Origin of the sequence: Lentzea sp. NPDC005914 (assembly GCF_040629405.1) — a bacterium.
GTDB lineage: Bacteria > Actinomycetota > Actinomycetes > Mycobacteriales > Pseudonocardiaceae > Lentzea.
Genome location: NZ_JBEXVQ010000043.1, coordinates 1 through 83,505, shown reverse-complemented (window position 1 = coordinate 83,505; position 83,505 = coordinate 1). Strand labels below are relative to the sequence as shown.

86 protein-coding genes and 2 pseudogenes are annotated in these 83,505 nt (G+C 69.3%); 44 read left to right on the top strand and 44 right to left on the bottom strand.

Going from position 1 to position 83,505, the window contains the following annotated elements; translation table 11 throughout:
• Window positions 1-96 precede the first annotated feature (96 nt).
• Genes ABZ345_RS40500 through ABZ345_RS40490 form a run of 3 tightly spaced genes read right to left on the bottom strand, consistent with a single transcriptional unit; the run spans window position 97 to window position 1,901 of the window.
• Window positions 97-603: a hypothetical protein gene (locus tag ABZ345_RS40500; protein WP_359860268.1), complete on the bottom strand. Its 507-nt coding sequence runs from the start codon at window positions 601-603 to the stop codon at window positions 97-99.
• Window positions 604-648: 45 nt separating this feature from the next.
• A complete protein-coding gene (locus ABZ345_RS40495; RefSeq protein WP_359860267.1) occupies window positions 649-1,338 on the bottom strand; it encodes an aspartate/glutamate racemase family protein in 690 nt (229 codons plus the stop codon).
• A gap of 8 nt (window positions 1,339-1,346) precedes the next feature.
• Window positions 1,347-1,901 (bottom strand): TIGR03086 family metal-binding protein, encoded by a 555-nt coding sequence (locus tag ABZ345_RS40490; protein ID WP_359860266.1) that lies wholly within the window; start codon window positions 1,899-1,901, stop codon window positions 1,347-1,349.
• Window positions 1,902-1,967: 66 nt separating this feature from the next.
• On the opposite strand from ABZ345_RS40490, the gene ABZ345_RS40485 reads away from it, so the two are divergent.
• Complete coding sequence (locus ABZ345_RS40485; RefSeq protein WP_359860265.1) at window positions 1,968-2,741, top strand: helix-turn-helix domain-containing protein; 774 nt, start codon at window positions 1,968-1,970, stop codon at window positions 2,739-2,741.
• Here ABZ345_RS40485 and ABZ345_RS40480 read toward each other — a convergent pair.
• Window positions 2,734-3,171, bottom strand: coding sequence for a VOC family protein (locus tag ABZ345_RS40480; RefSeq protein WP_359860264.1), 438 nt, complete (start codon window positions 3,169-3,171; stop codon window positions 2,734-2,736). The genes ABZ345_RS40485 and ABZ345_RS40480 overlap by 8 nt on opposite strands.
• A 108-nt stretch (window positions 3,172-3,279) precedes the next feature.
• Between ABZ345_RS40480 and ABZ345_RS40475 the strand changes: the two genes are divergently transcribed.
• The 3 genes from ABZ345_RS40475 to infA all read left to right on the top strand — a co-directional run bounded on the left by ABZ345_RS40475 (window position 3,280) and on the right by infA (window position 5,047).
• The gene (locus ABZ345_RS40475) at window positions 3,280-3,882 is read left to right on the top strand and encodes a LysE family translocator (RefSeq protein ID WP_359860263.1); all 603 of its coding nucleotides are present in this window, start codon (window positions 3,280-3,282) and stop codon (window positions 3,880-3,882) included.
• Between the two features lie 180 nt (window positions 3,883-4,062).
• A complete protein-coding gene (locus ABZ345_RS40470) occupies window positions 4,063-4,836 on the top strand; it encodes a GNAT family N-acetyltransferase (RefSeq protein WP_359860262.1) in 774 nt (257 codons plus the stop codon).
• Window positions 4,826-5,047, top strand: coding sequence for a translation initiation factor IF-1 (gene infA, locus ABZ345_RS40465; RefSeq protein WP_359860261.1), 222 nt, complete (start codon window positions 4,826-4,828; stop codon window positions 5,045-5,047). Before ABZ345_RS40470 ends, infA begins: the two co-directional genes overlap by 11 nt.
• A 3-nt stretch (window positions 5,048-5,050) precedes the next feature.
• Here the strand turns inward: infA and ABZ345_RS40460 are convergent, their stop codons facing one another.
• The 5 genes from ABZ345_RS40460 to ABZ345_RS40440 all read right to left on the bottom strand — a co-directional run bounded on the left by ABZ345_RS40460 (window position 5,051) and on the right by ABZ345_RS40440 (window position 8,609).
• Complete coding sequence (locus ABZ345_RS40460; protein WP_359860260.1) at window positions 5,051-6,301, bottom strand: RNA polymerase sigma factor; 1,251 nt, start codon at window positions 6,299-6,301, stop codon at window positions 5,051-5,053.
• Window positions 6,302-6,308: 7 nt separating this feature from the next.
• Window positions 6,309-6,539: a hypothetical protein gene (locus tag ABZ345_RS40455; protein ID WP_359860259.1), complete on the bottom strand. Its 231-nt coding sequence runs from the start codon at window positions 6,537-6,539 to the stop codon at window positions 6,309-6,311.
• A 110-nt stretch (window positions 6,540-6,649) separates the two neighbouring features.
• Window positions 6,650-7,486, bottom strand: a complete 837-nt coding sequence (locus ABZ345_RS40450) for an NAD(P)H-binding protein (protein WP_359860258.1) — start codon at window positions 7,484-7,486, stop codon at window positions 6,650-6,652.
• Entirely contained in the window at window positions 7,483-8,238 is a 756-nt protein-coding gene (locus tag ABZ345_RS40445; RefSeq protein ID WP_359860257.1) for a TetR/AcrR family transcriptional regulator C-terminal domain-containing protein, read from the bottom strand. The genes ABZ345_RS40450 and ABZ345_RS40445 overlap by 4 nt, the downstream gene beginning before the upstream one ends.
• 65 nt (window positions 8,239-8,303) lie before the next feature.
• The gene (locus ABZ345_RS40440) at window positions 8,304-8,609 is read right to left on the bottom strand and encodes a MerR family transcriptional regulator (protein ID WP_359860256.1); all 306 of its coding nucleotides are present in this window, start codon (window positions 8,607-8,609) and stop codon (window positions 8,304-8,306) included.
• Window positions 8,610-8,702: 93 nt separating this feature from the next.
• Here ABZ345_RS40440 and ABZ345_RS40435 point away from each other — a divergent pair, with 93 nt between their 5' ends.
• Window positions 8,703-8,927, top strand: coding sequence for a hypothetical protein (locus ABZ345_RS40435; RefSeq protein WP_359860255.1), 225 nt, complete (start codon window positions 8,703-8,705; stop codon window positions 8,925-8,927).
• 85 nt (window positions 8,928-9,012) lie between these two features.
• On the opposite strand, the gene ABZ345_RS40430 is transcribed toward ABZ345_RS40435, so the two are convergent.
• From ABZ345_RS40430 to ABZ345_RS40400, 7 genes are all read right to left on the bottom strand, one after another.
• Complete coding sequence (locus ABZ345_RS40430) at window positions 9,013-9,660, bottom strand: SGNH/GDSL hydrolase family protein (protein WP_359860254.1); 648 nt, start codon at window positions 9,658-9,660, stop codon at window positions 9,013-9,015.
• Between the two features lie 180 nt (window positions 9,661-9,840).
• Window positions 9,841-10,065, bottom strand: a complete 225-nt coding sequence (locus ABZ345_RS40425; RefSeq protein ID WP_359860253.1) for a hypothetical protein — start codon at window positions 10,063-10,065, stop codon at window positions 9,841-9,843.
• Window positions 10,062-10,574 carry a general stress protein gene (locus ABZ345_RS40420; RefSeq protein ID WP_359860252.1) on the bottom strand — a complete coding sequence of 171 codons (513 nt, stop codon included), beginning with the start codon at window positions 10,572-10,574 and terminating at the stop codon, window positions 10,062-10,064. Before ABZ345_RS40420 ends, ABZ345_RS40425 begins: the two co-directional genes overlap by 4 nt.
• A 40-nt stretch (window positions 10,575-10,614) precedes the next feature.
• Entirely contained in the window at window positions 10,615-11,868 is a 1,254-nt protein-coding gene (locus tag ABZ345_RS40415) for a GNAT family N-acetyltransferase (RefSeq protein ID WP_359860251.1), read from the bottom strand.
• Complete coding sequence (locus ABZ345_RS40410) at window positions 11,850-13,481, bottom strand: MFS transporter (RefSeq protein ID WP_359860271.1); 1,632 nt, start codon at window positions 13,479-13,481, stop codon at window positions 11,850-11,852. Before ABZ345_RS40410 ends, ABZ345_RS40415 begins: the two co-directional genes overlap by 19 nt.
• Window positions 13,482-13,569: 88 nt before the next feature.
• Window positions 13,570-14,829 carry a hypothetical protein gene (locus ABZ345_RS40405; protein WP_359860250.1) on the bottom strand — a complete coding sequence of 420 codons (1,260 nt, stop codon included), beginning with the start codon at window positions 14,827-14,829 and terminating at the stop codon, window positions 13,570-13,572.
• On the bottom strand, window positions 14,826-15,407 hold the full coding sequence (locus ABZ345_RS40400) for a sigma-70 family RNA polymerase sigma factor (RefSeq protein WP_359860249.1): 582 nt from the start codon (window positions 15,405-15,407) through the stop codon (window positions 14,826-14,828). Before ABZ345_RS40400 ends, ABZ345_RS40405 begins: the two co-directional genes overlap by 4 nt.
• 114 nt (window positions 15,408-15,521) lie before the next feature.
• Here ABZ345_RS40400 and ABZ345_RS40395 point away from each other — a divergent pair, with 114 nt between their 5' ends.
• Both ABZ345_RS40395 and ABZ345_RS40390 read left to right on the top strand, forming a co-directional pair.
• A complete protein-coding gene (locus ABZ345_RS40395) occupies window positions 15,522-15,746 on the top strand; it encodes a hypothetical protein (protein ID WP_359860248.1) in 225 nt (74 codons plus the stop codon).
• 500 nt (window positions 15,747-16,246) lie between these two features.
• Window positions 16,247-16,978: an SDR family oxidoreductase gene (locus tag ABZ345_RS40390; protein WP_359860247.1), complete on the top strand. Its 732-nt coding sequence runs from the start codon at window positions 16,247-16,249 to the stop codon at window positions 16,976-16,978.
• On the opposite strand, the gene ABZ345_RS40385 is transcribed toward ABZ345_RS40390, so the two are convergent.
• Together ABZ345_RS40385 and ABZ345_RS40380 are read right to left on the bottom strand one after the other, a co-directional pair.
• A complete protein-coding gene (locus tag ABZ345_RS40385) occupies window positions 16,960-17,463 on the bottom strand; it encodes a DUF2087 domain-containing protein (RefSeq protein WP_359860246.1) in 504 nt (167 codons plus the stop codon). The two genes, ABZ345_RS40390 and ABZ345_RS40385, sit on opposite strands and share 19 nt — an antisense overlap.
• Window positions 17,464-17,540: 77 nt before the next feature.
• Window positions 17,541-18,017, bottom strand: a complete 477-nt coding sequence (locus tag ABZ345_RS40380; RefSeq protein WP_359860245.1) for a hypothetical protein — start codon at window positions 18,015-18,017, stop codon at window positions 17,541-17,543.
• Between the two features lie 48 nt (window positions 18,018-18,065).
• Between ABZ345_RS40380 and ABZ345_RS40375 the strand changes: the two genes are divergently transcribed.
• Window positions 18,066-19,031, top strand: coding sequence for a YafY family protein (locus tag ABZ345_RS40375; RefSeq protein ID WP_359860244.1), 966 nt, complete (start codon window positions 18,066-18,068; stop codon window positions 19,029-19,031).
• Here ABZ345_RS40375 and ABZ345_RS40370 read toward each other — a convergent pair.
• The 4 genes from ABZ345_RS40370 to ABZ345_RS40355 are packed head-to-tail and all read right to left on the bottom strand — an operon-like array spanning window position 19,022 to window position 23,430.
• Complete coding sequence (locus tag ABZ345_RS40370) at window positions 19,022-19,732, bottom strand: DUF3626 domain-containing protein (RefSeq protein ID WP_359860270.1); 711 nt, start codon at window positions 19,730-19,732, stop codon at window positions 19,022-19,024. The genes ABZ345_RS40375 and ABZ345_RS40370 overlap by 10 nt on opposite strands.
• A 43-nt stretch (window positions 19,733-19,775) precedes the next feature.
• Window positions 19,776-20,381: a DUF2238 domain-containing protein gene (locus ABZ345_RS40365; RefSeq protein WP_359860243.1), complete on the bottom strand. Its 606-nt coding sequence runs from the start codon at window positions 20,379-20,381 to the stop codon at window positions 19,776-19,778.
• Window positions 20,378-21,136: an SWIM zinc finger family protein gene (locus ABZ345_RS40360; RefSeq protein WP_359860242.1), complete on the bottom strand. Its 759-nt coding sequence runs from the start codon at window positions 21,134-21,136 to the stop codon at window positions 20,378-20,380. Before ABZ345_RS40360 ends, ABZ345_RS40365 begins: the two co-directional genes overlap by 4 nt.
• Window positions 21,136-23,430, bottom strand: a complete 2,295-nt coding sequence (locus ABZ345_RS40355; RefSeq protein WP_359860241.1) for a DEAD/DEAH box helicase — start codon at window positions 23,428-23,430, stop codon at window positions 21,136-21,138. The genes ABZ345_RS40360 and ABZ345_RS40355 overlap by 1 nt, the downstream gene beginning before the upstream one ends.
• A gap of 41 nt (window positions 23,431-23,471) precedes the next feature.
• Here ABZ345_RS40355 and ABZ345_RS40350 point away from each other — a divergent pair, with 41 nt between their 5' ends.
• The 8 genes and pseudogenes from ABZ345_RS40350 to ABZ345_RS40315 all read left to right on the top strand — a co-directional run.
• Entirely contained in the window at window positions 23,472-24,236 is a 765-nt protein-coding gene (locus ABZ345_RS40350; RefSeq protein ID WP_359860240.1) for a TetR/AcrR family transcriptional regulator C-terminal domain-containing protein, read from the top strand.
• Entirely contained in the window at window positions 24,233-24,535 is a 303-nt protein-coding gene (locus tag ABZ345_RS40345) for a hypothetical protein (RefSeq protein WP_359860239.1), read from the top strand. Before ABZ345_RS40350 ends, ABZ345_RS40345 begins: the two co-directional genes overlap by 4 nt.
• 144 nt (window positions 24,536-24,679) lie before the next feature.
• The gene (locus tag ABZ345_RS40340) at window positions 24,680-25,921 is read left to right on the top strand and encodes a hypothetical protein (protein ID WP_359860238.1); all 1,242 of its coding nucleotides are present in this window, start codon (window positions 24,680-24,682) and stop codon (window positions 25,919-25,921) included.
• Window positions 25,918-26,874 carry a transporter substrate-binding domain-containing protein gene (locus tag ABZ345_RS40335; protein ID WP_359860237.1) on the top strand — a complete coding sequence of 319 codons (957 nt, stop codon included), beginning with the start codon at window positions 25,918-25,920 and terminating at the stop codon, window positions 26,872-26,874. The genes ABZ345_RS40340 and ABZ345_RS40335 overlap by 4 nt, the downstream gene beginning before the upstream one ends.
• An 11-nt stretch (window positions 26,875-26,885) precedes the next feature.
• Window positions 26,886-29,015: a tetratricopeptide repeat protein gene (locus ABZ345_RS40330; protein ID WP_359860236.1), complete on the top strand. Its 2,130-nt coding sequence runs from the start codon at window positions 26,886-26,888 to the stop codon at window positions 29,013-29,015.
• Window positions 29,015-29,983 carry a protein phosphatase 2C domain-containing protein gene (locus ABZ345_RS40325; protein ID WP_359860235.1) on the top strand — a complete coding sequence of 323 codons (969 nt, stop codon included), beginning with the start codon at window positions 29,015-29,017 and terminating at the stop codon, window positions 29,981-29,983. The genes ABZ345_RS40330 and ABZ345_RS40325 overlap by 1 nt, the downstream gene beginning before the upstream one ends.
• Window positions 29,984-30,005: 22 nt before the next feature.
• Window positions 30,006-30,758, top strand: coding sequence for a dienelactone hydrolase family protein (locus ABZ345_RS40320; RefSeq protein ID WP_359860234.1), 753 nt, complete (start codon window positions 30,006-30,008; stop codon window positions 30,756-30,758).
• A gap of 45 nt (window positions 30,759-30,803) precedes the next feature.
• A pseudogene (locus ABZ345_RS40315) lies at window positions 30,804-32,342 on the top strand (glycoside hydrolase family 9 protein); the annotation flags it as partial.
• Between the two features lie 88 nt (window positions 32,343-32,430).
• Here the strand turns inward: ABZ345_RS40315 and ABZ345_RS40310 are convergent.
• Window positions 32,431-33,393, bottom strand: a complete 963-nt coding sequence (locus ABZ345_RS40310) for a helix-turn-helix transcriptional regulator (protein ID WP_359860233.1) — start codon at window positions 33,391-33,393, stop codon at window positions 32,431-32,433.
• Between the two features lie 115 nt (window positions 33,394-33,508).
• Here ABZ345_RS40310 and ABZ345_RS40305 point away from each other — a divergent pair, with 115 nt between their 5' ends.
• The 3 genes from ABZ345_RS40305 to ABZ345_RS40295 are packed head-to-tail and all read left to right on the top strand — an operon-like array spanning window position 33,509 to window position 36,072.
• Window positions 33,509-34,861: an MFS transporter gene (locus tag ABZ345_RS40305; RefSeq protein WP_359860232.1), complete on the top strand. Its 1,353-nt coding sequence runs from the start codon at window positions 33,509-33,511 to the stop codon at window positions 34,859-34,861.
• 23 nt (window positions 34,862-34,884) lie between these two features.
• Complete coding sequence (locus tag ABZ345_RS40300; protein WP_359860231.1) at window positions 34,885-35,295, top strand: hypothetical protein; 411 nt, start codon at window positions 34,885-34,887, stop codon at window positions 35,293-35,295.
• 9 nt (window positions 35,296-35,304) lie between these two features.
• Window positions 35,305-36,072, top strand: coding sequence for an alpha/beta fold hydrolase (locus ABZ345_RS40295; RefSeq protein ID WP_359860230.1), 768 nt, complete (start codon window positions 35,305-35,307; stop codon window positions 36,070-36,072).
• A gap of 1 nt (window position 36,073) precedes the next feature.
• On the opposite strand, the gene ABZ345_RS40290 is transcribed toward ABZ345_RS40295, so the two are convergent.
• Window positions 36,074-37,111 (bottom strand): LacI family DNA-binding transcriptional regulator, encoded by a 1,038-nt coding sequence (locus ABZ345_RS40290; RefSeq protein WP_359860229.1) that lies wholly within the window; start codon window positions 37,109-37,111, stop codon window positions 36,074-36,076.
• A 157-nt stretch (window positions 37,112-37,268) separates the two neighbouring features.
• Between ABZ345_RS40290 and ABZ345_RS40285 the strand changes: the two genes are divergently transcribed.
• The 3 genes from ABZ345_RS40285 to ABZ345_RS40275 are packed head-to-tail and all read left to right on the top strand — an operon-like array spanning window position 37,269 to window position 40,058.
• Window positions 37,269-38,288, top strand: a complete 1,020-nt coding sequence (locus ABZ345_RS40285; protein ID WP_359860228.1) for a sugar ABC transporter substrate-binding protein — start codon at window positions 37,269-37,271, stop codon at window positions 38,286-38,288.
• Window positions 38,289-38,292: 4 nt separating this feature from the next.
• Window positions 38,293-39,294 carry an ABC transporter permease gene (locus ABZ345_RS40280; protein ID WP_359860227.1) on the top strand — a complete coding sequence of 334 codons (1,002 nt, stop codon included), beginning with the start codon at window positions 38,293-38,295 and terminating at the stop codon, window positions 39,292-39,294.
• On the top strand, window positions 39,291-40,058 hold the full coding sequence (locus ABZ345_RS40275; protein WP_359860226.1) for an ATP-binding cassette domain-containing protein: 768 nt from the start codon (window positions 39,291-39,293) through the stop codon (window positions 40,056-40,058). The genes ABZ345_RS40280 and ABZ345_RS40275 overlap by 4 nt, the downstream gene beginning before the upstream one ends.
• On the opposite strand, the gene ABZ345_RS40270 is transcribed toward ABZ345_RS40275, so the two are convergent.
• Complete coding sequence (locus ABZ345_RS40270; protein ID WP_359860225.1) at window positions 40,055-40,396, bottom strand: nuclear transport factor 2 family protein; 342 nt, start codon at window positions 40,394-40,396, stop codon at window positions 40,055-40,057. The two genes, ABZ345_RS40275 and ABZ345_RS40270, sit on opposite strands and share 4 nt — an antisense overlap.
• On the opposite strand from ABZ345_RS40270, the gene ABZ345_RS40265 reads away from it, so the two are divergent.
• Window positions 40,391-40,768, top strand: coding sequence for a helix-turn-helix domain-containing protein (locus ABZ345_RS40265; RefSeq protein ID WP_359860224.1), 378 nt, complete (start codon window positions 40,391-40,393; stop codon window positions 40,766-40,768). The genes ABZ345_RS40270 and ABZ345_RS40265 overlap by 6 nt on opposite strands.
• On the opposite strand, the gene ABZ345_RS40260 is transcribed toward ABZ345_RS40265, so the two are convergent.
• The 3 genes from ABZ345_RS40260 to hrpA are packed head-to-tail and all read right to left on the bottom strand — an operon-like array spanning window position 40,742 to window position 45,747.
• Window positions 40,742-41,296 (bottom strand): hypothetical protein, encoded by a 555-nt coding sequence (locus ABZ345_RS40260; protein WP_359860223.1) that lies wholly within the window; start codon window positions 41,294-41,296, stop codon window positions 40,742-40,744. The two genes, ABZ345_RS40265 and ABZ345_RS40260, sit on opposite strands and share 27 nt — an antisense overlap.
• A gap of 29 nt (window positions 41,297-41,325) precedes the next feature.
• Window positions 41,326-41,862, bottom strand: a complete 537-nt coding sequence (locus ABZ345_RS40255) for a hypothetical protein (protein WP_359860222.1) — start codon at window positions 41,860-41,862, stop codon at window positions 41,326-41,328.
• Between the two features lie 18 nt (window positions 41,863-41,880).
• Window positions 41,881-45,747 (bottom strand): ATP-dependent RNA helicase HrpA, encoded by a 3,867-nt coding sequence (gene hrpA, locus ABZ345_RS40250; protein ID WP_359860221.1) that lies wholly within the window; start codon window positions 45,745-45,747, stop codon window positions 41,881-41,883.
• A 224-nt stretch (window positions 45,748-45,971) separates the two neighbouring features.
• Here hrpA and ABZ345_RS40245 point away from each other — a divergent pair, with 224 nt between their 5' ends.
• The 3 genes from ABZ345_RS40245 (at window position 45,972) to ABZ345_RS40235 (ending at window position 47,544) form a co-directional block, all read left to right on the top strand.
• Window positions 45,972-46,553, top strand: a complete 582-nt coding sequence (locus tag ABZ345_RS40245) for a DUF4240 domain-containing protein (RefSeq protein WP_359860220.1) — start codon at window positions 45,972-45,974, stop codon at window positions 46,551-46,553.
• A 119-nt stretch (window positions 46,554-46,672) separates the two neighbouring features.
• Window positions 46,673-47,218 (top strand): DUF4240 domain-containing protein, encoded by a 546-nt coding sequence (locus ABZ345_RS40240; protein ID WP_359860219.1) that lies wholly within the window; start codon window positions 46,673-46,675, stop codon window positions 47,216-47,218.
• Window positions 47,218-47,544 carry a hypothetical protein gene (locus tag ABZ345_RS40235; RefSeq protein ID WP_359860218.1) on the top strand — a complete coding sequence of 109 codons (327 nt, stop codon included), beginning with the start codon at window positions 47,218-47,220 and terminating at the stop codon, window positions 47,542-47,544. Before ABZ345_RS40240 ends, ABZ345_RS40235 begins: the two co-directional genes overlap by 1 nt.
• On the opposite strand, the gene add is transcribed toward ABZ345_RS40235, so the two are convergent.
• A complete protein-coding gene (gene add, locus ABZ345_RS40230) occupies window positions 47,511-48,485 on the bottom strand; it encodes an adenosine deaminase (protein ID WP_359860217.1) in 975 nt (324 codons plus the stop codon). The two genes, ABZ345_RS40235 and add, sit on opposite strands and share 34 nt — an antisense overlap.
• A 488-nt stretch (window positions 48,486-48,973) precedes the next feature.
• Between add and ABZ345_RS40225 the strand changes: the two genes are divergently transcribed.
• The 4 genes from ABZ345_RS40225 to ABZ345_RS40210 all read left to right on the top strand — a co-directional run bounded on the left by ABZ345_RS40225 (window position 48,974) and on the right by ABZ345_RS40210 (window position 53,150).
• Window positions 48,974-49,345: a DUF4180 domain-containing protein gene (locus ABZ345_RS40225; RefSeq protein WP_359860216.1), complete on the top strand. Its 372-nt coding sequence runs from the start codon at window positions 48,974-48,976 to the stop codon at window positions 49,343-49,345.
• A 309-nt stretch (window positions 49,346-49,654) separates the two neighbouring features.
• Complete coding sequence (locus tag ABZ345_RS40220) at window positions 49,655-50,701, top strand: beta-eliminating lyase-related protein (protein ID WP_359860215.1); 1,047 nt, start codon at window positions 49,655-49,657, stop codon at window positions 50,699-50,701.
• A 525-nt stretch (window positions 50,702-51,226) separates the two neighbouring features.
• Window positions 51,227-52,735: a M4 family metallopeptidase gene (locus ABZ345_RS40215; RefSeq protein ID WP_359860214.1), complete on the top strand. Its 1,509-nt coding sequence runs from the start codon at window positions 51,227-51,229 to the stop codon at window positions 52,733-52,735.
• Between the two features lie 91 nt (window positions 52,736-52,826).
• Window positions 52,827-53,150, top strand: a complete 324-nt coding sequence (locus ABZ345_RS40210; protein WP_359860213.1) for a hypothetical protein — start codon at window positions 52,827-52,829, stop codon at window positions 53,148-53,150.
• On the opposite strand, the gene ABZ345_RS40205 is transcribed toward ABZ345_RS40210, so the two are convergent.
• Window positions 53,105-53,554 carry a nuclear transport factor 2 family protein gene (locus ABZ345_RS40205; RefSeq protein WP_359860212.1) on the bottom strand — a complete coding sequence of 150 codons (450 nt, stop codon included), beginning with the start codon at window positions 53,552-53,554 and terminating at the stop codon, window positions 53,105-53,107. The genes ABZ345_RS40210 and ABZ345_RS40205 overlap by 46 nt on opposite strands.
• Before the next feature lie 111 nt (window positions 53,555-53,665).
• Here ABZ345_RS40205 and ABZ345_RS40200 point away from each other — a divergent pair, with 111 nt between their 5' ends.
• Together ABZ345_RS40200 and ABZ345_RS40195 are read left to right on the top strand one after the other, a co-directional pair.
• Entirely contained in the window at window positions 53,666-54,037 is a 372-nt protein-coding gene (locus tag ABZ345_RS40200) for a YciI family protein (RefSeq protein ID WP_359860211.1), read from the top strand.
• On the top strand, window positions 54,034-55,212 hold the full coding sequence (locus ABZ345_RS40195) for a sigma-70 family RNA polymerase sigma factor (protein ID WP_359860210.1): 1,179 nt from the start codon (window positions 54,034-54,036) through the stop codon (window positions 55,210-55,212). The genes ABZ345_RS40200 and ABZ345_RS40195 overlap by 4 nt, the downstream gene beginning before the upstream one ends.
• On the opposite strand, the gene ABZ345_RS40190 is transcribed toward ABZ345_RS40195, so the two are convergent.
• Genes ABZ345_RS40190 through ABZ345_RS40180 form a run of 3 tightly spaced genes read right to left on the bottom strand, consistent with a single transcriptional unit; the run spans window position 55,184 to window position 57,760 of the window.
• On the bottom strand, window positions 55,184-55,876 hold the full coding sequence (locus ABZ345_RS40190) for a histidine phosphatase family protein (protein ID WP_045317081.1): 693 nt from the start codon (window positions 55,874-55,876) through the stop codon (window positions 55,184-55,186). The genes ABZ345_RS40195 and ABZ345_RS40190 overlap by 29 nt on opposite strands.
• Window positions 55,877-55,886: 10 nt before the next feature.
• Window positions 55,887-56,714 carry an undecaprenyl-diphosphate phosphatase gene (locus ABZ345_RS40185; RefSeq protein ID WP_359860209.1) on the bottom strand — a complete coding sequence of 276 codons (828 nt, stop codon included), beginning with the start codon at window positions 56,712-56,714 and terminating at the stop codon, window positions 55,887-55,889.
• The gene (locus tag ABZ345_RS40180) at window positions 56,711-57,760 is read right to left on the bottom strand and encodes an LLM class F420-dependent oxidoreductase (protein WP_359860208.1); all 1,050 of its coding nucleotides are present in this window, start codon (window positions 57,758-57,760) and stop codon (window positions 56,711-56,713) included. The genes ABZ345_RS40185 and ABZ345_RS40180 overlap by 4 nt, the downstream gene beginning before the upstream one ends.
• Window positions 57,761-57,831: 71 nt before the next feature.
• On the opposite strand from ABZ345_RS40180, the gene ABZ345_RS40175 reads away from it, so the two are divergent.
• From ABZ345_RS40175 to ABZ345_RS40155, 5 genes and pseudogenes are all read left to right on the top strand, one after another.
• Complete coding sequence (locus ABZ345_RS40175) at window positions 57,832-58,797, top strand: aldo/keto reductase (protein WP_359860207.1); 966 nt, start codon at window positions 57,832-57,834, stop codon at window positions 58,795-58,797.
• Between the two features lie 367 nt (window positions 58,798-59,164).
• Window positions 59,165-59,602, top strand: a pseudogene (locus tag ABZ345_RS40170) (hypothetical protein); the annotation flags it as partial.
• Window positions 59,599-59,811: a DUF5703 family protein gene (locus ABZ345_RS40165; RefSeq protein ID WP_030465938.1), complete on the top strand. Its 213-nt coding sequence runs from the start codon at window positions 59,599-59,601 to the stop codon at window positions 59,809-59,811. The pseudogene ABZ345_RS40170 and the gene ABZ345_RS40165, both read left to right, overlap by 4 nt.
• A gap of 369 nt (window positions 59,812-60,180) precedes the next feature.
• Window positions 60,181-63,822 carry a helix-turn-helix domain-containing protein gene (locus tag ABZ345_RS40160; protein ID WP_359860206.1) on the top strand — a complete coding sequence of 1,214 codons (3,642 nt, stop codon included), beginning with the start codon at window positions 60,181-60,183 and terminating at the stop codon, window positions 63,820-63,822.
• 187 nt (window positions 63,823-64,009) lie between these two features.
• Complete coding sequence (locus ABZ345_RS40155; protein ID WP_359860205.1) at window positions 64,010-64,447, top strand: hypothetical protein; 438 nt, start codon at window positions 64,010-64,012, stop codon at window positions 64,445-64,447.
• On the opposite strand, the gene ABZ345_RS40150 is transcribed toward ABZ345_RS40155, so the two are convergent.
• The 8 genes from ABZ345_RS40150 to ABZ345_RS40115 form a co-directional block, all read right to left on the bottom strand.
• On the bottom strand, window positions 64,444-65,553 hold the full coding sequence (locus ABZ345_RS40150) for a hypothetical protein (RefSeq protein WP_359860204.1): 1,110 nt from the start codon (window positions 65,551-65,553) through the stop codon (window positions 64,444-64,446). The two genes, ABZ345_RS40155 and ABZ345_RS40150, sit on opposite strands and share 4 nt — an antisense overlap.
• Before the next feature lie 10 nt (window positions 65,554-65,563).
• On the bottom strand, window positions 65,564-66,397 hold the full coding sequence (locus tag ABZ345_RS40145) for an alpha/beta hydrolase (RefSeq protein WP_359860203.1): 834 nt from the start codon (window positions 66,395-66,397) through the stop codon (window positions 65,564-65,566).
• 62 nt (window positions 66,398-66,459) lie between these two features.
• Window positions 66,460-67,245, bottom strand: a complete 786-nt coding sequence (locus ABZ345_RS40140) for an SDR family NAD(P)-dependent oxidoreductase (RefSeq protein WP_359860202.1) — start codon at window positions 67,243-67,245, stop codon at window positions 66,460-66,462.
• A 10-nt stretch (window positions 67,246-67,255) separates the two neighbouring features.
• On the bottom strand, window positions 67,256-68,575 hold the full coding sequence (locus tag ABZ345_RS40135; protein WP_359860201.1) for a M20/M25/M40 family metallo-hydrolase: 1,320 nt from the start codon (window positions 68,573-68,575) through the stop codon (window positions 67,256-67,258).
• Window positions 68,576-68,594: 19 nt separating this feature from the next.
• On the bottom strand, window positions 68,595-69,485 hold the full coding sequence (locus ABZ345_RS40130) for a glutaminase (RefSeq protein ID WP_359860200.1): 891 nt from the start codon (window positions 69,483-69,485) through the stop codon (window positions 68,595-68,597).
• Window positions 69,486-69,510: 25 nt separating this feature from the next.
• Window positions 69,511-70,098 (bottom strand): DUF6801 domain-containing protein, encoded by a 588-nt coding sequence (locus tag ABZ345_RS40125; RefSeq protein ID WP_359860199.1) that lies wholly within the window; start codon window positions 70,096-70,098, stop codon window positions 69,511-69,513.
• 144 nt (window positions 70,099-70,242) lie between these two features.
• The gene (locus tag ABZ345_RS40120) at window positions 70,243-71,400 is read right to left on the bottom strand and encodes a helix-turn-helix domain-containing protein (RefSeq protein WP_359860198.1); all 1,158 of its coding nucleotides are present in this window, start codon (window positions 71,398-71,400) and stop codon (window positions 70,243-70,245) included.
• Between the two features lie 58 nt (window positions 71,401-71,458).
• Entirely contained in the window at window positions 71,459-72,124 is a 666-nt protein-coding gene (locus ABZ345_RS40115; RefSeq protein ID WP_359860197.1) for a GAP family protein, read from the bottom strand.
• Between the two features lie 77 nt (window positions 72,125-72,201).
• Between ABZ345_RS40115 and ABZ345_RS40110 the strand changes: the two genes are divergently transcribed.
• Genes ABZ345_RS40110 through ABZ345_RS40100 form a run of 3 tightly spaced genes read left to right on the top strand, consistent with a single transcriptional unit; the run spans window position 72,202 to window position 74,546 of the window.
• The gene (locus ABZ345_RS40110; RefSeq protein ID WP_359860196.1) at window positions 72,202-72,612 is read left to right on the top strand and encodes a hypothetical protein; all 411 of its coding nucleotides are present in this window, start codon (window positions 72,202-72,204) and stop codon (window positions 72,610-72,612) included.
• A gap of 47 nt (window positions 72,613-72,659) precedes the next feature.
• On the top strand, window positions 72,660-73,643 hold the full coding sequence (locus ABZ345_RS40105) for a serine hydrolase domain-containing protein (RefSeq protein ID WP_359860195.1): 984 nt from the start codon (window positions 72,660-72,662) through the stop codon (window positions 73,641-73,643).
• Window positions 73,644-73,667: 24 nt separating this feature from the next.
• Window positions 73,668-74,546: a LysR family transcriptional regulator gene (locus ABZ345_RS40100; RefSeq protein WP_359860194.1), complete on the top strand. Its 879-nt coding sequence runs from the start codon at window positions 73,668-73,670 to the stop codon at window positions 74,544-74,546.
• On the opposite strand, the gene ABZ345_RS40095 is transcribed toward ABZ345_RS40100, so the two are convergent.
• Together ABZ345_RS40095 and ABZ345_RS40090 are read right to left on the bottom strand one after the other, a co-directional pair.
• Entirely contained in the window at window positions 74,527-77,109 is a 2,583-nt protein-coding gene (locus ABZ345_RS40095; protein WP_359860193.1) for a LuxR C-terminal-related transcriptional regulator, read from the bottom strand. The genes ABZ345_RS40100 and ABZ345_RS40095 overlap by 20 nt on opposite strands.
• Window positions 77,106-79,445, bottom strand: coding sequence for a LuxR C-terminal-related transcriptional regulator (locus ABZ345_RS40090; RefSeq protein WP_359860192.1), 2,340 nt, complete (start codon window positions 79,443-79,445; stop codon window positions 77,106-77,108). Before ABZ345_RS40090 ends, ABZ345_RS40095 begins: the two co-directional genes overlap by 4 nt.
• 190 nt (window positions 79,446-79,635) lie before the next feature.
• Here ABZ345_RS40090 and ABZ345_RS40085 point away from each other — a divergent pair, with 190 nt between their 5' ends.
• The 4 genes from ABZ345_RS40085 to ABZ345_RS40070 are packed head-to-tail and all read left to right on the top strand — an operon-like array spanning window position 79,636 to window position 83,019.
• Complete coding sequence (locus ABZ345_RS40085) at window positions 79,636-80,580, top strand: ABC transporter ATP-binding protein (RefSeq protein WP_359860269.1); 945 nt, start codon at window positions 79,636-79,638, stop codon at window positions 80,578-80,580.
• Window positions 80,577-81,284: an ABC transporter permease gene (locus ABZ345_RS40080; protein WP_359860191.1), complete on the top strand. Its 708-nt coding sequence runs from the start codon at window positions 80,577-80,579 to the stop codon at window positions 81,282-81,284. The genes ABZ345_RS40085 and ABZ345_RS40080 overlap by 4 nt, the downstream gene beginning before the upstream one ends.
• A complete protein-coding gene (locus ABZ345_RS40075) occupies window positions 81,281-82,417 on the top strand; it encodes a histidine kinase (RefSeq protein WP_359860190.1) in 1,137 nt (378 codons plus the stop codon). Before ABZ345_RS40080 ends, ABZ345_RS40075 begins: the two co-directional genes overlap by 4 nt.
• Complete coding sequence (locus tag ABZ345_RS40070; protein ID WP_359860189.1) at window positions 82,414-83,019, top strand: response regulator transcription factor; 606 nt, start codon at window positions 82,414-82,416, stop codon at window positions 83,017-83,019. The genes ABZ345_RS40075 and ABZ345_RS40070 overlap by 4 nt, the downstream gene beginning before the upstream one ends.
• On the opposite strand, the gene ABZ345_RS40065 is transcribed toward ABZ345_RS40070, so the two are convergent.
• Complete coding sequence (locus ABZ345_RS40065) at window positions 83,016-83,357, bottom strand: hypothetical protein (RefSeq protein ID WP_359860188.1); 342 nt, start codon at window positions 83,355-83,357, stop codon at window positions 83,016-83,018. The two genes, ABZ345_RS40070 and ABZ345_RS40065, sit on opposite strands and share 4 nt — an antisense overlap.
• Between the last annotated feature and the right edge of the window lie 148 nt (window positions 83,358-83,505).

Sequence of the window (83,505 nt, the reverse complement as noted above, 5' to 3'; positions counted from 1 at the left end):
GTGCAGACCTAGACACCTTCACCACACACGGAGGTCTTCCTCATGATCAAGGCGACATGCCGGACACGCCGTCAACAACGTCCGTGATCACTACACCTAGCTGATCGCGGTGTTCGCCAGCGACACGACGGTCCCGACCACCAGAACCAGCGCGACGGCCGGCAGGAACCAGTGCGGGCGCACCCGAGCGCGCCACAGCGACCAGATGGCGACGAACAGGAGCAGGATTCCGAACACGATGCTGCCGATGTGGCCGATGTCGGTCAGCGGCCGTGCTTCCGGGCACACGGGCGGGCAGTAGACGATCGGGTAGCCGTTGGTCAGCGCCGCCCAGCCGGCGCCGAGGATCCCGGCGCTGGCGACGCCGCTGCCGTTGCCAGCGGCGCCCGCCATGAAGGACACCGCCCACCAGATCTGGATGAGCGCGACGCCGAGAAGGGTGGTCGCCTCGGTCAGGCTCAGCGTCCCGTGCAGGTCGAACAGGCCGACGCCGAAGTCGATGACGATGTGCAGCACGCTGACGAACATCGTCACCAGGCCGAGCCAGAGCCAGACCGGCATCCGCCAGTCACGACCGGACCACGCGAGCCGCTCGCTTCGCACCCGACCACTATCGGCTATGCGAAAGCGATCCGCGGCTCGCGTCACTCAGATGCCGCGAACGGCCCGCTCGACGGCGGCCTCCACGTGCAGGCGCGTGGTCGGGAACACGGGAAGCGGCACGTCGGCCTGCGTGATCAACAGCTCGATCTCGGTGCAGCCGAGGATGATCCCCTCCGCCCCGTCGAACCGCGCGATCACGTCCTGGTAGGCGCGGCGGGACTCGTCGCGCACGATGCCGAGGCACAGCTCGTCGTAGATGATCCGGTGCACGGTGGCGCGGTCCTGCGTGGACGGCAGCAGGACGCGCAGCCCGTGCGACTCCAGGCGTTCGCGGTAGAACGGCTGGTCCATCGTGAACCCGGTGCCGAGCAGCCCGACCGTGGTCAGCCCGGCGTCCTTGATGGCCGACGCGGTGGTGTCGCCGAGGTGGATCATCGGGATGTCGACGGCGGCCTGCACCTGGTCGAACACCTTGTGCATGGTGTTGGTGCACAGGAGCAGGAAGTCCGCGCCGCCGGCCTGGACGTCCGCCGCCGCCTGCGCGAGCGCCTTGCCGGCGTCGTCCCAGCGGCCCTCGACCTGCATGCGTTCGATCTCGGCGAAGTCCACGGAGTGCAGCACGATCTTCGCCGAGTGCAGGCCGCCGAGGCGTTCGCGCACGAGTACGTTCGCCAGCCGGTAGTACTCCGCGCTGCTCTCCCAGCTCATCCCGCCCAGGATCCCGATCGTCAGCATGGGGCCAGTCAAGCACTCCAGCGCGGGTCGCGGCCGGTGCGCGCCAGCAGTTGCTGCATCGGCGAGGCGCCGGCCGGTGCTTCGACGGGTGGCTTGAAGACGTTCCACTCGATGGCCGTCGGGCCCATCTGCGCGACGAGGTTCGAGACCTCGTCGAACACCTCGGTGTCCGGTTCGAAGCTCTGGCCGGTCGCCTGGGCGAGGTCCCAGGCGTGGATGGTGAGGTCGAGCAACGCCAGGCCGCCGACGGTCTGCGCGGGCAGCTGCATGTTCCCGGCGATGCCCTCGTCGGCGCCGGGCTGTCCCCACGCCTCGACGAGCTTCTGCGTCTCCGCGGGGAACTGTTCGCGCCACTGCGGGTAGTTCGGCGTGTGGCTGAAGTCGGCGTCCTGCTTGACGGCGAGCTTCTGGAACTCGACGACGACGTGCAGCAGGTGGTCGAGCAGTGCGCTGACGTCGTAGTCGGCGCACGGGGTGGGCTTGGTCAGGTCGTCGTCGCTGATGTTGGCGATGACGGGCAACGCGTGGTCGCGGGCGCGGTCGAGCAGAACGCTGAGCTTCATGCCGTCGACGCTATTTGCGCGCGGTTCGGCGTTCTTGAAGAAACGCGCCAACCTAGGATCTGTGCCGTGCAGGGGCCGCGCCGGGACACTCGGGGGATCGTGGACGCGCGCGAGCTGTTCGCCCGCGTGCGGTTCCGTCGTCGTATGCCGTGTGCGGAGTTGCAGCCGTACCTGGAGCACTACTGGCTGATCGACGGCACGCTCGACGAGCCCTACACCTCCTACGTCGTGCCGCATCCGTCCGTGAACGTCGTCTTCGAACACGGGTACGCGCATCCGGAGATCGCCGGGGTCGGGCTCGGGCTCTTCAGCAGGACTCTGCACGACCGGATTCGCGTGGCGGGCGTGCAGTTCCGGCCTGGCGGCTTCCGGCCGTTCCGTGCCGAGCCCGTGTCGGAGTGGACCGGGAGGCACGTGCGGCTCACCGACGTTCCCGCCTCGCAGGTGCTCGACGTGGAGGACGAGGACTCACGGGTCGCCGCGCTCGATCGGTTCCTGCTGACGATGGGACCCGCGGCTGATCCGCAGGCCACGCTGGCGATGGACCTGGTGCAGCGGATCCGCGAGGACCGGGAGATCCAGAAGGTCGCCGACTTCGCGCGAGCCGAGGGCGTGTCGGTGCGGACCATGCAACGGCTGTTCGCGGACTACGTCGGGGTGAGCCCGAAGTGGGTCATCCTGCGGTACCGCATCCACGAGGCGTTGGAACGCGCTGAGTCCGAGGTGGAGTGGTCACGGCTGGCCGCCGACCTCGGTTACAGCGACCAGGCCCACCTCGTGCGGGACTTCACGCAGACCGTGGGCGTCTCCCCCACGGCGTACGCACGGGCGCTCAGCTGAAGTACTCGCACAGCTCGACGAGGATCCCCTCGGGGCCGCGGACGTAGCAGGTCTTGAGCATGTCCTGGTAGGTCTCGACGTTGCGGACCACCTCGCCGCCGAGCGGCTTGATGCGGGAGAGCGTGTCGTCGAGGTCGTCCACGACGAACGCGACGTGCCGCAGGCCCAGGGCGTTGATCGGCGCGTGGGAGCTGCCGTCGACGGCGTCCGGGGTCTGGAACTCGCTGAACTCGATCCGGTAGCGGTCGTCCGGGGTGCGCAGCATCGCGATCTCGCTCTTCGAGCCGTCGAGGCCGATGACGCCGTCGACGAAGTCGCCCTCCATGTGCGCCTTGCCCTCCAGCTCCATGCCGAGAGCCTCGAAGAACGCGACGGCGGCCGCGAGGTCGGTGACGGTGATGCCGAGGTGGTGCATGCTCTTGATGGTCATATCCCTGGGACGGTACTCACGACCGCATCTCGACATCAGAAGTGGTCCAACTTCGAAGTCGAGTTTTGGCTCTGCTTTCTGGACCGCTTTGGCGGCAGAGTCGTCGGCATGAGCCTCGCGTTCCTGATCACGACGTTGATCGCGGTCGCCACACCCGGCACCGGAGTGCTGTACACGTTGTCGGCCGGTCTCGCGCACGGACGCAGGGCGAGCGTGATCGCCGCGTTCGGCTGCACCGTGGGAATCGTGCCGCACGTCCTGGCCACGGTCACGGGGCTGGCGGCGTTGTTGCACGCGAGCGCGCTGGCGTTCGAGGTCGTGAAGTACCTGGGTGTCGCGTATCTGGTGTACCTGGCGTGGAGGACGTTGCGGGACAAGAGCGAGTTGGTCGCGGACCTCGGCACCGCCACGGCTGCCGCGCCGGCGTCCGCGCGCAAGATCGTGGTGTCGGCGGTGCTGATCAACCTGCTCAACCCGAAGCTGACGATCTTCTTCGTGGCGTTCCTGCCGCAGTTCGCGACGGGGTTCGGCCAGATGGTCACGTTGAGCGCGGTGTTCATGGCGCTGACGTTCGCGGTGTTCGCCGTGTACGGGGTGTTCGCGGCGTCGATGCGCGACCGCGTGCTGGCCCGGCCACGCGTGATGGTGTGGCTGCGCCGGTTCTTCGCGGCCTCGTTCGCGGCGCTGGGTGTGAAGCTCGCGCTGACCTAAATCGGTGGACGCCGATCACCGCGGGCTTCTACGGTTCCGGTGACCGTGACTCGACGCCTGGAGGTGAGACCCATGAACGCTGTTTCGATGTGGGTGCTCCCCTCGTCGTCACGGTCGGGCGACTGACGTAGGGGTTGCCGGGAGCGCCTTGACGAGGCACTCCTGAAAGGCGACCCCACCATGAACATTCTGCGTTTCACCGCGGGCGACCCGGCGGTGAAGATCACCCGCGTGGCGCCGGGCCACTGGCACGCGCTCGACGACGACCGGGTGACCGGCCGCGGCGAGGCCACCACCCGGCCGGACGGGCGGATCTTCCTCGGCGTCGACGCCTGGCACCGCTCCGTCTTCGACCGGCTCGCCCGCGCGATGCTGGCGGACCTGCCGGAACCGCTCCACACCGTCGTCGACGAAACCGACCACGAACTGGTGGACTGCTGGCTGCGGGCCGGTATGACCATCCGGCGGCGCGAGTGGGAGTACGTCGTGCCCACCGATCCGCGCGTCACCGGGCAGGCCGTCCCGCCGCCGGGCGTCACGATCGTGCCCGCCGAGGACGGTCCGCTGCGTGAGCTGGACCGAGTCGTCCGCGCCGAGGTCGAAGAATCCGTCGGCTGGTCGGAGATGCCGGCCGAGGTGCTGGTGCGGCCGGTCGGGGACAAGTGGTCGAACTACACCGTGGCCGCTGAGGACGGCGAGTACGCGGGTCTGGTGCGGGTGGCGCAGCTGACGCGCCTGCCCCGCATCGGCCTGGTCGCCGTCCGCGCCGCCCGGCAGCGCCGCGGTATCGGCCGCGCGTTGCTGACCCACGCGCTCGCTGTCCTGCACGAGGCGGGGATCGCGGCGGCGTCGGCCGAGGTGAGCGAGACCAACGTCGCGGCGACGGCGTTGTTCGAGAGCATCGGCGCCCGGCGGACGACCAGCACCGTGGAGATGGTGCGCCATGGCCGGTAAGGGCGGGATCGAAGTCGAGGGGACCGTGATCGAGTGTCTGCGTGACGCGCGGTTCACGGTCGAGCTGCCGAACGGGCACCACGTTCTGGCCCACATCAGCGGCAAGATCAGGAAGAACTACATCAGGATCCTGCCGTACGACCGGGTCCTGGTGGAGCTGAGCCCGTACGACCTGAACCGGGCCCGCATCCTGTTCCGGTACCGCAACTAGCCGCTAGTCGCAGGCCGCGGCGCGTGCCAGCAGCAGCGTCTTCTCGCGTTCGTTGCGGGTGAGCGCCGCGGCCTTCTCGAACTCGGCCTTGGCCTCCTCGGTCCTGCCGAGCTTGGCCAGGAAGTCTCCGCGGACGCTGGGGAGCAGGTGGTAGCCGCGCAACGCCTTCTCCCCGGCGATCTCGTCGACCAGCGCCAGCCCGGCGGCGGGCCCGAACGCCATCGACAACGCCACCGCGCGGTTGAGCTCGACGATCGGCGACGGTGAGATCTGCCCCAGGACCTCGTAGAGCGTGGCGATGCGTTGCCAGTCGGTGTCCTCGGCTCTGCGCGCGCGGCCGTGACACGCGGCGAGAGCGGCCTGCACGTAGTAGGGGCCGGGCGGCTGGTTCAACGCCTCGGCCCGTTCCAGCGCCTTGAGGCCACGGCCGATGAGCAGCCAGTCCCACTTGCCGCGGTCCTGCTCGAGCAGCAGCACGGGTTCGCCGCCGGGCCCGGTGCGGGCCTTGGCGCGGGAGGCCTGGATCTCCATCAGCGCGACCAGGCTGTGGACCTCGGCCTCCTTCGGCGCGAGCTCGGCGAGCACACGGCCGAGCCTCAGCGCCTCCGCGCACAGTTCGGGGCGCATCCAGTCGTCGCCCTGCGTGGCGGAGTAGCCCTCGTTGAAGATCAGGTAGAGGACCTCGAGCACGGACGCCAGCCGGGTGGCCAGTTCGGGCCCTTCGGGGACCTCGAACGGCACCCCGGCATCGGCCAGGGCCTTCTTGGCGCGCACGATCCGCTGAGCCACGGTCGAGTCGCTGACCAGGAACGCGCGGGCGATCTCCTCGGTCTTGAGGCCGCCCAGCATCTTCAGCGTGAGCGCGACCCGTGCCTCGGTGCCCAGCACCGGGTGGCAGGCCGTGAACATGAGGCTCAGCAGGTCGTCGCCGATCTCGTCCTCGATGCCCTCGCTGGCGTCCGGCGTGACCTCCTGGACGTCGCGCCCGATCTCCTCGACCTTGCGGTTGAAGTTCTCACGCCTGCGAATCTGGTCGATCGCCCGCCGCTTGGCCGTAGTCATCAGCCACGCGCCGGGGTTCTTCGGTACCCCTTCGCCCGGCCACTGCTCGAGTGCCGCGACCAGCGCGTCCTGCGCCATCTCCTCGGCCAGTCCGACGTCGCGCGTGAACCGCGCGAGAGCGGCGATGACCTTCGCCGACTCCATCCGCCAGACCGCGTCGATGGTGCTCCGCACCGAGCTGTTGGCCCCCATGGGGGCATCAGACCACAGCCACCTGCCGTATTTCCACGACGCACGCCGGAAGGGGGATGCGCTTGACGCGTTCCACCGCTTCCTCCCTGGTGCGGACGTCGATCAGCCAGTACCCCGACACCCCGCAGGCGTGCGGGACCAGGTCTCCCGCGTCGAGCAGAACCCCCGCGCGCTCCAGGGCGTCGGTGTGCCGTGCTGCCAACGGTTTCGGGCTTCTCAGGAACACCATGAACCGCACCGGGCCTCCTCGTTCGCGCTCTCACCTGGACGTCGAACGAGGAGGTGCCGAAATCGACGGATGATCAGCGGCCGACCAAGTTCCCGGGGCGGGCGACGAGCCTCACCTGGTCATCCCGCGATGAAGTCGGCCCGGTGGTCGCGCGCCCACTGCGCGAACGTCCGATACGGCCTGCCCGTGAGGTTCTCGAAATCCGGCGACACCACGAACTCGTAGTCGCTGAAGTCGTCCGGCTCCCCGCCCTCGTACCCGCCGATGCCGAGGATGTACCGGGCGATCTCCTCCGGCCACCCGACACTCACGTAGTAAGCGAGCGCCTCCTCGGTCGTGACGGACAGGAACGTCAGCTCGCGCCCGATCGCCTCGCCCAGCGCCGCGGCCATCTCCCGCTGCGTGATCCGCGGCGGCCCGGACAGGTTGTAGGCCTTGCCCGCGTGCCCGTCCTCGGTGAGCGCCTTGATCGCCACCTCCGCGATGTCGGCCTCGTGGATCGGCTGGCCGAACGAGTCGGGCGCGGGGTGCACGATCGTGCCGTCCGCGCGGATCGACGGTCCCCACAGGTCGATCTTGTTGGCCGCGAACTCGCCGGGCCGCAGGTGGGTCCACTCGGCGCCGGACGCCTCGACCGCCTGCTCGACCGGCAGGTGGTGGCTCGTGTCGTAGCCGTGGGTCACCGCGCCCGACGACAGCGTCACGATCCTGCGCACGCCGGCCTTCACCGCTCGGGAGACGACTTCCGCGGCGGTCGGCGGGTGTGCGAACAGGTAGAGCTTCTCCACGCCGTCGAACGGGATGCTGTCCGGGTCGTCGAGGTCCGCCCGCACGACCTCGACGCCGGGGAAGTTCGCCCGGTCCGGGTTGCGGGTGATCGCCCGCACGGGGCCGGGCAGTCCCCGCACCACCAGCCGGCCGACGGTGCCCGTCGCGCCGGTCACCAGGATCGTCATCGCATGCCCCCTTCGATTCCGTCCAGCAGCTTCTCGAGGCCGTAGTCGTACGAGCCACGCATGGTCTGGGCGAGCGTGCCCCCGGTGTCGTAGGCGCCCGCGTTCCACAGGCTCGTCATGGTCGGGTAGCGCTCGACGTCGGAGTAGTCGTCCCAGAACACCTGCCGGGCGCTCCACCACGAGTCACCGCTCTCGCCGGTCTTCTCCGCGAGCTGTTGATCGTCCACTTCGGACGCCGCCGCGCCGTGCACGAACCCCTCGACCGCCACGTGCGCCACGGTGACCTGCTTCGGTTCGAGCCCGGAGTCGGCGAGCGCGGCCAGCACGAACTCCTGCCCGTCCATCAGGCCCGGTCCTAGCGGTGGGCGGACCATCGACACGTCACGCATCCACGGGTGTGCCTGGTAGACGGCGCGTGTGCGGTCGGCGTAGTGCTTGATGCGCTCACGCCACGTGCCGTCGGAGGTGAGGTCGCGTTCCTGCAGGACGGTGTCGGCCATCAGGTCGATGAGTTCGCCCTTGCCGGGCACGTGTGTGTAGAGCGACATCGTGCCGACGGTCAGCTCCTGCGCGACGCGGGCCATCGACATCGCGTCGAGCCCTTCGCGGTCGGCCACCGCGATCGCCGCGGTGACGATCTGGTCGACGCTCACCTTGGGCTTCCTGCCGACCGGTTTCGGCTCCGGCGGCGTGCGCCAGAGCAGTGCGAGCGTCCTGGCCGGGTCTCCCCCGCCGCTGCGTTCGGCGGCCATCCGCCCACCCCGTTTCCGTAGGACATACGGAAACAATACCGTATGACGTACGGAAACACGGCGCTTCAGTCGCGCAGGCGGGTTCGCAGCGCCTCGACCTCGGCGTTCGCCGAAGCGAGGTCGTCTTCGAGGCGCACGATCAGCACCGCGGAGGCTAGCGGGTGGCCGTCGTCGAACAGCGCCCGGTAGCGCTGCGCGACACCGAGCTGCCTGCGGGAGTAACGCCGGTGGCCGCCCTCCGAGCGATGCGGCACGAGCGCCTCGGCGGCGTCGAGGCTGCGCAGGAACGCCTGCTGCACGCCGAGCAGTTCGGCCGCCCGGCCCATGCCGTAGGCCGGGTAGTCGTCGTCATCCAGGTCGCTCAGCGGCACCCTGACTCCTCAAGTAGGTACTTGACACAATCTATAGTGCGCGCTACAAAAAAGCTGTACCTGGTAACTCTCTTCTTTGAGGAGTGACACGAGGTGCTGACGACCAGCGAGAGGGCTTTCGCGGACCTGGTCTACGCCGATCCGGAGTGGGTGAGCGCGGAGTTCGAGGCGATCATCGACGCCAGTTTCGGCACCAGGCCGAGGCCGCGTCCTCACTCTCGCGCGGGCGACGCGGGCTATCCCGAACCCGCGGTCCTGCGCGGGGTGTGGCGCGCCGGGTTCGCGAGGTCGCGGCAGCGATCTCCTCCGGACGGCTGAGGAGTGCACGTCCTCGGTCAGCCGACGCGAAAGGAGCCCACACCGGACAAAGGGGCGGCATGCGTGCCGCCCCTTTCGCATGCGGTCACACGACCAGGTTCAGCCAGGCCTCGGCGAGCGCGCTGTGCCCTGCGGCGGTGAGGTGCACGCCGTCCTCGGACCAGCGCTCGGGCTCGCCCAGCCGCGCGAACATCCGGTCGGCCAGGAGCAGTTCGGCGCCGTACCGGTGAGCGAGCTCGTGGACGACCTCGATCTTGGTGTCGAGGTCGGCGCGCCACTCCGCGCGCTCCCGCTCACCGATCCGCACGCGGTGGGGCCCGGCCTCGACGACGGCCGCGACGTGCAGCAGGAACGGTTCGACGAGGATCACCCGCGCGTCCGCGAGAGGCTTCAGAAGCTGGTCATAGGTCGTCGCGTACTCGTCGGTGGAGATCACCGGCGCTTCCGGCAGGATCGTGCGCCTGCCGACGTCGTTGATGCCGACGAGGATCGACACCACGTCGGGCCGCGCGTCGAGCACGTCGGTCTGCCAGCGGGCTTCGAGGTCGGCCGACGTGTCGCCGGGGTGTGCGGTGTTGAGCCAGGTCATCGGCCGGTCGGGGTGCTCGAAGCACCACCGTCCCGCGGCCTGCAGCGGGTAGGCGGCCCGGTCGTAGCCGGGCAGTCGCACGAAGCTGGTGATCGAGTCGCCGGTGAACATCACGGTGCTGCCCGGCTTCAAGGTGATCGTCATGCCCCGACCCTGACGCGCGCCGCTGGCAGTGATCGCACACGCCGCTGATCTGTCCTGTCAGTGAGATGCACTGTCAGTGCGGGCGCCGGAATCGTTCGTCAAGGCGCCACGACAAGGCCATGACACGCGGGAACGCCGCCCCGAGCGGGACGGCGTTCCGTTTGTGGTGGGAGCTGGTCGTCAGGCCGCTCGAAGGTCGGCACCCGCCGGTTCGAGCAGCAGCTGGGTGACCCGCAGCTGACCGGCGGCGGCTCGCAGGTCCTTCACGATCTCGGCGACGTCGTGCCCGAGATCGTGGTCGGCGCGCGAGGCGAGCTGGGCGGCGGACTGGCTCAGCCGGGCGCTGGTCTGCCGGATCTCCTCCAGAGACGCCCGCAGCTCGTCGACGGTCAGCGGGGTGCTCATGACCGCCAGGCCAACGTGGTCAGCATTTCCTTGCCGCGCTCGGCGTTGCGCGACTGGCTGAGCACGTCGTAGCGGCCGGCCACGAGCTGGGTGACGGACGCGAAGTCGCGGCGGCCGCGCGTGGCTCCGTAGCGGGCGGCGGCGCCGGCGAGGCCGAACGCGGTACCGGCGACGAGGCCCACGACGATCGGCGCGAGGGCGCCGCCGGTGGAGAACAGGCCCAGCAGCAGACCGACGAACAAACCGAACCAGGCACCCGACGCGGCACCCGCGCCGAGGACGCGGCCCCAGGTCAGGCGGCCCGTGACGCGTTCGACGATCATCGGTTCGATGCCGACGATGGTGACGTCGGCGACCGGGAAGTCGTTGTCCGCCAGGTGGTCGACGGCCCGCTGCGCCTCTTCGTAGGTCGCGTAGGAACCGATCGGCCAGCCCGAGGGCGGGGTGGGCAGTGCGTTGACGCCTGCGGCGTTGCCAGCTCCTGCGGTGAACGGAGTCGCGGTGGTCATTGTGCAACACCTCCGATATGCGATTCCCTTACACCTGGTATTACGAATTCGCTCCCACGATTGTTCCCGCAGTTGAGCCGATGTGACTCAGCTCCCTCTCGGTAAGCGTGATGTCCAGCGATTCCAGTGTTTCCGAGAGGTTTTCAACCTGAGAATTCTCAGGTTTGTTCCCCGCCCGCTCAATTGTCAGCGTCGTGCCGACCAAACGGCGGCTCAGCCCCGGTTCGAGACGCATCACGACGAGCTGGCGGCTGAACGGCGACCGCTCGTGCGTGGCGACGTAGTAGTTGGCCATCATGTAGTCGACGGGCCGCTGCTCGACGTCGGGCTCGAACGCGTGCATGTGCTGCCACCCGTCCGCCGTCTCCTTCTCCAGCACCCAGCGGTCCTCCCAGCGCAGCCGGTGCGGCCACCCGGCCTGGTCCACGACCACGCCGTCCACCAGCGGCATCGGGTGCAGCATCCCGGCACCGAAGCCGACATCGACCAGGTGGTCGTCGACGAGCGACACGAAGTGCGTGCGCGGCCCGGTCATCACGCGGCTCATCCGCCGCCGCACCTCGTACCCGAGCCGTTCCAGCACGGCCGTGAACAGCAGCTGGTGCTCGTAGCAGTAGCCACCGCGACGGCCGAGCATCTTGGCCTGGATGTCACCCAGGTCCAACGACGGCACACGGCCGAGCATCACGTCGATGTTCTCGAACGGGATGGCGCGCACATGCGCCTCGTGCAACTCCGTCAACGAACTCGACGCCGACGCCCCGGTGCGCGCGAAGTACGCGTCGAGGTCCACCAAATCCGTCTGCCACATGCCCGCAGACTGCCATTCCTCCTTTGTGAGCGCGTACTCGACTTCGCCGTGCTCACTGCCCGGCAGCGGTTCGGCCCAGTCGACGTGGAACGTGCGGACGTGCCGCAGCCCACTCTTCTCCATCACGCGCCGCGACCCGGAGTTGACGAACATCGTGGTGGCGACGACCCGCCGCACGTCACCCGTCGTGAAACCGCGCGAGATCAGCGCCCTCGAACCCTCGGTCGCGTACCCGCGGCCCCAGAACTCGGGGTGCAGCCGGTAGCCGAGCTCGGCCACGCCGTCGCCGACGGGCTTGAACTCGAACCAGCCGACGAACCTGCCGGTGTCCTTCTCGAAGGCCGCCAGGAAGCTCTCACCGAGGAAGTGCTCGACCGGTTCGGGATCGAGGAACCGCATGACCTCAGGATCCGCGTGCAACTCGTGCAGCAGGTCCACATCGGACGCTCCGAGCGGGCGCAGCGTCAGGCGTTCTGTTTCCACTTCGACATCGTGACCCGGTTGTCCACCGGTTTCCCGCACATCAGCGACGCCACGGCCGCCACCAGGCACAGCACGATCGCGAAACCGAACGCGATGGCGAGCCCCTGGGCGAACGGCGCGGAGATCAGGCTCGGGAAGAACCCGCGCCCGGTCAGGAACGCGGCCTGGTCCGGCGGCAGCGTCGCGAGCTGGTCGCCGAGCAGCTGCTGGATCGGGTTGTAGCCGAGGAACGCCGCGAACAACACGGCCACTGCGGGCAGCGAGGCCACCTGGGAGGCGGCCGCCGGGGACACCCCGTGCTCGACCAGCCCTGTCCGCATCGCGCCGGGCAGCGACTGCGAGAAGCCGACGATGATCAGGCTGAAGAAGAACCCGATCGACAGCACCATCGCGGTGTTCTGGAACGTGGTCATCATCCCGCTGCCCGAGCCGCGGGCGGTGGCGGGCAGCGAGTTCATCACCTCGGCGCGGTTGGGCGAGGAGAACATGCCCATCCCGATGCCGGTGAACATCAGGATCAGCGCGAACGCCCAATACGGGAAGTCCACGGGCAGGGCGATCAGCAGCGCGAACGTCGCCGCCGCGATCAGGTTGCCGGTGAACGCGAGCATCCGGCTGCCGAGCCGGTCGGACAGGATCCCGGCGGTGGGAGCGGCGAGCAGGAACCCGACGGTCATCGGCAGCATGTAGATGCCCGCCCACAGCGGCGTTTCCTCGTAGGAGTAGCCGTGCAGCGGCAGCCAGATGCCCTGCAGCCAGATGATCAGGATGAACTGCAGCCCGCCGCGGCCGAGCGCCGAGGTGAAGTTCGCGATGTTGCCCCAGGTGAACGACCGCAGCCCGAACAGGTGCAGGTCGAACAGCGGGTTGGGCACGCGGTGCTCAATCACGACGAACGCGGCCAGCACCAGCAGGCCGCCGACCAGGCAGGTCAGCACGAGCGGGCTGGTCCAGCCGGTCTGGGAGGTGCCGTGCGGCTGGATGCCGCAGGTGATGCCGACCAGCACCGCGACCAGGCCGACGGCGAACGTGATGTTGCCCCACCAGTCCATCTCGGCGTGCCGGCGCTCGCCGGTGTCGTGCAGCTTCAGGTACGCCCAGACCGTGCCGAACAGCCCGAACGGCACCGAGACGACGAACACCAGGTTCCAGCTGACCGGTGCGAGCAGGCCGCCGACCACGAGCCCGAGGAACGAGCCGGCGATGGCGGCCACGCCGTTGATGCCCAGCGCCATACCGCGCTGGGTGACCGGGAACGCGTCGGCCAGGATCGCCGAGGAGTTCGCCATCAGGAACGCACCGCCGACGCCCTGCACGATCCGCCAGCCGATCAGCCACAGCGCCGCGGCATCGCCGTCGAACCAGGTGATCGCGAGCATGATCGACGAGAACGTGAAGATCGCGAACCCGAGGTTGTACATGCGGGCCCGGCCGTACATGTCGCCCAGGCGGCCGAAGCTCACCACCAGCACCGCGGTGACGACCAGGAACCCCATGATCATCCACAGCAGGTAGCCGGTGTTGGCCGGGTCGAGCGGGTTGATCGCGATGCCCTTGAAGATGTCGGGCAACGCGATCAGCACGATCGACGAGTTGATCGTCGCGATCAGCATGCCCAGTGTCGTGTTGGACAGCGCGATCCACTTGTACCCGGCCGGAGCCACCGCCTCTAGTGTCACTTCGCCATGCTAATCAATCTGTCTACGGGACGTCATGGGGCTTGAGCGTCTCCAGGACCGTCCCGGCGGCGTCGCGCACGACGACACGGGCGTCGGGGTGCCGGTCGATGAACGGTGCCGACAGCACGAAGGTGCCGTTGCCGAGGAAGGCGGGCACGTCGGCGGAGCCCGGCCGGCTGTAGGTGATCGAGGAGGCGCGCGGATCGAGGACCAGGCCGGCGATCGCGTAGCTGGTGCTGCCGCTGTACTCCGGCTGCCCCTCGTCCAGCGGCTTCCGCGGCTTGAAGTCGTAGAACGCGGTCATCGACGCGATGGTCTGGCCGCTGACCGCTTTCAGGTCGCCGACCTCGAACAGCGAACCGGGGTCGGGGTCGGAGGTCGAGTTCCGGCAGTAGAACAGCAGGTCACCGAACCGGCCGGTGATGATCGTGTCGGTGGCGCTGACCCTGACCACGACGCCGAGCCGGAACTGGTCGGCGTCCGGGACCGCCCGGCCCTTCAAGCACGCGGTGAGCCGTGCGGCGTCGGGCGTGTCGCGGGCGGCGGGCGGCAGCGGGCGGTCGACGACGGACGGGGTGGGCTTCGGCACGCCCCGCACGGCGAAGTCGTCACCGTTGACCATTGCCTTCGTGCCGGTCTCGGCCAAGGTGTAGCCGCTGGGTGCGAGGAACAGTCCGTCCACCAGGGCGGGCATGGTGGTGTTCTGGTCGGGCTCGGCGATCCGGGACAGGCTGAGGAACTTGACGTCGGGCGAGACCAGGCCCGCCATCGTGCCGCTCGGCGTGGTGAACAGGATCTTCACCTTGCGCCGGCCCTCGTCGATCTGGACGGGGTTCGGGTCCGAGATCGTCGTCGTGGTGGCGGTGTTCGCGCAGAAGAACAGGCCGGTCGGGCCGCGGAAGGCGGTGAGGATCGTGCCGTTCCTGGTGCTGGTCGCGATCGTCTGCCACTGGTCGGCCGGCGGGTGGGCCTTCGCGGCGGCGACGCAGCGGGCCAGCGCGTCAGGAGCGACCTTGCCCCGTTCGACGCGGTTGACGACCGCGCGGTCCGGGCCGGCGAACTCGCCGTTGTACTGCATCGGCGGGGTGGCCACGTCGGCGTTGCCGCCGTTGAGGGCCTGTCCCGCGAACACGGCGCCCGCGGCGAGCAGGCTGACGCCGGCGGCGATCAGGGCGGGCCTGCGGTTGCTCGCGCGGGGGTTCATGCCCTCGCTGAGACGGCGGCGGGCCCGCAGGCGGACGTCGTCGGGCAGGGCGCGGTGCTCGGGCAGCTGGTCGATCACTGGGTGTCCTCGGGAGTGAGATCGCGCAGGTGAGCGCGGGTGCGGGAGACGCGGGCGCGGACGCTCGACTCGGTGATCCCGAGGAGCGTGGCGGCGTCGGCGGTGGACACGTCGCCGAGCAGGCAGAGCTGGGCGATCTCGCGTTCGGAGTGCGGCAGCTTCGCGATGGCGGCCACCACGGCGGCCAGGCGGCGCTGGGCGTCGGCGCGGGCGGCGACCTCGTCGGCGTGGTCGCCCACGGTCTGCGGGACCAGCTTGCCGGCCAGGCGCAGGGCTCTGCGGGACGCACGCCACTCGGTGCGGGCGCGGTTGGCCGTCACCGTGTAGAGCCAGGGCAGGGCGGAGTCGCGCACCAGCTGGGCCTCACCGCGTTTGCGCCACGCCGTCAGGAAGGTCGCCGAGAGCAGGTCCTCGGCCTGCGACCAGGAGGCCGTCAACCGGTAGGCGTAGTTCCACACCGCCTCGGCGTGGCGTTCGAACAGCTCGGCGAACGCGGCGTGGTCGCCTTTCGCGATCTGGTCCCAGAGGTGCGCGTCCGGCGGCGGACTCACGTCCGCCCGCTCGGTCGTCTCAGTCATCACACTCCGCCTGGGGCCGTCACCGCCCAGTGTGCTGCGTGACGCCCGTCACGGCCGTACCGGCGGGTAGGACCTAGCCGCAGGCGTGGATGACAGCGATGGCAAGATCTTGGCGTGTCGATCGAGCAGCAGCAGTCCGGCAGTGCAGAGCCGGCGACCCAGGTGTTCGCGAAGATCCAGATCGAGGGACCGACCTTGCCGGCGACAGCTCCCGCCACGCCGGCCACGCCCGCACCGGCACCGGCGGCAACGAAGCCGACGGCCGCGCACGACTCGAAGTCGCTGGCCAAGAGGATCGCCCGGCGCATCCTCGGCCCGACTCTCATGACCAAGAGATAGCCACGGCTACCGGTCGGGGACCTGGCCGATCCCGCCACAGACCCGGCAGGCGGTCCGGTCCTCGTTGAGCCCAGAACCATGGCAACGGCTGCACTCCTTCACAGAGGATCAGTGTCCGCCTCTACTCCGAGTGGACGCAGCCGCCAAGCAGGGACCCTCGCGGCAATAATGGGTGACCCCCATCGTTCACGCTCGGTGATCAGGCCGGGGTGGACGGTCTGGCCGGAATCTCGTTGGCACGGGCCGCATTGCCTGCGACAACACCTGGGACGATGCCTCCGCGGTCGCCGTGAGGGAGCTTCCACCAGCCGGAGCAGCCGCGGGGGCACGGGTGCGACATCTCGTGCAGCACAAGGCCTTCCGGGCCGGGAACGGGTTGCTGCCACGACATGGTGCCTGAGCCCGCGCACAGCAGGCAGGTGTCCTCTTCGCACTCCACGCAAGGTAATTACTCCACACGGGACACTTCGGGCAATCGCTGGATCGAGGGGAGATCACCGATGGCAGTCGCGGTCGTGACAGGAGCGGGTTCCGGCGTGGGTCGTGCGGCGGCGCGAACCCTGCTGGGAGCGGGTTTCCAGGTGGCGCTGGCCGGGCGGCGCGAGGACGCGTTGCACGAGACGGCCGAGGGTTTCGCCGCCACCGCCATGGTCGTACCGACCGATGTGTCGCAGGAGGACTCGGTCGTCGCCCTGTTCGACGCCGTGGTCGCGCGGTGGGGCCGGGTGGACGTGTTGTTCAACAACGCCGGCACGAACGTCCGCGCGACGCCGATCGAGGAGTTCAGCCTCAGCGCGTGGGAGAAGGTCGTCGGGGTGAACCTGACTGGTGCGTTCCTGTGTGCGCGTGAGGCGTTCAAGGTGATGAAAACCCGTGGTGGCGGGCGGATCATCAACAACGGCTCGATCTCGGCGTCGGTGCCGCGCCCGCACGCGGTGGCCTACAACGCGACCAAGCACGCGATGACCGGGCTGACCAAGACGTTGTCGCTGGAGGGCCGTGCGTTCGGCATCGCGTGCGGGCAGATCGACATCGGCAACGCGGCGACGGAGATGACCGCGCGCATGGGCCAGGGCGTGCTGCAGGCCAACTTCGAGACCAAGCCCGAGCCGACGTTCGACGTGCAGCACGTCGCCGACGCGGTGCTGTACCAGGCTCAGCTGCCGTTGAGCGCCAACGTGCAGTTCATGACCGTGATGGCCACGACCATGCCTTACATCGGCAGGGGTTGAGCCTGGTACAGGCCTCCCCCGCGCTCCAGCAGCCCGAGATCGACGAGGTAGCGGCGGATCGTGACGTGGTCGAGTTCTCCCCCGTCGCACCACGCCCGCAGCCGTTCGTTGATCTCCTTCTCCTCGTAGTACGTCTGCGGCACGAACGCCTGTGACGCGACGTGCTCGAGGATCTTGCGGCGGCGTTCGTACGCGACCGGCAAGGAGATCAGCTTGTCGCCGCGCACGAACGGCGCGAGCCCGTCAGCGGGCATCGACTCCGTGAGCGTGGCGGCGAGCGGCTTCAGGTCGGCGGGCCGGGCCGGGTCACCCTCGACCAGCCCGGCCTCGCGGAGCTTGAGCAGCGCGATGCCCGCGTCCTTGGCCTTGAGCCCGGACGCGGCGGAGATGTCGGCCAGCGTTCCCGCGCCGAGGACGACGGCGGCGAACGCCCGCAGCCTCGACGGTTCGGCCAGCACGCGCACAACGGACTCCGGGGTGGTCATGTCTGCGACCGTAACCACTCCGTCCACCTGATTTCAGCCCACCTGATTTCAGCGTGACGCGGCGCCCTGCCAGTCCCTCATCGCCCGACCAGCCCTTCGGCCATCGTGTCCTGCAGGTAGGCCTCGAAGTCGGGCTCCTCGGGCTCCAGCACGTGCCGCACCCACGCGTCGCGCTCGTACGACAGCGGCGGCAGCTCCCACACGCAGCCGATGAGGTCCTTCGGGATGACGCTGAAGTGCGTGAGATCCGGGTCGGTCGAGCCGAGGAACGGCTGGTCACCGGACACGGCGGTGCGGCAGTGCAGGACGTTGTCCCAGACCCAGTTGTAGGCGTTGAGGTACATGCCCGCGGAGCTGCGGTGCAGCACGGTGACGGTGGCGGGCGGGGTCGGGTCGTCGAAGCCGGGGTAGATCTTGGGCAGGAACGCGTAGGCGGCCGCGCGGATGTCGTCGGTGATGGTGAGGCCGGGTGTGACGACCTCGTAGCGCTTGACGTGTCTGCCCGCGACGACCAGCGGTTCCTTGACCGCCAGCTGCTTCTCGTAGAAAGCCATGCGTCGAACGTATGAGCTATCACTGACACCCTGTGGCAGTGTCTTCGCATGCGCGCGAGCCGGTTGGTGTCTTTGCTGCTCCTCTTGCAGACGAAGGGGCGGATGACCGCGCAGGCGCTGGCCGACGAGCTGGAGGTGTCGGTCCGCACGATCTACCGCGACGTGGAGTCGCTGCACACCGCAGGCGTGCCCCTGTACGGCGACGCGGGACCGGCCGGCGGGTATCAGCTCCTGGACGGCTACCGCACGCGGCTGACGGGCCTGACCGAGCAGGAGGCGGAGTCGTTGTTCCTGGCCGGGCTGCCGGGGCCCGCGGCCGATCTGGGGCTCGGGGACGCGGTGACGGCGGCGCAGCTCAAACTGATGGCGGCGTTGCCGTCGTCGATGCGGGACCGGGCCTCGCGGATGGCCTCGCGGTTCCACCTCGACGCGCCTGCCTGGTACTACGACCCCGAGCGCTCGCCGTTCCTGGAGGTGGTGGCGGACGCGGTGTGGCACTCACGTCAGCTGGAGGTCTCCTATCGGCGGTGGCAGGCGCCGGAGGAGGTCAGCCGCGTTCTGCGGCCGCTGGGGCTCGTGCTGAAGGCCGGGCGCTGGTACTTGGTCGCTCAGGGAACGTCGCGGATCTCCACTTACCGGGTGTCGCAGATGCAGGCGGTGTCGGTGCTGGACTCGACGTTCGAGCGGCCTGCCGGCTTCGACCTGGCGGCGCACTGGACGGCGTCGCTGGAGGAGTTCCAGTCGCGGCAGTACACCGGTGAGGCGGTCATCCGGTTGTCCGCGCGTGGCTTCGAGTCGTTCGCGTCGCACGTCCTGCCCGCGGTGGCACGAGCCGCCGCGGAGTCCGCTGTGGACGATGGCGAGCGGGTGCGGGTGACGATCCCCATCGAGTCGATCGGGCACGCCGCCGGGATGCTGCTGCGGATGGGCGGCGAGGTCGAGGTGCTGGCGCCTCAGGAGCTGCGCGATCACGTGACGGCGTCGGTGCGGGAGTTGGCCGCGCTCTACCTGTAGCCGTATCTGGCGAGGTGGTGCCACAGGTGCTTCACGACCTGGGGCGGCGCTTCGGCGTGGTCGAGCAGGTGCGGGTCGATGAACCCGTCCTGGGCGATCTCCAGTCCCAGCGCGACGGACTCCGGTGTGCGGTAGTCCGCGTGGCGCAGGAGTTCCTCGGTGGACAGCCGGAACCCCTTGTGCCATTCGACCGGGCACGGCAGTTCGATGTGCTCGAAGCTCGGGTCGAGCACGACCGCTTCGACGTCGTCGAGCGTGACCGGGCCGTGCACGTGGGCCTCGATGTAGTTGTCGAGCGGGTCGCGGTCGTCGGCGTCGGCGAGCTCGATGAGGGACATGCGGTGCGCGGTGCCGAAGTCGACGGGGTCGAAGACGCTGTCCGGGTAGCAGAACGTCGTGCGGTCGAGGACGTGTTCCTTGAGGCGCAGGTGCGCCGAGCCGAACCGTGGTGCGCCGCCCTGCGGCAGCTTCCGGTGGTTGAGCGCGCCGTATTTGGGCCGGTCGGCGGGGTTCGCGGTGTCGTACGCGCCGCCGAAAAGACGGCTCTCCCACTCCCAGCGGGCGCCGCCGGGGTGCGCGGTGAGGCCGCCGTTGCTGGTGCCGGTCTCGAACTGCGACCGGTAGACGCCTTCCCTGGCGAGCGTGGCGAGCACTCCGCGGCCGGGGTGGAAGTTGAGCGTGACCCGCAGATCACGCGGCATCGGGCCGCCCGTGGAACGCGCGGAGACGTGCGCGATCGCCTTCTCAAACGGCACGGGCGAGCTGCCGATCGTGCACGCGAACCAATGTCAGCTGCGCCGTGAGTGCGCCCAGCAGCGCCATGAACATGTCCCATTGGGTGTCCCAGACGTCGCCCTGGGTGCCGAGGAAGTCGTCCGCGGCAGACCCTCCGATGACCGCCGACGCCCACTCGAGCAGCTCGTACGACGCGCTGAACGCCATGCACACGCACACGACGAGGAAGAACAGCCAGCTGCCCGGCCGCAGCGAGGTCTTGCGCAGCAGCACCTCGCGGGCGAGCAGGGCGGGCACGAAGCCCTGGACGAAGTGGGCGAACCGGTCGTAGTGGTTGCGCGCGAGGTCGAACAGGTCCTGCGCCCAGAACCCGAGCGGCACGCGAGCGTAGGTGTAGTGGCCGCCGAGGATCAGGACCAGCGCGTGCAGGAAGAGCAGCCGGTAGAGCAACGGTGTCAGCGGGAAGCGGCGGTAGGTGGCGATCAGGATGGCCGCGCCGATCACGACCGGCGCGACTTCGAGGTACCAGGTCGCGCGGCTGTACGGCGCGATGCCCGAGACGACCAGGGCGACGGCCGTCAGGGCGAGCAGCACCACGGGCTCGGAGCGCTTCACGCGTCGAGAGTGCCCGACCGCAGCAGCGAACGCGCCCTCTTCGCGGCGATTTCCATCAACGCGGTCAGCTCGGCAGCGTCGAATCCGGGCGGCGGTTCGACCGCGAGCACCACAGGTGTGGTGGTCGAGAGTCCGGGACGGGCGGGCAGTTGACCTGCTGGTTCAGCAGAAACCACCACAGGTGTTCTGGTTCCGACGGGTCCGGCGACGCGCTGCCGCAGTGCGTCGAGGAGTTCGGACTCCGGCTTGCCTTTGAGCAGCAGGAGCACGAACGGGTCGGCGTCGAGCAGCCAGCCGACCTGGAACGCGAGCGCGGCCGCGTGCCGGCACGGCAGCTCCCAGCCGTCGCAGTCGCACTCCGGTTCGAGGTCGCCGATGCCGGGCAGCAGGTCCACACCGGACTCTTCGGCGGCGGCGACGAGATCGCGTGGCACGTCGTTGTCCAGCAAGGCGGCGATGTGGCCCGGGTGCTCGGCCACGCGGTCGAGGAAACGTCCCCATTGGACGGACGACAGCACCGGCAGGCGGACCGTGGTGCTGTGGACGGTGGAGTCGTCGTGCACCTGGGCGTGGAGTCGTCCGGGGCTGACGGTGATCGGGCCGACGACGCCGGCGTGGGCGTAGCGGCGGCCGAGGCGGACCATCGCGTTGTCGAGGGCGGTGTCCTCCAACGCCTGCACCCACGCCTTGCCCCACCACGTCGTGGCGACGCGGCGTTTCATCTTCGGGAACGCGGCGAATCCGCGTGCGGTCATCAGCTGCTCCTGAGCTCGACCAGTGAGGCCAGTTCGGCGTCGGTCAGTTCGGTGAACGCGGCCTCTCCCGCGTGCAGGACGGCGTCGGCGAGGTCGCGCTTGTCCTGCAGGAGCGCGGCGATGCGTTCCTCGACGGTGCCTTCGGTGACGAGCTTGTGGACCTGCACCGGGCGGGTCTGGCCGATGCGATGGGCGCGGTCGGTGGCCTGGTCCTCGACGGCGGGGTTCCACCAGCGGTCGAAGTGGATCACGTGGTCGGCCCTGGTGAGGTTGAGCCCGGTGCCGGCGGCCTTCAGCGACAACAGGAACACGGGCGCGCGGCCCTGCTGGAAGTCGTCGACCATCCGCTCGCGCTGAGCCACCGGAGTCCCGCCGTGCAGGAACAGCGTGGGCTGTTTGATGTGCTGTTCCAGCAACCGCGCCATGCCGACGTACTGGGTGAAGATCAGCGCTGAGCCGTCCTCGGCGACGATCGTTGCGAGCAGTTCGTCGAGCAGGTCGAGTTTGCCCGACGTGCCCTGCAGTGCGGAGTGGCCAAGATAGTGCGACGGGTGGTTGCAGATCTGCTTCAGTCCGGTCAGCAGTTTCAGCACCAGACCTCGTCGCGCCATGCCGTCACTGCCGGCGATCTGGGCGAGAGTCTCCCTGGTCAGCGCCTCGTACAACGCCGCCTGCTCGGTGGTGAGCGAGACGGGCAGATCGGTCTCGGTCTTCGCCGGCAGTTCGGGTGCGACGCCGGGATCGGACTTGCGGCGGCGCAGCAGGAACGGCCGCACCACCTTGGCGAGCGTGTCGTCGGGTTCGGGCCAGCAGGTGCGGAACGCGCGGTGCGTGCCGAGCAGACCGGGTGTCGTCCAGTCCAGAATGGACCACAGCTCCGACAGCGAGTTCTCCACCGGAGTGCCGGACAGGGCGACGCGGGCGGCGGCCGGGATCGAACGCAGTGCTTTGGCCGTTCCGGAGTGCGGGTTCTTGATGTGCTGGGCTTCGTCCGCGACGACCATGCCCCACGCGTGCCCCCTCAAGGCCTCCGCGTCGAGGCGCATGGTGCCGTACGTGGTGAGCACGATCCCGGAGTCCGGGAGCGTCCGTTGTGGACCGTGGTAGCGGCTGACCGGCGTGCCTGGTGCGAACCGGTGGATCTCGCGTTCCCAGTTGCCGAGCAGTGACGCCGGGCAGACGACCAGCGTCGGTTCGCACCGGCGGTGCAGGTGCAGGGCGATGAGCGTGATGGTCTTGCCGAGACCCATGTCGTCGGCGAGGCACGCACCGAGGCCGAGGGACGTCATGTGCGCGAGCCAGCGCAGGCCGTGCAGCTGGTAGTCGCGCAGCGTGGCCCGCAGCCCGGCGGGCGCCGGGATCTCGGGGATCGAGCTGATCGCCGTCGTGAGGCTGTGCGGAGCGACCTCGACCTGTTCGCCGTTGACGACGGCCACCCCGGTGAGCGCCGCGGTCACGGCTTGGACGGCGGTGATCGGGGCGAGCTGCTGGCGGGCCTTCTTCTTCAGCGCCGGGTCGACGAGCACCCACTGGTCGCGCAGCCGCACCACGGGCCGGCTGGCTTCGGCGATGACGTCCATCTCGGCGTCGGTCAGCGCCGACGCACCGAGCGCCAGCTGCCAGTTGAACGTCAGCAGGTCGCCGGCGTTGAACTGCCCGCTGGACTCGCCGATCACGGCCTTCGCCGTGAGACCGGTGGTCAGGTTCTTCGGCCAGTGAACCTCGATGTCGGTCTCGAGCAGCTCGGCGACCTCCTGGTCGGTGAGCTCGGCCTGGTCGAGCAACCGCTGCAACGGCGGCCAGGTGGAGCGGCCGATCGCCCGGATCGCGTCGAGCTCGCGCCCGGACCCGCGCACGTCGCGCGGGTAGGGGTCGGTGATGCCGCGGACCTGGACGATCGCCCGGAACCGCAGGTCATCGGTCGTTTCGATGCGCAGGGAGAGCGTGATCTGCTCGTCCGCCCACGCCTTCAGCTCCGGAACGTGGCGAGGTTCGGTGGCCGCGAAGGGGCCTTTCGTCCCGCCACGGGGCAGCACGTCCGCCACCGCGTCCAGGAACTCCCGCAGCTCGTCGTAGTCGCCGTGGGCCGCGAGCTGCCGCAGATGCAGTTCGTCGGCGTGGTCGAGCGGTCCGATCCGCCAGGTGTCGTGGCCGTCCTCCGTCACGCTCGGCACGATCCGGCCGCGCGCGACGAGGTTCAGTGCCGTCGCAGTGGCCACTCCCCAGTAACCGGTGTCGTTCAGCGCGTCGGGTAAGGCTTCGAACAGGGCTTTTCCGCGGAGCTGGCCGAACATACTCTGTACCGTACACTATACGGTACGGTAGGGTCGCGCTCGTGATCGAACACACGGGCAGCGGTGACCCGGCGCGGACGCTGGCGTTGCTGTGGCGCACCCAGGAGCGCGTGTCCAGGAAGGGCAAGCCCGACCTGAGCGTGGACCGCATCGCGCAGGCGGGTGTCGCGCTGGCCGACGCCGACGGGCTGAAGGCGCTGTCGATGCGGCGCGTGGCCGAGTCGCTGGGCGTGGGCACGATGTCGCTCTACACCTACGTGCCGGGCAAGGGGGAGCTGATCGACGTCATGGTCGACACGGTCCAGGCCGTGACGGGACGCGAGACCAGCGAGGGCTGGCGCGAGCACCTGACCTACGTGGCGCGGGAGAACCTGGCCCTGTACCGGCGGCATCCGTGGTTGCTGCAGGTGGCGCCGTCGCGCACGGTGCTGGGACCGCAGGTGGCGGCGAAGTACGACTTCGAGCTGGGCGGCCTGGAGGGCATCGGCCTGTCCGACGTGGAGATGGACTCGGTGCTCAACCTGGTGCTCGGTCACGTGCAGAACTCGGCGAGGGGTCTGACCGCGGCGGCGGTGACGGAGAAGGAGAGCGGGCTGACAGACCAGCAGTGGTGGGACGCGGCGGCGCCGTTCCTGATGACGGTGTTCGATCCGGCCCGCTACCCCGTCGCCGCGCGGGTGGGCGGCGCTGTCGGGCAGGCGCATCAGAGCGCGTTCAGCCCGGAGCACTCGTTCGAGTTCGGGCTGGAGACGCTGCTGGACGGGGTGGAGCGGCTGGTCGACGCGCGGCAGAGGGAGACGCGGTGACGAAGGACGTGCGGCGCGCGGTGCGGGAAGCGCTGATGGACCTCCACGACGCCACGTCGGTGGAAGGACCCGCGAGCGCGGCGGAGGTCGAGATCCTCGGCGGGCTGATGACGATGCTCGCGTTCTCCGGCATCGACGTCGCCCGGCGCGTGCGTGCCGGCGCGGACCTCGATCCTCGTGCGGCGCGCGTGCTCGACGAGTTCAAGGAGCACATCGCGCGGGCGGGCTCGCTCTCCCAGGAGTTCCTGGGCCTCGTCCAGCAGGCGGACCGAGCCACCCCTGACGGGCGCCGAAGCTGATCTCCACAGTTACGGGCTGATGACACCTCGCGGGATGAGCCGCTAATTCCCACGCGGTGCCGCACGGGTGCCTACAGTTACGCCACGCGGCGTGGTGGCGATCACCGGGTCGCGTGACAGGTACCGCCACAGGGAGGCCCGCTCGTGGTGATCGACTCGCAGCCGCGGCAGGCGCTGGTGCGCCGGGTCACCGGCCTGGCGCGGTCGACACCGGGGCGACTGAGCCTGATCATCGTCGTGCTCGTGGTCGCGAGCCTGGCCAGCGGGTGGCTCTCGACGTGGAGCGTGAGCCGGCAGGAGCGGGCTCTCGAGGACCTCGCCACCCGGTCGGAGCCGCTCGCGCACGCGGCGCAGGAGGTCTACCGGGCGTTGCAGGACGCCGACGCGACGGCGGCGAGCGCGTTCCTGTCCGGCGGGCTGGAGCCCCCTCAGCTGCGGGACCGCTACGAGGCGGACATCGCCCAGGCGCAGGCCGCCCTCTCCGTCGCCACGGCCTCCTCCCCCGACCTCACCGCGACGCTGGCCGCGCAGCTGCCGGTCTACACGGGGTTGATCGAGACCGCGCGGACGAACAACCGGCAGGGTTTCCCCGTCGGTGCCGCGTACCTGCGGGAAGCGTCCGGGCTGATGCGCGCCCAGCTGCTGCCCTCGGCGCAGGAGCTGTACCGGGCGGAGACGGACCGGGTCGCGCAGGCTCAGAACGAGGCGAACTTCCCGTGGGGCTCGGTCGGCGTCGCGCTGGCGTTCGTGATCGCCCTGGTGCTCACGCAGCGTTATTTGACCCGCAAGACGAATCGGCTGCTCAACATCGGCCTGGTCGTGGCGACGGGGGCGGCCGCGCTGTCGCTGCTGTGGGTCACCACGGTGTCAGTGCTGGTGATGAACGACGTGGCGGACTCGCGCACCGCGTCGCAGAAGGTCGACGTGCTCGCCCAGGCGCGGATCGCGACGCTGACCGCCCGCGGCGAGGAGACGCTGACGCTGGTCGCGCGGGGTGCGGGCCAGAGCTACGAGAAGAACTTCGTCGAGGTGTCCGAGAAGCTCGAGAAGCAGCTGGACCAGGCGAAACAGCTGGACAACACCGAGGCCGTCGACCAGGCGATGCGGCATTTCCGGCAGTGGCAGCAGGTGCATCAACGCATCCGCGAGGCCGACGACGCCGGGCAGTACAACGACGCGGTGGCGCTGATCGACAACCCGTACTTCGACTCGCTGGACCAGGACCTGGTGCGGGCGATCGGGCAGGCGCGGCAGGACTTCAGCGACGAGGTGGCGGTGGCACGGGCGGCGCTGGCGGGCACGGCGGTCGGGGTGCTGGTGCTCGCGGTGCTCAGCGCGGCGGGATCGACGATGGGGTTGTGGCAGCGGCTCAAGGAGTACCGATGAGGCGCCTGACTCTGGCAGTGGTGATGCTGCTCAGCGCTTGTTCGGCGGGTCCGGCGCCGAGCGAGGTCATCCCCAGGAGCGCTCCGGCGCCGCAGCCGGCCGACGCGAGCACGGTCACGGCCGCTCCGAGCAGCACCGCGGGTCCGGCGCCGTCGTGCGACGCGACGGCGAGCCTGCGTCCGGGCGCACTGCCGGCGGCGGGTCAGATGCCGGCGGGATCGACCATGGAACGCATCCTCAAGCGCGGCCGGTTGATCGCGGGCGTGGACCAGAACTCGTACCTGATGGGGTTCCGCAACTCCTTCACCGGCGAACTGGAGGGCTTCGACGTCGACGTGGCCCGCCAGATCGCCAAGGCCGTGTTCGGCGACGAGAAGAAGGTCCAGTTCAAGGTCGTGACGGCGGCGGAGCGGATCGGCGTGCTCAAGCGCGGTGACGTCGACGTGGTGGTGCGCACGATGACGATCACCTGCGACCGGCTCAAGGACGTGGACTTCTCGCAGGTGTACTACCAGGCCGGGCAGCGGGTGCTGGTGCGCCGCAACTCCGGCGTCACGGGCGTGGACAGCCTCAAGGACAAGAAGGTGTGCGTGACGTCGGGGTCGACGTCGCTCAGCAACGTCGTGAGCCGGGTGAAGACGACGGTCAGCGTGCCGAACTGGACGGACTGCCTGGTGATGCTGCAGCAGGGGCAGGCCGACGCGATCTCCACCGACGACACGATCCTGGCGGGGCTGGCGGCGCAGGACCCGTACACCGAGGTCGTCGGGGCGCGGTTCACCGAGGAGCCGTACGGGGTGGGCGTCCCCAAGGGGCAGGACGACCTGGTCCGGTTCGTCAACGGCGTGCTGGAACAGATGCGCGCCAACGGCACGTGGAGCGGGATCTACTTGCGTTGGCTCAACACGCTCGGTCCGGCACCAGCGCCGCCCGTCGCTCGTTATCGGGATTAGGGGGTGGCGAGATGAGCGAGGATCTGGATCTTCCTGTCACGGGGCCCGCGACCTCACCGGGGACCGCGCCCTGGTCGGTGTCGCAGGAGGCCTCCCGCTCGAACTCGGGCCGCACGCGCCGGGGCAGCGCGCGGTCGATGAGCCGCGGCCGGCTGGGCGCGGGCCTGGTCGAGGTGCCGCGGGTGCCCTACCGGGATCCGAAGACGGCGGTGCTGGAGAACCCGGAGGTCCCGGAGGCCAAGCGGTTCTGCTCGAAGTGCGGCAAGAAGGTCGGGCGGCGCAAGGACGGCAAGCCGGGCCGGGTGGAGGGGTTCTGCCCGCAGTGCGGGCACGCGTACTCGTTCACGCCGAAGCTCGCGCCCGGTGAGGTGCTGCACGACCAGTACGAGGTGCTGGGGTGTCTCGCGCACGGCGGCCTGGGCTGGCTCTACCTGGCGCTCGACCACGCGGTGAGCGACCGGTGGGTGGTGCTCAAGGGCCTGCTCGACTCCGGTGACGCCGACGCGATGGCGGCGGCGCTGGCCGAGCGCCGGTTCCTCGCGGAGGTCGAGCACCCGAACATCGTGAAGATCCACAACTTCATCCGGCACGAGGACCGCGAGACCGGCAAGCTCGTCGAGTACATCGTCATGGAGTACGTCGGCGGCGAGTCGATCAAGGACATGATCACGCGCCGGCGCAAGGAGGGCCGCGGCGACGAGGCGCTGCCGCTCGCGCAGGCCATCGCGTACGTGCTGGAGATCCTGCCCGCGGTCGGCTACCTGCACGGTGTGGGGTTGTTGTACTGCGACTTCAAGCCGGACAACATGATCCACACCGAGGAGCAGCTCAAGCTGATCGACCTGGGCGCGGTGCGGCGCATCGACGACCACCACTCCCCCATCTACGGCACGATCGGCTACCAGGCGCCGGAGATCGGCACGATCGGGCCGTCGGTGTTCTCCGACATCTACACCGTGGGCCGGGCGCTGGCGGTGATGAGCTTTCCGTTCGACTTCCGCGGCCGGTGCAAGGACCGGTTGCCGACGGTGGACGAGGAAGCGCTGCTGGGCCGGTTCGAGTCGTTCCACCGGCTGCTGCTGCGCGCCACGAACCCGAACCCCGAGCTGCGGTTCTCCTCTGCCGAGGACATGGCCGACCAGCTCACGGGCGTGCTGCGCGAGGTGCTGGCGATCGAGGACGGAGTGCAGCGGCCGGGCCCGTCGCGGCAGTTCACGCCGGAACGCCGCCGGTTCGGCGTCGAGGGCTCGCTGGACCTGGCGGAGGTGGCGCTGGCGTTGCCCGCGCCGAGTGTGAGCACCTCCGACGCGGCCGCGTCCTGGCTGGCGACGGCGGCGACGTCGGATCCGGAGGGCCTGCGCAAGGCGCCGGAGCTGACCGTGGAGGTGCGGTTCCGGATCGTTCGGGTGCTGATCGAGTCCGGTGACACGAAGGCCGCTCTGCGGGAGCTGGAGGCGTTGACGGCGCCGTCGATGTTCGACGAGTCCGAACTGGACCCCGAGGACTGGCGGCCCGACTGGTACCGGGGCCTGGCCGCGCTGGCCGACCAGCGGGCCGGGGACGCGCTGGGGTTCTTCGACGCGGTGTGCTCGGCGGTGCCGGGTGAGGCGGCGCCGAAGCTGGCGCTGGGCGCGTGCTTCGAGGCGACCGGTGACCTGGAGCAGGCGGCGGGCTGGTACGAGCTCGTGTGGCGCACGGACCACGCGTACGTGTCGGCGGCGTTCGGACTGGCGCGCGTCCTGCTGGCCTGCGGGGACCGGCAGCGAGCGGTCGACGTGCTGCTGTCCGTTCCGGACACTTCTTCACAACATCTGCCGGCGCAGATCGCGGCGGTGCGCGCGCAGCTCGGCGACTGCGCCGCGGAGGACCTCGTCGCGGCCGGGGAACGGTTGCACGCCTTGGACATCGACGTCCATTCGCACACCCAGCTGTCGGCGGAGGTGCTGGAGGCGGCGTACGACTACGTGACCCGCAATCAGGCCGCCGAGGGCAGGGTGCTGGACTGTGCACTCTCCGAACACGAGCTTCGGCTGGGTCTAGAGGCGCGCTACCGCACGCTTGCCCGGTTCGCGGCCACGCCGGAGGAACGGATCGCATTGGTGGACCGCGCGAACGCGGTAAGGCCTAGGACGTTGGTTTGATGGACACCCTGAAGTGCCCGGAGTGCTTCGCGCCCGTCGCGCCGGAGGACCGGTTCTGCGAGGCGTGCGGGCGCAACCTGCTGGTCCGCCGCACGCCGCTGGGCGGGCCGACCGGTCCCGCGCAGGCTTCGTGCATCCTGTGCGGCTCGCCCGACATCGATGACGAGGACTACTGCACCCAGTGCGGCCGTCACCAGCCGTCGGCGCGTGACCGGGTCGAGTACACGCTCGGTGCGGTCTCGGGTGTGTCGGACCGGGGCAAGCGGCGGGCGCGCAACGAGGACTCGATGGCGTTCGGGCACGTCGCGGGCAAGGGTGTCGCCGCGGTCGTCTGCGACGGTGTGGCCTCGTCCGAACGCGCTGAGCAGGCCTCTCAGGCCGCCGCCGACGCCGCTGTCGACGTGCTGCTCAACGCGCTGATCGACACCGCGGACCCGGAGCAGGCGATGATCGACGCCGTCGCCGCGTCCTGTTTCGCGGTCGAGCAGCTCGTGGAGGCCGAACCGCTCGAGGCGGGTGGCCGCGGTGTCGCGCCGTCGTGCACGTTCGTGTCCGCGCTGGTCACGGAGACGTCGGTGACGATCGGGTGGGTCGGTGACTCGCGCGCGTACTGGCTGTCCGACGAGGGCTCCAAGCAGCTCACGACCGACGACACGTGGGCCGCTCAGCTCGTGCTGGAGGGCGTGCTGACCGAGGAGCAGGCGCGCACGGACCGTCGCGCGCACGTGCTGTCGCGGTGGATCGGCGCGGACGCCGGCCGGGTGGAGCCGCAGGTCGTGACGCTGCAGCCGACCGGGCCCGGGGTGTTCCTGCTGTGCTCGGACGGGCTGCACAACTACCGGCCCGAGCCCGAGGACCTGCAGCCGCTGCTGCCGTGCGGGCCGGAAGAGTTCGTGAAGGTCGCTCTCGACGCGGGCGGCCACGACAACATCACCGTCGTGCTGGTGCCGTTCGCGCCGGCGAAGTAACCGGATTCTCGAGAGGAACCACATGCCTGGCACGACCGTGGACGTGACCACCGAGGACGGCACCGCGGACGCCTACCTCGCACATCCCGACGGCGACGGCCCGTTCCCCGCTGTGCTGTTCTACATGGACGCGTTCGGTCTGCGCCCGCATCTGCGCTCGATGGCCGACCGCCTCGCCGCGGCCGGGTACGTCGTGCTGGTGCCCAACGTCTTCTACCGGATCGGCCCGGCTCCGGTGATCGAGCTGCCCGACTTCATCGACCCGAGGGCGCGGCCGGAGCTGTTCGAGAAGATCATGCCGATGCTGCGGTCGTTGACGCCGGACGCGCTGATGCGCGACGCCAAGTCCTACCTGCAGTTTCTGGCCGACTCGCCGCTGACCGCGGACGGACCGGTGGGCGTCACCGGCTACTGCATGGGCGCCGGACTGGCGCTGCGCACCGCGGGCACCTACCCGGACCGGGTCGCCGCGGCGGCGGGTTTCCACGGTGCCCAACTGGCCTCCGAGGCCGACGACAGCCCGCACCTGCTGGCTGACCGCATCACGGCCGAGCTGTACTTCGCGCACGCCGACCAGGACTCCTCGATGCCCGCCGAGCAGATCGAGCGCCTGGAGAAGGCGCTCACTGCTGCTGGCGTCACGCATCAGTGCGAGGTGTACGAGGGTGCGCACCACGGCTACACGCAGGCCGACACCGCGATGTACAGCGCCGACGCCACCCAACGCCACTGGACCGCGCTGTTGGACCTGTTCTCACGGACGCTCACGCCGTAGGGTGATCACGCCGCCGCCCTCCGTAATGCTTTGGAGGCGTACGGGATGGGCACAGCAAGGCGTTCGTTCCTGCTGGGAACGGCGGGCGCGCTAGCCGCGGCGGGCACGGCTTCGGCTGCTCCGGGCGGTCTGACGTGGGTGCTGACGAACAACGTCGGGTACGAGGCGACCGGGCCGAAACGGGCGGTGATCGGCTGCACGACGCCGGGCCCGCACCGGTTCGAGTTGGTCGAGCAGGGCACGGGCAAGGTGGTGCATCGCGGTACGGCTCGTGTGGTGGGGCCGGTGGCGGACTGGAAGGCGAACCAGTTCCCGGCGGTGCCGTCGTTCTACTCCGTCGTCGACTTCTCGAATTTCACACGTTCTGGTGAATTCGTGCTGTCGACCGAGGGTGGGGTGTCGCGGCCGTTCGTGATCGAGCCGCTGGTGCTGGAGCGGCGGACGCTGCCGCACGTGGTGCGGTTCTTCAAGGACTCGCGGTCGTTCGGCGAGTACGACCGGGTCGACCGCTCGCTGCCCTACGAGCCCGATCCATCTGTCCGGGTGGACGCGCACGGCGGGTGGTACGACGCGGCGGCGGACTGGTCGAAGCACTTCACGCAGCTGTCGAAGTACTCGTTCTGCAACACGCTGCAGCTGCCGTTGACCGCGTACGTGCTGTGGGCGTCCTACGACGAGCTGACGCGGCGCAACAACCCGGACTTCCGGCATCTGCGGGAGTTGCTGCACGACGAGGCGGTGTACGGGGCGGACTACCTGGTGCGGGTGCAGATGCCGGGCGGGTCGTTCTACGGCTCGGTGCGCCAGCCGCAGGAGGACGACATCGGCATCGACCCGTCGAAGCGGTTCCTGCGCAAGGGTCCGTTGAACTACCGCGAGGGGTGTGGTGTCGCGATCGCGGCGCTGGCACGGGCGGCGCGGGGCACGGTCGACGGTGACTTCCCGCGATCGAAGTATCTCGCGGCGGCCGAGGCGGCGTTCGCGTTCTTGCAGGTCAACAACGTGCGGTTGACCAACGACGGTAAAGAGAACATCCAGGACGACTACAACGTCCTGCTCGCGGCCGTCGAGTTGGTCAAGGCAACGCAGAAGCCCGAGTACCGGGCGGAGGCGGACAAGCGCGCGGCCGCGTTGGTCGCCCGGATCTTGCCGAGGGGCCATTTCCGGGCTGATGACAAGGATCGGCCGTACTTCCACCCGTCGGACGCGGGCATGCCGGTCGTCGCGCTGCTGGCGTACTCGTCGATCGCGGGTGATGGCGTGCTGGCGGCGGTGCGCAAGTCGCTGGAGTTCGAGCTGTCGATCACGGGCGCGGTGCCGAACCCGTTCGGCTACGCGCGGCAGGTGGTGCAGACGGCGGCGGGTGAGCGGTTCGACGGGTTCTTCTTCCCGCACGACGCGGCAGGCACGTGGTGGCAGGGCGAGAACGCGCGCCTGGCCTCACTGGCGGCGGCGGCACGGCTGGCGGCGCCGAGGTTCGACGCGGCGTTCGGCGCGAAGCTGCGGGCGTACGCGGCGGACCAGCTGAACTGGATCGTGGGCTGCAACCCGTTCGACGTGAGCATGCTGGAGGGCAGCGGGCGCACGTCGCCGATCTACCTGGAGTACCCGGACGGCTCGGCCGTCGGGTCGTGGCGGTGGATCCGGGCGGCGGGCGGGATCGTCAACGGGATCACCGGGCGTGCGGCGGACGGCCGGGGGATCGAGTGGGATCCGGGGGTGGCGTCGTCGGGTCCGAACACGGACTGGCGGTGGCTTGAGCAGTGGATCCCGCACTCGACGTGGTTCCTGTACGCGGTGGCCGCGGGCTAGCCAGCAGATCCAGCAGTGTCATCGCGTCGTGGTCGGGTGTGCCGGGCGTGGTGAGGTAGACGACGAGGCGCTGGCCCTGGGATCGGTTCAGGGTCATCGCCTCGTGCGACAGCGTCATGGTGCCGACCTCGGGGTGGCACACGGTCTTCTCGCCGTTGCCGATGGTGCGGACCTCGTAGCGTTCCCAGTGCTGGTTGAAGTCGGGGCTCTTGACGATGAGCTCGCCGACGAGCGCGGCCAGGTCGGGGGCGTCGGGGTCGGTGCCGGCGACCGCGCGCAGCTGGGCGACGCAGTCCTGCGCCTTGCGGTCCCAGTCCTTCCACAGCGCGCGGGCGGCGGGGTGCAGAAAGGTGTACCTGATCGTGTTGCGCTGTCTCTCCGGCCAGTCTTCGATGCCGTGCAGCAGCCGCAGTCCGCCGGGGTTGGCGGCGAGCAGGTCGTTGGTGCGGCTGACGACGTAGGCGGGGTTGGGCCGCAACGTCTCCAGCACCAGCTGCGTGGTGGGGCGGACGCGGCGTGAGGGCAGCGCGCGGGGTTCGGGTGCCTGCCGGGCTGCGGTGGCGGCCAGTTCGCGCAGGAAGTTCCGTTCCTCGCAGTTGAGTCGCAGCGCTTCGGCCAGTGCGTCGACGACCGACGGGCTGGGACGGGTTTCCTTGCCACGTTCGAGGCGCACGTAGTAGTCGATGCTCACTCCGGCCAGTGCCGCGACCTCTTCGCGGCGCAGGCCTGGGGTGCGGCGCGGGCCGGTTCTGGCGGGCAGCCCGACGTCGGCGGGGCTGATGCCGCCGCGGCGTGCTCGCAGGAACCTGCCGAACTCGGTCATGGCTTTCAGTCTGCCAGCGGGAGGCCGCAGTTCCCTGGCCGTGTCACACCCCCTCTGCAACACCCCGGAAGACGCGGTCTGCCCGGCGCCCGCGTTTCTCACCAGCCTTGGTCGCGTGACAACTCTCGTGATGGACAGGACGGCGCCGGCGAGGCCGAAGCTGGTTCTGGCCACGGCGTTCCTGGGGATCTTCCTGCTCAATCTCGACTCGATGGCGATGAACGTGGCGCTGCCGGGGGTGGGCCGCGAGCTCGGCGGCAGTACGGCGGCGCTGCAGTGGATCGTGGACGCCTACGTGCTGATGCTGGCCGCTCTGCTGCTGTCTGCGGGCGCTCTGTCGGACCGGTTCGGTGCGAGCCGCGCGTTCGGCGCCGGTGCCGCTGTGTTCACCTTCGCCTCGGCTGCCTGCGGGCTCGCGCCGGGGCTGGGTGAGCTGATCGCGGCCCGGTTGCTGCAGGGTGGCGCGGCGGCGATCATGCTGCCCTCGTCGCTGGCGCTGGTGCGGCAGGCGTTCCCGGACGCTGCGCGGCGGGCGCGGGCGATCGCGTTGTGGACGGTCGGCGGGGCTCTGGCGATCGCCGCGGGGCCGGTGGTGGGCGGGGTGCTGGCGGGCACAGTGGGCTGGCGGGCGATCTTCTTCGTGAACGTGCCGATCGGCATCGCGACACTGGTGGTGCTGTCCCGCATGCCGCAGTCGCCGCGTCTGATGCGGCCGCTCGATCCACTGGGTCAGGTCACGGCGCTGGTGGCGCTGGTGGCGTTGACGTTCGGGGTGATCGAGGGCGGGCAGCCGCTGGCGTTCGGTGTGGCCGTGCTGGCGGCGGTGGCGTTCGTGCTGGTCGAGTCGCGGGTGGCGGCGCCGATGGTGCCGCTGAGCCTGTTCCGTTCCCGGACGGTGACGGTGTCGGTGGCGATCGGGTTCGCGCTGAACGCGGCGTTCTACGGGCTGGTGTTCGTGCTGAGCCTGTTCTTCCACGACGTGCTGGGCCTGTCGCCGATGGCGGCGGGGTTGATGTTCCTGCCGATGACGGCGGTGGTCGCGGTGGCCAACCTGGTGTCGGCGCGGGTGGCGGCCAGGTTCGGGCCGCGGCTGCCGATCGCCGCGGGCCAGCTGATCTGCGCGACGGCGATGCTCGCGCTGCTGTGGGGGGTGGACGAGGGCACGCCGCGGCCGCTGATCGCGGTGCTGCTCGTGCCGGTCGGGTTCGGGCTGGGGTGCGCGGTGCCGTCGCTGACCGCTGTCCTGATGGGACACATCGCCGCGGATCGGGCGGGGATGGCGGCCGGGGTGCTGAACTCGTTCCGGCAGACCGGTAGCGCGCTCGCGGTGGCGGTGTTCGGGGCGGTGGCCGCGGGGGCGGGCGAGTTCGTGGACGGGGTGCGGCTCGCGCTGGGGGTCGCGGTGGTGATGCTGGTCAGTGCCGCGGCGATCTCGGTGTTGCTCCCCCGCCGATTTACCGCCGGCTAACTGCAGCGGGGCACGGTAGCGGCGTGAGATTCGTTTCTGTCGCGGCGGTGGCCGCATTGGCTCTGACCGGGCTGTCGTCCGGGATCGCGCACGCCGAGTCTGCGCCCGGCTGTGGTCCGGTGACGCAGATCGGCCGTACCGCCTACATCGACGAGGGCGGTGGCCCGGTGGCGTCGGTGAAGCAGTTCAAGGGGTGCGGCAAGAACTGGGCGTATGTGTACGTGTGGGACTCGTACCACAACAAGGGCAACAACTACTACGTCACGGCGACGATCCTGGCTCCTGGTTCGACAGGGCACGTGAAGGGCTCGAACCGTGACCGCGAGGTGTGGTCGAAGGGCACCGACACGGTGTCGGTGTGCACGCAGGCGCAGGGGCACCTGGTGGACAACCCCGAGTACGCGTTCTTCGCGAACACGGACAAGCGCTGCTGAAATGAGCTGATGCGCAGGGCGGTGTTGATCGCGGCGGCGGTGGTTGTCACCATCGTCGCCGTGGTCTTCGCCTTTCAGCGCAAGCTGGTCTACTTCCCCTCCCCCGGTCCGCTGCCGTCCGCGGAGGAGGTGCTGCCCGGTGGCCGCGACGTGCGGCTGGTGACGGCGGACGGCCTGATGCTGGACGGCTGGCACTTCGAGGTGCCCGAGGCGCCGGCGACGGTGATCGTGTTCCCGGGCAACGGCGGTAACCGGCTGGGGCGGGTGCCGCTGGCCCGTGAGCTGACCGATCGCGGGTTGTCGGTGTTGTTGTTCGACTACCGCGGTTACGGCGGCAACCCCGGTGAGCCTTCCGAGGAGGGCCTGACCTACGACGCGCGGGCGGCGCTGGACCTGGTCGACGGCCCGGTGATCTACTTCGGCGAGTCGCTGGGCGCCGCGGTGGCCGTCGAACTGGCGACCTTCCGCCCACCGCGGGGACTCGTGCTGCGCTCGCCGTTCGCGTCGCTGGCCGCCGCCGGGTCGTACCACTACCCGTGGCTGCCGGTGAAGATGTTGTTGCGGGACAAGTATCCCGTGGTGGAGCGGGTGTCCGCTGTGGACGTTCCGACGGTGGTGGTGCTGGGGACCGCGGACTCCGTGGTGCCGCCCGCGCAGAGCCGTGAGGTGGCGACGGCGGCACGGGCCCGGCTGGTCGAGGTCGCGGGTGCCGACCACAACGACGAGGTGCTGCTGTCCGGTCCGCAGGTGCTCGACGCGGTGCTCTCCGTGCGCTGACCTACCTGGGCGCTGACGGGGCGATCTCGCCGGAGCCGCGGCGCACGAGGGCGGCGGGGACGACGGCGTGCACGGGTGGTGAGGTGTCGCCGTCGATGCGGGCGAAGATGAGCTCGGCGGCTTTGCGGCCCAGGCCCGGGACGTCCTGGCGCACGACGGTGATGCCGGGTTCGAGCATGTCGGCGAGCGGGAAGTCGTCGAAGCCGATGAGCGCGATGAGGTGCTGCTGGTCGCGGGCGCGCAGCACGCGCATGGCGCCGACGGTGACGAGGTTCTGCGCGGTGAACAGCGCGGACGGCGGCCGGTCGAGGTCGAGCAGCTCGGTCGCGGCGGTTTCGGCGAGGTCGGCGCCGTGCAGGTCGGTGCGCACGAGCTCCTCGCGCAGGGTGAGCCCGGCCTGGGCGAGGCCTTCGAGGTAGCCGGTGTAGCGCTCCTGGCTGGTCCACAGCGTGCGGCGGTCGCCGAGGAACGCGATGTCGCGGTGGCCCAGGGAGGCCAGTTGCAGGACGGCTTCGCGGGAGCTCTCGCGGTTGGTGGTGGTGACGCAGTCGGTGCCGCCGAAGGTGGGTGGGCGGTCGACGAGCACCATCGGGGTGCCGCGTTCGCGTTCCTGCTGCAGCGCGTCCTGGTGGCCACCGGCGGCCATGACGACGACGCCGTCGACTCGGCGCGCTGACAGCGACACGAGCAGTTCGCCCTGCAGGGTGCGGTCGTCCTCACTGCTGCCGGCGAGCACGAGGACGCCGTTGTGGCGGGCACGGTCCTCGACGGCGCGCAGCAGGGCGGAGTCGAACGGGTTGGACAGGTCTTCGAACAGCACGCCGATGGTGGCGCTGCGGCGGTCGGAGCGGCGCAGGCTGCTGGCGGTGAGGTTGGGCCGGTAGCCGAGGCTGCGGGCGGCGGCGCGGACGCGTTCGACCACTTCGGGGCCGGCGCCGGGCAGGTCGTTGATGACGCGGGAGACGGTCTTGGTGCTGACCTTCGCCAGTGCCGCGACGTCGCGCATCGTGGGTTCGCGTCTTTCGCCAGCTTGATCCATGTCCACCCACCTCGAGTAACGCTTGCGTAACGGCCGGTTGTGGCGTCTTCTCTCGGAAAGCTAGCGTCAACGATGACGTAATGGAATCCCCACTTCGCACGTAACCGCGCCCACTCTTTGTCCGCTCGGTTACGTCAACGTTGACGTAGGAGGAGTCATGTCGCGCAGAGCGTTCGGGCTGACGGCGGTGGCGGTGCTGACGCTGGCCGCGGCGGCGTGCGGGAACGGTGGCGGCACGTCGGGCGGTGGCACGCTCGTCGGCCTGGTCACGAAGACGGACACGAACCCGTTCTTCGTGAAGATGAAGGAGGGCGCGCAGCAGGCGGCCTCGTCCTCGGGTGCGACGGTGCAGTCGTTCGCGGGCAAGCAGGACGGCGACAACCAGACGCAGGTCGACGCGATCGAGAACCTGATCGCCTCGGGTGCGAAGGGCATTCTGATCACGCCGTCGGACTCGAAGGCGATCGTGCCGTCGGTGGACAAGGCGCGGGCGGCGGGTCTGCTGGTGATCGCGCTGGACACGCAGCTGGAACCGGCGTCCGCGGCCGATGCGACGTTCGCGACGGACAACTACAAGGCGGGGCTGCTGATCGGGCAGTGGGCGAAGGCGACGTTCGCGAAGTCCGGCAAGCAGGCCAAGATCGCGCTGCTGGACCTCAACCCGAACCAGGTGTCGGTGGACGTGCAGCGCGACCAGGGTTTCCTGGAGGGTTTCGGCGTCGAGGTGAAGGACAAGGCCCGCATCGGTGACGAGTCCGACCCGCGGATCGTGGGCCACGACGTGACCAACGGTGACCCGTCCGGTGGCCGCACGGCGATGGAGAACCTGCTGCAGAAGGACCCCGGGGTCAACCTGGTCTACACGATCAACGAGCCCGCGGCGGCCGGCGCGTACGAGGCGTTGAAGGCGGCGGGCAAGGAGAAGGACGTCGTGATCGTGTCGGTCGACGGCGGCTGTCCCGGCGTGCAGAACGTGAAGGCCGGGGTGATCGGGGCGACCTCGCAGCAGTACCCGTTGAAGATGGCGCAGCTGGGCGTGGAAGCGGTCACGAAGTTCGCCAAGGACGGCACGAAGCCCTCCAACACCGACACGGGCGTCACGTTGATCACCGACCAGCCGGCGCAGGGCGTGGAGTCGAAGGACTCGGCGTTCGGCCTGCAGAACTGCTGGGGCTGAGACCATGACGGCTGTCGTGGAGGAGCGGGACCGCTCCCTGCTGACACGGGTCCAGCACCTGCTGCACGCGCAGGCCACGATCGGGCCCGCGGTGGTGCTGCTGGTGTCGGTGGTCGTGTTCGCGCTGCTGTCGGAGCGGTTCCTCACGCCCGGCAACATCTCGCTGATCCTGCAGCAGGTCGCGGTCGTCGGGACGCTGGCCGTGGGGCAGACGATCGTGATCCTGACGGCGGGCATCGACCTGTCGTGCGGGGCGATCATGGTGCTGACGTCGATCGTGATGGCGAAGGTGGCGTCGGAGACCGGGCTGCCCGGCGTGCTCTCGTTGTTGCTGGGGTTCTTGGTGGGCACGGTGTGCGGGCTGCTCAACGGGTTGCTGGTGACCCGGTTGAAGCTGCCGCCGTTCATCGTGACGCTGGGGACGCTGAACGTGTTCTTCGCGTTGAACCTCTGGTACTCGCACAGCGCGACGATCCGTGGCACGGACATGCCGTCGTTGCTGCTGTTCACCGGGCAGACGTTCACCGTGGGCGGCACTCGGATCACCTACGGCTCGATCATGCTGGTGCTGCTGGTGGCCGCGATGGCGTTCATTTTGAAGAACACCGCGTGGGGCCGGCACGTCTACTCCACCGGTGACGACCTCGAGGCGTCGCGCCTGTCGGGTATCCGGACGGCGCGGGTCCTGCTGTCGGTGTACGCGACGGCGGGGCTGATCTACGCGGTGGCGGCGTGGACGTTGATCGGCCGGATCGCGTCGGCGTCGCCGCAGGCCGGGCAGACCGACAACCTGGACTCGATCACGGCGGTGGTGATCGGCGGGACGTCGTTGTTCGGTGGCCGTGGCGCGGTGGTGGGCTCGTTGCTGGGTGCCTTGATCGTCGGGGTGTTCCGCAACGGCCTGGCGTTGGCCGGGGTCGACGTGCTGTGGCAGACGATGGCGGTGGGTGTGCTGATCATCGTCGCGGTGTCGCTGGACCAGTGGATCAGGAAGGTGAAGGCATGACCACGCCGGTGCTGCAGGCCCGTGGCCTGGTCAAGCGGTACGGGAGGGTGACAGCGCTGGCGGGCTCGGACATCGAGCTGCTGCCCGGCGAGATCCTCGCGGTGATCGGCGACAACGGCGCCGGCAAGTCGTCGCTGATCAAGGCCTTGTCCGGGGCGGTGCTGCCGGACGAGGGCTCGATCTTCGTCGACGGCGAGGAGGTGTCGTTCTCGACGCCGCTGGACGCGCGGCGGGCGGGCATCGAGACGGTGCACCAGTCGCTGGCCGTGTCGCCGTCGCTCGACATCGCGGCGAACCTGTTCCTGGGCCGCGAACGCCGCCGGCCCGGTGTGCTGGGGTCGGTGTTCCGGATGCTCGACCGGGCCGGCATGCGGGAGGAGGCGCGCCGTCAGCTCGACGCGCTGGGGATCATGACGATCCAGAACCCCGGCCAGGCCGTGGAGACCCTGTCCGGTGGCCAGCGTCAGGCCGTGGCGGTGGCGCGCGCGGCGGCGTTCGGCAGCCGGGTGGTGATCATGGACGAGCCGACCGCGGCGCTGGGTGTGCGGGAGTCGCGTGCGGTGCTGGACCTGATCCTGCAGGTGCGGGAGCGGGGCCTGCCGGTGATCCTGATCAGCCACAACATGCCGCACGTGTTCGAGGTGGCCGACCGCATCCACATCCAGCGCCTGGGTCGCCGCAAGGCCGTGGTCGACCCGAAGTCGGTGTCGATGTCGGACGCGGTGGCGATCATGACCGGGGCGATGGAGCCGCCCGCGGCCTAGCCCGCGCTCGTGCCGAAGGGGTTGTCGATCACGTACCGCCACCGGCCGTCGCTGCCTTTGCGCGCGACGTCGGTGGCGGTGCCTGTCACGTCTCCGATGGTCCAGTCGACGATGAGCAGGGCGATGCCGTCGTGTTCGTAGACGTGCCTGGGCGTCAGGTCGATCGGCAGTCCGAGGTCGAGGAACCGCTGGTTGGCTTGGCGGCGTGCGGCTGCGGTGACGGTCTGGCCGGGGTGCGGGACGAACAGGCCGCCGGGTTCGTAGACGGCGTCGACGGCGTCCGCGTTCTGGGAGTTGAAGGCGGCGGCGAACTCGTGGGCCACACTGACGGGATGCATGACGACAGCGTCGCCTTCGCGGAAGTGGGTCACCAAACGGTGACCTGGGACCGGCCGGCCGCGGACTGCCCGGTGGAGGTGGCCCTGTCCGCGATCAGCGGCCGGTGGGCGACGCTGGTGCTGCGCAACCTGATGCACGGGCCGCAGTCGTTCTCGTCGTTGCGCGCCGGGCTGCCGACGTTGAGCGCGAAGGTGCTGACGGAGCGGCTGGACTCGTTGGTGGCGCACGGTTTGGTGTCGTGTTCGCGCTCCCCCGGCTTCCCAGTGCGCACGACGTACGCGGTGACCGCGAAGGGGTTGTTGCTGCGGCGGTTGCTGGTGGAGCTGTATCGCACGGGTGAGGCGCTATTGGGCGAGGTCTCGGAGCACTGACTCCAGTGGCGCGAGGACGTTGCGGGAGCTCTTGAGCTGCTCGGAGACGAGCACCTTGTTCGTGCCGAGACGGCGCCAGAATTGGCCGTCGACGGGGATCTCGATGACGTCGAGGTCGAACACGGGTGGGTGGCCGAGTTCCTCGGTGAGCTGGCCGACGATCTCGTGGAGCACTTCGGAGAAGGCGGCTCTGGCGTCGTCGCGTTGCAAGGTGAGCTCGGCTGAGCGCCGGTCGGGTTCCCAGTGTTCGTGGGCGTCGACCAGCTCTTCCGGCAGGCCGGCGGGCCAGCGGCCGGGCACGTGCTGGGCGCCGCCGGTGACGAGGGACTGCGCCCACCACCGGTCCCACTCGGGCCCGAAGGTCTCCGGCAGCGTGACGTCGTGCAGGCGCGGCACTGGCGGCGTCAGGGGTGGGATGGCGTCGGCGGTGGGGGTGCTGACGCCGAGCGCGTCGCGGACGTAGAGGGCGAAGGTGTCGCCGGGTCCGCTCGACACCATCCATCTGTGCTTGCCGTGGCTGAGATGCATGTGGATTCCCCCAGGGAAGGTAGCGGCTTCTAGTAGGGCGCGGCGAGGTCGCGGAGCACCGTCTCGAGTGGGGCGATGACGTTGCGGGAGGCCATCAGTTCCTCGGAGACGAGCACCTTGTCGCGGGCCAGTCGGCGCCAGAACTGTCCTTCGACGGGGATCTGGATCACGTCGAGCTTGAACAGCGGTCTGCGGCCCAACTCCTGTTCGAGCTCGGTGACCAGTTCGTGCAACGACACCGAGAAGGCCCTGGACGCGTCCCGCCCGTGGTAGCTCCCGGGTTTCAGGGAGCCGTCCCACCGCGTGTAGGCCTCGCGCAGCTCGACCGGAAGGCCGACCGGCTCACGGCCGAATCCCGTCAAGGTGCAGTCACGCCACCACCGGTCCCAGTCGTCGATGAGCTCGGGCGGTATCAGCGCATCGGTCAGCCGCGGCACCGGTGGGGTCAGGCGCGGAATCGAGTCCGCTGTCGGCGTGCTGATGCCGAGCGCGTCCCGCACGAACAGGGCGAAGTTGCCGGCGTCGTTGCACGAGATCAGCCACGTGGAATCCCCCGGGAAGTTCATGCTCCACGGTAGCCCCGGTTACAAGGGCACGGCGTCCAGTGCTTTGTAAATGCGTTTGTCGCTGACGGTGTAGCGGGTTCCGATGGTCTGGGCGAAGTAGGACAGGCGCAGTTCCTCGATCATCCAGCGGATCTCGTCGAGCTCGGGCGCGGGTTCGTCGGCCGGGGTCTGCGCGCGCAGTTCCCGGTATTCGGCGTGGACCTCGTGCACCTTGGCTGTCCAGTCGAGGTCGCGGCGCGGGTTCTCGGGCAGCTTCTCGATGCGCCGGGCGATGCCCTTGAGGTACCGCACGAGGTCGGGCAGCCGGTCGTAGCCGGTGTTGGTGACGAATCCCTTGTACACCAGCGAGTTGAGGTGCGCGCGGATGTCGGCGGCCGAGTCAGGGGCGCCCTTGAGCCCGGACAGTTTCAGCTCGGCGTCGTGGGCTGCTTCGAGGACCTTGCGGACTTCCTGGACGACGACCCAGGTGGTGTCGTTCAGGGCGGCCTGGACCTTCTTCAGCTGCGCGGCGTAGGCCTTGGCGTCCCACGCCGGCTCGCCCATGAGCCGGTCGACGGCGGCGGTGATGCAGTCGGCCAGCAGTGCCGCGACGCCGCCGTGCGGGTTGCGGGTCAGGGCGAGCTTGGCGGCGTTGTCGAGGTGGCGTTGCAGGTGTTTGACGGGCGAGTTGATGCCCATCAGCAGGAGCCTGCGCACGCCGCGCCGGTGGGCGTGGGCCTGGCGTCCGGGGGTGTCGAGGACCTTGATCGCGACGGCGGAGCTCTGGTCGACCAGCGACGGGTAGGCGGTGACGGTGATGCCGGACTGCCGTTGTTCGATGGTCTTGGGGAGGCTGTCGAAGTCCCAGGTCGTGAGGCCGGTGCGTTCGAGGTGGCCGGCGGCCTGGCTGAGCGACTCGCGGACCTCGTCGCGCAGTTTCTCCTTCAGTGCCGCGATGTCCTTGCCTTCGGCGAGGGTGCGGTTCTGGTCGTCGACGACCTGGAAGGTGAGCTTGAGGTGGTCGGGGACGGCGTCGAACTGCCAGTCCTCGCGGTGCACGGTGACGCCGGTGAGTGCTTTGAGCTCGCGTTCGATGCCGTTGAGCAGGCCGGTTTCCTCGGGTGTGACGCGGGCCAGCACGGCGGTGGCGACGTCGGGCACGGGGACGAAGTTGCGGCGGATCTGCTTGGGCAGTGACCGGATGAGCGCGACGACGAGCTCGTGGCGCAGGCCGGGGATCTGCCAGGAGAACGCGTCGTCGTCCAGCGTGGTGAGGGCGGGCAGCGGGAGCTGGACGGTGATGCCGTCGTTCTTGGTGCCAGGTTCGAAGTGGTAGCTCAGCGGAAGGGTGAGCTCGCCTTGGCGCCACTGGTCGGGGTAGGCGTCGGGGCTGACGTCGGCGCGGTCGTTGACCAGCATGTCCTTGGTGAAGGTGAGCTGGTTCTTGTCCTTCTGCTTCTTCCACCACGAGTCGAAGTGGCGGGCGGAGACGACCTCGGGGGCGACGCGCTGGTCGTAGAACTCGAACAGCGTCTCCTCGTCGACGACGATGTCGCGGCGGCGGGCGCGGTTCTCGAGCTCCTCGACTTCTTCGAGCAGGGCGCGGTTGGTGTGGAAGAAGCGGTGGTGCGTGGTCCACTCCCCCTGCACGAGCGCGTGGCGGATGAACAGCTCACGGCTGAGTTCGGGGTCGATGCGGCCGTAGTTGACCTTGCGGCCGGCGACGATCGGCACGCCGTAGAGCGTCACCTTCTCCAGCGCCACGACCGATCCGCGTTTGGTTTCCCAGTGCGGTTCGGAGTACTGGCGTTTGATCACGTGCTCGCCGAGGCGTTCGGCCCATTCGGGTTCGATCTTGGCGACGATGCGGCCCCACAGGCGGCTGGTCTCCACCAGTTCGGCGGCCATCACCCACTGCGGTGGTTTCTTCGCGAGCGCGGAGCCGGGGAAGATCGCGAACTTGGCGTTGCGGGCGCCGAGGAACTCGGTCATCGGCCGCCGTTTTTCGCCGGGCGCCTGCTTTTTGAGGATGTCCTGGACGCCGATGTGGCTGAGCAGACCGGACAGCAGGGCGATGTGGATGTTGCGCGGCTCGCCGGGCTGGTCGTTGAGGTGCATGCCGATCTGCTTGGCGACCTGGCGCAGCTGCAGGTAGATGTCCTGCCACTCGCGCACGCGCAGGTAGTTGAGGAACTCGGCCTTGCAGCGTTTGCGGAACTGGTTGCCGCTCAGCTCGCGCTGCTGCTCTTTGAGGTACTCCCAGAGGTTGAGGAACGTGATGAAGTCGGATTCCTTGTCGACGAACCTCGCGTGCTGCTGGGTGGCGGCTTCCTGCTGGTCGGCGGGGCGTTCGCGGGGGTCCTGGATGGACAGCGCCGCGGCGATGATCATGACTTCTTTGAGGCAGCCGGTGGTGTCGGCTTCGAGCACCATGCGGCCCAGGCGCGGGTCGACGGGCAGCGCGGCGAGTTTGCGGCCGGTCGGGGTGAGCTTCTTCTCGGCGGCGTTGATGGCGCCGAGTTCCTGCAGCAGGCCGATGCCGTCGTTGATGTTGCGGCTGTCGGGCGGGTCGATGAACGGGAACCGGGCGATGTCGCCGAGGCCGATGTTGGTCATCTGCAGGATGACGCTGGCGAGGTTGGTGCGCAGGATCTCCGCGTCGGTGAACTCGGGCCGGGCCTCGAAGTCCTCTTCGGAGTACAGGCGGATGCAGATGCCTTCGCTGACGCGGCCGCAGCGGCCCTTGCGCTGGTTGGCGCTGGCCTGGCTGATCGGTTCGATCGGGAGGCGCTGAACCTTGAGGCGGTGGCTGTAGCGGGAGATGCGGGCGTTGCCGGGGTCGATGACGTACTTGATGCCCGGCACGGTGAGGCTGGTCTCGGCGACGTTGGTCGCGAGCACGATCCTTCTGCCTGTGTGCCGTTGGAACACGCGGTGCTGCTCGCCGACGGACAGGCGTGCGTAGAGCGGGAGGATCTCGGTGTTGGTGAGGTCTTCGGCTTTGAGGGCGTCGGCGGTGTCGCGGATCTCGCGTTCGCCGCTGAGGAACACCAGGACGTCGCCGGGGCCTTCGGCCTGCAGTTCGTGGACGGCGTTGATGATGCCCTGGGTCTGGTCGTCCTCCTCGTCGAGCGGCCGGTAGCGGGTCTCGACGGGGTAGGTGCGGCCGGAGACCTCGATGACCGGTGCGTCGCCGAAGTGGGCGCTGAAGCGTTGCGGGTCGATCGTGGCACTCGTGATCACGATCTTGAGGTCTGGTCGTTGCGGCAGGAGCTGTTTGAGGTAGCCGAGCAGGAAGTCGACGTTGAGGCTGCGTTCGTGGGCCTCGTCGATGATGATCGTGTCGTAGCGGCTCAGGGTCCGGTCGGTCTGGATCTCGGCGAGCAGGATGCCGTCGGTCATGAGCTTGACCAGCGTGTCGTCGCCGGACTGGTCGGTGAAGCGGACCTTGTAGCCGATGGTGTCGCCGAGCTTGGTGCCGAGCTCTTCGGCGACGCGTTCGGCGACGGTGCGGGCGGCGATCCTGCGGGGCTGGGTGTGGCCGATCTGGCCGATGACGCCGCGGCCCAGTTCGAGGCAGATCTTGGGCAGCTGGGTGGTTTTGCCGGACCCGGTCTCGCCGGCGACGATCACGACCTGGTTGTTCGCGATCAGCTCTTTGATGTCGTCCTTGCGCTGGCTGACCGGCAGCTCTTGCGGGTAGGTGATCTTGGGGACGGACTCCCGGCGCAGCGCGACCTTGAGCGCCGCCTCGTCGATCAGGGCGGCGATCTCCTCGGTGATCTTCTTGCGGGCGAGCGGGTCCTTGACCCTGCGTACGCCGTCGAGGCGCCTGGCGAGCCGGCGTTGATCACGCGGCATGAGCTCGGGGAGGCGTTGGTGCAGTTCAGCGAGCTGGGTGTCCATTTGCGCTCAAGGATAGTCAGCCGCCGCGAATCGTTCGCGCCAATAACCGCCCGGGCCGTGGCAGCGAGCCTGGCCGGGGTCGTGGCGGCGCCTGGCCGCACCGGTGTTCTCCAGGCTGTTCGCGCATTTCGCGGGCGTTGTCGGGAATGCGCCGTGCCCGGTCCGGTGATGCTCCGATCGGCGGTCTCCGAAAATTGTCAGACCCCTCCGATAGCGTTGCGGGTATGGACCTCGATGTCTTCTGGGGACTTCTCGAACGCTCCTCTGCCGTGACCTCTGAACAGCACGAACGTCGCCTGTGGCTCACCTCGCAGCTGGCGTTGCTGCCGCCTTCCGACATTCTGGGCTTCGAGACGTTGTTAAGTGCGTCACGTGGTCGTGTAAACACGTTCTCGCACTGGCACGCGGCTTATGTGTTGTGCGACGGGATGTGTTCTGCCGGGCAATTCTTCTCGTTCCAGTCGTGGCTGGTGGGGCTGGGCCGGTCGGTGCTGCGCGAGGTCGCGGCGTGCCCGGACGCGCTGGCGGACGTGCCGGCGGTGCGGACGCTGCTGGCGGTGGGCGCGGACTCGTGGCCGGACAGCGCGTGGCCGTTGTGGGACGGCTTGGGCCGGGTGGCGCACGACGCGTTCTTCACCTCGACGGGGCGTTCGCTGGAGAACGCGCTGAGGGTGCTGGGGTGTGTGCGAGTGGTGGAGGCGGGCCCGTTCACGGGTCCGGTGTGGGATCTGGACTCGCCGCTGGAGGCCGCGGTGCGTCTGCCGCGGCTGTGGGAGCTGTCGGCCGGGCTGGAGGAGGCGGCATGACGCGGGTGGACGCTGGTGGTCGTCGCACCGGCGTTGCGCACCTCGTTACGGCAGCGGTCTGACCAGGCACGATGGCAGGCCTCCGAAAATTGTCAGACCCCCTCGCTAGCGTGCTCGACATGGACCTGAACGAGTTCTGGGTCCTGGTCGAGAGGTCCGCTGCCGAGACCTCCGGTCAGGACCGGCGGCTGGAGTGGCTCGTCGCCGCTCTGTCTTCCGCGGAAGAGGCAGTGGAGTTCGCGCTGCGCCTGGACGAGGTGCGGCGCCGGGTGGACACGTGGGCGCACTGGCAGGCGGCCGACGTGATCTGCGGCGGGCTGTGCTCGGACGACGGGTTCTTCTACTTCCAGGCGTGGCTGGTCGGTCAGGGCCGTGCGGTGTTCGAGGCGGTCGCCTCCTCGCCGGACTCGTTGGCTGATCTTCCGCACGTCCGGTATCTGGCGTCGCGTGGTGGCGTGCACGCGTGGGCTGATGACGACTGGCCGGCGTGGGAGGGCCTCGACTACGTGGCAGCCGAGGCGTTCGACGGTGATCTGGAGTCCGTTGTGGACTCGCGTGTGCTGGTGTCGCCGGAGCCGGCGGGGCAGCGGTGGGACTTCGCGGATCCGGCGGAGATCTCGGCGCGGGTTCCGCGGCTGGGTGCGTTGTTCGGGAAGGTGGCGTGATGGACGTGCCGGTTGATGTGGTCGTGTGGCGGGCTCCGGGCCCGGCGTCCTCGGCGGAGGCGGCGGCCCGCTACGCCGAGCTGCGGTCCTCGCCGCTGGGCGCGTTCGACCGCGCGGTGGCGGCGTTCGTGCGCGAGTTACGCCAGACCTCGCCCGACCCGGCCTCGCCCGTGTCGTGGTCCGAGGCGCTGACGGTGGGCACGGACGCGGTGATCGTGCACGTGGTGTGGCCGGGCCAGCGGCAGGTGCTGGACCTGGTGGCGTTACTGGCGTCGCGGCACGGCCTGGTGTGTTACGAGCCGGCGCGCCAGGTGGCGATGTCCTGACGCAGCAAGTCCTTCGTGCCCTGTGGCGCGAAGGAGGCGTCGACGGCGTTGGTCGCGATCCACGCGATCGTGTCGTCGTCGAACCCGAGCTCGTCGCGCAGCAACTGGTACTCGCCGGTCAGCGAGGTGCCGGTCGCCGAGGGGATGTCGGTGCTGAGCGTGACGACCAGCCCGGCCTCGATCAACCGTGTAACCGGATGAGAGGAGACGGACTCGACCAGTCCCAGCACGACGTTGGACGACGGACACACCTCCAACGGAACGGCGCGGTCTTCGAGCAGCCTGACGACCTCCGGGTCCTCGAGCGCCCGGAACCCGTGCCCGATCCGGTCAGCGAGCCCGACGGTCACAGCTTCGGCGACGCTCGACGCCCCACAACACTCCCCGGCGTGGTGCACGAGCCCGACCCCTGCCTCACGCGCGGCACGAAACACAGCGGCGAACGGCGCCAGCGGATAACCCTCCGCCCCGGCCATCCCGATCGCCACGACCTGTGGGTGCGCCACCGCGAGCCGAAGCGACTCCTCGAACCTCGCCACCGACCGCTTGCGAGGGTGGTCCACGATCACACGGCATTCGATGCCGTGGGCGGCCTGTCCTGCGGCGAGCCCGGCCAACACCGCCTCGAGCGGCATGTCCGGATCCCGAAGCCGTTCCCCGTGCGCAGCCGCGGTGAACGTGACCTCGGCGTACCGAGTCCCCTGCGCTGCTTCCTCGGCGCAGAACTCGTACGCGATCCGGCTGAAGTCCTCGGCCCGCCGCAGGCAGTCCCGCACCGCACCGTTGTGCGCCGCGAACTGCCCAAAATCCCCGAACGCCCCGACCTGGCCCGCCACCTCAACGCCGTAACGGTCCGCGAGCTCCTCCAGGGTGTCCGCGCGCACCGTGCTCTCCAGGTGCACGTGCAGGTGGGCCTTGGGCAACGCGGCAAGATCACGCATGCCGGGCGACGTTACCCAGCCCGTCCGCCCACCGCCCGGCATTTTCGCCCCGCCACCGAGCCCCTGCCGGCCGCCGAGGCCCGGCCATTGCGGCCCCGGCGATCGTTCGCCGACCTGCCGCGAGGTCCCGCTGACGCCACTCGGAAGAGTGAACCTCGTCCGGACGTACGCGTGGTGCCCTCTAGTAGATGTCCTGAATTTATGATCAACCGCCTCCCGCAAATAAGGAGGAGCGCGGGGGCGGATGGGGCGTTGGAAGGGAACAGCCGCGTCGACCCGGCCAGGAGTGACGACTTGGCCAAGCCGCGTCGACTCGGCCAAGGAATGGCGACCGGGGTTGCGTCGAGTAGGCCAAGCAGTATCGACCCGGCCAGCCGGGACCGATCTGCCGGCCGCGGGTGACCCGGCCAAGCCGCGGCGAGCCGTGACCGATCTGCCGACGGAATTGGGCGCGACACCGTGCCGCGCCCCCGGCTAGGTTCCGGGCCATGCCTGATGTTGTGCAGACGCGCCACGGCGCGAGGGTCCTGATGTGCGCGCCGGACGGCCCGCCGATCGGCGACGAGCAGTCCGCTGTGGACCTCATGGCCACGCTGTGGGGCCAGGACGTGCAATGGCTGGTGCTGCCGGTGGTGCGACTGACGGAGGACTTCTTCGTGTTGCGCACGCGGGTGGCGGGCGCGGTGGTGCAGAAGCTGCAGCAGTACGGCTTCCGGGTCGTGGTGGTCGGGGACATCGCCGGGTACGTGGAGGCGAGCACGGCGCTGCGGGACTTCGTGTACGAGTCGAACCGCGGCCGGCAGCTGTGGTTCGTGGCCGATGAGGCGGAGCTCGACGCGCGCCTGAACGCAGCCGCCTGACCCGCCACGGGCTCCGGTGGACACGACGACGCCCCGCCAGACCCTGCCGCTTGGCCGTTGCCTGGTCCCTCCGCCTGCCCCCGTTGTCTGACCCCGGTGCCTGGGGCTCGTCGCCTGAGGACAGCCGTCCGACCTCGTTACCCGCCGCCCGAGGGCCAGCCGGCTAACTCCGCCTGAGGGCGCCGGCTAACCCCGCCGCCCGACGGCAGCGCCTGACCCCCGCCTGACCCCGCCGGACGCTCGATTGCACGCTCACTGACCCACCCGAAGCCCTATTGCAAGTCAATGGCAACAAGTAGGCTCGTTGGCATGGACGTCCGCCGCTCCCTCTCGAACCACGCCGGCTCGCGCCGATCCCCGCACGAGATCCTGCGACGGCTCGCCGACCGGGTCACGCCGGACACCACGACCGACGAACCGGTGCGGGAGTTGGAGGAACGGGTCGCGACCCTGCTCGGAAAGCCACGAGCGCTGTTCTTCCCGTCGGGAACGATGGCGCAGCAGACGGCGCTGCGGGTGCACGCCGAGCGGACCGGCCGGCACGCGTTCGCGGGGCATCCGCAGTCGCATCTGCACGTGTGGGAGAACCAGGGTTACAGCGCGGTGCACGGTCTGCGGTTCCATCCCGTGGGCGACCGCAACGCGCTGCTCACGCGAGACGATCTCGCCGCGGTCGGGGAGCCCCTCGCCGCGGTCGTGATCGAGTTGCCGCAGCGCGACATCGGCGGTCTGCTGCCGACGTTCGAGGACTTGGCGGCTCAGACGAAGTGGGCCAGGGAGAACGGTGCGGCCGCGCACTGTGATGGCGCGCGGCTCTGGGAGGCGCAGACCGGTTACGACGCAACGCTTCCGGAGATCGCGAGTCTTTTCGACACGGTGTATGTGTCGCTCTACAAAGGACTCGAAGGTGTCCGGGGCGCGGTGCTCGCGGGTGACGCGGAGACGATCGCGCACGCGGAGGTGTGGCGGCGGAGGCTGGGCGGGGCGATCGTGGACGCGTGGCCGTTGGCGGTGATCGCGTTGATGGGCATGGACGAGAACCTGCCGCGCATGCGGGAGTTCAAGGCTCACGCGCAGGCCATCGCCCGGGCGATCAACGAGGACGGCTTCGCGCACACCACGCCGGAAGTGCCGAGCACTCCCCTGTTCCACGTCCATCTGCCGATGTCGCGAGAAGAGGCGCAGCAGGCCGCGCGCAACCTGGCGGAGGACACCGGGAACAAGCTGTTCCTGTACGCGCGGTCGAACCCGGATCCGCGCCGGTGCAGCTTCGAGGTGAGCGTGGGGATCAGCGCGCTGGAGTTCACGCCGCGCGAGGTGGCGGAGCTGGTCCGAGGGCTTCCCAAGCGGATCTGAGGATTCCCCAACCAGGCCCGGAGGATTCCCCAACCAGGTTTAAGGGCTCCCCAAGCGGGCTGAGCACTCCCAGCCAGGCCCGAGGCTCCCCCAAGCGGGCCCCGAGAGGCCTCTCAAGCGGGGACAGACGGGCTCCCCAAAGCGAGTCTGAGCCCACAGATTTGTGACCCAGGTCTCAACGGCGGCGGTTAACTCTAAACAAGATCCCCGCCGGTAGGGCTGCACCAAACGAACCAGCGCACTGCACCGAAAGCACGCCGCAACACAGAAGTTTCCGTCGTGTTTCCACACTGGTTGAGCTGCTCTTTTGTTCCACCATTCGGACAAAAGCCGATCTCCTGACCAGCGGAGCAGCTCAATTCGTGAAGCAATCTCGCACTTTGGGAGTGGCTGGTCGCATGCACTCAGAGCAATACGATCACCACGCCCGGTCATCGACGATGGCCGAGATGTTCCACGGTGGTCGGCCCGGTACCCCTGTAACGCCGGAGCGATCACTCCCTGCACCGGAACAAGGAGCGTTCCATGAACCGCAAAACCCTGGGCGTCACCACCGCCCTGATGTCCGCGGCGGCCCTGGCCGCCACGGGCACGCTGGGAGCCAGCGCGGCGCCACAACAGGCCGTGAACCCGTTGCTCGCGGCGGCCGAGCAGGCGGGGACGATCTCCACCGCTCTCGGCCTGTCCGGCGGCGAGCAGCTCGTCCCGCGTGACGTCGTGCGCGACGCCGACGGCACCAGCCACCTCCGGTTCGACCGGACCCTCAACGGCCTCAAGGTTTTCGGCGGCGACGTCGTCGTCACGCAGAAGGCCGGCCGGCTCACCAACGTCGCCAAGGCGTCCGAGGCCTCCCTCGCCGGCCTCGACACCTCCGCGCCCGTCGCCGCTCAGGCCGACTCGAAGCTCGTGGTGTTCGCGTTCGACCGCGCGCCCGTGCTGGCGTGGGAGTCGGTCAAGCACAGCGTCAACGAAGACCAGACGCCGAGCGAGCTGCACACGTTCACCGACGTCAAGACCGGTGAGACGCTGCTGTCCTACGACGACATCCACGTCGCCGAGGGCACCGGGCAGTCCACCTTCAGCGGCACGGTGGCGCTGAACACGACCCAGTCGGGCAGCACGTTCCAGCTCAAGGACCCGGCGCGCGGCAACCAGGCCGTCAACAACCTCAACAACAGCTCCGGCAACGGCACGCTGTTCACCGACGCCGACAACAAGTGGGGCAACGGCACCTACACCGACAAGGCGACCGCGGGTGTCGACGCGGCGTTCGGCGCCGCGAAGACGTGGGACTACTACAAGAACGTCCACGGTCGTAACGGCATCAAGAACAACGGTGTGGGCGCGCTGAGCAAGGTCCACTACGGCAACAACTACAGCAACGCGTTCTGGAACGACTCCTGCTTCTGCATGACCTACGGCGACGGCACGAGCAACCAGCACCCGCTGACCTCGCTCGACGTCGCGGCGCACGAGATGTCGCACGGCGTCACCTCGGCCACCGCGGGCCTGGTCTACTCCGGTGAGTCCGGCGGCCTCAACGAGGCCACCAGCGACATCTTCGGCTCCACCACGGAGTTCTACGCCGCCAACTCGGCCGACGTCGGCGACTACCTGATCGGCGAGAAGATCAACATCCGTGGCGACGGCAAGCCGTTGCGCTACATGGACAAGCCCTCCAAGGACGGTCGCAGCCTCGACTACTGGTCCTCCACCGCGGGCAACGTCGACGTGCACTACTCGTCCGGCATCGCCAACCACTTCTTCTACCTGCTGTCCGAGGGCAGCGGCCAGAAGACCATCAACGGCGTCGCCTACGACTCCCCCACCGCCGACGGCCAGCCCGTCACCGGCATCACCCGCGCCAAGGCCGAGAAGATCTGGTACCGCGCGCTGACCACCAAGTTCACCTCCAGCACCAAGTACGCCGCCGCCCGCACCGGCACCCTCGCCGCCGCGGCCGACCTCTACGGCGCCTCGTCGCCGGAGTACGCGGCGGTCAACCGGGCCTGGGCCGCGGTGAACGTCAAGTAAGGACCCGCCACAAGACCGGGGCCCGGACCGCCACCCCCTGCACGGTCCGGGCCCCGGCGTTCTGCTGTGCGCGGCACCGCACAATCTCCCCATGGGGATCCGCACCACCGTCATGGTCCGCGACCTGACCTGCCCGCGCTGCGGCCACACCGCCGACCACGACGTGCAGATCAGCTGGGGCGGCGACGGGATCGCCCACGCCGAGATCGGTGACTGGCTCGACGTCGGCACCTGGGTGACCGGGTCGAAAGGCGAGCCCCACGTCGTCCTCCGCGGCACCGGCCTGCCGTGCGCGGGATGCGGCGCGGCCGGCCGGTTCGAGGTGGAGCTCGTCTGCGACGTCGTCGACTCCGTCACCTGGGTTCCCGATCAGGGCTCCAGGTCGGTGGCCGCGAGGAACGACCCGTCCATGTAGAACGGCACGGACTGGTGCTCGTGCGTGATCAGCCACTGGCCGTCCCGCCGCGCCAGCCCCACGGTGATGCGCGTCCACATCGAGAACCCCTCCGGGTAGCCGACCGGCACCGCGGCGAGCCGTCGCAGGCCGTGCACGAACGCCAGGTCACCCGACACGGCCACCGACAGGTCGCGGTGCTCGATCGTGATGGGCCCGTCGAACCCCGCCATCCACCCCGCCACCGCCTCCGGGTCACGGGCGTCCAGACCCGCGTTCAGCAGCGGCGGAGCCAGCGTGAACGTCACCGCGTCATCGGCGTACCGGGCGACGACACGAGCAGGCGACCGCTCCCGCATGCCCTCCACGAGCGACGTGAACAACGCGCGGATCGCGGCCTCGTCCTGCACCAGCGTGTGAGTCATCTCGAAAACCTCCGTGAAGTTGGCTGACACACCGGTGTCGAAGCACGGCCCGCGGTCTCGACATGGCAGTGAGAAGATTTTTCTCGAGCCAGCCGAGAGCGGAGGCCGAACGTGAAGTACCTGATCCTCATCTACAGCAACCCGAAGTCGCGGGCCGCGTGGGAGAAGCTGACCGACGAGCAGCAGATGCAGTTCGGGCAGGACCACTACGACCTGTCCGCCAAGCTGCGCGCGTCCGGGGAGCTGGTCGTCAGCGAAGGCCTCGCCGGGCCCGAGACCGGAAAGGGCGTGAGCATCCGCGACGGCGAGGTCGTGGTCACCGACGGACCCTACGCCGAGGCCAAGGAGTACCTGGCCGGCTTCTACCTGGTCGAGGCCGACACGATCGAGGAGGTCATCGCCCACGCGGCGACGTTGCCCGACGCGCACAACGACGGCATCGAGATCCGGCCCATCTTCGACATGAGCATGCTGGACCTGTGAGGACGACGCCGCGGATCGAGGGCCTGCTGCGCGAACTGGCGCCGCAGGTCCTTGGCGTGCTGGTCAGACGCCACGGGCAGTTCGACGTGTGCGAGGACGCCGTGCAGGAAGCCCTGCTCGGGGCCGCGCAGCAGTGGCCGGAGGAGGGGATCCCGGACAACCCCAAGGGCTGGCTCATCACGGCCGCGAGCCGCAGGTGGATCGAGCAGTACCGGTCCGAGACGGCACGGCGTCAGCGCGAGGAGAAGGTCGTCGCCCTGACACCTCCGCCGGCCGATCCCGCGCCCGCCCAGGACGACACGCTCACGATCCTCGCCCTGTGCTGCCACGAAAGCCTCACCACGGCCTCGCAGATCGCGCTCACGCTGCGAGCGGTCGGCGGCCTGACGACAGCGGAGATCGCACGCGCGTTCCTCGTGCCCGAATCGACCGTGGCACAACGGATCAGCCGCGCCAAACAGAAGATCAAGGGCACCAAGTTCCGCGCACCCAAAGACCTGACAGCAGTGCTGCACGTGCTCTACCTGATCTTCACCGAAGGTTCGACCGCGAGTTCGGGCGACGACCTCGTCAGGGTCGACCTCACCGCGGAAGCGATCCGGCTGACCCGGCAGCTGCACCGCAGACGGCCTGACGACGGCGAGCTCACCGGGTTGCTGGCGTTGATGCTGCTCACCGACGCCCGCCGCCCGGCCCGTACCGACGAGCAGGGCGCGCTCGTCCCGCTGGCAGAGCAGGACCGCCGCAAATGGGACGCGGAAGCCATGAACGAGGGTACGCAACTCATCCGCAAAGCCCTCGAAACCGCCCAAATCGGCCCGTACCAGCTCCAGGCGGCGATCGCGGCCGTGCACGCCGACGCCAAGACCGCGCAAGACACCGACTGGCACGAGATTCTCGGCCTCTACGAGCTGCTGACGGTCACCGCGCCCGGCCCGATGGTGTCACTGAACCGGATCGTGGCGGTCGCGATGGTCCACGGCCCGCGGCAAGCACTCGACGAACTGTCCACACTGGACCTCGACCACTACCGGGTGCACGCCGTGAAGGCACATCTGCTTGACCTGCAAGGAGAACACGACCAAGCGAAAGCGGAGTACGAGAAGGCCGCGAAGCTGACGTTGAGCGTGCCGGAGCAGCGCTACCTCAGCTCCCGGTCGCGCCGCCCACGGTAGCGTCAGAGGAAGGCTCCTCCTGCGGCGGCGCCTGAGGCACCACACCCGCCAAATCGCCACCGTTGTCGTTGACACGCAACACGAACGGCCGCGTCTGCGTGTACTGCACGACCGAGATAGAACACGGATCGACGACGATGCGCTGGAACCCGTCCAAATGCACGCCCAGCGCGTCCGCCAGCACAGCCTTGATCACATCACCGTGCGAACAGAGCACCCACACCGCACCCGGCCCGTGCTCCGCCGTGATCCGGGCATCATGCGCGCGCACAGCGGCGACAGCGCGAGCCTGCACGTGCGCGAGCCCCTCGCCCTCGGGGAACACGGCGGCGGACGGATGCTGCTGCACAACAGCCCACAAAGGCTCGTTGAACAGGTCCTTCAACGCCTTGCCGGTCCACGCGCCGTAGTCCACCTCGGACACATCCGGCTCCGCGACGGCCTCCAGCGCACGATCCGCCAGCAACGGCGCCAGCGTCTCCTCGCAACGCTGCAGAGGAGACGACACGACAGCAGCGACCGGAATGTCCTTCAAACGACCGACGAGTGCCGTGGCCTGCGCCTGCCCCCGCTCGTCCAAACCCACACCCAGCGATCGCCCGGCGAGCACACCGGAACCGTTGGCAGTGGAACGAGCATGTCGAAGCAGAATCACCGTGGCCACGACATCCACCTTAGATCGGCTGCAGCAACCCCATCGACAGCAGCCCCATCAGCACGAGGCCCAGCATCAACCGGTACCACACAAAAGCCGAGTAGGAATGCTTCGACACGTACTTCAACAACCACGCGATCGTCGCGTAACCCACCACGAACGCGATGATCGTCGCCACGATCATCTGCGGAACCGACGCCTGCACACCCTCACCCGAGCGCTCCAGCACGTCCGGAATCGAGAACAACCCCGCCCCGAACACCGCCGGAATCGCCAGCAGGAACGAGTACCGCGCCGCCGCCTCCCGCGTCAGACCCAGGAACAGACCCGCCGTCAACGTCCCACCCGAACGCGACACACCCGGGATGAGCGCCAGCGCCTGCGCCAGACCCATCCCGATCGCGTCCTTCATCCGCAGCTCATCACGCTGATGCTTCGCCAGATGATCCGCCAGACCCAGCAGCAGGCCGAACACCACCAGCATCGTCGCCGTGATCCACAGGTTCCGCGCCGACGTCCGGATCTCGTCCTTGAGCAAATACCCGAGAACCGAGATCGGCACCGAACCGATGATCACGTACCAGGCGAGCCGGTAATCCTTCTCCTTGCGCGCCTCCGCGCTGAACAAGCCGCGGAACCAGGCGGAGATGAACCGCCCGATGTCCTTGGCGAAGTAGATCAGCACCGCCACCTCGGTACCCAGCTGGATGACCGCGGTGAACGACGCACCCGCATCGTTGCCGAAGAACAACGTCGACGTGATGCGCAGATGCGCACTGCTGGAAATCGGCAGGAATTCCGTCAGTCCTTGGACCAGTCCGAGGACCAGAGCCTGCAACCAGCTCAACTACCCACTCCTGCCAGATCCAAAGCCTCGGCCGCGGTCCGAAGACCCGCGATCCCCTGCTCCAGATCTTGCAGCATCGGCGAAACGGACAGCGTGGTGACCCCCGCGGCAGCGAGCGCCTTCATCTTGTCTGCTATGCGCTCCTTCGGCCCCAGCAACGACGTCGCGTCCAGGAACTCCAGCGGAATCGCCGCCATCGCGCCGGCGTAGTCACGAGCCAGGTACTTCTCCTGGATCTCCTCGGCCTCAGCCGGGAAACCCATGCGCACCATCAGGTTGTTGTAGAAGTTCTGCTTACGCGAACCCATACCGCCGACGTACAGCGCCGTGTACGCACGCACCGGATCCGCGCACGCCTTCCAGTCCTCACCGACGATCAACGGCACGGTCGGCACCACGTCGAAACCGTCCATCGTCTTGCCGGCCTTCTCCCGGCCCGCCCTCACACTCGCCAGCGACTCACCGGAGAACTCGGGCGAGAAGAAGATCGCCAGCCAGCCGTCCGCGATCTCGCCGGTCAGCTCCAGATTCTTCGGGCCGACGGACGCCAGGTAGATCGGGATCTGGTCACGCACGGGGTGCACGGTCAGCTGCAGCGCCTTACCGGGACCATCCGGCAACGGGAGCGTGTAGTGCTCACCCTCGTAACGCAGCTTCTCGCGGGAGAGAGCCTTGCGCACGATCTCCACGTACTCACGCGTGCGCGCCAGTGGCTTGTCGAACCGCACACCGTGCCAGCCCTCCGACACCTGCGGACCCGACACGCCCAGCCCCATGCGGAACCGGCCGCCGGAGAGGGTGTCGAGCGTCGCCGCCGTCATGGCCGCCATCGCCGGCGTGCGCGCCGGAATCTGGAAGATCGCGCTGCCGACGTCGATGCGTTCGGTCTGCGCGGCCACCCACGCGAGCACCGTCGGCGCGTCGGAACCGTAGGCCTCCGCGGCCCACACCACCGAAAAGCCGAGCCGGTCGGCCTCTTTGGCCAGCTCCAGGTTCGCGGCGTCGTTGCCGGCGCCCCAGTATCCGAGGTTCAATCCGAGCTTCACGGGCGAGACCCTACCGGTCAGTAACACCGATTGCCAGGCTCAGCCGATGATCACCCCTTAGCATCGCGCACGTGGAACAGCGATACCTCGGCCGCAGCGGCCTCCGCGTGTCCAGAACGGCACTGGGCACGATGACATGGGGCCGCGACACCGACGCGGACGAGGCCGCCACCCAGCTCATGGCCTTCGCTGACGCCGGCGGCACCCTCGTCGACACCGCCGACGTCTACGTGGAAGGCGAGTCCGAACGCATCCTCGGCGGCCTGCTCGGCGAAGTCGTCCCCCGCGAAGAACTCGTCATCGCCACCAAAGCCGTCGCACGACGCACCGAGGGACCATTCGGCGGAGGAGCCTCCCGCGGAGCACTGCTCAACGCACTGGACGGCTCCCTGCGGCGCATCGGCGTCGACCACATCGACCTCTGGCAACTGCACGCCTGGGACACCAACGTCCCCATCGAGGAGTCCCTGTCCGCCCTCGACCAGGCCGTGACCTCGGGAAAGGTCCGCTACGTCGGCGTGTCGAACTACAGCGGCTGGCAGCTCGCCACCGCCGTCATGACGCCGTCGGCGTTCCCGCTGATCTCCACCCAGGTCGAGTACTCCCTGCTCGAACGCGGAATCGAGCGCGAAGTCGCACCCGCCGCCTTGCACCACGGCCTCGGGTTGCTGCCCTGGGCGCCGCTCGGACGTGGAGTGCTGACCGGCAAGTACCGCAACGGCACCCCACCTGACTCGCGTGGCGCGTCGTCGCACTTCGCGGGCTATGTCGAGCAGCACCGCAACGAACGCGCCGCCCGGATCGTGCAGGCCGTCGCCACCGCCGCCGACGGGCTCGGAACCTCGGCCTTGTGCGTCGCTCTCGCCTGGGTGCGCGACCGCCCCGGCGTCGTGGCCCCCGTGGTCGGCGCCCGCGACACGAACCAGCTCATCCAGTCACTCGAGGCCGAGCAATTGACCCTGCCGCCCGCCATCCGGGCCGCCCTGGACGACGTCAGTGCTATTGAATTGACGTACCCTGAACGCCCGATGTCGTGACCGGTGAGGGCTAGTTTTAGGCTGCACTGAAGCAATAGAGATAACTAGGGGACGCGGCCGAACGGGGTTTCACCCCACCCCTTGCGTGACCTTCGACCGAACGTCGTGGATGCTGGTAGACCACGACGTTTCACAGGAGGACCCGATCTTGCGCCGGCTCGCTGCTCTGATCCTGACCACCGCCACGCTGGCAGCGTGCGGACAGAGCGAGGGGTCACAGGATCCGCTGCAGGTCGCCGCGACGCTCGAGGCAGCCACACCGGCCCACTCCCCCGCCCAGAACGGCACGCCCCCCGGCACCATCACCCCCGGCGGCCAGTTCACCGACGGCGGCACCACGCTGAAGTTCCAGGTCAACGGCCGCGACGTCGAACTCGACCGGCTGCGCAGCGCGGTGTTCGAGATGACCAAGGACGACAAGGGCGCCGAAACCCGCGGCGCCGGCCTCAGAGCAGGCGACGGCGCCACCAACGCCGTCACCGACCGCTACGGCCGCCTCCTCGTCGTCGACACCCGCGGCGGCGAGTTCATCGCGTTCAGCGTCAACCCGCTGATCATGCGCCAGCGCTACCCCGTCCCCGGCAGCCCCTACGGCATCGCCTACGACGCCAAGCGCGACATCGCGTGGATCACGCTCACCGAGCGCAACGAGGTAGTCGGCCTCAACGTCGCCGGCGGCGAACCGACCGAGAAGCACCGGTTCTCCACCGTGCGTCAGCCCAACACGGTCAGCGTCGACCAGGAATCCGGACGCGTGACGGTCACGTCCGGCGACAACGGAGGGATACAGGTGATCTCGCCATGAACGAAGGGGTGATCGACGGGGACTGGGAGTACAGGCCGCTGCGTCTGCCGCCCGGCATCTCCCGCCGCACCGCGACCACGCAGCTGGCCATCCACGCCGAGTTCGCGGGCTGGGAACTGTCCCGCACGCTGCTCTACGGCGACGGCTCCCGCAAGGTCTGGCTGCGCCGCAAACGCCAGCCGGCGCTGCTGCCAGGCCTCATCACCTGACAGCCACACCCGAAGTCCGCCGGAAAGCCCCGCTCAACCGGGGCCGCCGCCTGCACGCGCGCGACCGCTTCCGGCGGCAGATCCACCCTGGACTTCCGCACGTCCGGGCAGGTGAATCGCGTTGCCGACGCACGCCCTCCCCTGGCTGGCCGCCCAGCGCTCACGACGCGGCAGCTCGCCTTGAGCATCGCCGACCACCTGCCCGACCTCACCGTGCACGCTCACACGACTTCGCCCGCCCTGGGCCTCTTCGAGGCGCAGGCATGTGGAGATGACGTGGTGCGGGTCGAGCGCTGACTAGAAATCTTTTTAGTCAACACTGAAGTAATAGAGCATGACGAGCCGAGAGCGGATGAAAGAATCTCCGTCATGCCTCGCCCGGAAAAACCGCTCGACCCGTTCGCCGGGCCTGTCGAACAGTTCGCCTTCGACCTCCGTCGCCTCCGCGAGAAGGCCGGCTCCCCCGGCTACCGCGAGCTGGGCAGACTCAGCCACTACTCCGCCAGCACCCTCGCCGATGCCGCCCGCGGCCAGCGGCTCCCCAGCCTCGCCGTCGCCCTGGCGTTCGTAAGGGCCTGCGGCGGCGACGAGGAGACCTGGGAACAGCGCTGGCGCGAGATCAGCGAACTGGACGCCGAGGACCCCAAACCCGACTCCCCCTACGTCGGTCTCAAGGCGTTCACCGAACACGACGCCGACCGCTTCTTCGGGCGGGAACGCCTCGTCGGCAAGCTGCTGGGCAAGCTCGAGCACCACGACACCGTGCTGGTCATCGGCGCGTCCGGCTCAGGCAAGTCCTCGCTGCTCAGGGCGGGTCTGCTGGCCCGCAAGCCGGGCGAGCTCATCACCCCGGGCACCCACGACGCACTCCCCCGCACCGAGAACCTGCTGGTCGTCGACCAGTTCGAGGAGATCTTCGCTCTCCCCCACCGCGACGACTTCATCGCCGCACTCACGACCCGCACGCGCAAGACCGTCATCGGCATGCGCGCCGACTTCTACGGCCACTGCGCCCGCTACCCCGACCTGGTCAAGGCCGTCGAGGACGCCCAGGTCCTCGTCGGCCCCATGACCACCGACGAGCTGCGCAAGGCCATCACCCAGCCCGCCGTCGAGGTCGGCTGCGCGCTCGAAACCGGTCTGGTCGCCCGTCTCATCGCGGACGCCACCGGCGAACCCGGCGTCCTCCCCCACGTCAGCCACGCGCTTCTCGAGACGTGGCAACGAAAGCGCGGCAACACCCTCACGCTCACCAGCTACCACGAGAGCGGCGGCATCGCCCGCGCCATCGCCAACACCGCCGAGAACGCCTACAAGAGCCTCGACGAACAGCAGCAAGTCCAAGCACGCCAAGTGTTTCTACGTCTCGTGAACCCCGGCGACGGCACTGAGGACACCAAGCGGCGCGTCAAGAGAGAAGAGCTCGCGGCGGACGAGGTCGTCGAACACCTCGCCAACGCGCGCATCCTCACCGTCGACGACGACAGCGTCGAGATCAGCCACGAAGCCGTCATCCGCGGCTGGCCGCGCCTCAGGGACTGGCTCGCCGAGGCACGCGAGGACATGCGCGTGCACCGCAGGCTCACCGCCGCGGCCGCCGACTGGGAAGCGCACGACCGCGACCCCGGCTCACTGCACCGGGGCGTCCCCCTCGCGCAGGCCACCGGCTGGGCCACCAGGGAACCCGGCGCGCTCAACGCCGCCGAGCAGGCGTTCCTCGACGCCAGCAAAGCCGCCGCGCAACAGGACCTGGCCACCGAGAAGCGCCGCACCACCAACCTGCGCCGCGTCGTCGCGCTGCTCGCCGCACTGCTGCTCGTGGCCACCACCGCGACCGTGTTCGCCGTGCGCGCGCAACGCCAGACCACCGAGCAACGCACCAACGCGCTCGCCCAGAAAGCCATCGCCGAGGCCAACGAACTGCAGGACCGCGACCCCGGCCTCGCAAGCCAGCTCCGCCTCGCCGCCTACCGCCTCACCGGCCTGCTGATCGCCCGCGACAGCCTGCTCAGCACGTTCGCCGCGCCCCAGGTCACCCTCGTCCGCGGGCACACGGACGCCGCCGCGTTCGCCATGTTCAGCCCGGACGGCAAAGTCATGGCCACAGTCGCCGACGACAAGCAGCTGATCCTGTGGGACGTCACCGACCGCTACCACCCCGCCGAGCTTGGCCGCGTCCACTCCGGCGACGACGCCACCCACGGCATGGCGTTCAGCCCGGACGGCCGCACCGTCGCCGCGGCGGGCTGGGACGGCATCATCCGCCTCTTCGACGTCTCCAACCCCCGCCGCCCGGCCGAGAAGGCCCGCATCACCGGCCACGAAGGCCAGGTCCAGGCCGTCCAGTTCACCCCCGACGGCCGCACGCTCGTGAGCAGCGGCCAGGACAAGACCATCCGGGTATGGAACATCTCCGGCAACGCCACCCCCGTGCGGACCATCCAGGCGCACGGCGACGTCGTGCACGGCATCTCCCTCAACCGCACGGGCACCACCATCGCGTCCGCGTCCTGGGACGGCTCGGTCAAGGTGTGGGACCTCGCCACCGGCGAGAACCTCTCCACGATCGACCCCGCCCCCGGCAACTTCGAGTCCGACGCCGTCGTCTTCCACCCCAACGGCCGCATCATCGCGACCGGCGCGGACAACGGCGACGTCGTGCTGTGGGACATCACCGACCCCCGCAACCCGGTCCGGCTCGCCGCGGGCACCGGCCGCAACCTCTCCGTCCACACCATGGCCTTCTCCCCCGACGGGAAGTTCCTCGCGAGCGGCGGCGGCGACAAGACCACCCAGATCTGGGACGTCAGCGACCCCGCCAAGCTGCGCCCCGTCACGGCACTGGCCGGCCACACCGACACCCTGTGGTCGGTCTCGTTCAGCCCCGACTCCCGGCAGATGGTCACCGCCACCACCGACGCCGAGGTCCGCGTGCTCGACCTGGCCAACCTCAACTACGCCCACCACACGTGGACCGTCTGGAAGCTCGACTACGACAAGCGCGGCCGCTACTTCGCCTCCGTCTCCTCCGACGGCACCATCAAGCTGTGGCGACCTGACGACCGCCACGCGCAGGAGATCTCCACCCTGCCCAAGCTCACCCCGGACGACGAGGCGCTGACCGTCGACGTGCACCCCGAACGCGACGTCGTCTTCGGGTCGACCATGGCGGGCAACGTCCTCTGGGACGTCACCGACCGCAACAAACCCCGCGAGCTCAGCCGCGCGGTCACCGGCAGCCAGCCCATCGTCGCCGCGAAGTTCAGCCACGACGGCAAGATGCTCGCCGTCTCCGAGGAGAGCGGCGTCATCGGCCTCTGGAACGTCACCGACCCCGCCAACCCGGTGAAAGCGGGCACCTTCGCCGTGCCCAAGACCTACACCGTGTGGCAGGTCGAGTTCTCCGGCGACGACCGCACGCTCGTCGTCGCGAACGGCCGCCACGAACTGCAGCTGTGGGACATCAGCAACCCGGCCTCACCCCGCGCGTACCCGGCGTTGCGCACCGACGACAACCCCGACCCCATCCGCCGCGGTGGCCAGGCCGGGCGCGAGGAGGTCATGACCGTCGTCATCCACGGCACCGTCATGGCGTTCGCGAACTCGGGCAACAGCGGTGCGCTCTACGACATCAGCGACCCCGCCCAGCCCCGCAAGCTCGGCACCCTGCCGAACGACGGCGGGCCGCTGCAGCGCCTCGCCTTCTCCCCCGACGGCACCCTCATCGCGGCCGGCACGACCGACGACCTGGTCCGCGTGTGGGACGTGCGCGATGCTCGCAACCCCCAGTTGCGAGCATCGCTGCACGGACACACGGAACGGGTGTGGGGTGTGGCCTTCGCGCCGGACAACCGCACTCTGGTGACCTCCGGCGTGGACCGCACCGTCCGCGTCTGGGACATCGACGTCGAGGCGACCGCAGCCCGCGTGTGCGCCACTACGACGGCGCACCTGTCCAATCAACACTGGGAGCACTACTTCCCCGGCGTCGAGCCGAGGCCTCTCTGCTGAACAACACCCTCACCGTTCCTCTCGACACTATTTGTAGTGCGAAAACGTTGTGTGGTGTCGATGCGTCCGTGCCGAACAACAACGTTTGTGCAACTGGGCGCGCCGACTCGGGAAAGATGTGCCTTCAGTCAGCACTGAAGCAATAAAATTCTCCGAACTAGTTGTCGATGTGATCAGATTCGGTGTCATGGAGCTCGTGCCGCATGAAGTCGGGGTCGCTCACAGCGCACTGCCGCACGACGAAACGTCCACCAGAGCCCTGCTCGCCGAAGCCGCGGCGCAGGGCCTCCACACAGTTGTCGTCACCGCTGACGAAGGCGACGACAGCGCCCTCGCCGTGCTGCGCGAACTCCGCGCCGAATGGCACACCGAGGGCGGCAAGATCACCGCGTCGCTCGACACCGACGCCCAGGGCCAGCTCGCGCACCTGTGGGGCCTGTCAGCCGAGGAGAGAGCCGCGTGGCTCGCGGCGTTCCCGCGCCACGACGACCCGAACTGGTGGATGCACCGGCTCCTCGTGCTCAACCACCACCCGGAGTGGGCGCCGCTGAAGGACTGGCTGGTCGGCGAGCACGTGCGGCTCTTCGGCCGTCCACCCGGCCGCGCCCGCCGCTCCCCCGTCTAACGCGGCAGGCCGCTGAAGTCCGGAGTGCGAAGGCGCTGGATCCACGGAACCGGCGCCTCGCGTGGCGTGTCGCTGTCCGGCTGCACCGCCGCGATCGTCAGCACCGGCACCCTGGGCACGCCGACCGCGACCACGTCGCCGTGCACTCCCGCGATCCACATCGTGCCGGTGTCGGCGATGTTCGCGATCACGTGCAGGTCCGGGTCCACGAACTGGACGAGCGCGAGCCGCCCGCCCCCCATGGTCGCCAGCCCCGCCACGAGGCGGCCCGGCTTCCACGGGAACAGCGTGACCGGCAAAGGCGTCCAGCCCTGCGCGGCGTGCATCCCCTGCACCGCGTCGCGGTACCAGCGGCCCAGCTCGATCGTCGAGGGCAACACGAGCAACGACAGGACCACGATCAGCCCGCCGACCGCGAGCCCGGCCGGGGCGATCGGCCACAGGCTCGTCACCACGATCACCGTGCCGATCACGGCGGGGATGACGGCACCGAGTGCCGCGTGCGTGCCCGCCACGAGGCCGGGGAGCGCCTTGAGCACCGCCGGGTCGTCGAGCGGGCGCCCGATCTCGTGCTGCTGCACCGGTTCCTGGACCTCGAACGCCGCCGGGCGCGCCACCTTGGCGTTCGCCGTCTTGGCGAGGCCGGCCGCACGTACGACGGCCTTGCCCCGCGAGTCCGGGCCGCAGACGAAGATCTCGCCGAACTCCCGCACGACGTCCGGCAGGTCGTCGCCCAGGAAGCCTTCGAGCACGACGCCGTCCGCCAGCCGCACGTAGGTGGCGTACTTGTCGTCCGGATGGCGGACCAGCGTCGCCGGGTGCCGCCGCCAGGGCTCCTCCAGCAGGCCCCTCCGCACCGGCAGCGTCTCGACCCGGTGCATCAGTGGGCCGACCGCTCCCACAAGGAACAGCAGTGACAGCACCACCGTCGCCACGACGTTGCCGAGCACCATCGGCAGGAACAGGCAGACGGCGATCCCGGTCGCCGACACCAGCGCGACGGCCGACAGGGTGGCCCGCACCAGCCTCAGCTCCTGAAAGACCAGGCCGGTCGACCAGTCGTCCTTCGCGGGCACGTCCGTCCGCGGTTCCAGGTACTGCGGCACCGGCCCCCAGCTATGCCTTGGCGGCCACCTCGCGGATCAGGTTCGCGAGCTCCGACGGCCGTTCAAGCGGAAGCATATGTCCCGCATCGGCCAGGATGACCGAAATGCCGCCGAACTTCGCGGCATCGGTCTCCGGCACCAGCCGATCCTCGTCCCCCACCACCGCGACCACGGCCTTCTCCTTGGCCACGGTCAGCCCGGCCTCGCGGTCGTACCTGTCCACGGCGGGCCGGAACAGCGCGACCGTCTCCGGCCACTGTCCCCACACCATGTCCGCGGTGAGCTCGACGTCCTCGTCGGCGGGCTGGTCGCCGAACAGCCACCACCGCAGCCCCGCGGTCTTGGTCGGCTCGATCCTCTCCCGCACGGCGCGCACGATCGGCCCGAACGCCCGCTCCAGCTCCCGGACGAGCTTCCCGACCGCCTTCGGCCACGCCAGCGACGACTCGCTGCGCCCGCTCGCCGCCGTCGACACGAACACGTTGCCCAGCACCCGCTGCCGGAACAACCGCGGCCGCCGCTCCGCCATCGCGAGCGCCGCCATGCCGCCCATCGAGTGCCCGGCGATGACGATCTGCCCGGCAGGCACCGCTCGTTCGATCAGCTCCCCCAGGTCGTCGCCGAGCTGCTCGATGGTCGCGGTCTCCTTGGTGGCGCCGGCCGACTTGCCGTGCCCGCGGTGGTCGTAGGAGATGACCTGGAAGTCCGCGCTCAGGTTCTCGACCACCTTGTGCCAGCTGCGGTGGTCGAGCGCGTAGCCGTGGGCCAGCACGACCGTCACCGCTGCCCCGGGGTCACCTGCCCGCACCACGTTGAGCTCGGTCCCGTCCTCCAGCCGCACCATCGGAATCCTTTCGCCGTGTCGTCTGATCGTCCTAACGAGACAACACGGCGAAAGGACACGGCTCAAACGCGCCCGAGCACCACGTCGGGGGGCATCTGCCCTCCGACGCCGGGCACGCCGCGGAACTCGTAGGCCGACGCCCGACCGCCGGCCTGGATGATCCAGGCCTGTCCCGCCTCCGCCTCCGCGAGCACCACCTGCAACGCGTCCGCGATGTCCGACGGCGTCAGCAACGGGAACTCGACCGCGACGAACTCCTCCTTCGCCGCGCCGAGCAGCAACGTGTCCACGAACCCGGGACACAACGCGGCGACCACGATCCCGTCCGCGGCCAACGCCTTGCCCGCGGCGCGCGCGTACCCGACCACGGCGTGCTTGGTCAGCGTGTACAACGGATCCGCGGGCATGGCGGCCAGCCCCGCCAGCGACGCGGTGATCACGATCTTCCCGCCGCCCTGCCGGCGCAAAGCGGGCACGGCGGCACAAAGCCCGTACACCACGTGGTCGACGTTGACCCCGACCAGCTTCCGGTACCGCCCGACGTCCAACGCGTCGTCCACCCCGGCCTGACCACCACCGATACCGGCGTTGAGGTGCACGACGTCGAGCCTCCCGAACTCCTTCTCGACCTGCTCGACCACCGCGGGCATCGTCTCGGGATCGGTCACGTCACCCGTGATGGCGATCCCGCTCACCGCGGACGCTATCCGTTGTGCCCCTGCGGCATCGAGGTCCAGCACCGCCACGCGGGCGCCGAGCTTCGCGAGCCGGCGCACGACCGCCGCGCCGATTCCGCCCGCGCCGCCCGTCACCAGCGCGACCTGACCTGTCAGATCCACAGTGGACACGGCACACCCCTCAGCTGTTGCGAAGGAAACGGTCCAGAACGCGCACACCGAACTTAAGCGCATCGACCGGCACGCGCTCGTCCACGCCGTGGAAGAGTCCGGAGAAGTCGAGGTCCGGCGGCAGCTGCAGCGGGGAGAAGCCGAAGTTGCGGATGCCGAGCTGCTGGAACGACTTCGCGTCGGTACCGCCCGACAGCATGTACGGCAGCACGCGGGCGCCGGGGTCCTCGGCGATGATCGACGCCGTCATCGCGTCCACCAGAGCGCCGTCGAACGTCGTCTCGACCGGCGGCAGACCGACCCACTCGCGCTCGACGTCCGGGCCGAGCAGCTCGGCCAGCTCGCGGTCGAACGCCTCCTCGCGGCCCGGCAGGATCCGGCAGTCGACCGTCGCCTCGGCGGTCGAGGGAATCACGTTCGCCTTGTACCCGGCGGAAAGCATCGTCGGGTTCGCGGTGTCCCGCAGCGTCGCGCCGATCATGCGCGACAACGCGCCGAGCTTGCCGATCGAGCCCTCGATGTCGTCGTCCGGGAAGTCCAGCCCGGTGATCTCGGAGACGCCGTCGAGGAACTCGCGCACGGACGGCCGGACGATCAGCGGCCACGTGTGCTGGTCGAGCTTGGTGACCGCGGCGGCGAGCTTCGCGACCGCGTTGTCGCGGTGGATCATGCTGCCGTGGCCCGCGGTGCCCTTGACCCGCAGCTTGAGCCAGCGGATGCCCTTCTCGGCGGTCTCGACCAGGTACGCCCGCACGTCGTCCTTGAGCGTGATCGAGAACCCGCCGACCTCGCTGATCGCCTCGGTGACGCCCTCGAACAGCTCCGGCCGGTTCTCCACCAGCCACTTCGCGCCGAACAGACCGCCCGCTTCCTCGTCGGCGAGGAACGCGAACACGATGTCGCGCGGCGGAACGACGTTCTCACGCTTGAAGTGCCGGGCGAGGGCCAGCGTCATGCCGACCATGTCCTTCATGTCGACCGCGCCGCGCCCCCACACGTACCCGTCCTGCACGGCACCGGAGAACGGGTGCACGGACCACTCGGAGGCGTCCGCGGGCACGACGTCGAGGTGACCGTGGACCAGCAGCGCGCCCCGGCTCGGATCCGATCCGGCCAGCCGCGCGATCACGTTGCCGCGGCCCTTGGCCCCGGACTCGACGTACGTGGTCTCGTAGCCGACCTCGGACAGCTTCTCCGCCACCCACTCGGCGGCCTTGCGCTCCCCCACCAGCGTCGCGGGATCACCCGTGTTGGTGGTGTCGATCCTGATCAGCTCGCTGACCAGCGTGACGGCCTCGTCCTCTGCCAGTGCGTTCCCCGTTGTGCTCACTCCGACTTCTTACCACCAGTCAGAACACTGACCAGCCTGTGAGAGTGGTGAATCGGTCCAAGGCGTCCAACCCCGCCACGGAGTTGCCGCGTGCGTCCAAGCCTGGACTCCAGACGCTGATCGCGCACTTCCCGGGAACCACGGCGATGATCCCGCCGCCGACACCGCTCTTGCCGGGCAGGCCGACCCGGTAGGCGAACTGGCCGGCGGCGTCGTAGGTGCCGCAGGTGAGCATCACGGCGTTGACCCGCTTCGCGCCGCTGACGTCCAACAGCCGTGTGCCGTCGTTGCGCACACCGTGGCGGGCCAGGAAAAGCGTCGCCCGGGCGAGGTCCGCGCAGCTCATCGCGATCGAGCACTGCCGGACGTACTCGTGCAGCACGACGTCGACGGAGTGGCGCATGTTGCCGTAGGAGGCCATGAAGTGGGCCAGCGCCCGGTTGCGGTCGGAGTGGTCCAGTTCGGACTTGGCGACCTCGGGATCGACGTCGACCGAGGTGTTGCCGCTCTCCTGCCTCAGAAATCCCAGCAGCCGGTCGGCCGCGCCGAGCCCCAGGTGGTCGGTGACGACGAGCGCGCCGGCGTTGATGAACGGGTTGCGCGGGATGCCCTGCTCGGTCTCCAGCTGGACCAGCGAGTTGAACGGCGATCCGGACGGCTCACGGCCGACGCGCGCCCACACATCGTCGTTGCGCGACAAGGCCAGAGCGAGCATGAACACCTTGGAGATGCTCTGGACGGAGAACGGCGTGCGGTACTCCCCAGCGCCGAAGACCTCGCCGTCCAGTGTGGCGACGGCGAGGCCGAAGGCGTGCGGGTCGATCCTGGCGAGCGCGGGGATGTAGTCGGCTACCGCACCCCCTGGCGTCACCTCGGCGGCAATGCGGTCCACCAGTTGCTGGAGTTCCATGCCGCCAATCCCATCACGGGATCGTTCAGGCCACCGGGAAGGTGTAGAACGCGGTGTTCTGACCGGCCTTGATGGTGCACGGAACGGTGATCGTGCCGAGCCACGTCGGAGAGCCGTCCGCCATGCGCGGCGTCAGCTTGAGCGTCGCGCTGCCGAGCGAGATCGTCGCCGAACCAGCGTTGGCGAGCGTCATCGCCGGGAACGTGCCCGTGGCGGTCACGTCGAACGTGCCGCTGGACGGCACCGGCGTGTTCGGAATGGTCGACACCGACGTCAGCGTCTGGGTGGCGCCTCCGTTGGCGACAGGCACGTTGCTGGTCATCGTGCCGTCAACGGACTTCGCGCCGAGGAAGCCCAGCGTCGTGGTGGCGTCCTCGGACACCGTGCTCTTCACCGTGGTGTTGGACACCGCGGTCGGCACACCGACGGTCGCTGCGTCGGGCAGGTCCGCGGAGCTGACCGTGGTCGGCATGTCCTGCGCACCGATGAGCGTGAAGTTGCAGGAGTACGTGATGTTCAGCGAGGCGGTCGCGGCCAGGCTCGGGACGGCCGTGACCACGCTCAGTGCTCCGGCGGCCAGTACGCAGGCAGCGGCGCGTGCGAGGGTCTTCATCTGCAGGGACCTCCGTGAGTACGACATTGAACTGCAAGAAGGCGATGTTGCTTTACTCGTCAGTAAAGTAACCATCGGAGATTCCGCAATGCAAGAGAAAAACCGGTTTTATCACCCGCGTACGAATTGGCTCCGAGCGATTTATCAGTCGCGATCCAATAAATAGTGCGCGCGCAGTGCCAGCTCCAGCGTGAACCGCTCCTCGGCGTCGTGCATTCGGTCGCCGAACAGTTCGTCCAATTGGTTCACGCGGTAGCGAACGGTCTGCGCGTGCACCTGCAGCCGGGCGGCCACCTCGGGCGCGCCGCCGCGGGCCGACAGCCACACGAGCAGCGTTTCGGCGAGCTTCGTGCGCTGCCGCTCTGTCAACGATGCCAACGGCGCCAACGCCCGTTCCGCCAGCTGCCGGGCCAGGAACTCGTCCGCCAGCACGGTCAGTTCGACCAGATGATCGGCGCAGTCGAGCACCGGGCGGTCCGGCAGCACCTTCTCCCGCGCCAGCACCAGCACCCGGCGTGCGCAGGCCAGCGACCAGGGCGCCTCCGCGGGCACCACCGGCAACCCGACCGCGGCACGCCAGCCCGGCAGCGCGCGGCGAATCCAGCGCGAGACCGCGGCCGGGTTCGGCACCAGCAGGTACGGGGTGGCGTCCTCGAAGTTGACCAGCACGTCCGGCGGAAGGTCGTCCGCCGGCGCGGCAGACGGCTCAAGAGCCACGGCGCACAGCCGGTCCGGCATCGGCCACGCCGCCGCGCCGGCCGCGTCCAGGACCGCCTGCCAGTTGCTCGCGGGGTCGCCGACCAGCAGCTCCATCAGCTTGCGCCGCTTGCGTTCCAGCGTCCCGGCCGCACTCGCCTGCGCGGCCGCGTACCCCTCGACCGACAGGCTCACCAGCTCGTCGACGTGGGCGATCATCGCCTCGCCGAGCACCGACATCTGGCGCAACGACAGCTCGCGTTGCTCGGCGAACCCGCACACGTGCCGCCACGCCACGCGCGCGCCGATCCGGTACGCCGCCTGGAGGCTGTCGAGGCTGCGCCCGGACTTGAACTCCCACGCCCCGAGCTTGCGGTGGATGTCGTCGTGCGGATCCGGCTCGGAATCCGGCTCCGCGATCATGTCCACGAACTTCACCAACGCCTGTCGAATGCCATCGACGACGTTGTCCCTGAACTGGCCGTATTCGGGAATCGATTTCTCGATCGCCTCGAAAATGCTCACCGAGACCGGTGCGACTTCCATTCGGAGCAACGGCGCCAGCTCCCGCGGGACCGATCTGCGCGGATCGTCCAGCCCAGTCATCCTCGCGAGTGTAGGAGATAAACGAAACGCGGTCGTTCAGCCAACTGGACCAAATGGTTCACAGGAAGAACAGCCGTGCGATGGCATCCCGTGCCACCAGGAACCCCGCGATGCCCAGAATCCAGCCCGTCATACCCGCGCCCTTCTCGGCGAACCACGCGCTGATCCGGGCGAGGAACGGCTCGATCCTCGCGCGCAACGCCAGCCGCCCGCCGAGCAGCAGCAGAGCCGGCACGATCATGACCAGGCAGTATCCGGCGAGCAGCAGGCCGATCTGCGGCGCGGTGAGGCCGGCGGCGCTCATCATCCCGATCGCGCCGAGGTACGGCAGCATCGTCGCGAGCTCCACGACACCCGCCAGCACCGCGACACCCGCCAGCGCGGCCACCGAGCCGTTGGCGTTCACCCGCTCCCGCCACCTCCCCGTGCTCGGCTTCTTGCCGTCGAACCGGAAGCTGACCACGAACAGGACCACGCCGATCACCAGCTGGACCCAGAGCGCGATCTTGCTGTCCAGGTGGTCGGCCACCTGCGACGCGCCGAGCACGATCAGGACGCCGGTCGCGAAGTAGAAGACCGTGATCGTGCCCAGGTAGACACCGAACCTGCCCAGCCTCAGGCGTCCCGGCGTGAGCATCAGCCAGATCGGGATGAACAGCGTCCCGATGCTCGTCGAATCCAGCAGCGCGAGCCCCGCCAGCGCCGCCACCAGTCCCAGCGTCATCCGTTCCCCCAAGTTTTTCGCACAGTCGTGATATTACAGGTCGCGCAACCACCGAGTCGATCAGGCGTCAAGTCGGCATGAAGCGTTGGGTGTGGGCGACCGTGGCCGCGGTGGTGGCGGTGGCGGGCGTCGTGGCGTGGCAGACGACGACCACGGAGTGGATGACAGTGATCACCGCGGTCCACCCCGACGGCACCGTGGAGTGGGTCGAAGGCGAGCTGCGGCACACGGAGGAGAACAACTCCTACATCTTCAAGCTGCCCGGCAGGCCGCACGTGTCGAAGCTCGCCGACGACGCGGTGATCCGCACCGCGCTCGGCTGCACGACGACGGCATCGCACGGGCTCGACTTGGCGTGGAACGGGCTCGGCGCGGTCGAGTGCAGCCGGGAGGAGTTCCTGGCGATGGAGTCCCCGCCGTACGCGCCGCGCCTGACCTTCGACTGGAGCGGGGAGATCACCGAGATCGCCGGGCGCTATCACCCGTAACGGAAATTCGCGCGCGTTCCGGGCAGCAGGCGTGTCACGGTCGCTGCATGGAAGACGAGCTGGACGAGATCGCCCGGGCCCACGACTTCTCGGGCGTGGTCAGGGTCGAGCAGGACGGGCAGGTGTTCGAGAAGGCGTACGGCCTCGCGCACCGCGGCTACGAGATCGCGAACACGGTCGACACGCGGTTCGCGATCGCCAGCGGCTGCAAGGGTTTCACCGCGCTGGCCGTGGTGAGCCTCATCGACGACGGCACGCTGGACCACGACACGAAGGTGCGCGAGATCCTCCGTGACGACCTGCCGCTGATCGACGACGAGGTCACCGTCGGGCAGTTGCTGGCCCACCGGTCGGGCATCGGCGACTACTTCGCCGAAGAGATCATCACCGACATCAACGACTACCTCCTGCCGGTGCCCGTGCAGAACCTGCGCGACATCGAGCAGTTCGTGCCGATCCTCGACGGGTATCCGCAGAAGTTCCCGCCCGGCACCGCGTTCGGCTACAACAACGGCGGCTACGTCGTGCTCTCGCTGATCGCGGAACGGGCGAGCGGCGTGCCGTACCACGACCTGGTGCGGCAACGGGTGTGCGAGCCGGCGGGCCTGAAGGACACCGAGTTCCTGCGGTCCGACTCGCTCGGCCTGCGCACGGCCGTCGGCTACCTGCCGATCGACGGCGAGTGGCGCACCAACGTGTTCCACCTGCCGATCCGCGGTGGCGGCGACGGCGGCATCTACACGACGGCGGCCGACGTCAGCGCGTTCTGGCGGGCGTTCTTCGCCGGGCGGATCGTCTCGCCTAAGCAGGTGGCCGAAATGGTCAGGCCGCACAGCGAGATCCCCGAGGACGAGCTGCGCTACGGCCTCGGTTTCTGGCTGCACGGCGAGACGAGCCAGGTGCAGCTGGTCGGGTGGGACGCCGGGGTGTCGTTCAAGACCGTGCACGAGCCCGAGTCGGGGATCACTCGCACGGTGCTCGGCAACACCTCGGACGGCGTGTGGCCGGTCGCGCGGTTCCTCAACTCGTGACACGGATCCGGTCATCATGGCGGGATGGATCTCACGGCGGTTCCGCTGGTGTCGTTGAGGGTGTTCCAGGAGGTGGCCGAGCGCGGGACGCTGAGCTCGGCCGCGTCGACGCTGGGCTACACGCAGTCCGCGGTGTCCCGGCAGATCGCTGCTCTCGAACGGGTCGTGCGTGCGCCGTTGCTCGACCGTCAGCGCGATGGCGTCCAACTGACCGATACCGGTCATGTGCTGCTGCGGCACGCGGGCATGGTTCTCGCGCAGCTCGACGCGGCCAGCCGGGAGTTGTCCGGGCTGCCGGCTACCGCGGGCACCGTGCGGCTCGGCTGGTTCACCAGTGCGGGTGGCACGCTCGTTCCGGCCGCGTTGGCCGCACTCAGGCGCAGCCATCCGGCGTTGACGGTCACCACACGCGAGGGCACCACCGCTTCCCTGGTGCGCGCGCTGCGAGCCCGGACCGTTGATCTCGCGGTGCTGGCCTCTCAGTCGCCGCTGGACGACGAGACACCGGCTCTTCGATCGAAAGTGCTCGAGGAACGCGACCTGCTGCTCGCCGCACCGTCGACACATCCGTTGGCGCACAAGGACTTCGTAGACGTCAGCGACCTGCGTGGATGGGCGTGGATCGCTTCGCCTCCGCCTGGCCTCGGAGTGTGGCCGGGTCTGGACGAACGACAGTTCGTCGCGCACATGGCCCGCGACTGGATGGCCAAGCTTCAACTCGTGGCATCCGGTGCGGGCATCACGACGGTGCCGGAGTCTCTCGCAGCTTCGGTTCCTCAAGGCGTGCAGCTGCTTCGGGTGCGTGGTTCACGACAGAGCCAGCGCGTCGTCGTGGCGTGGCTCAACCTGTCCGAACCGGCGTCCGTGGTGGTGGACGCGCTCGTCAGTGGTACTCACCCGTGAGCATCGCCGTCGCCAGCTCCACCCGTGACCGATAACCGGTGCGCTGGAACAACCGCGTCAGCTTGGCCTCGACGCTCTTCTCGGTGGTCCTGAGCACGCCCGCGAGCTCGCGGTTCGTCAGCCCCTCCGCGACCAGCGAGGCCAGCAGCCGTTCCTGCTCGGCCGTCGTCGCCGCACGTCCGGGCACCGCGACGCCGTGTTCCCGCATGAGGTGCCGCACCACAGCCCTCGGCAGCAACGCGTCCATCATTCCGAACAGCTCGTAGGCCTCCCGCAACGTCCGCGCGTCGCCGAGTCCGTGCGAGGCCAACGCGGTCAACGTCAGGGCGTGCTCGTACGGCTGGTCGCGTTCGGCCACGAGCCTGCGGACCTCGGTGGCCGCCTGCCGGTCGTGCCAGGTCACCGCGCGCGCCAGCAGGTGGTTGCGGTGCGCGCGGCCGGTGTCCATGGTCTCGGCGATGTCGGCCAGCCGCTCGACGCGGAACTCGGCGTCCTCGCGGTCACCGTCCTCCAGCGACATCACCGCGAGCCGCAGCTCCAGCTCGTCGGTGCCGATGACGATCGCGTACTGCGAGGCGAACGCCAGCCCGCGCTGCAGGGCCCGCCGGCTCTTGTCGCGCGCACCGAGCACCAGTTCGAGGTCCGACTCGGGCACGTCCAGCAGGTGCGGGAGGACGTTCTGGCCTGCACGCGCGTCGGCGATCACCTCGCGCGCACGGGTCAGCTTCGCGCGTGCGACCAGCATCGTGGCGAGGTCGTGCCCCAACGCCGTGTGCGCCGCGACCTGGCCGAGCGTCGAACCCGTGACGAGAGCCTTGCGGGCGTGGCCGAGCGCGTCGTCCCAGCGTCCGTCGGCGGCGTGCAGCAACGCGATGTCGGCCGCCTCCAACCGGAGGCCGGCGAGCATCCGCGCGGCCCGCTTCGACTCACCGATCAACAGCAGGCAGCGGGCCATCGCCGCCTGCAGCGCGGGCCGGTGCCGGTCCACCGCGTAGAGCGGGCACAGGCCCGGATCGCTGATGACCCGTTCGAACTCGGCCATCCGCCCGGACATCAGCGCCGCGCTCATCCCGAAGATCTCGCCGAACGTGACGGTGGCCGCGTTGCCCAGCCGCCACATGCCGCGCGTGCTGGCGAGCAACGTCGCCGCTTCGTCCCATCGGTCCGTGTAGCACATGGCCACCGCACGGCCGATGAACCGTGCTGCCGTGCCGCCGGGCAGCGAACGCCAGCTGCCGTCGGCGACCTTGCGCAACGCGGCCCTGTCCCCCGCCGCGCACATGCCCACGAGCCGGATGAGGTGCAGCTCCTGGGTCTGGTCCGGGCTGAACTCGTCGGGGAGCTCGAGCGCGGCGTCCACACTCGCCATCGCGGTCACGAAGTCGTTGTGGGAGGCGCACGCGACGGCGTGCATGAACAGCGCTTCGGCCCGTTGCGCCGGGCTAATGGCCCTGTCCGCCGCCGCGCGCAGCCAACGTCGTGCGGCCGGGTCGTGCAGTACGACGGCCCGTCCGGCAGCGAGGAGCTGCGTCGTGGCCTTCTCCGCGTCGGCGAACCCGCCCGCGTCGATCAGCCGGTCCGGGAGGTAGCCGGGGTTCGCGCAGAACGCCCTGCCTTCCCAGATCGCGCTCACCGCACGCCATCCGAGGTCGTGGCGCTCGTACGGGCCGAGGCTGGCCGCGAGCGCGTGAGCGAGCACGGGCGCACGGAACCGATAGCCGTCGTCGTGCCGTACGAGCACGCCTTGATCTTCGAGTTCCGGCAACGCTCGGGTGTCGCCGAGGAGCTCTTCCGCCGCCGTCCCGAGGGGGTGCAGGATCGCCATCGCCTTGGCGGTCTGCCAGGCGGCCTCGCCGAGCAGCCGGATGCGTTCGACGGCGGGGTGCCGGTGGCCGGTACCGCGTGGTTCCTCCACCAGGTACGCGGTGCGGTCGATGATCCTCAGCGCACCGCCGCGCAGGTAGCCGTCGACGGCGAGGTCGACCAGGCCCGGCACGCCGCGGCTGTCGTGGTGCAGCCTGCGCGCCAACTCCGGGTCCGCCGACACGTTGAGCAGGCCCGTGAACATGTGGTTGACCTCGGACCGGTTCAACGGCGCGAGCGGGACGATCTCCGTGAGTGCGCTGGTTTTGAGCGCATCGGCGAGGTCCGTGTGTTCGAGACGCACGGGCGTGCGGTAGCTACCGACGACACAGGTCGCCAGTTGCGGCAACGCGTCGAGGAGCGCGCGCAGCACGTCGTGGTTGAGGCGGTGCAGGTCGTCGAGGAACAGCACCGGCGGCCGTGACCACCGTGCGAGTTCCTCGCGCACACGGGCGACCACAGCCTGGGGGCGGTTGCGGTCGGCGCGCAGCAGTGGCACGTCTGCTGTGCGCACACGCTGATGTTCGAGCGTGTCCCGGACCTCGTTGAGGAGCGCGGTGCGGCCGATGCCCGCGGGTCCGGTGACGAGCACCAGCCGCGTGGTCCCCGACAACAGCGGCCACACGACGCTCGTGTGTGCGTCATCTCTGGCGATCAGGTTCGAGGCGGGAGTGTCGGTGTGGCTCAGCGTTCCCGTCATCCGGTGGCTCCTCGATCGTCGAGCCTGCCCGCCAGGCTCGCGGCGGCCAGCTCCACGCGCGACCGGACGCCGGTGCGCATGAACAGGCGGGTGAGGTGGTGCTCGACGGCCTTCTCACTCGTCTCGAGCTCCGTGGCGATCTGGCGGTTCGTCTGCCCGGAGCGCACCAGTTCGACGATGCGCAGCTCCGTAGCGGTGAACCCGGCAGGGCTAGCTGTCGTGTGCGGTGCCATGACGCCGAACCTGCGCATCAACGCGGAAACCCTGGCGGGCAACAGGAACGACGATCCGCCTTCCTTCGCGATGGCGTGCAGCTCCCTCACGACGAGGCGCGGGTCGTCGCAGAACTGGGCGAGGATGTGGCACGCCCACAGCAGGTCCGGGCGGTGGCCTCTTCTTCTGACGAGATCAGCGCCTCGTGCTGCTTCGGCCGGGTCGTTGTAGAGCAAACCCCTGGCCAGCAACAGGACCTGGAGCGTGCAGCGGCAGTCGCCCCACCGGTGCAGCTCCATGATCTCGGTCATCAGCGTGCGTGCGATGTCGAGGTCGTTGTTCCTCATCGCGATCTGCAGTGCCTGCAGCATCAACCGGCTGGTGCCCGTCCGCACGCCCGCCTGCTTGACGCGCTGGAGCGTGCGCCAGGCGAGGTTGACCGCGGTTTGGGAGTCGCCCGCGCGGTGCAGCAGGCCGCACTCGACCATGGCGCGCGTCGGCGCGTACCGGACAGCGTGGCTGACCTTGGCGAGCCACGCGAACGCCTGGCGGTGCTCGCCGCGTGCGGAATGCATTGCGGCGGCGAGGATGCGGCCGTGGTGGTGCGCAGGCATCGGTCGTTTCGTGAGCTCCAACTGGCGCACGGTCTGCAGTGCGGACGTGAAGTCTGCTTTGGCGTAGTCGCGGACCACGCGTTGGTAGAGCTTCAACGGGCCGTGGTCCGGAGTGCGGTATCGCTGGCCCAGGACGAGTTCGAGGACCGTGGCGACGTCTCCGGGCGTGCCCGCTTCAATGATGTCGTCGAAGCGTTCCCGCGCTTGCTCGTCGCGGACGAACCTGAGCGCCGTGCGGCAGGCCTGCACGTCCGAACGCAACGCGTGGTAGATCGCGTTCAGTTCGGCGTTGGTGATGACCACTTCGTCGTCGTGCGCGTTCATCGGCAGTGGTGTCCAGTCGGGACGTTCGCCGAGCCACCACCGTGCGAGTGCCACGGCCTGTCCGCCCTGGGTGTGCTGGTCTTCGCCGTTGAGCAGCAACAGCATCGCGGCGGCGTCGGTGTTCGCGTCCTCGGCCATGCATTCTTTGAGGACCGTGCGCATCAGCTCGTCCTGGCCGGTGGCGACGAGGACCGCGAGCGCGAGGTACAGGAGGCGTCCGCACGGGCGGTCCTGCGTCATCCTGACCGCGGCGGCGAGCCAGCGACCCGCGCGTTCCGGGTCGGTGGCCTGGATCTCGGCAGCGCGGTCGGCGAGCCAGCGGGCCCTGCGCGGCGCGTCGGGGAGGTCGGGGCCGGCGAGCGCGACCAGGTCCGGGTCGGCGGTGTCGGCGGCGAGCGCGACGTGCATCCGCCGCACCTCGTCCTCGCCACCCCGGTCGATGATCGCGTTGGCGAGCGCCGGGCAGAGGACCTTGAGGTCTTTCGTGAGCACGCCGCGTTCGACGAGGTCGTCCAGGGCGCGGCCGCAGGCGTCCAGGTCCTCCTGGAGGAGCTTGAGGTCGGCGACCTCGATGCCCTGGCGCACGACGCACAGCAGCGCGACCTTGTAGGCGAGGCCCTGGACGTGCTCCAGCAACGGGTGGTTGCCGGGCAGGCTGATCCTGTCGCCGGCGAGGAAGAGCCGGTCGCCGACCCAGGTCAGCTCGGCCTCGCCGAGGGTCGCGAGGACCGTGCCGGGGTTGCCGTAGAGCGGTCCGAGCGCGGTTCTGAGCGCTTCGACGACGCTCTGGTCGAGCGGGTCGCGGGTGGTGATCAGCTCGGTGACGACGTCGGGTGACAACGTTGGCAGGTCGATGACGACGTCCGCGACCTCGGCCAGTTCGGCGTGATCGCGGCACACCGCGATCACGAGGCAGCCGGGCATGCGCATCGCGGTCGTCGTGAGGACCGGTTCGTCGAGTTCGTCGGCGTCGTCGACCAGCACGACCGCGCGGGACCGGGGCCGGTGGCCGACGACGGTCACGCCTTCCGCCCGCCACATCGCCGCGGCCTGCCTGAGCAGTTCGGAACGTCCGCTCCCCGGCTCACCGCGCACGACCGCGAGACGTCCGCGTGAGACGGCGGCCTCGAACGCGGCGCGCAGTGCGGCAAGCTCCCCCTGGCGTCCGCGCAGCTGTTCCTGCACGTGACGACTCCCCTCGCTTGGACGGGATCCGGCGGGCCCCTGCCACCCGCCGGATCCCGGAGGTGGCCGCGCCCGGCACGGGCGGCGGCAAAGCTGGACCGGGACGGCCACTGGCACGAGATTATGTGAGAGCGCGACCGTCGCGAGTGGACGCGGGGAAACCCCTCAGATGGCGCGCATGACATCTGTCATGGGTTTCTGGTGTGTCGCGGCACTGCCCGTGCGGTGCATTTCCCGAGATCGTGGGCTTATGACAGCGATCGAGGTGCGCGGGCTGACCCGGCGGTACAGCGGGGGTTTCGAAGCTGTACGGGGCGTCTCATTTGATGTGGAGCGGGGCGAAATGTTCGCTTTGCTCGGTACGAACGGCGCGGGAAAGACCTCGACGGTCGAAGTTGTGGAAGGGCTCTCACGTCCTGCGTCGGGAACTGTGTCGGTGCTGGGCCACGATCCGTTCCGGGAGCGCTCTCTCGTTCGGCCCCGAGTGGGCGTGATGCTGCAGGAAGGCGGTTTCCCGCCCGACCTGACTGTGACCGAGGCCACAAAGATGTGGGCGGGGACTTTGACCTCTCCGCGACCGGTCGATGAGGCGTTATCCCTCGTTGACCTCGCACATCGGGCCGCGGTGCGGGTGAAGCAGCTGTCCGGTGGCGAGCGTCGCCGGCTGGACCTGGCGCTGGCGTTGCTGGGACGGCCCGAGGTGCTGTTCCTGGACGAGCCGACGACGGGGCTCGATCCGGAGTCGCGGCGCAACACGTGGGAGCTGATTCGGGGGCTTCTGCGCGAGGGCGTGACCGTGCTGCTGACGACGCACTATCTGGAGGAAGCGCAGGCGTTGGCCGATCGGCTCGCGATCATGCACCGGGGCCGGATCGTGGTCCAGGGAACGGTTTCCGAGGTCGTGGACGCGTATCCGTCTCGCATTTCGTTCGTGCCGCCCGCGGGAGTTTCACTGCCTTTCGTCTTCGACGTCGACGCGGGCGGGCGGGTCGTGGTGCGGACCAACAATCTGCAGGAAGCCCTGCACGAGCTCCTTGCGTGGGCTCATGTCAACTCGGTGGAACTGTCCGGACTGGACGCTCGCTCGGCGTCCCTGGAAGAGGCGTTCCTGGCGATCGCGGAGGAGGCGGCATGAGGGCCGTGGCTGTGGGACAGGCCGAGCTGAAGTTGTTCTGGCGCAACCGGACCGCGCTGTTCAACTCGATCGTCATGCCACTGCTGATCGCACCCGCGCTGATGGCCGCGGACGCAGACGGCGTGCCGCTGGTCATCGGCCTGATCGGGTTCGTGCTGCTGATGGCGGTCTACTACAACCTCGTCACGACGTTCGTCGCGCGCCGCGAAGAGCTCGTCCTGAAGCGTCTTCGCGTCGGCGAGCTGACCGACCCGGAGATCCTGCTCGGCGCGGCCCTGCCGTCCGTCGTGGTGGCGTTGGGGCAGATGGCGCTGTTCGCGGTGATCGTCGGAGTGGTGAGCGGTATCGCGTTGCCCACGCATCCCTGGTTCCTGATGCTGGGCGTCGTCGGTGGCATGATCGTGTTCGTGCTGCTCGCCGCCGCTTCGTCGGCGTACACGAGGACCGTGGAGATGGCGCAGGTGACGTCGCTGCCGATCCTGGTGGCGTGCCTGCTCGGGTCAGGCGTCTTCTTCCCGTTGTCGCTGGTGCCCGACGGCGTGGCTGCCGTGCTGCGCCTGCTGCCGCTCTCGCCGGTGCTCGAACTGCTGCGCGCGGGCTGGGGCGGCGGTTCGGTGGTCCAGCCGATGATCGTACTGGCGGTGTGGATCGGCGTGGGGATCTACGCTGTACGACGCTGGTTCCGCTGGGACCCTCGGAGGTGAGTTTGCTCGGCTGGTGGCGGTCCCGCAGCAACGCGGCGCGCTTCGACTTCTACGTCCGCGCCACCTTCTTCGTGAGCTACGCGGTTCTGCCACCGTTGCTGATCACGGGCATGGCCGGCGAGGTCAGCACGACCGCCGTCCTCGCGATCTCGGCGGCGACGCTGGTCCACACCCTGCTGAGCGTCCGGCTTGGCCACCTCGGCATCGAACACCACCTGGGCAAGGCGGCGTTCCCGCGGCGGCTCCTCGTGCTCTTCCTGGCGTACTCGTGCGCCGTGCTGGCCACGGCCCAGCTGGCCTTCCCGCACCCGACCCCCGGCAAGTCCGACGGCCCGGCCGACAGCATCACGGTGATGTTCCTGGTGCTGACGATCACCACCCTGTCCGCCCTGCTCCGCCCCCGCCCGCTGGCCCTCGCGGCCGTGGCCGGTGGCGTGTTCATCTCGCTAACCGCCGATCCCACCCGCGCCGTGTTCACCACCGTCATGCTGCTGGTGCTGGCCTTCGGTTTCCGCACGACGCTGTGGATGGTGGGCCTCGTCTGGGAACTGGACCGCTCCCGCGAGGTCCGCGCCAGCCTCGCCGTGGCGGAAGAACGCCTCCGCTTCGCCCGCGACCTGCACGACGTCGTGGGCCGCAACCTCTCCGCCGTGGCCCTGAAAGCCGAACTGGCCGCGCAACTGGCCCGCCGCGGCCGTTCCGAGGCGGTCTCCGAGATGCTCGAGGTCCGTCAAATCGCCCACGACTCGCTGGACGAACTGCGCGCCGTGGTCAGCGGCTACCGCACAGCCGATCTCTCCGTAGAGCTGGCCGGCGCCCGCTCGCTGCTGGCGTCGGCGGGCATCGACTGCCGCGTGATCGGCGAGGTGTCCTCTTCCGGTGAGTCCGCAGGCGCTTTGGGCTGGGCGGTCCGCGAGGGCGTCACCAACGTCCTGCGCCACAGCTCGGCCAGCTCGTGCACGATCACGTTGCGCGGCAACGTCCTCACCATGTCCAACGACGGCGCTCCGCCTTCGTTCCGCTTCGGCAGCGGCCTAACGGGCCTGCGCGAACGCATCTCAGCCCTGGGCGGCTCGGTGTCCGCCGCATCCGAGCCCCCCAACCGTTTCGTGCTGACCGTGGAGCTCCCGTGATCCGCATCCTCCTGGCCGACGACGAACACCTGATCCGAGGCGCCATGGCCGCCCTCCTGTCCCTCGAGGACGACCTAGAAGTAGTAGCCCAAGCCGCCACCGGAGCCGAAGCCCTGGCCACCGCCCGCGTAATCCGCCCCGACGTCGCCGTGATCGACCTGCAAATGCCAGACCTGGACGGCGTCTCCGTGGCCCAAGCCCTGACCACCGAACTTCCTTCGTGCAAAACGATGATCGTCACCAGCCACGGCCGCCCAGGCCACCTGAAGCGCGCCCTGGCAGCCGGCGTCCGAGGCTTCCTGCCGAAAACCGTGTCCTCCGACGTCCTGGCCACCGTGGTCCGCACCGTCTTCTCCGGCGGCCGCTACGTGGACCCGTCCCTGGCCGCCGAAGCCATCAGCGCAGGCGACAACCCTTTGACCCCAAGGGAAGCCGACGTCCTCGAACTGGCCCTGGAAGGCGCCCCGATCGACGAAATCGCCCGCCGAGCCTCCCTGTCCCCAGGCACAGTCCGCAACTACCTGTCCTCCGCCGTGGGCAAAACCGGCGCCTCCAACCGCCACGAGGCAGCCCGCTTCGCCCGTGCCCGAGGCTGGATCTAACGGTCCCACCACTCAAGCACCCTCATCGCCCAAAACGTCAGCCACTTGGACGGCTCCCCAGCCTCCACATCGACCTCGAACCACACCAGCCCAGGATGCCGCCCGGCCTGCAACCACGTCCCATCCGGCTGCCGCGTCCGCCTGACCATCTCGACAGCCTCCCCCATCCGCGGATCCCTCCGACCGGCCTCCCTGAAGTAGTCGAGCGCGTTGAGCACGCTGTACCCCCACCGAAACGGCGACCGAAACTGCCCAACCCACTCCCCAACCGCCTCCCCAGTCGACAACCGCTTGTACAACCGCCTCTCAAGCAGGTACTCCTCCCCCACCTCTCTCACGCGACCATCGCCCCCAGCACCACGCTCATAAGCCAACAACCCTTTAAGCGCATTAAGAACTCCTAACAGAATGATCTTGGAATACTGTTGATCAACCGCGTGTTGACCTTGGTGTGAGGAAGGGCGAGCAGCTCCCCTGGATCGTGTC

Excerpts from the sequence above, each read along its gene's own strand:
- ABZ345_RS40260 (WP_359860223.1), bottom strand. The coding sequence starts at position 41,296 with ATGCATCTCAGCCACGGCAAGCACAGATGGATGGTGTCGAGCGGACCC.
- ABZ345_RS40220 (WP_359860215.1), top strand. The coding sequence starts at position 49,655 with ATGGACGTCCGCCGCTCCCTCTCGAACCACGCCGGCTCGCGCCGATCC.
- add (WP_359860217.1), bottom strand. The coding sequence starts at position 48,485 with ATGCGTGATCTTGCCGCGTTGCCCAAGGCCCACCTGCACGTGCACCTG.
- ABZ345_RS40330 (WP_359860236.1), top strand. The coding sequence starts at position 26,886 with ATGAGCGAGGATCTGGATCTTCCTGTCACGGGGCCCGCGACCTCACCG.
- ABZ345_RS40085 (WP_359860269.1), top strand. The coding sequence starts at position 79,636 with ATGGGTTTCTGGTGTGTCGCGGCACTGCCCGTGCGGTGCATTTCCCGA.
- ABZ345_RS40490 (WP_359860266.1), bottom strand. The coding sequence starts at position 1,901 with ATGAAGCTCAGCGTTCTGCTCGACCGCGCCCGCGACCACGCGTTGCCC.
- ABZ345_RS40245 (WP_359860220.1), top strand. The coding sequence starts at position 45,972 with ATGGACCTCGATGTCTTCTGGGGACTTCTCGAACGCTCCTCTGCCGTG.
- ABZ345_RS40425 (WP_359860253.1), bottom strand. The coding sequence starts at position 10,065 with ATGAGCACCCCGCTGACCGTCGACGAGCTGCGGGCGTCTCTGGAGGAG.
- ABZ345_RS40210 (WP_359860213.1), top strand. The coding sequence starts at position 52,827 with ATGGGGATCCGCACCACCGTCATGGTCCGCGACCTGACCTGCCCGCGC.
- ABZ345_RS40235 (WP_359860218.1), top strand. The coding sequence starts at position 47,218 with ATGGACGTGCCGGTTGATGTGGTCGTGTGGCGGGCTCCGGGCCCGGCG.
- ABZ345_RS40360 (WP_359860242.1), bottom strand. The coding sequence starts at position 21,136 with ATGACCGCACGCGGATTCGCCGCGTTCCCGAAGATGAAACGCCGCGTC.
- ABZ345_RS40120 (WP_359860198.1), bottom strand. The coding sequence starts at position 71,400 with ATGACTGGGCTGGACGATCCGCGCAGATCGGTCCCGCGGGAGCTGGCG.
- ABZ345_RS40290 (WP_359860229.1), bottom strand. The coding sequence starts at position 37,111 with ATGGATCAAGCTGGCGAAAGACGCGAACCCACGATGCGCGACGTCGCG.
- ABZ345_RS40480 (WP_359860264.1), bottom strand. The coding sequence starts at position 3,171 with ATGACCATCAAGAGCATGCACCACCTCGGCATCACCGTCACCGACCTC.
- ABZ345_RS40420 (WP_359860252.1), bottom strand. The coding sequence starts at position 10,574 with ATGACCACCGCGACTCCGTTCACCGCAGGAGCTGGCAACGCCGCAGGC.
- ABZ345_RS40265 (WP_359860224.1), top strand. The coding sequence starts at position 40,391 with ATGCATGACGACAGCGTCGCCTTCGCGGAAGTGGGTCACCAAACGGTG.
- ABZ345_RS40400 (WP_359860249.1), bottom strand. The coding sequence starts at position 15,407 with ATGACTGAGACGACCGAGCGGGCGGACGTGAGTCCGCCGCCGGACGCG.
- ABZ345_RS40285 (WP_359860228.1), top strand. The coding sequence starts at position 37,269 with ATGTCGCGCAGAGCGTTCGGGCTGACGGCGGTGGCGGTGCTGACGCTG.
- ABZ345_RS40080 (WP_359860191.1), top strand. The coding sequence starts at position 80,577 with ATGAGGGCCGTGGCTGTGGGACAGGCCGAGCTGAAGTTGTTCTGGCGC.
- ABZ345_RS40105 (WP_359860195.1), top strand. The coding sequence starts at position 72,660 with ATGGAAGACGAGCTGGACGAGATCGCCCGGGCCCACGACTTCTCGGGC.
- ABZ345_RS40280 (WP_359860227.1), top strand. The coding sequence starts at position 38,293 with ATGACGGCTGTCGTGGAGGAGCGGGACCGCTCCCTGCTGACACGGGTC.
- ABZ345_RS40370 (WP_359860270.1), bottom strand. The coding sequence starts at position 19,732 with ATGCCGCGTGATCTGCGGGTCACGCTCAACTTCCACCCCGGCCGCGGA.
- ABZ345_RS40295 (WP_359860230.1), top strand. The coding sequence starts at position 35,305 with ATGCGCAGGGCGGTGTTGATCGCGGCGGCGGTGGTTGTCACCATCGTC.
- ABZ345_RS40125 (WP_359860199.1), bottom strand. The coding sequence starts at position 70,098 with ATGAAGACCCTCGCACGCGCCGCTGCCTGCGTACTGGCCGCCGGAGCA.
- ABZ345_RS40130 (WP_359860200.1), bottom strand. The coding sequence starts at position 69,485 with ATGGAACTCCAGCAACTGGTGGACCGCATTGCCGCCGAGGTGACGCCA.
- ABZ345_RS40255 (WP_359860222.1), bottom strand. The coding sequence starts at position 41,862 with ATGAACTTCCCGGGGGATTCCACGTGGCTGATCTCGTGCAACGACGCC.
- ABZ345_RS40470 (WP_359860262.1), top strand. The coding sequence starts at position 4,063 with ATGAACATTCTGCGTTTCACCGCGGGCGACCCGGCGGTGAAGATCACC.
- ABZ345_RS40475 (WP_359860263.1), top strand. The coding sequence starts at position 3,280 with ATGAGCCTCGCGTTCCTGATCACGACGTTGATCGCGGTCGCCACACCC.
- ABZ345_RS40380 (WP_359860245.1), bottom strand. The coding sequence starts at position 18,017 with ATGGCTTTCTACGAGAAGCAGCTGGCGGTCAAGGAACCGCTGGTCGTC.
- ABZ345_RS40115 (WP_359860197.1), bottom strand. The coding sequence starts at position 72,124 with ATGACGCTGGGACTGGTGGCGGCGCTGGCGGGGCTCGCGCTGCTGGAT.
- ABZ345_RS40145 (WP_359860203.1), bottom strand. The coding sequence starts at position 66,397 with ATGGTGCGGCTGGAGGACGGGACCGAGCTCAACGTGGTGCGGGCAGGT.
- ABZ345_RS40275 (WP_359860226.1), top strand. The coding sequence starts at position 39,291 with ATGACCACGCCGGTGCTGCAGGCCCGTGGCCTGGTCAAGCGGTACGGG.
- ABZ345_RS40430 (WP_359860254.1), bottom strand. The coding sequence starts at position 9,660 with ATGACGATCACCTTGAAGCCGGGCAGCACCGTGATGTTCACCGGCGAC.
- ABZ345_RS40100 (WP_359860194.1), top strand. The coding sequence starts at position 73,668 with ATGGATCTCACGGCGGTTCCGCTGGTGTCGTTGAGGGTGTTCCAGGAG.
- ABZ345_RS40205 (WP_359860212.1), bottom strand. The coding sequence starts at position 53,554 with ATGACTCACACGCTGGTGCAGGACGAGGCCGCGATCCGCGCGTTGTTC.
- infA (WP_359860261.1), top strand. The coding sequence starts at position 4,826 with ATGGCCGGTAAGGGCGGGATCGAAGTCGAGGGGACCGTGATCGAGTGT.
- ABZ345_RS40445 (WP_359860257.1), bottom strand. The coding sequence starts at position 8,238 with ATGGCCGCCGAACGCAGCGGCGGGGGAGACCCGGCCAGGACGCTCGCA.
- ABZ345_RS40375 (WP_359860244.1), top strand. The coding sequence starts at position 18,066 with ATGCGCGCGAGCCGGTTGGTGTCTTTGCTGCTCCTCTTGCAGACGAAG.
- ABZ345_RS40335 (WP_359860237.1), top strand. The coding sequence starts at position 25,918 with ATGAGGCGCCTGACTCTGGCAGTGGTGATGCTGCTCAGCGCTTGTTCG.
- ABZ345_RS40165 (WP_030465938.1), top strand. The coding sequence starts at position 59,599 with ATGAACGAAGGGGTGATCGACGGGGACTGGGAGTACAGGCCGCTGCGT.
- ABZ345_RS40450 (WP_359860258.1), bottom strand. The coding sequence starts at position 7,486 with ATGACGATCCTGGTGACCGGCGCGACGGGCACCGTCGGCCGGCTGGTG.
- ABZ345_RS40390 (WP_359860247.1), top strand. The coding sequence starts at position 16,247 with ATGGCAGTCGCGGTCGTGACAGGAGCGGGTTCCGGCGTGGGTCGTGCG.
- ABZ345_RS40270 (WP_359860225.1), bottom strand. The coding sequence starts at position 40,396 with ATGCATCCCGTCAGTGTGGCCCACGAGTTCGCCGCCGCCTTCAACTCC.
- ABZ345_RS40310 (WP_359860233.1), bottom strand. The coding sequence starts at position 33,393 with ATGACCGAGTTCGGCAGGTTCCTGCGAGCACGCCGCGGCGGCATCAGC.
- ABZ345_RS40215 (WP_359860214.1), top strand. The coding sequence starts at position 51,227 with ATGAACCGCAAAACCCTGGGCGTCACCACCGCCCTGATGTCCGCGGCG.
- ABZ345_RS40095 (WP_359860193.1), bottom strand. The coding sequence starts at position 77,109 with ATGACGGGAACGCTGAGCCACACCGACACTCCCGCCTCGAACCTGATC.
- ABZ345_RS40460 (WP_359860260.1), bottom strand. The coding sequence starts at position 6,301 with ATGGGGGCCAACAGCTCGGTGCGGAGCACCATCGACGCGGTCTGGCGG.
- ABZ345_RS40410 (WP_359860271.1), bottom strand. The coding sequence starts at position 13,481 with ATGCTGATCGCGACGATCAACTCGTCGATCGTGCTGATCGCGTTGCCC.
- ABZ345_RS40325 (WP_359860235.1), top strand. The coding sequence starts at position 29,015 with ATGGACACCCTGAAGTGCCCGGAGTGCTTCGCGCCCGTCGCGCCGGAG.
- hrpA (WP_359860221.1), bottom strand. The coding sequence starts at position 45,747 with ATGGACACCCAGCTCGCTGAACTGCACCAACGCCTCCCCGAGCTCATG.
- ABZ345_RS40240 (WP_359860219.1), top strand. The coding sequence starts at position 46,673 with ATGGACCTGAACGAGTTCTGGGTCCTGGTCGAGAGGTCCGCTGCCGAG.
- ABZ345_RS40495 (WP_359860267.1), bottom strand. The coding sequence starts at position 1,338 with ATGCTGACGATCGGGATCCTGGGCGGGATGAGCTGGGAGAGCAGCGCG.
- ABZ345_RS40160 (WP_359860206.1), top strand. The coding sequence starts at position 60,181 with ATGCCTCGCCCGGAAAAACCGCTCGACCCGTTCGCCGGGCCTGTCGAA.
- ABZ345_RS40225 (WP_359860216.1), top strand. The coding sequence starts at position 48,974 with ATGCCTGATGTTGTGCAGACGCGCCACGGCGCGAGGGTCCTGATGTGC.
- ABZ345_RS40155 (WP_359860205.1), top strand. The coding sequence starts at position 64,010 with ATGGAGCTCGTGCCGCATGAAGTCGGGGTCGCTCACAGCGCACTGCCG.
- ABZ345_RS40385 (WP_359860246.1), bottom strand. The coding sequence starts at position 17,463 with ATGACCACCCCGGAGTCCGTTGTGCGCGTGCTGGCCGAACCGTCGAGG.
- ABZ345_RS40320 (WP_359860234.1), top strand. The coding sequence starts at position 30,006 with ATGCCTGGCACGACCGTGGACGTGACCACCGAGGACGGCACCGCGGAC.
- ABZ345_RS40355 (WP_359860241.1), bottom strand. The coding sequence starts at position 23,430 with ATGTTCGGCCAGCTCCGCGGAAAAGCCCTGTTCGAAGCCTTACCCGAC.
- ABZ345_RS40110 (WP_359860196.1), top strand. The coding sequence starts at position 72,202 with ATGAAGCGTTGGGTGTGGGCGACCGTGGCCGCGGTGGTGGCGGTGGCG.